The organism is Streptomyces gilvus (assembly GCF_022513565.1).
Lineage (GTDB): Bacteria > Actinomycetota > Actinomycetes > Streptomycetales > Streptomycetaceae > Streptomyces > Streptomyces gilvus.
In genome coordinates, this window is sequence record NZ_JAKWBE010000008.1 from 112,069 (window position 1) to 224,669 (window position 112,601).

107 protein-coding genes and 3 pseudogenes (2 of these 110 only partly in view) are annotated in these 112,601 nt (G+C 70.5%); 39 read left to right on the plus strand and 71 right to left on the minus strand.

Features of this window, described 5'->3' with window-relative positions; genetic code table 11:
- The 11 genes and pseudogenes from MKW14_RS14925 to MKW14_RS41550 all read right to left on the minus strand — a co-directional run.
- On the minus strand, positions 1-433 hold the 5' portion of the coding sequence (locus tag MKW14_RS14925) for a rhamnogalacturonan acetylesterase (protein WP_240863026.1). 341 nt of this gene lie to the left of the window's left edge; the window shows 433 of its 774 coding nt (coding positions 1-433); the start codon lies at positions 431-433; the stop codon falls past the left edge of the window.
- 117 nt (positions 434-550) lie between these two features.
- On the minus strand, positions 551-1,891 hold the full coding sequence (locus tag MKW14_RS14930) for an ABC transporter substrate-binding protein (protein ID WP_240863027.1): 1,341 nt from the start codon (positions 1,889-1,891) through the stop codon (positions 551-553).
- Positions 1,892-2,013: 122 nt separating this feature from the next.
- Entirely contained in the window at positions 2,014-3,516 is a 1,503-nt protein-coding gene (locus tag MKW14_RS14935) for a glycoside hydrolase family 43 protein (RefSeq protein WP_240863028.1), read from the minus strand.
- Positions 3,513-4,358 (minus strand): DUF6807 domain-containing protein, encoded by an 846-nt coding sequence (locus MKW14_RS14940; protein ID WP_240863029.1) that lies wholly within the window; start codon positions 4,356-4,358, stop codon positions 3,513-3,515. The genes MKW14_RS14935 and MKW14_RS14940 overlap by 4 nt, the downstream gene beginning before the upstream one ends.
- Entirely contained in the window at positions 4,355-5,497 is a 1,143-nt protein-coding gene (locus MKW14_RS14945) for a Gfo/Idh/MocA family protein (RefSeq protein ID WP_240863030.1), read from the minus strand. Before MKW14_RS14945 ends, MKW14_RS14940 begins: the two co-directional genes overlap by 4 nt.
- A gap of 52 nt (positions 5,498-5,549) precedes the next feature.
- Entirely contained in the window at positions 5,550-6,434 is an 885-nt protein-coding gene (locus MKW14_RS14950; protein WP_374116570.1) for a carbohydrate ABC transporter permease, read from the minus strand.
- On the minus strand, positions 6,431-7,363 hold the full coding sequence (locus MKW14_RS14955) for a carbohydrate ABC transporter permease (RefSeq protein WP_240863031.1): 933 nt from the start codon (positions 7,361-7,363) through the stop codon (positions 6,431-6,433). The genes MKW14_RS14950 and MKW14_RS14955 overlap by 4 nt, the downstream gene beginning before the upstream one ends.
- A gap of 178 nt (positions 7,364-7,541) precedes the next feature.
- Positions 7,542-9,272 (minus strand): L-arabinonate dehydratase, encoded by a 1,731-nt coding sequence (gene araD / locus MKW14_RS14960; protein WP_240863032.1) that lies wholly within the window; start codon positions 9,270-9,272, stop codon positions 7,542-7,544.
- The gene (locus MKW14_RS14965) at positions 9,269-10,180 is read right to left on the minus strand and encodes a dihydrodipicolinate synthase family protein (RefSeq protein WP_240863033.1); all 912 of its coding nucleotides are present in this window, start codon (positions 10,178-10,180) and stop codon (positions 9,269-9,271) included. The genes araD and MKW14_RS14965 overlap by 4 nt, the downstream gene beginning before the upstream one ends.
- Positions 10,177-10,833 carry a GntR family transcriptional regulator gene (locus tag MKW14_RS14970; RefSeq protein ID WP_240863034.1) on the minus strand — a complete coding sequence of 219 codons (657 nt, stop codon included), beginning with the start codon at positions 10,831-10,833 and terminating at the stop codon, positions 10,177-10,179. Before MKW14_RS14970 ends, MKW14_RS14965 begins: the two co-directional genes overlap by 4 nt.
- A 168-nt stretch (positions 10,834-11,001) precedes the next feature.
- Positions 11,002-11,091: pseudogene (locus MKW14_RS41550) on the minus strand (TIGR03086 family metal-binding protein); the annotation flags it as partial.
- A 96-nt stretch (positions 11,092-11,187) separates the two neighbouring features.
- On the opposite strand from MKW14_RS41550, the gene MKW14_RS14975 reads away from it, so the two are divergent.
- Positions 11,188-12,423: an MFS transporter gene (locus tag MKW14_RS14975; protein WP_240863035.1), complete on the plus strand. Its 1,236-nt coding sequence runs from the start codon at positions 11,188-11,190 to the stop codon at positions 12,421-12,423.
- A gap of 134 nt (positions 12,424-12,557) precedes the next feature.
- On the opposite strand, the gene MKW14_RS14980 is transcribed toward MKW14_RS14975, so the two are convergent.
- On the minus strand, positions 12,558-13,721 hold the full coding sequence (locus tag MKW14_RS14980) for a hypothetical protein (protein WP_240863036.1): 1,164 nt from the start codon (positions 13,719-13,721) through the stop codon (positions 12,558-12,560).
- Positions 13,718-14,659, minus strand: a complete 942-nt coding sequence (locus MKW14_RS14985) for a 5-dehydro-4-deoxyglucarate dehydratase (RefSeq protein WP_240863037.1) — start codon at positions 14,657-14,659, stop codon at positions 13,718-13,720. Before MKW14_RS14985 ends, MKW14_RS14980 begins: the two co-directional genes overlap by 4 nt.
- Before the next feature lie 220 nt (positions 14,660-14,879).
- Between MKW14_RS14985 and MKW14_RS14990 the strand changes: the two genes are divergently transcribed.
- The 8 genes from MKW14_RS14990 to MKW14_RS15025 all read left to right on the plus strand — a co-directional run bounded on the left by MKW14_RS14990 (position 14,880) and on the right by MKW14_RS15025 (position 22,569).
- The gene (locus tag MKW14_RS14990; protein WP_240863038.1) at positions 14,880-15,689 is read left to right on the plus strand and encodes an NAD-dependent epimerase/dehydratase family protein; all 810 of its coding nucleotides are present in this window, start codon (positions 14,880-14,882) and stop codon (positions 15,687-15,689) included.
- Positions 15,690-16,013: 324 nt separating this feature from the next.
- Positions 16,014-16,781 (plus strand): DeoR/GlpR family DNA-binding transcription regulator, encoded by a 768-nt coding sequence (locus tag MKW14_RS14995; protein WP_240863039.1) that lies wholly within the window; start codon positions 16,014-16,016, stop codon positions 16,779-16,781.
- 79 nt (positions 16,782-16,860) lie between these two features.
- Entirely contained in the window at positions 16,861-18,234 is a 1,374-nt protein-coding gene (locus MKW14_RS15000; protein ID WP_240863040.1) for an ABC transporter substrate-binding protein, read from the plus strand.
- On the plus strand, positions 18,231-19,169 hold the full coding sequence (locus tag MKW14_RS15005) for a carbohydrate ABC transporter permease (protein WP_240863041.1): 939 nt from the start codon (positions 18,231-18,233) through the stop codon (positions 19,167-19,169). Before MKW14_RS15000 ends, MKW14_RS15005 begins: the two co-directional genes overlap by 4 nt.
- Entirely contained in the window at positions 19,166-20,017 is an 852-nt protein-coding gene (locus MKW14_RS15010) for a carbohydrate ABC transporter permease (RefSeq protein WP_240863042.1), read from the plus strand. Before MKW14_RS15005 ends, MKW14_RS15010 begins: the two co-directional genes overlap by 4 nt.
- Positions 20,014-21,003 (plus strand): zinc-dependent alcohol dehydrogenase family protein, encoded by a 990-nt coding sequence (locus MKW14_RS15015; protein ID WP_240863043.1) that lies wholly within the window; start codon positions 20,014-20,016, stop codon positions 21,001-21,003. The genes MKW14_RS15010 and MKW14_RS15015 overlap by 4 nt, the downstream gene beginning before the upstream one ends.
- Positions 21,004-21,046: 43 nt before the next feature.
- Positions 21,047-21,268, plus strand: a complete 222-nt coding sequence (locus tag MKW14_RS15020; protein ID WP_240863044.1) for a hypothetical protein — start codon at positions 21,047-21,049, stop codon at positions 21,266-21,268.
- Between the two features lie 98 nt (positions 21,269-21,366).
- Positions 21,367-22,569, plus strand: a complete 1,203-nt coding sequence (locus tag MKW14_RS15025) for a TerD family protein (RefSeq protein ID WP_240863045.1) — start codon at positions 21,367-21,369, stop codon at positions 22,567-22,569.
- Between the two features lie 51 nt (positions 22,570-22,620).
- On the opposite strand, the gene MKW14_RS15030 is transcribed toward MKW14_RS15025, so the two are convergent.
- Positions 22,621-23,196, minus strand: a complete 576-nt coding sequence (locus MKW14_RS15030; protein WP_240863046.1) for a TetR/AcrR family transcriptional regulator — start codon at positions 23,194-23,196, stop codon at positions 22,621-22,623.
- Positions 23,197-23,357: 161 nt separating this feature from the next.
- Here MKW14_RS15030 and MKW14_RS15035 point away from each other — a divergent pair, with 161 nt between their 5' ends.
- The gene (locus MKW14_RS15035; protein WP_240863047.1) at positions 23,358-24,788 is read left to right on the plus strand and encodes an MFS transporter; all 1,431 of its coding nucleotides are present in this window, start codon (positions 23,358-23,360) and stop codon (positions 24,786-24,788) included.
- Positions 24,789-24,801: 13 nt separating this feature from the next.
- Here MKW14_RS15035 and MKW14_RS15040 read toward each other — a convergent pair whose 3' ends face one another.
- The 5 genes from MKW14_RS15040 to MKW14_RS15060 all read right to left on the minus strand — a co-directional run bounded on the left by MKW14_RS15040 (position 24,802) and on the right by MKW14_RS15060 (position 32,519).
- Positions 24,802-25,818, minus strand: coding sequence for a 1-aminocyclopropane-1-carboxylate deaminase (locus MKW14_RS15040; RefSeq protein WP_240863048.1), 1,017 nt, complete (start codon positions 25,816-25,818; stop codon positions 24,802-24,804).
- A gap of 20 nt (positions 25,819-25,838) precedes the next feature.
- Complete coding sequence (locus MKW14_RS15045) at positions 25,839-26,555, minus strand: GntR family transcriptional regulator (protein WP_240863049.1); 717 nt, start codon at positions 26,553-26,555, stop codon at positions 25,839-25,841.
- Between the two features lie 84 nt (positions 26,556-26,639).
- Positions 26,640-28,220, minus strand: a complete 1,581-nt coding sequence (locus tag MKW14_RS15050; RefSeq protein ID WP_240863050.1) for a TROVE domain-containing protein — start codon at positions 28,218-28,220, stop codon at positions 26,640-26,642.
- Positions 28,221-28,633: 413 nt separating this feature from the next.
- Positions 28,634-30,082 carry an alkaline phosphatase PhoX gene (locus MKW14_RS15055; protein WP_240863051.1) on the minus strand — a complete coding sequence of 483 codons (1,449 nt, stop codon included), beginning with the start codon at positions 30,080-30,082 and terminating at the stop codon, positions 28,634-28,636.
- A gap of 1,009 nt (positions 30,083-31,091) precedes the next feature.
- The gene (locus tag MKW14_RS15060) at positions 31,092-32,519 is read right to left on the minus strand and encodes an amino acid adenylation domain-containing protein (RefSeq protein ID WP_240863052.1); all 1,428 of its coding nucleotides are present in this window, start codon (positions 32,517-32,519) and stop codon (positions 31,092-31,094) included.
- 276 nt (positions 32,520-32,795) lie between these two features.
- On the opposite strand from MKW14_RS15060, the gene MKW14_RS15065 reads away from it, so the two are divergent.
- On the plus strand, positions 32,796-34,622 hold the full coding sequence (locus MKW14_RS15065; RefSeq protein ID WP_240863053.1) for a DUF8508 domain-containing protein: 1,827 nt from the start codon (positions 32,796-32,798) through the stop codon (positions 34,620-34,622).
- A 42-nt stretch (positions 34,623-34,664) separates the two neighbouring features.
- Here the strand turns inward: MKW14_RS15065 and MKW14_RS15070 are convergent, their stop codons facing one another.
- The 6 genes from MKW14_RS15070 to MKW14_RS15095 form a co-directional block, all read right to left on the minus strand.
- Positions 34,665-35,396, minus strand: a complete 732-nt coding sequence (locus MKW14_RS15070; RefSeq protein ID WP_240863054.1) for an SRPBCC family protein — start codon at positions 35,394-35,396, stop codon at positions 34,665-34,667.
- A gap of 13 nt (positions 35,397-35,409) precedes the next feature.
- The gene (locus MKW14_RS15075) at positions 35,410-36,006 is read right to left on the minus strand and encodes an ArsR/SmtB family transcription factor (protein WP_240863055.1); all 597 of its coding nucleotides are present in this window, start codon (positions 36,004-36,006) and stop codon (positions 35,410-35,412) included.
- A gap of 173 nt (positions 36,007-36,179) precedes the next feature.
- Complete coding sequence (locus MKW14_RS15080; protein WP_240863056.1) at positions 36,180-36,728, minus strand: DUF3618 domain-containing protein; 549 nt, start codon at positions 36,726-36,728, stop codon at positions 36,180-36,182.
- Complete coding sequence (locus MKW14_RS15085; protein WP_240863057.1) at positions 36,725-37,144, minus strand: phage holin family protein; 420 nt, start codon at positions 37,142-37,144, stop codon at positions 36,725-36,727. Before MKW14_RS15085 ends, MKW14_RS15080 begins: the two co-directional genes overlap by 4 nt.
- 68 nt (positions 37,145-37,212) lie before the next feature.
- Entirely contained in the window at positions 37,213-37,905 is a 693-nt protein-coding gene (locus MKW14_RS15090) for a hypothetical protein (RefSeq protein ID WP_240863058.1), read from the minus strand.
- Complete coding sequence (locus MKW14_RS15095) at positions 37,902-38,042, minus strand: hypothetical protein (protein ID WP_240863059.1); 141 nt, start codon at positions 38,040-38,042, stop codon at positions 37,902-37,904. Before MKW14_RS15095 ends, MKW14_RS15090 begins: the two co-directional genes overlap by 4 nt.
- Before the next feature lie 168 nt (positions 38,043-38,210).
- Between MKW14_RS15095 and dapA the strand changes: the two genes are divergently transcribed.
- Complete coding sequence (dapA, locus tag MKW14_RS15100; protein WP_240863060.1) at positions 38,211-39,101, plus strand: 4-hydroxy-tetrahydrodipicolinate synthase; 891 nt, start codon at positions 38,211-38,213, stop codon at positions 39,099-39,101.
- Between the two features lie 68 nt (positions 39,102-39,169).
- Complete coding sequence (locus MKW14_RS15105; RefSeq protein WP_240863061.1) at positions 39,170-39,673, plus strand: hypothetical protein; 504 nt, start codon at positions 39,170-39,172, stop codon at positions 39,671-39,673.
- Between the two features lie 52 nt (positions 39,674-39,725).
- Here the strand turns inward: MKW14_RS15105 and dapD are convergent, their stop codons facing one another.
- The 3 genes from dapD to MKW14_RS15120 all read right to left on the minus strand — a co-directional run bounded on the left by dapD (position 39,726) and on the right by MKW14_RS15120 (position 41,707).
- On the minus strand, positions 39,726-40,715 hold the full coding sequence (gene dapD / locus MKW14_RS15110; RefSeq protein WP_240863062.1) for a 2,3,4,5-tetrahydropyridine-2,6-dicarboxylate N-succinyltransferase: 990 nt from the start codon (positions 40,713-40,715) through the stop codon (positions 39,726-39,728).
- A gap of 123 nt (positions 40,716-40,838) precedes the next feature.
- Complete coding sequence (locus tag MKW14_RS15115) at positions 40,839-41,387, minus strand: TetR/AcrR family transcriptional regulator (protein ID WP_240863063.1); 549 nt, start codon at positions 41,385-41,387, stop codon at positions 40,839-40,841.
- Entirely contained in the window at positions 41,387-41,707 is a 321-nt protein-coding gene (locus tag MKW14_RS15120; protein WP_240863064.1) for a DMT family transporter, read from the minus strand. The genes MKW14_RS15115 and MKW14_RS15120 overlap by 1 nt, the downstream gene beginning before the upstream one ends.
- Before the next feature lie 258 nt (positions 41,708-41,965).
- On the opposite strand from MKW14_RS15120, the gene MKW14_RS15125 reads away from it, so the two are divergent.
- Positions 41,966-42,805, plus strand: coding sequence for an AbfB domain-containing protein (locus tag MKW14_RS15125; RefSeq protein WP_240863065.1), 840 nt, complete (start codon positions 41,966-41,968; stop codon positions 42,803-42,805).
- Positions 42,806-42,889: 84 nt separating this feature from the next.
- On the opposite strand, the gene MKW14_RS15130 is transcribed toward MKW14_RS15125, so the two are convergent.
- Genes MKW14_RS15130 through MKW14_RS15165 form a run of 8 tightly spaced genes read right to left on the minus strand, consistent with a single transcriptional unit; the run spans position 42,890 to position 49,417 of the window.
- Positions 42,890-43,222 carry a metal-sulfur cluster assembly factor gene (locus MKW14_RS15130; RefSeq protein WP_133042642.1) on the minus strand — a complete coding sequence of 111 codons (333 nt, stop codon included), beginning with the start codon at positions 43,220-43,222 and terminating at the stop codon, positions 42,890-42,892.
- On the minus strand, positions 43,219-43,686 hold the full coding sequence (gene sufU, locus MKW14_RS15135; RefSeq protein ID WP_240863066.1) for a Fe-S cluster assembly sulfur transfer protein SufU: 468 nt from the start codon (positions 43,684-43,686) through the stop codon (positions 43,219-43,221). Before sufU ends, MKW14_RS15130 begins: the two co-directional genes overlap by 4 nt.
- Before the next feature lie 16 nt (positions 43,687-43,702).
- Entirely contained in the window at positions 43,703-44,959 is a 1,257-nt protein-coding gene (locus MKW14_RS15140) for a cysteine desulfurase (protein WP_240863067.1), read from the minus strand.
- Positions 44,956-45,720: a Fe-S cluster assembly ATPase SufC gene (gene sufC, locus MKW14_RS15145; RefSeq protein ID WP_240863068.1), complete on the minus strand. Its 765-nt coding sequence runs from the start codon at positions 45,718-45,720 to the stop codon at positions 44,956-44,958. The genes MKW14_RS15140 and sufC overlap by 4 nt, the downstream gene beginning before the upstream one ends.
- A gap of 8 nt (positions 45,721-45,728) precedes the next feature.
- Positions 45,729-46,046, minus strand: a complete 318-nt coding sequence (locus MKW14_RS15150; RefSeq protein WP_240863069.1) for a bifunctional 3-phenylpropionate/cinnamic acid dioxygenase ferredoxin subunit — start codon at positions 46,044-46,046, stop codon at positions 45,729-45,731.
- Complete coding sequence (gene sufD, locus MKW14_RS15155) at positions 46,046-47,227, minus strand: Fe-S cluster assembly protein SufD (RefSeq protein WP_240863070.1); 1,182 nt, start codon at positions 47,225-47,227, stop codon at positions 46,046-46,048. The genes MKW14_RS15150 and sufD overlap by 1 nt, the downstream gene beginning before the upstream one ends.
- Positions 47,228-47,285: 58 nt before the next feature.
- Entirely contained in the window at positions 47,286-48,710 is a 1,425-nt protein-coding gene (gene sufB / locus MKW14_RS15160; RefSeq protein ID WP_208782930.1) for a Fe-S cluster assembly protein SufB, read from the minus strand.
- A complete protein-coding gene (locus tag MKW14_RS15165) occupies positions 48,707-49,417 on the minus strand; it encodes a helix-turn-helix transcriptional regulator (RefSeq protein WP_240863071.1) in 711 nt (236 codons plus the stop codon). The genes sufB and MKW14_RS15165 overlap by 4 nt, the downstream gene beginning before the upstream one ends.
- A 161-nt stretch (positions 49,418-49,578) precedes the next feature.
- On the opposite strand from MKW14_RS15165, the gene MKW14_RS15170 reads away from it, so the two are divergent.
- The 4 genes from MKW14_RS15170 to MKW14_RS15185 are packed head-to-tail and all read left to right on the plus strand — an operon-like array spanning position 49,579 to position 53,189.
- The gene (locus MKW14_RS15170; protein WP_240863072.1) at positions 49,579-50,427 is read left to right on the plus strand and encodes an AAC(3) family N-acetyltransferase; all 849 of its coding nucleotides are present in this window, start codon (positions 49,579-49,581) and stop codon (positions 50,425-50,427) included.
- A 10-nt stretch (positions 50,428-50,437) separates the two neighbouring features.
- Positions 50,438-51,361: an ABC transporter ATP-binding protein gene (locus MKW14_RS15175; protein WP_240863073.1), complete on the plus strand. Its 924-nt coding sequence runs from the start codon at positions 50,438-50,440 to the stop codon at positions 51,359-51,361.
- A gap of 53 nt (positions 51,362-51,414) precedes the next feature.
- Positions 51,415-52,131, plus strand: a complete 717-nt coding sequence (locus MKW14_RS15180) for an ABC transporter permease (protein WP_240863188.1) — start codon at positions 51,415-51,417, stop codon at positions 52,129-52,131.
- Between the two features lie 44 nt (positions 52,132-52,175).
- Positions 52,176-53,189: a COX15/CtaA family protein gene (locus MKW14_RS15185; RefSeq protein ID WP_240863074.1), complete on the plus strand. Its 1,014-nt coding sequence runs from the start codon at positions 52,176-52,178 to the stop codon at positions 53,187-53,189.
- Here the strand turns inward: MKW14_RS15185 and MKW14_RS15190 are convergent.
- Together MKW14_RS15190 and MKW14_RS15195 are read right to left on the minus strand one after the other, a co-directional pair.
- Positions 53,166-53,741, minus strand: a complete 576-nt coding sequence (locus tag MKW14_RS15190; protein ID WP_240863075.1) for a hypothetical protein — start codon at positions 53,739-53,741, stop codon at positions 53,166-53,168. The genes MKW14_RS15185 and MKW14_RS15190 overlap by 24 nt on opposite strands.
- A gap of 69 nt (positions 53,742-53,810) precedes the next feature.
- Positions 53,811-54,374, minus strand: a complete 564-nt coding sequence (locus MKW14_RS15195; RefSeq protein WP_240863076.1) for a hypothetical protein — start codon at positions 54,372-54,374, stop codon at positions 53,811-53,813.
- Positions 54,375-54,551: 177 nt separating this feature from the next.
- Between MKW14_RS15195 and MKW14_RS15200 the strand changes: the two genes are divergently transcribed.
- On the plus strand, positions 54,552-56,114 hold the full coding sequence (locus tag MKW14_RS15200; RefSeq protein WP_240863077.1) for a hypothetical protein: 1,563 nt from the start codon (positions 54,552-54,554) through the stop codon (positions 56,112-56,114).
- A gap of 22 nt (positions 56,115-56,136) precedes the next feature.
- Here MKW14_RS15200 and MKW14_RS15205 read toward each other — a convergent pair whose 3' ends face one another.
- From MKW14_RS15205 to MKW14_RS15215, 3 genes are all read right to left on the minus strand, one after another.
- Entirely contained in the window at positions 56,137-57,243 is a 1,107-nt protein-coding gene (locus MKW14_RS15205; RefSeq protein ID WP_240863078.1) for an amidohydrolase family protein, read from the minus strand.
- A gap of 78 nt (positions 57,244-57,321) precedes the next feature.
- Positions 57,322-57,642, minus strand: coding sequence for a hypothetical protein (locus tag MKW14_RS15210; protein WP_240863079.1), 321 nt, complete (start codon positions 57,640-57,642; stop codon positions 57,322-57,324).
- Positions 57,643-57,723: 81 nt separating this feature from the next.
- Positions 57,724-58,677, minus strand: coding sequence for a heme o synthase (locus tag MKW14_RS15215; protein WP_240863080.1), 954 nt, complete (start codon positions 58,675-58,677; stop codon positions 57,724-57,726).
- Positions 58,678-59,047: 370 nt separating this feature from the next.
- On the opposite strand from MKW14_RS15215, the gene tkt reads away from it, so the two are divergent.
- From tkt to pgl, 5 genes are read left to right on the plus strand one after another with little or no spacing between them, the layout of a single operon-like run.
- Positions 59,048-61,150 (plus strand): transketolase, encoded by a 2,103-nt coding sequence (gene tkt, locus MKW14_RS15220; protein WP_240863081.1) that lies wholly within the window; start codon positions 59,048-59,050, stop codon positions 61,148-61,150.
- Positions 61,151-61,183: 33 nt separating this feature from the next.
- The gene (tal, locus tag MKW14_RS15225; protein ID WP_240863082.1) at positions 61,184-62,302 is read left to right on the plus strand and encodes a transaldolase; all 1,119 of its coding nucleotides are present in this window, start codon (positions 61,184-61,186) and stop codon (positions 62,300-62,302) included.
- 4 nt (positions 62,303-62,306) lie between these two features.
- Entirely contained in the window at positions 62,307-63,845 is a 1,539-nt protein-coding gene (gene zwf / locus MKW14_RS15230) for a glucose-6-phosphate dehydrogenase (RefSeq protein WP_240863083.1), read from the plus strand.
- Positions 63,842-64,960 carry a glucose-6-phosphate dehydrogenase assembly protein OpcA gene (opcA, locus tag MKW14_RS15235; protein ID WP_240863084.1) on the plus strand — a complete coding sequence of 373 codons (1,119 nt, stop codon included), beginning with the start codon at positions 63,842-63,844 and terminating at the stop codon, positions 64,958-64,960. Before zwf ends, opcA begins: the two co-directional genes overlap by 4 nt.
- A complete protein-coding gene (pgl, locus tag MKW14_RS15240; RefSeq protein WP_240863085.1) occupies positions 64,957-65,739 on the plus strand; it encodes a 6-phosphogluconolactonase in 783 nt (260 codons plus the stop codon). The genes opcA and pgl overlap by 4 nt, the downstream gene beginning before the upstream one ends.
- Before the next feature lie 47 nt (positions 65,740-65,786).
- Here pgl and MKW14_RS15245 read toward each other — a convergent pair.
- The 14 genes and pseudogenes from MKW14_RS15245 to MKW14_RS15310 all read right to left on the minus strand — a co-directional run.
- Positions 65,787-65,954: pseudogene (locus MKW14_RS15245) on the minus strand (carbohydrate ABC transporter permease); the annotation flags it as partial.
- A 151-nt stretch (positions 65,955-66,105) separates the two neighbouring features.
- Positions 66,106-67,761: a glucose-6-phosphate isomerase gene (gene pgi / locus MKW14_RS15250; protein WP_240863086.1), complete on the minus strand. Its 1,656-nt coding sequence runs from the start codon at positions 67,759-67,761 to the stop codon at positions 66,106-66,108.
- Between the two features lie 51 nt (positions 67,762-67,812).
- Complete coding sequence (locus MKW14_RS15255) at positions 67,813-69,081, minus strand: MFS transporter (RefSeq protein WP_240863087.1); 1,269 nt, start codon at positions 69,079-69,081, stop codon at positions 67,813-67,815.
- Between the two features lie 134 nt (positions 69,082-69,215).
- Positions 69,216-69,551: an RNA polymerase-binding protein RbpA gene (locus MKW14_RS15260; protein ID WP_003976875.1), complete on the minus strand. Its 336-nt coding sequence runs from the start codon at positions 69,549-69,551 to the stop codon at positions 69,216-69,218.
- Between the two features lie 227 nt (positions 69,552-69,778).
- Entirely contained in the window at positions 69,779-70,012 is a 234-nt protein-coding gene (gene secG, locus MKW14_RS15265) for a preprotein translocase subunit SecG (protein ID WP_133042674.1), read from the minus strand.
- Positions 70,013-70,106: 94 nt separating this feature from the next.
- On the minus strand, positions 70,107-70,862 hold the full coding sequence (gene tpiA, locus MKW14_RS15270) for a triose-phosphate isomerase (protein WP_240863189.1): 756 nt from the start codon (positions 70,860-70,862) through the stop codon (positions 70,107-70,109).
- 41 nt (positions 70,863-70,903) lie between these two features.
- Positions 70,904-72,115 carry a phosphoglycerate kinase gene (locus tag MKW14_RS15275; RefSeq protein ID WP_240863088.1) on the minus strand — a complete coding sequence of 404 codons (1,212 nt, stop codon included), beginning with the start codon at positions 72,113-72,115 and terminating at the stop codon, positions 70,904-70,906.
- A gap of 125 nt (positions 72,116-72,240) precedes the next feature.
- On the minus strand, positions 72,241-73,248 hold the full coding sequence (gene gap, locus MKW14_RS15280; RefSeq protein WP_133042677.1) for a type I glyceraldehyde-3-phosphate dehydrogenase: 1,008 nt from the start codon (positions 73,246-73,248) through the stop codon (positions 72,241-72,243).
- Positions 73,249-73,476: 228 nt separating this feature from the next.
- Positions 73,477-76,431 carry a M14 family metallopeptidase gene (locus tag MKW14_RS15285; protein WP_240863089.1) on the minus strand — a complete coding sequence of 985 codons (2,955 nt, stop codon included), beginning with the start codon at positions 76,429-76,431 and terminating at the stop codon, positions 73,477-73,479.
- Positions 76,432-76,577: 146 nt separating this feature from the next.
- A complete protein-coding gene (gene whiA, locus MKW14_RS15290) occupies positions 76,578-77,567 on the minus strand; it encodes a DNA-binding protein WhiA (RefSeq protein WP_208778962.1) in 990 nt (329 codons plus the stop codon).
- A complete protein-coding gene (locus tag MKW14_RS15295; RefSeq protein ID WP_240863090.1) occupies positions 77,558-78,625 on the minus strand; it encodes a gluconeogenesis factor YvcK family protein in 1,068 nt (355 codons plus the stop codon). The genes whiA and MKW14_RS15295 overlap by 10 nt, the downstream gene beginning before the upstream one ends.
- Entirely contained in the window at positions 78,622-79,599 is a 978-nt protein-coding gene (gene rapZ, locus MKW14_RS15300) for an RNase adapter RapZ (RefSeq protein WP_240863091.1), read from the minus strand. The genes MKW14_RS15295 and rapZ overlap by 4 nt, the downstream gene beginning before the upstream one ends.
- On the minus strand, positions 79,596-81,686 hold the full coding sequence (uvrC, locus tag MKW14_RS15305) for an excinuclease ABC subunit UvrC (RefSeq protein WP_240863092.1): 2,091 nt from the start codon (positions 81,684-81,686) through the stop codon (positions 79,596-79,598). The genes rapZ and uvrC overlap by 4 nt, the downstream gene beginning before the upstream one ends.
- 56 nt (positions 81,687-81,742) lie before the next feature.
- Positions 81,743-82,236: pseudogene (locus MKW14_RS15310) on the minus strand (response regulator transcription factor); the annotation flags it as partial.
- Between MKW14_RS15310 and MKW14_RS41270 the strand changes: the two are divergent.
- Positions 82,159-82,341, plus strand: a complete 183-nt coding sequence (locus tag MKW14_RS41270) for a hypothetical protein (RefSeq protein WP_240863194.1) — start codon at positions 82,159-82,161, stop codon at positions 82,339-82,341. The pseudogene MKW14_RS15310 and the gene MKW14_RS41270 overlap by 78 nt on opposite strands.
- A 271-nt stretch (positions 82,342-82,612) precedes the next feature.
- On the opposite strand, the gene MKW14_RS15320 is transcribed toward MKW14_RS41270, so the two are convergent.
- Positions 82,613-83,137 (minus strand): sensor histidine kinase, encoded by a 525-nt coding sequence (locus tag MKW14_RS15320; RefSeq protein ID WP_308314603.1) that lies wholly within the window; start codon positions 83,135-83,137, stop codon positions 82,613-82,615.
- Positions 83,138-83,441: 304 nt separating this feature from the next.
- Here MKW14_RS15320 and MKW14_RS15325 point away from each other — a divergent pair, with 304 nt between their 5' ends.
- A complete protein-coding gene (locus MKW14_RS15325) occupies positions 83,442-83,660 on the plus strand; it encodes a hypothetical protein (protein ID WP_240863093.1) in 219 nt (72 codons plus the stop codon).
- A gap of 210 nt (positions 83,661-83,870) precedes the next feature.
- The gene (locus MKW14_RS15330) at positions 83,871-84,827 is read left to right on the plus strand and encodes a hypothetical protein (RefSeq protein WP_240863094.1); all 957 of its coding nucleotides are present in this window, start codon (positions 83,871-83,873) and stop codon (positions 84,825-84,827) included.
- Positions 84,828-84,968: 141 nt separating this feature from the next.
- Here the strand turns inward: MKW14_RS15330 and MKW14_RS15335 are convergent, their stop codons facing one another.
- Positions 84,969-85,394 (minus strand): Rieske (2Fe-2S) protein, encoded by a 426-nt coding sequence (locus MKW14_RS15335; protein ID WP_240863095.1) that lies wholly within the window; start codon positions 85,392-85,394, stop codon positions 84,969-84,971.
- Positions 85,395-85,592: 198 nt separating this feature from the next.
- Here MKW14_RS15335 and MKW14_RS15340 point away from each other — a divergent pair, with 198 nt between their 5' ends.
- On the plus strand, positions 85,593-86,651 hold the full coding sequence (locus MKW14_RS15340) for a LacI family DNA-binding transcriptional regulator (RefSeq protein ID WP_240863096.1): 1,059 nt from the start codon (positions 85,593-85,595) through the stop codon (positions 86,649-86,651).
- Positions 86,652-86,715: 64 nt separating this feature from the next.
- Positions 86,716-87,627: a carbohydrate kinase family protein gene (locus tag MKW14_RS15345; RefSeq protein ID WP_240863097.1), complete on the plus strand. Its 912-nt coding sequence runs from the start codon at positions 86,716-86,718 to the stop codon at positions 87,625-87,627.
- Positions 87,628-87,805: 178 nt separating this feature from the next.
- On the opposite strand, the gene uvrA is transcribed toward MKW14_RS15345, so the two are convergent.
- Entirely contained in the window at positions 87,806-90,835 is a 3,030-nt protein-coding gene (uvrA, locus tag MKW14_RS15350) for an excinuclease ABC subunit UvrA (protein WP_240863098.1), read from the minus strand.
- 223 nt (positions 90,836-91,058) lie between these two features.
- On the opposite strand from uvrA, the gene MKW14_RS15355 reads away from it, so the two are divergent.
- From MKW14_RS15355 to MKW14_RS15375, 5 genes are all read left to right on the plus strand, one after another.
- Complete coding sequence (locus MKW14_RS15355) at positions 91,059-91,745, plus strand: maleylpyruvate isomerase family mycothiol-dependent enzyme (RefSeq protein ID WP_240863099.1); 687 nt, start codon at positions 91,059-91,061, stop codon at positions 91,743-91,745.
- Positions 91,746-91,832: 87 nt separating this feature from the next.
- Positions 91,833-92,489 (plus strand): MBL fold metallo-hydrolase, encoded by a 657-nt coding sequence (locus MKW14_RS15360; RefSeq protein WP_240863100.1) that lies wholly within the window; start codon positions 91,833-91,835, stop codon positions 92,487-92,489.
- A 484-nt stretch (positions 92,490-92,973) separates the two neighbouring features.
- Entirely contained in the window at positions 92,974-93,858 is an 885-nt protein-coding gene (locus tag MKW14_RS15365; protein WP_240863101.1) for an ABC transporter substrate-binding protein, read from the plus strand.
- Positions 93,855-94,772, plus strand: coding sequence for an amino acid ABC transporter permease (locus tag MKW14_RS15370; RefSeq protein ID WP_240863102.1), 918 nt, complete (start codon positions 93,855-93,857; stop codon positions 94,770-94,772). Before MKW14_RS15365 ends, MKW14_RS15370 begins: the two co-directional genes overlap by 4 nt.
- Positions 94,769-95,521 (plus strand): amino acid ABC transporter ATP-binding protein, encoded by a 753-nt coding sequence (locus tag MKW14_RS15375; protein WP_276620632.1) that lies wholly within the window; start codon positions 94,769-94,771, stop codon positions 95,519-95,521. Before MKW14_RS15370 ends, MKW14_RS15375 begins: the two co-directional genes overlap by 4 nt.
- 26 nt (positions 95,522-95,547) lie before the next feature.
- Here MKW14_RS15375 and aroQ read toward each other — a convergent pair whose 3' ends face one another.
- From aroQ to MKW14_RS15415, 8 genes are all read right to left on the minus strand, one after another.
- Entirely contained in the window at positions 95,548-96,021 is a 474-nt protein-coding gene (gene aroQ, locus MKW14_RS15380; RefSeq protein ID WP_240863103.1) for a type II 3-dehydroquinate dehydratase, read from the minus strand.
- A gap of 54 nt (positions 96,022-96,075) precedes the next feature.
- Positions 96,076-97,176, minus strand: a complete 1,101-nt coding sequence (locus MKW14_RS15385) for a calcium:cation antiporter (protein WP_240863104.1) — start codon at positions 97,174-97,176, stop codon at positions 96,076-96,078.
- Positions 97,177-97,237: 61 nt separating this feature from the next.
- Positions 97,238-97,552, minus strand: a complete 315-nt coding sequence (locus tag MKW14_RS15390) for a hypothetical protein (RefSeq protein ID WP_240863105.1) — start codon at positions 97,550-97,552, stop codon at positions 97,238-97,240.
- 128 nt (positions 97,553-97,680) lie between these two features.
- A complete protein-coding gene (locus tag MKW14_RS15395) occupies positions 97,681-98,682 on the minus strand; it encodes a TerC/Alx family metal homeostasis membrane protein (protein ID WP_240863106.1) in 1,002 nt (333 codons plus the stop codon).
- Positions 98,683-98,911: 229 nt separating this feature from the next.
- Complete coding sequence (locus tag MKW14_RS15400) at positions 98,912-100,945, minus strand: TerD family protein (RefSeq protein WP_240863107.1); 2,034 nt, start codon at positions 100,943-100,945, stop codon at positions 98,912-98,914.
- 56 nt (positions 100,946-101,001) lie between these two features.
- The gene (locus MKW14_RS15405; RefSeq protein WP_208780527.1) at positions 101,002-101,580 is read right to left on the minus strand and encodes a TerD family protein; all 579 of its coding nucleotides are present in this window, start codon (positions 101,578-101,580) and stop codon (positions 101,002-101,004) included.
- A gap of 156 nt (positions 101,581-101,736) precedes the next feature.
- Positions 101,737-103,875, minus strand: a complete 2,139-nt coding sequence (gene uvrB / locus MKW14_RS15410; RefSeq protein ID WP_240863108.1) for an excinuclease ABC subunit UvrB — start codon at positions 103,873-103,875, stop codon at positions 101,737-101,739.
- Positions 103,876-103,915: 40 nt separating this feature from the next.
- A complete protein-coding gene (locus MKW14_RS15415) occupies positions 103,916-104,791 on the minus strand; it encodes an MHYT domain-containing protein (RefSeq protein ID WP_240863109.1) in 876 nt (291 codons plus the stop codon).
- Positions 104,792-105,072: 281 nt separating this feature from the next.
- Here MKW14_RS15415 and MKW14_RS15420 point away from each other — a divergent pair, with 281 nt between their 5' ends.
- A complete protein-coding gene (locus tag MKW14_RS15420) occupies positions 105,073-105,954 on the plus strand; it encodes a glycerophosphodiester phosphodiesterase (RefSeq protein WP_240863110.1) in 882 nt (293 codons plus the stop codon).
- A 53-nt stretch (positions 105,955-106,007) separates the two neighbouring features.
- The gene (locus MKW14_RS15425) at positions 106,008-106,562 is read left to right on the plus strand and encodes a methylated-DNA--[protein]-cysteine S-methyltransferase (protein WP_240863111.1); all 555 of its coding nucleotides are present in this window, start codon (positions 106,008-106,010) and stop codon (positions 106,560-106,562) included.
- Between the two features lie 47 nt (positions 106,563-106,609).
- On the opposite strand, the gene MKW14_RS15430 is transcribed toward MKW14_RS15425, so the two are convergent.
- Positions 106,610-107,038 carry a VOC family protein gene (locus MKW14_RS15430; RefSeq protein ID WP_240863112.1) on the minus strand — a complete coding sequence of 143 codons (429 nt, stop codon included), beginning with the start codon at positions 107,036-107,038 and terminating at the stop codon, positions 106,610-106,612.
- A 100-nt stretch (positions 107,039-107,138) separates the two neighbouring features.
- Here MKW14_RS15430 and MKW14_RS15435 point away from each other — a divergent pair, with 100 nt between their 5' ends.
- Positions 107,139-108,047 carry a pseudouridine-5'-phosphate glycosidase gene (locus MKW14_RS15435; protein WP_240863113.1) on the plus strand — a complete coding sequence of 303 codons (909 nt, stop codon included), beginning with the start codon at positions 107,139-107,141 and terminating at the stop codon, positions 108,045-108,047.
- A complete protein-coding gene (locus tag MKW14_RS15440) occupies positions 108,044-108,997 on the plus strand; it encodes a carbohydrate kinase family protein (protein ID WP_240863114.1) in 954 nt (317 codons plus the stop codon). The genes MKW14_RS15435 and MKW14_RS15440 overlap by 4 nt, the downstream gene beginning before the upstream one ends.
- 186 nt (positions 108,998-109,183) lie before the next feature.
- Here MKW14_RS15440 and MKW14_RS15445 read toward each other — a convergent pair whose 3' ends face one another.
- Positions 109,184-109,978, minus strand: coding sequence for a methyltransferase (locus tag MKW14_RS15445; RefSeq protein ID WP_240863115.1), 795 nt, complete (start codon positions 109,976-109,978; stop codon positions 109,184-109,186).
- A gap of 240 nt (positions 109,979-110,218) precedes the next feature.
- Here MKW14_RS15445 and MKW14_RS15450 point away from each other — a divergent pair, with 240 nt between their 5' ends.
- Entirely contained in the window at positions 110,219-111,346 is a 1,128-nt protein-coding gene (locus tag MKW14_RS15450; RefSeq protein WP_240863116.1) for a magnesium and cobalt transport protein CorA, read from the plus strand.
- An 18-nt stretch (positions 111,347-111,364) separates the two neighbouring features.
- Here the strand turns inward: MKW14_RS15450 and MKW14_RS15455 are convergent, their stop codons facing one another.
- The 3 genes from MKW14_RS15455 to MKW14_RS15465 all read right to left on the minus strand — a co-directional run.
- Positions 111,365-111,793 carry a CBS domain-containing protein gene (locus tag MKW14_RS15455; protein WP_240863117.1) on the minus strand — a complete coding sequence of 143 codons (429 nt, stop codon included), beginning with the start codon at positions 111,791-111,793 and terminating at the stop codon, positions 111,365-111,367.
- A gap of 192 nt (positions 111,794-111,985) precedes the next feature.
- Complete coding sequence (locus MKW14_RS15460; RefSeq protein WP_240863118.1) at positions 111,986-112,399, minus strand: PPOX class F420-dependent oxidoreductase; 414 nt, start codon at positions 112,397-112,399, stop codon at positions 111,986-111,988.
- Between the two features lie 68 nt (positions 112,400-112,467).
- Positions 112,468-112,601, minus strand: the final stretch of a protein-coding gene (locus MKW14_RS15465; protein WP_240863119.1) for a nucleoside/nucleotide kinase family protein. 508 nt of this gene lie beyond the right edge of the window; the window shows 134 of its 642 coding nt (coding positions 509-642); its start codon lies off the right edge, out of view; the stop codon is at positions 112,468-112,470.

The window sequence follows — 112,601 nt, forward strand, 5'->3', positions numbered from 1 at the left end:
CGACGGGGGTGGCGAGAACGGGCCGGGCCCCCTTCTTCCGAGCCCCCTCGACATACATCCGCAGATAGTCCTGGTACGTCGTCCAGGGCTCGGTGTAGCGAGTGGGGTCGTCGCTCTTCTCGTCGTTGTGCGCGAACTGCACGAGCAGCAGATCTCCGGGCCGGATGACGGAAAGGATCTCGTCGAGCCGCCCCTCATCGACGAAACTCTTCGAACTCCGCCCATTCACGGCATGGTTGGCGACGACAAGACCCTTCCGAAGAAAGAACGGAAGAGCCATGCCCCACCCCGTCTCCGGGGCGGCGTCGGCGTATTTCTGCGCGGCGGTGGAATCACCGGCGATGTAGAGGGTGCGTTTCCTCTCGGGAGAGCGACCGACGAGAGGAACGGCGGCCAAGGCGCCTGCGGTGACCTGCCTACGGGTAAGTGACAAGACCGTTCACCTTTCCGACTGTTCTGGGGGGCGCGGGGCTGTGTCGATGTGCGGCTCCGCCGCGTGGGCGCGACCAGCCACGAACAGCGGCCGCGCCCACAACCGAACGCACCGAGCTCAGTGGTTCTTCTTCCAGTCCGCCTGAGCCTTGTTCAACTGATCGGCGAGCGTGTCCAGGAACGCCTTCGCCGTCATCTTCCCGAGCAGCACCTTCTGGAAGTTCGGCTCGTTGTCGGCCTTGGAGATCGTGTTCCAGTCCGGCAGGTAGTACGGCAACTGCACGATCGTCGTGTCACTGCCGTTCAACGCCTCAGCCGCCAGCTTCGTGGGCTCGGCCTTCTGGATCCACGCGTCCTGCGCGGCCTCCGTGTTCGCCGGAATCTGCCCGGCCGACTGGTTGAACTTCGAGTTCTCCTCGTGCGAGACGGCGAACTCCACGAACTTCCACGCGGCCGCCTTGTTCTTGCTGGACTTGAAGACACTCATCCCGTCGACGGGATTGGAGATCTGCACCCGCTTGCCGTCGTCCAGCGTCGGGTTCGGCAGTCCCCGGAACTTGTCGGCCCCCAGCGCCTTCAGATGGTCCTGGTACGAGCCGAGGTTGTGGCTCAGCATCCCGATCGTGCCGCTGTCCCACTGCGCGACCATCTTGGTGAAGTCGTTGTTGACGTCGGCGGACGGCGTGTCCTTCTTGTACAGCCCGACGTACTTCTCCAGCGCGGCCACGACCTTCGGGTCGTTGACCGTGGTCTTGTCGCCGTTCCAGAACGAGGTGACACCGCTCTGGCTGTACGCCGCGTCCAGGGCCGGCGCGATGGACCCCTCGCCGCCCCGGATCGTGAACCCGAACTGGTTCTTGCCCTTGTCGGTGAGCTTGTCAGCGGCCGCGTAGAACTTCGACCAGGTCGTCGGCGCGTCCAGCCCGGCCTTCTGGAACAGGTCGGTGCGGTACCACAGCACGCCGTTGTTGGAGGAGGTCGGGATCTGGTACAGCTCCTTGCCGCCACCGGCGGCCCGGCTGTTGTCCAGCAGCTTCTGGCTCAGCTTGCCGTTCAGCGAGCTCTTCGCCAGCCGGCTGTCGAGCGGCTCCAGCGCGCCCTGCACCGCGACCTCGGCGAGCATCGCGGTGCCCACACCGCCGACGTCGGGCAGACCGCCGCCCTGGATGGCGGTGTCGTACTTGGACTGGGCGCTGGCGGCGGGGATGCCGACGTAGTTGACCTTGATGTTCGGGTTCTTCTTCTCGAAGTCGGCGATGATCTGCTTCCAGATGTCGGTGCGGACACCGCCGTTGTTGTCCCAGAAGGTGATCTCGCCCTTGCCGGAGCCCTCGTTGCCCTTGTCCCCCGCGCTGCCGCTGCCGTCGTCGCCGCAGGCGGTGGCGGTCAGCGCGAGCACGGAGCCCAGGGCGACGGCGATGGCGGCCCTGCTTCTGCGGTTGCGGATGCTGCTCTTCATTGGTCGGCTCTCTTCTTCTGGATCCAACGGAGTTGTGACGTTGTGGGGGGACGTCCTCAAGGCGTGTAAGCGCTTGCTACGGAGGTGCGTCATCGGGCCTCCAACAGGCGGGCGGGAGTGGGCTACAGAGGGCTGATCCTGAAGTGCGTGAAAGTTGCCGCCCCGGCGTGTCCCGAGCCGGCCGGCGCGAGGGCGAACAGGCCGAGCAGCGCGCCGACCCAGCGCCAGGGGGTGGCGGCGAACACGGGACCCGAGGGACGCGGCCCCTCCCCGGTGTCGTACAGGAACCGGCAGCGCGCCCCGGCCCCGATCTCGATGCGCAGCCGCGCCCTCCCCTGGGGCGCGATCCGCGGGTGATCGGCGTCCCGTTCGTGCTCGGCGACCTCCTCGGCGAACCGGTGCACGAGATGGACCGTCCCGTCGGCGCCCCGCTGCAGCCCGATCCAGCCGTACGCGTCCCCGAGCACCGCGAGTCCGGCCCGCGCCCCCGCCTCCTCGCTGTGCAGCCGCAGCTCCACCTCGACGGCCGAGGGTGTGCCGGGCAGCCGCTGGGTGAGGATGTTGGGGAGTTTGCGCAGGTCGTGGGCGTCGGCCGAGCGGACGCAGGCCAGCCGGAGCCCGTCACCGGAGTGGTGGGTCGCCCAGCCGTCCCGGGGGTTGGCGGTCCAGCTCCACTGCCGGCCGAAGCGTCCGCCGGGGAAGTCGTCGTCGGTGGCGGGCGCGGCGGGCGGCTGCGGAGGCAGACCGGGCAGCGGGTGTACGGCCACGGGGGCGCCCTCGTCGCCCAGCACCGGCCAGCCGTCCGTGCCCCAGCGCATCGGCTGGAGGTGCACGACACGGCCGTACGCGCCCCGCTGCTGGAAGTGCAGGAACCAGTCCTCCCCGGACGGGGTGCGCACCCAGCCGCCCTGGTGCGGTCCGTTGACGTCGGTGTCCCGCTGTTCGAGGACGATCCTCTCCTCGTACGGCCCGAAGAAGCCGCGCGAGCGGAAGGCGCCCTGCCAGCCGGTCTCGACGCCCCCGGCGGGCGCGAGGATCCAGAACCAGCCGTCGTGCCGGTAAAGCTTGGGGCCCTCCAGGGTGAACCAGCCCGGGATCCGGTCGCCGTCGACGATCACCTTGCCCTCGTCGAGGAGTTCGGTGGCGTCGGGGCGCATCCGGTGGCCGGTGAGGCGGTTCTTGACGCCGGAGCGGGACCTGGCCCAGGCGTGCACCAGGTAGGCGTCGCCGGTCTCCTCGTCCCACAACGGGCAGGGGTCGATCAGGCCCTTGCCCGCCTTGAGCAGGTGCGGGCGGGTCCAAGGACCGCGGATCTCGGGGGCGTTGACCTGGAAGACACCCTGGTCGGGATCGCCCCAGAAGATCCAGAAGCGGTCGTCGTGATGCCGGATCGAGGGCGCCCAGACCCCGCAGTCGTGCCGGGGGGCCGCGAACTCGGCGGCGGGCTCCAGGCGTTGCAGCGCATGGCCGACCAGCGTCCAGTTGACCAGGTCGCGCGAGTGCAGCAGCGGCAGGCCCGGGACCCGCCCGAAGCTGGAGGCGGTGAGGTAGAAGTCCTCGCCGACGCGGACCACGTCGGGGTCGGACCAGTCGGCGTTCAGGACCGGGTTGGTGTACGTCGTCACTGGCTCACCGCCTTGCGGACCAGCGCGGCGGCCTCGCCCCGGCCGAGCCGGCCGTCGGCGACGACGGTCACCACCCGCCGTACGACCGTGGCCCCCGGCTCGATCGGCAGCCGCTCCTCGGACGCCAACGACGAGCCCACGCCCGGGTATTCGGCGGTGCGCACGAACCACGGGTCACGGCGGGTGGCGTCCGTGGCGCCGGCGAAGACCAGCGTCCAGCCGGTGCCCGCGAGCGCCAGCCAGTCGGCGCGGGTGCCGTGGACCTCCGGCTCGCCCTCGCGCTCGGGGGTGAAGACGTGCGGGGCCTCCCGCTCCTTGCGCGCGCGCCAGAAGAAGCCCCCGTACGCGGCGCCGGGGCGGCCGTTGGTGGCGGGGCTGCCGATGGAGAGCAGGCCGGAGGTCACGTTGGTGAGGGAGAAGGTGAAGTCCAACGCCCAGGCGGAGTCGGTGAGTTCGGTGGACGCCACCGTCCGGCGCTCACGCAGCAGTTCGCTGCCGGAGGCGACCCAGCGCAGTTCCTCCACGAAGCCGTCGGGGTCGCGGAGCTGGAAGGAGGTGTGGCGCTGGGCGCCGTGGTTGTCCAGCTCGGTCGGCCCCCGGCCTCGGACGTACGTCCGCCCGCCCCAGAAGTTGTGCCCCTCGACGTCGGGAACGGCGACACCGACGCCGAGGTGGTGGGTGTGGTCGGCCGGGCTCAGCTCCGTGACGGCCGTGCCGGCCAGGGTGGTGACGGGGTGCAGATACGGGCGCGGGGAGAGCCCGGCGGGCAGTTCGGGCCGGGTGACGTACCGGCCGACGGGGCGGCCCGCCACGCGCAGGACCGGGGAGTCGTTGGTCGTCATCTGCTCACCTCTTTCACCGGGGCCCAGGCGGCGCCGAGTTCGGAGTAGAGGGCGAGGGTGTCGGCGCAGGCGGCGACCAGGCCGTCGACGCCGGTCACGGCCCTGCGGTCCTCGTCGGGGACCCGGCGCCAGGCCTCCGGCGGCAGCGGGACCGGGTCGGGCGACTGCCGAATCGCTTCGACGACCCGCATGAAGGCGCCCGTCGCCTCGGGCGTGACCAGCGGCTCGGCACCGTCGCCGATATGGTCGACCAGGTTCTGCAGCAGGTCGGTGCGGCCGTACTCGTACTCCTCGGGGCCGTGGTCGGCACGCTGGAGCAGGACGCGGTCCTGCTTGTACCAGAAGGTGATGCGGCCGCTGGTGCCGTGCAACAGGACGTACGGCTCGTCGGGGTGCTCGGCGCACAGGGTGGCGGCGACGGTGACCTGGCGGCCCTGGGCCGTGCTGATCCGGACGCAGGAGGTGTCGTCGGACTCGATGTCGTTGGCGCGCAGCAGTTCGAGCTCGATGTCGGTGACGTCCTCGGCGCGGGAGGAGCCGTTCAGGGCGAGGGCGGTGGCGACCACGTGGGCGAGGGGATTGGTCAGCACGCCGTCGACGACGTCCACGCCGTCCAGGCGCCGCCTGCCGGCCCAGGGGGCCCGCCGGTAGTACGCCTCCGCCCGTGCCCACGCCCCGGCGCCGCCGACCCCGACCAGTTCGCCGATCCTCCCCTCGGCGACCATCTCGCGGATCGCCGGCACGGCGTGCGAGCCCAGCGACTGGAACCCGATCTGGCACACGACCCCGGCCCCGGCGATCCCGTCCGCCATCCGCCGGAACTCGGCGTAGGAAGGCGCGGGCGGCTTCTCCAGGAGCAGGTGCACGCCCCTGCGCGCGGCCGTCAGCGCCAGGTCGGTGTGGGTGGGGATGGGGGTGCAGATCACCGCGATCCGGGCACCGGTCGCGTCCAGGAGGGCGGCGAGGTCCGGCGACTGCTCGGGCGTGCCGAGGCCGTCGGGGATCTCGTCCGGGGCCAGCGGGGTCAGCTCGCAGATGCCCGCGAGCCGGACGATCCCCTTGTCCTGGAGCCGGCGGATGTTGTCCAGGTGCCAGCGGCCGTGACCGCGTGCGCCCACCAGGACGATGTCCGTGCTCATGGGATCCTCCCCGCGCCGGTCGGAGCGTGTCGGGCGGGCGTCGGACGGGTCGTCATCCCTTCACCGCCCCGGCGCTGAATCCCGTGATCAGCCACTTCTGGATGAACGCGAAGACGATCACCACGGGCACCGCCGCGATGATGCCCCCGGCGGCGAGCGCGCCGAGGTCGACGCTGTCCGCGCTCATCAGGGTGTTGAGGCCGACCGGGATGGTCTGCTTGCTCTGGTCGGAGAGGAACATCAGGGCGAACAGGAAGTGGTTCCAGGCGTGCACGAAGGCGAAGGAGCCGACGGCGATCAACCCGGGCCGCAACAGTGGCAGGACGACGATCCGGAACGCGGTGAAGCGGTTGCAGCCGTCGACCCAGGCGGCCTCCTCCAGGGAGTAGGGCACGTTCCGGATGAAGCCGCTGATGAGGATCATCGACAGCGGCAGCTGGAAGACGGTCTCGGCGATGATGACGCTGCCGAGGGAGTTGATCATCCGCAGGTTGGCGAAGATCTCGAAGAGCGGGACCAGCAGCAGGGCCCCCGGCACGAACTGCGTGCAGAGCAGGGCCAGCATGAAGGCCTTCTTGATCCGGAAGTCGAACCGCGCGAGCGCGTAGCCGCCGGCCAGGGCGACCAGCGTGGTCATCACGAGGGTCGCGATGCCGACGAGGACGCTGTTCTGGAAGTAGGTGCCGAACGCCCGCTCGTTCCAGACCTTGTTGAAGTGGTCGAAGGTCATGGGCCAGGGCACGAGGGAGGTCGAGCCGGCCGGGCGGAGGGCGAAGAGCAGGATCCAGTAGAAGGGGATCAGCGTGAAGAGCAGGTAGATCGACAGGGGCAGGTAGATGTGCCGGCGGGGGACCTCGTCCCAGGCGCGGCGCCTGCCACGGGGACGCGTCGGCCGGGTCTCCACGCGCTCGGGCGCGGGCGCGATCTCGGTGATCACTTCTCACCTCCGAACTTGCTCAGCCGCAGATAGACGATCGAGCAGAAGAGCAGGATCACGAACGCGACCGTGGTCAGGGCCGACGCGTAGCCGAAGTTGTGGGCGTCCACGCTGGTGTTGGCGATGTAGAGCGGGAGGGTGGTCGTCTCGCCCGCCGGCCCGCCGCCGGTGAGCGTGTAGAGCAGGTCGACGTTGTTGAACTCCCACACCGCGCGCAGCAGCGTCGACAGGACGATGGCGTCCTTCAGATGGGGCAGGGTGATGTGCCAGAACTGCTTGAGCCGGCTGGCGCCGTCGACCTCGGCGGCCTCGTAGAGGTCCTTGGAGACGGACTGGAGGTCGGCGAGGATGAGGATCGCGAAGAAGGGGACGCCTCGCCAGAGGTCGGCGACGACGGCCGCCGGGAAGACGGTCGAGGTGTCGGAGAGCCAGCTGGTGCCGTACGAGCCGATGCCGGCGTCCGCGAGGTAACGGGTGATGCCCGTCTGGGAGTTGTAGAGCAGCACCCAGATCGCGGAGGTCAGCACGCCGGAGACGGCCCACGGGGAGAAGACCAGCGCGCGGCCGAGCGCCCGCCCGACGAAGGTCTGGTTGACGATCAGCGCGAGCGCGAGACCGAACAGCAGCTGCAGGCCGACCTCGACGACGACCCACTTGGCGCTGAAGGTCAGCGTGTCCCAGAACTGGGTGTCCTTGGTGAAGATCTGGACGAAGTTGTCGAAGCCCGCGTAGCCGTTCCGCCAGGGCTTGGTGGGGTTGTAGTTCTGCAGGCTGTAGTAGAAGACGCTGAGGACCGGGTAGGCGATGAAGCCCAGCATCAGCAGGGCGGCCGGAGCGATCAGCAGGTACGGGAGCCTGCGCGGAGTGGCGGAGGCACGGCGCCGCCGGGGTGGCGCGGGCGGTTTCGCCACGGCTGCGGCTTGGGCCATGACAGGGGCTCCGTTCTCGGTGCGGGTTCTGTTCTTGCGGTGGGGCGTAGGAAGCGCTTTCTCGATATGCGGAGGTCTGTCCCCTGTTCGCGGTTGGGGGTGCCTCGTGGGGTTGTGTGGCGGGTGCGGGTCCGGTGGGGCTGTTCGCGCAGTTCCCCGCGCCCCTAAGTGGGACTGGTCAACCGGCGTAGGGATCTGGGGCCTTGCCGGGGCGGGCCAGGAACTCGAAGTCGCAGCCGGTGTCCGCCTGGGTGATCTGGTCGTTGTAGAGGGCGCCGTAGCCGCGTTCGTAGCGGGTGGGCGGGGGCGTCCAGGCCGCCCTGCGTTGCTCCAGCTCCTCGTCGTCCACGTGGAGATGGAGGGAGCGGGCCTCGACGTCGAGGGTGATGAGGTCGCCGGTGCGGACCAGGGCCAGCGGGCCGCCGACGTACGACTCGGGGGCGATGTGCAGGGCGCACGCGCCGTAACTCGTGCCGCTCATCCGGGCGTCGGAGAGGCGGACCATGTCGCGCACGCCCTGCTTCAGGAGGTGGTCCGGGATCGGCAGCATGCCGTACTCGGGCATGCCGGGGCCGCCCTTGGGGCCGGCGTTGCGCAGCACCAGCACGCTGTCGGCGGTGATGTTCAACTCCGGGTCGTTGATGGTGCGTTGCATGGCCTTGTAGTCGTCGAAGACGACCGCGGGGCCGGTGTGCTTGAGCAGATGCGGCTCGGCGGCGATGTGCTTGATGACGGCGCCGTCGGGGCAGAGGTTGCCGCGCAGGACGGCGACCCCGCCCTCGGCGGCGACCGGGTTGTCGCGGGTGCGGATGACGTCGTCGTCGTGGACGACGGCACCCTCGATCTGCGCTCCCAGCGTGCCGTTGACGGTCGGCCGGTCCAGGTGCAGCAGGTCGGTGATCCGGGAGAGGAAGGCGGGCAGACCGCCGGCGAAGTAGAAGTCCTCCATGAGGTAGGTCCGACCGCCGGGCCGGACGTTCGCCAGCACCGGCACGGTACGGGCGATGCGGTCGAAGTCGTCGAGAGTGAGCGGGACTTGGCAGCGTCCCGCCATCGCGATCAGGTGGATGACGGCGTTGGTGGAGCCGCCGAGTCCGAGCACCGTGGTGACGGCGTCCTCGAAGGCGTCACGGGTGAGGATCTCCGACGGCTTCAGCCCCGTCCAGGCGAGTTCCACGGCCCGGCGTCCGGAGGCTGCGGCCATCCGCTCGTGCCCGGAGTCGACGGCCGGGATCGAGGATGCGCCCGGCAGCGTCATGCCGAGGGCTTCGGCCGCCGCGGTCATCGTCGACGCGGTCCCCATGGTCATGCAGTGACCGGGCGAACGCGCCAACCCGCCCTGCAGCTCCCGCAGTTCGCAGTCGGTCAGATTGCCGGCGCGGTGCTCGTCCCAGTACTTCCACATGTCGGTGCCGGAGCCGAGGGTCTCGCCGCGCCAGTGACCGGGCAGCATCGGACCCGCGGGCACGAAGAGCGACGGCACGTCGGCGGAGGCGGCGCCCATGAGCAGCGCGGGTGTCGACTTGTCGCAGCCGCCGAGCAGTACCGCCGCGTCGATCGGGTAGGAGCGCAGCAGCTCCTCCGTCTCCATCGCGAGCAGGTTGCGGTAGAGCATCGGGGTCGGCTTCTGGTACGTCTCGGAGAGCGTGGCGACCGGGAACTCCAGCGGGAAGCCGCCGGCCTGCCACACGCCCCGCTTGACCGCCTCGGCCCGCTCGCGCAGATGGACGTGGCAGGGGTTGATGTCGGACCAGGTGTTGAGGACGGCGATCACCGGGCGGCCCCGGTACTCCTCCGCCTCGTAACCGAGCTGGCGCATCCGGGCGTTGTGCGACCAGGTGCGCAACTGGCCCTCGGTGCCGTACCACTGGTGGCTTCTGAGCTCTTCGGGGCGCTTTCTGTCGGTCATATCGACCACCCCGCGGCGATCGCGGCGACCTCGGCGCGCTCGTCCTCCGGCAGCGTGCGGCTCGGCGGGCGGACGTCGCGGCGGCACAGGCCGAGGGAGGCGAGGGCCTCCTTGACGACGGTGACGTTGTTGGCGGAACCGTGGGCCGCGCGCAGTTCCTCGAAGCGGCGGATCTGCTCCCAGACCTTCATGGCGGCCGGGTAGTCACCGGATCGAAGCGCTTCAATCATGTTCAGCGAGACGGACGGGGCGACGTTCACCAGGCCGGAGGTGAAGCCGGTGGCGCCTGCCGAGAAGTACGAGGGCGCGTACGGCTCCGCGAGTCCCGCCACCCACACGAACCGGTCGAGCCCCGCGTCCCGTGCGAAGGCGGCGAACCGGGCGGCGTCCGGGACGGCGTACTTGACGCCGATGACGTTCGGGCAGTCGTCGGCGAGCTCCGCGAGGCGGAAGCCGGACAGCTGCGCGTTGCGGATGTAGGGGACGACGCCCAACTCGGGGACGGCGGCGGCGATCGCGCGGTGGTAGTCGACCCAGCCGGCCTGGGAGACGTAGGGGTGGACGGGCTGGTGGACCATGACCATCCGGGCGCCCAGCTCCCGGGCGTGGCGGGCGGAGGCGACGGCGGTGGGGACGTCGTGGCCGACGCCGACGAGGATCGCGGCGCGGTCGCCGGCCTCCTCGACGGTCAACTCGGTGACCAGGCGGCGCTCTTCGGGGGTCAGGGCGTAGAACTCCCCGGTGTTGCCATTGGGGGTGAGGATGCGCACCCCGCCCTCCAGCAGCCGGCGCAGCAGGGCCCGGTGGGCCTCCTGGTCGACGGAGCCGTCCTCGGCGAACGGGGTCACCGGGATCGCCACCACGTCGGCCAGGGCCGCCCGCGCGGTCTCGAACGTCACGCTGCTCATGCCTGCCCTTCCTCTTCCGTCGCCTGGGGGAACGCTCGCCGCACGAAGGACGCGATGTGGTCGTGGAGGGCCCGCGCGGCGCCGTCCGCGTCGCCGTCGAGGGCGAGCCGCAGGATCTCCCGGTGCTCGCCGGCCTCCCGCTCCCAGGAGGGCGAGGCGGCCCAGGCCACGGCCGAGACGAGGGCCGCCTGGTCGCGGACCTCGTCGAGCATCCGGCCGAGCAGCGGGTTGCCGCACGGCAGGTACAGGGCGCGGTGGAACTCCCGGTTGGCGAGGGAGCGTTCGGCGGTGTCGGTGGCGTCGTCGGCGCGGGTCAGCGCGTCCCGGGCGGCGTCGAGGGAGGCACCCCGCCGCACGGCCCGCTTGAGCGCCTCGGGTTCGAGGAGCAGTCGTACGTCGTAGACCTCGCGCGCCATGTCCGCGTCCACCATGCGCACCGTGACGCCCTTGTACTGGCTCATCACGACCAGTCCGGTTCCGGCCAGTGTCTTGAGCGCCTCCCGCACCGGGGTCTTGGACACCCCGAACTGTGCGGCGAGTTCGGTCTCCACCAGGGCCTGACCCGGCGTCAACCGCCCGGTGAGGATGCGGCGTTTGATCTCCTCCAGCACGAACTGCGTGCGGGAGGGGATCGGCGTGGGCACAGAGGTCATGCGCGCCTCTCGGAAGTCACGTATCAGATCTCGGGTATCTGATCTCGCGTATCGCGTCTCATATATGACGTACGAAGTACGACGCGTTGAAGGTAGGAGGAGGCGCAGGGTTCGTCAATGCTTCGGACAGAAATACCTCTGACGGACGGCGATTACGCCGTTACGGTGTTACGGCATCCAGCCGGGATCGCGCCCGCTGAGCCCCACCGCCCGGTCGAGCAGCGGCGCGTCGTCCTGGGGCGGCGGGACACGCGTCCCATCGGGATAACCGACAGGTTCCGACGGGTTTCCGCCGTCGCGATAGGGCACATGCCTCATGCGTCCGTCGGGGCCTTAGGCGCACGATGGCCAGGCATGACGACATCGACATGGGCGGTGACGCGGGTCCTCGGGGACCGTGACGCGCGGCTGTATCTGACCGGGGTCGTGGTCTCCGGGTTCGGGACCTCGGCGTTGTGGCTGGCGTCCGGGGTGTGGGTCAGGGATCTCACCGGGTCGGACGGGCTGGCCGCGCTGTGCCTGCTCGCCATGTGGGCGCCGACCCTGGCCGGCCCGGCGCTCGGCACCCTCGCCGACCGCGTCCGCCGCAAGCCCCTGCTGATCGGCGTGAACCTGCTGATGGCGGCCCTGCTGCCGGTTCTGCTCACCGTCGACTCCGCAACCGGACCGTGGCCGGTGTACGCGGTCCTGTTCGTGTACGGCGCCGTCGGCGTCGTCCATGACGCGGCCGAGTCCGCCCTGGTCGCCGCCGCCGTCGACCCGGCCCTGCTCGGCGACTTCAACGGACTGCGCATGACCGCCACCGAGGGCATGAAGCTGGTGGCGCCGCTCGCGGGCGCCGGCCTGTACGCGGCGTACGGCGGCGCGAGCGTGGCCCTCCTGGACGCCGGGACGTTCGTGCTGGCCGCCGGGGTCTACGCCCTGCTGCGCGTCCGCGAGGAGAGGCCCGGCCCGCCCGCGCACGGCTGGTGGGCGCGGACCGCGGAGGGCACCCGTTTCCTGTGGGGGCACCCGCGGCTGCGCCCCCTGGTCGTCGTCGGCGGCACCACGATGCTCTTCGCGGGAGCCAACGGGGCGCTGATCTACGCCGTGATCGACGGCCTGGGCCACTCCCCCGCCTACGCCGGTGTCCTGTACGCCGTCCAGGGCGCCGGCTCGGTGGCAGTGGGGCTGCTCTCGGGCACCGGGCTGCGGCTGCTCGGCGCCCGCCGGTTCGCGGCGTGCGGCATCGGCCTCACGGCCCTCGCGGTGGCGCTGCGGGCCCTGCCCTCGGACCCGCTGACCCTGGTGTGCAGCGCGGGGATCGGCGCGGGGCTGCCCTGTGTGCTGATCGCCGCGGCGACCACCGTGCAGCGCGAGACGCCGGACGCGCTGCTCGGCCGTACGGCCGCCACGGCGAGCACGCTGATGTTCACACCGAACGTGCTCGGCCTGGCCCTCGGCGCGGCACTGGTCGAACTGGCCGACTACCGGCTGGTGTTGGCCACCCTCGGCGCCGGTCTGCTGCTGACGGCGGCCCCGCTGCTTCAGCGCCCGGCGAGCGCCGACCGCACCGCCGCCGAGTTCCCGTCCGACGCCAATCGGCTCTGAGACAGCGCCAGTTGGGAGTCAGACGGCCCGCCTACTGCCGGCACTCCGGGTCCGCAAGGCAGCTCGACCGTCACGAGGGCGCACCACCCGGCGGCAGCGCCACTCGCGCCCCTGGCGGCGCCCCCGCCCCCTCCTCAGCGCCCCGACAGCGCCGACCGCACCGCCTCCAGGTCCCCGTCCGACGCCAACCCGGCGTGATACAGCCGCACTTCGCTGGCCCCCCGGTCCCGGGCCTCCGTCATGCCGGCGGCCAGGGTGCCGGGGCTGCCGCCCATGCCGCCGACGACGGGGAAGTTGGCCGCGATCACGGCCCCCGCCCGGCCCTGTTCGGCGAACGGCGCTAGCAGGCCCGTACCGCCGGCGCACGGGACGACCACGCCGTCCGCGACGGACAGGATGTGCTCGGGGTCCACGCCCGGGTTGGCGCCGACGTGGTGGGTGACCGGGTCGGCGTGCAGCAGGACCTGGAAGCCGTCGGGGGCCGCCTCGCGGACCGCGCGGACCGCCGTCTCCTGGAGGGTGCGGGCGGTGTCGTCGCGCCACGCGCGTGTGGCGGCCGCCTTCGCCTCGCCGAGCAGCTTCTCGACCCCGGCCCAGCCTCCGTCGTCGGGCGCCCCCCGCCACAGCGGCTCCAGCGCGTCCCGTACAGAGGCCGCCAACTCGTCGGCGTCCAGGCCCTGTTCGCCGTAACCCTCCCGGCAGACGGGGCAGAAGCAGAGTGCCATCAGGTAGTGACCGGCGTCCCCGAGCCGGACTCCGCCGGTCTTGTCGTGGGCGTGCAGGTGCTCCAGGCCGTACCAGCCCAGCGACTCCAGCTCGGTGCCGCGCGCGCCGGGGCGTACGGCCGCCTCGGCGGCGAGGTCGACGAGGTACGCGCGCGTGGCGGGCTGGGCGACGCAGGGGGCCCAGGGGTAGCGGTCGCCGTAGGCGTTGACGACGGAGGTGTCCGGATGCTCTGCGCCCAGACGGGAGTTGTGCGCGAGGACGACCCAGGTGTGCACCTCCAGGCCGGCCTCCGCGAGGGCGCTCGCGGCCTCGCCGTAGGCGTCACCGGGGGCCCAGTCGCCGGCCGCGTACGGGCGCAGCTCCCGGCCCGCCCAGCGGTCACCGGCCGGGTACAGCACGGCCGCGTGCTCGGCGGTGACGATCCGGTGGCGCGGGTGGCGGGGGGTGAGCGCGCGCGTGGAGTGGTAGGCGGCGGCCAGCGTCACCTGTTCCACGCCGAGCGCGGCGATACGGCCGGCGGCCTCCGGGTCCCCGTTGACGTCCCAGGGGTAGACGAATGTCGACGCCTTCACTTGCCTTCCTCCAGCAGCGCGTACCCGCGGTCGATCAGCTCGGCGAGCTGCTTGACATGGTCCTCGGTGGGTTCGTGGAGCGGGGGGCGGACCTCCCCCACGTCCAGTCCGCGCAGCCGTACACCCGCCTTGACCAGGGAGACGGCGTAGCCGCGGCCCTGGGCCCGCAGTTCCACGAACGGGCGGTAGAAGCCGTCCAGGAGGCGGTGCGCGGTGCTCTCGTCGCCGGTCCTGAGCGCCTCGTGGAAGGCGAGGGCGATCTCCGGGACGAAGCAGAAGACGGCCGAGGAGTAGAGCGGGACGCCGATGGCGCGGTAGGCGAGCTGGGTCTGCTCGGCGGTGGGCAGGCCGTTGAAGTAGAGGAAGTCGCCGGGGACCTCGGTGCGGACGGCGCTGACGACGCGCTGCATGAGGTCGAGGTCGCCGAGGCCGTCCTTGAAGCCGATGATCCCGTCGGTACGGGCGAGCGCGACGACGGTCTCCGGGGTGAACACGGCGTTGTCGCGCTGGTAGACGATCACGGGCAGCGCGGTCGCGGCGGCCACCTCCCGGTAGTGCCGCAGCAGCCCCTCCTGTCCGGCGGCCACGAGGTAGGGCGGCATGGCGAGCAGTCCGTCCGCGCCGGCCGCCTCGGCCACGCGCGCGTAGCGCACGGCGAGCGCGGTGCCGTAGCCGGCGCCGGCGACGACCGGCACCCGTCCCCCGGTCACCTCGACGGCCACCCGGACGCACGCCTCGAACTCCTCGGGGGTGAGCGCGTGGAACTCGCCGGTGCCGCAGCACGCGAAGACCGCGGCGGCCCCGTTCTCCACCCCGCGGCGGACATGGGCGCCGTAGACCTCCAGGTCGAGCGAGCCGTCCGGTGCGTAGGCGGTGACGGGGAAGAACAGCGGCCCGCTGGGGTTGCTGAGCCGAGCGGCGAGGGGGGCAGGCGTCACGGGCTCTCCCGGTTACATGTTTATGATCGGCGTCTACATCTCTGAACGACACCACGCTAAAGTGCCCCATCCTGGCCGGTCAAGCGCGCCTACGGCCTCGTACCAGCAGATTTCCGGCCTGCGTGGGACACTTGACGGGTCCTGCCCCGGATCCCTAGCGTGTCCACGAATGTGAATATCGTGCACACACGCGACCCCGCCGACCGAAGGAGAAGCGAGGATGCCAGCCCCCCGCACCGTTCTGCTCACCGGCGCCGCCGGCGGGCTCGGCACCCTGATGCGGAACCTGCTGCCCGCCTTCGACTACGAGCTGCGCCTCCTCGACATCCGTCCGATCGAGGGCGACCCGGACGCGATCACCGCCGACCTCGCCGACCGGAAGGCCCTGCGCGAGGCCGTACGGGGCGTCGACGCGATCCTCCACCTCGCCGGCATCTCGCTGGAAGCCCCCTTCGAGAAGATCCTCAAGGCGAACATCGAGGGCACGTACAACCTGTACGAGGCCGCGCGCGAGGAGGGTGTGGGCCGGATCGTCTTCGCCTCCTCCAACCACGCGGTCGGCTTCACCCCGCGCCCCCGGGGCGACGACCCCCTGATCCCGATCGACACCCCGCGCCGCCCCGACACCTTCTACGGCCTGTCGAAGTCCTTCGGCGAGGACCTCGCACAGCTCTACTGGGACAAGTACGGCCTGGAGACCGTGTCGGTGCGCATCGGCTCCTGCTTCCCCGAGCCGACCAGCGTGCGCATGCTGTCGGTCTGGATGAGCCCGCCGGACGGCGCCCGCCTCTTCCACGCGGCCCTCACCGCCGAGAACGTGGGCCACACGGTCGTCTACGGCTCCTCCGCCAACACCCGCCTGTGGTGGGACCTGTCGACCGCCCGGGCCCTCGGCTACGAACCGCAGGACGACTCCGAGCAGTTCGCGGAGAAGCTGATCGCCGAACAGGGCGAACTGGAACCGGGCAACATCGCGCACGACTACCTGGGCGGCGCCTTCGTCAGCGACCCCCCGATCTGGCCGTACTGATCAATCCCCACCCCGGGCGGGCACCGAACGGGCCCGCCCGCAGGTGTGTTCGGGCATGGACGGCGGCTGTTCGCGAGGCGCGCCGGCGCCCTCCCCAGGGGCGCGGGCCGTGACATGTGCGGCTGCGCCGCGGAGCGCGACCAGCCACGACGGACTCGCAGCCGCGCACCACCGCCATCCCACGAGCTCTTGGGCGAACCTCGCCCGAACGGGCACACGCGGACACGATCCCTCCAGCAACAGACCTGGTCACCGCCACCCACCCGCTGTACAACTTCCCCCAACGGCCCGAACGGGCACAGCGCAGGGAAGGCGGGTGACCCCATGCCCGGCACAGCCGAGGACCGCCAGCGGCACATCGTGCAGGCGGCGCGAGCCACCGGCTCCGTCGACGTCAACACCCTCGCCACCCAACTAGGCGTGGCGAAGGAGACCGTGCGCCGAGACCTCCGCGCCCTGGAGGACCACGGCCTGGTCCGCCGCACCCACGGCGGCGCCTACCCCGTGGAGAGCGCCGGCTTCGAGACGACCCTCGCCTTCCGCGCCACCAGCCACGTCCCCGAGAAGCGCCGCATCGCCACCGCCGCGGCCGAACTGCTCGGCGACGCCGAGACGGTCTTCGTCGACGAGGGCTTCACCCCGCAGCTCATCGCCGAGGCCCTGCCCCGGGACCGGCCGCTGACCGTGGTCACCGCGTCCCTGCCCGTCGCGGGCACCCTCGCCGAGGCGGACAACGTCTCCGTCCTGCTGCTCGGCGGCCGCGTCCGCCCCGGCACCCTGGCCACCGTCGACCACTGGACGACGAAGATGCTGGCCGGTTTCGTCCTCGACCTCGCCTACATCGGCGCCAACGGCATCTCCCGCGAGCACGGCCTGACCACCCCCGACCCCGCCGTCAGCGAGGTCAAGGCACAGGCGATCCGGGCCGCGCGGCGCACCGTGTTCGCGGGCGTGCACACCAAGTTCGGCGCGGTCAGCTTCTGCCGCTTCGCGGAGATCGGCGCGCTGGAGGCCATCGTCACCAGCACGCTGCTGCCGTCGGCCGAGGCCCACCGGTACTCACTGCTGGGACCGCAGGTCATCAGGGTCTGACCCGGCGGGCCGAGCTCCCACCACAGGCGACCCACCCCCCAAAGCACCCCTTATATCCCTCTATGTCCAGGAGCGATCCATGCGCACCCAGAGCCGACGACGGCCGCCGCGAGCCACGCTCGCGCTGGCCGCCGCAGGGACGCTGCTCGCCCCGCTGCTCTCCGGCTGTTGGGTCGGGGCGGGCGGGTCCGGTTCCGGCGGCGACTCCGTCAACGTCCTGATGGTCAACAACCCGCAGATGGTGGAGCTGCAGAAGCTGACCAAGGCCCACTTCACCAAGGAGACCGGCATCAAGGTGAACTTCACCGTCCTGCCGGAAAACGACGTCCGCGACAAGATCAGCCAGGACTTCGCCAACCAGGCCGGCCAGTACGACGTGGCGACGCTGTCCAACTACGAGATACCGATCTACGCCAAGAACGGCTGGCTGCACGAGATGGACTCGTACGTCGCCAAGGACCCGGTCTACGACGAGCAGGACGTGCTGAAGCCGATGCGGCAGTCGCTGACCGCCGACGACGGCAAGCTCTACGGGCAGCCCTTCTACGGGGAGTCGTCCTTCCTCATGTACCGCAAGGACGTGTTCGCGGCGAAGCACCTCACCATGCCCGCGCACCCGACCTGGACCCAGGTGGCCGACCTCGCCGCGAAGGTGGACGGCGCCGAGCCCGGTATGCGGGGCATCTGCCTGCGGGGACTGCCCGGCTGGGGCGAGCTGATGGCGCCCCTGACCACGGTCGTGAACACCTTCGGCGGCACCTGGTTCACCAAGGACTGGAAGGCCCGACTCGACTCCCCCGCCTTCGAGAAGGCGACGAAGTTCTATGTCGACCTCGTACGCGATCACGGTGAGTCCGGCGCCGCCCAGTCCGGCTTCGCCGAGTGCCTCAACAACATGACCCAGGGCAAGGTCGCCATGTGGTACGACGCCACCTCGGCCGCCGGTTCCCTGGAGGCCGCAGGCTCCCCGGTCAAGGGCAAGCTCGGCTACGCGCCGGCCCCCGTCGAGAAGACCGCCGACTCCGGCTGGCTCTACACCTGGGCCTGGGGCATCCAGAAGGCTTCCCGCAACCCCGACAAGGCCTGGAAGTTCGTCTCCTGGGCGTCCAGCAAGCAGTACGAGCAGCTGGTCGGCGAGACCAGCGGCTGGCCCAACGTACCGGCGGGCAAACGCGCTTCCACCTACACCAACGCCGAGTACGTCAAGTCCGCCGCCTCCTTCCAGGAGATGACCAAGGCCGCCATCGAGGGCGCCAAACCCAATGACCCGGGGGTGCAGCCGCGCCCCGCGCCCGGCATCCAGTTCGTCGGCATCCCCGAGTTCACCGATCTCGGCACCAAGGTCTCCCAGGAGATCAGCGCGGCCATCGCCGGACGCCAGTCCGTCGATTCGGCCCTGAGGAAGTCCCAGAAACTCGCCGAGAAGATCTCCAAGGAGTACGAGGGACGATGACCGCGACAACGACGGCTCCGATAGCCGCGACTCCCGCACGCACCAAGGGCGTTCCCTCCGCCCGGCTGAAGGCCTGGGCGACCCGCGCTCCGCTGCTGCCCGCCCTGGTCTTCATGATCGTGGTGACCCAGCTGCCGTTCGTGGCCACGCTGGTGATCTCGTTCTTCGACTGGAACGCCCTCTATCCGAAGGCGCGTCACTTCACCGGCCTCGACAACTACCGACAGGTCCTCACCGACGCCGACCTGCGCCACTCGGTGTGGACGACCGTCCTGCTCACGGTCGCCGTGGTCGTGGTCAGCCTGGTCCTGGGCCTGGCGCTGGCGCTGCTCCTCGACCGGCGGTTCCGCGGCCGGGGCGTGGTCCGCACCCTGCTGATCGCGCCCTTCCTGGTGGTCCCCGTGGCAGCCGCCCTGCTGTGGAAGCACGTCCTCTACAACCCCGAATACGGCCTGCTGAACGGCCTGTTGCACTACGTGGGCGGCCCGCAGCCGGACTGGATCTCGAACACCCCGCTGCTGGCGGTCGAGGCCTCCCTGGTGTGGCAGTGGACGCCGTTCATGATGCTGATCCTGCTGGCGGGCCTGCAGAGCCGTGACCACCAGCAGATCGAGGCCGCGCGGGTGGACGGCGCGAGCGACTGGCAGATCTTCCGCCACCTCACGCTCCCGCACCTGCGCCGCTACCTCGAACTCGGCGCCCTGCTGGGCTCGATCTACATCGTCCAGAACTTCGACGCGGTCTTCACGATCACCTCCGGCGGGCTGGGCACCGCCAACCTGCCGTACACCGTCTACCAGAGCTTCTACCAGGCCCATGAGAACGGCCTCGCCTCGGCCGCGGGCGTCCTGGTGGTCATCGGTTCGATCGTCATCGCGACCTTCGCCCTGCGCGTGGTGTCGTCCCTGTTCCGCGAGGAGGTGGCTCGAGGATGAGCACCGTCGCCGTACGACTGCGAGGCGGCCGCCGCAAGGGCGCCGGACTCGGCCTGGTGGCCTGGCTGCTGGGGATCGTGTTCTTCCTGCCCATCGCGTGGATGGCCCTGACGTCCTTCCACTCGGAGGCGGACGCCGCCACCAACCCGCCCTCCTTCGGGGCCGCGCTCACCCTGGACGGCTACCGCGAGTTCTTCGGCACGGGCGGCGGGGCGAGCCCCTGGCCGGCCCTGGTCAACTCGGCCGTGGCGTCGGTGGCGTCGACGCTGCTGGTGCTGCTGCTGGCGCTGCCGGCGGCGTACGCGCTGTCGGTGCGCCCGGTGAAGAAGTGGACGGACGTCCTGTTCTTCTTCCTGTCCACCAAGATGCTCCCGGTGGTCGCGGGTCTCCTCCCGATCTACCTGTTCGCCAAGAACACGCACCTGCTGGACAACATCTGGCTGCTGGTCATCCTCTACACCTCGATGAACCTGCCGATCGCCGTGTGGATGATGCAGTCCTTCCTGGCCGAGGTGCCGGTCGCGGTGATCGAGGCGGCCCAGATCGACGGCGCCCGGCTGCCGACGATCCTCGCGCGCGTGGTGGCCCCGATCGCCCTGCCCGGCATCGCCGCCACCGCCCTGATCTGCTTCATCTTCAGCTGGAACGAGCTGCTGTTCGCCCGGGTGCTGACGGGCGTGGTCGCCGAGACCGCCCCCGTCTTCCTGACCGGCTTCATCACCAGCCAGGGACTGTTCCTGGCGAAGGTGTGCGCCGCGTCGCTCGTCATCTCCCTGCCGGTGCTCGCCGCGGGGTTCGCCGCCCAGGACAAGCTGGTCCAGGGCCTGTCGCTGGGAGCCGTGAAATGAAGGCCGCCGTCATCGAGTCCGTGGGCCGTGCCGTCGTCGCCGAGGTCCCCGACCCGGCGCCGGGCCCCCGCGAGGTCGTCGTCGAGGTCGCCGCCTGCGGTCTGTGCGGCACCGATCTGCACATCCTGCAGGGCGAGTTCGCGCCGAAGCTGCCGATCGTGCCGGGGCACGAGTTCGCGGGCGAGGTGGTCGGGGTCGGCACCCAGGTCACCGAGGTCGCGGTCGGCGACCGGGTGGCGGTCGACCCGTCCCTGTACTGCCACGAGTGCCGCTACTGCCGTGACGGCCACAACAACCTGTGCGAGCGGTGGGCCGCGATCGGCGTGACCACGGCGGGCGGCGCGGCCCAGTTCGCGGTCGCCCCGGTGGCCAACTGCGTGAAGCTCCCCGAGCACGTCCGCACCCAGGACGCGGCCCTGATCGAGCCCCTGTCCTGCGCCGTGCGCGGCTACGACGTGCTGCGCTCCCGCCTCGGCGCGCACGTGCTGATCTACGGCTCCGGGACGATGGGCCTGATGATGCTGGAGCTGGCCAAGCGGACCGGGGCGGCGAGCGTGGACGTCGTGGACCTGAACCCGGCCCGCCTGGAGACGGCCGTACGCCTCGGCGTGTCGTCCTCCGCGCCGAACGCCGACGAACTGGAGCGCCCGCAGGGCTGGGACGTCGTGATCGACGCGACCGGCAACGCGGCGGCCATCCAGGACGGCCTGGGGCGGGTGGCCAAGGCGGGGACGTTCCTGCAGTTCGGGGTGGCGGACTACGCGACGCGCGTGACGATCGACCCGTACCGGATCTACAACCAGGAGATCACCATCACCGGGTCGATGGCGGTCCTGCACAGCTTCGAACGCGCGGCCGAGCTGTTCGCGAACGGCGTTCTCGACCCGGAGGTCTTCATCAGCGACCGGATCCCGCTGGAGCGCTACCCGCAGGCGCTGGAGCAGTTCGCGGCGGGGGTGGGGCGGAAGATCGTCGTCACGCCCTAAATTCGCTGTCCTCCGGCATGACCGGGCCTCTACCCTCCCGGTCATGCCGACACCCCGGGGATTCACGTACGAGCACCAGTCCGACGGAACCGTGACGATCACCCATCACGGACGTGCCGCCGGTACGCTGCGCGGCGCGCGGGCCGAGCGGTTCCTCGCCGAGGTGACGTCGGGCGACCCCCAACTGGTCATGGCCCGCTGGACCGGAAACTACAAGCGGGGCAACGAGCGCACGGCCCGCGACCACCCCCGCAACAGACACTGAGCCGAGCTCGGCCGATCGAGCGGTCGGCCGATCGGCCGATCGGCCGCCGGGTAAGGGAACGGTAAAGCGGTCTCGTTCGTTGTCCCGGCATGACAGCTATGACCCCTGGCTCGAACATCCCTCTCCCCGTCACCCGTGTGACGGTGGACGTCGCCGCCCCGGTGCGGCTCGACGTGTCGGGCCTGCTGCTCACGGGCGACGGCAAGGTGCGCTCCGACGACGACTTCATCTTCTACAACCAGCCGGCGGGACCGGGCGTGACGTACCGCTCCGGCGGCGGTACGGCACCCGACGCGATCACCGTCGACACCGCCGCCCTGCCCCCCGGCATCGAGAAGGTCGTCGTCACGGCGAGTCCGGACGCGGCCGGGCAGACCTTCCAGGGCATCGAGCCGACGGCCACGATCCGCGGCGCGGACGACAACAGCGTCCTCGCCACCTTCACACCCCCGCAGCTGGGCACGGAGACGGCGCTGGTGATCGTCGAGATCTACCTGCGCAACGGCGCCTGGAAGGCCCGCGCGGTCGGCCAGGGATACGCCAACGGGCTGGCGGGCATCGCGACCGACTTCGGCGTGACGGTCGAGGAGCCCGCCCCGGCGCCCGTCGCCCCGCCCCAGCCCACCATGCAGCCCCCGGTGGCGCCGCCGGCCCCGCCGCTGTCCACCACTCCGCCTCCCCCGCCCGCCCCGCCGGCTCCCGCCGCGCCCGCTCCCGGCGCCGGGAAGATCAACCTCGACAAGGGCCGGGTCAGCCTCCAGAAGAACCAGACCGTCTCCCTGGTCAAGGGCGGCCGCCCGCTGCTCGCCCAGGTCAAGATGGGCCTCGGCTGGGAGCCGGCCTACCGCGGCGCCGACATCGACCTGGACGCCTCGGTCATCGCCTACGGCCCGCAGCGCAACCACATCGACAGCTGCTACTTCGGCAAGCTGTCCATCCTCAACGGCGCGATCAAGCACTCCGGCGACAACCTCACGGGCGAGGGCGCGGGCGACGACGAGGTCATCGTGGTCGACCTCGGCCGCATCCCGCAGGAGGTGACCGGCCTGGTGTTCACGGTCAACTCCTTCTCCGGCCAGAAGTTCACCGACGTGGCCAAGGCCTACTGCCGCCTCCTGGACGCCGCGACCGGCGAGGAGCTGGTCCGCTTCGACCTGACCAACGCGGAGGCCCAGACGGGCGTGATGATGGCCAAGCTGATCCGCCAGTTCTCCGGCGAGTGGGACATGACGGCGATGGGCCAGTTCGTGAAGGCCCGCACGGTCCGCAACATGGTCAAGCCGGCCGCCCAGGCGCTGTAAGCGGCCGTACGACGTCCCCGGGTGCCCCCTCGGGCGGGGGCACCCGACGTCTCAGTCCTCCGCCGGCCGCAGCCCTTCGGTCAGCAGGGACAGATACCGGCGGATGCGCGGCCTGCCGCCGTTCGCCAACTCCGCGGCGGAGGCCACCCCATGGGCCAGCCGCAGCACGTCGATCGGTTCGAGGTCCCCCCGCAGCGTCCCCTCCCGCTGAGCCGCCTCGACCAGCCGCGCCGCCGCACTCTTCATGTGCGTGCCGCAGGCGGTGAGGGCCGCATTGCTGCCGTCGGTGACGGCCGCCCCCAGCAGCGCCTTGAGCCCCCGCACCTCGATGGTGCGGACGCAGACCTCGTAGAGCCACTCCTGGAGGGCCTCGCCGGGCGGCAGTTCCTTGGCGATGGCGTCGGCACGGTCGCCGAGCGCCTCGATGGCGTCGACGTACACCGCCTCCAGCAACGCCTGCCGCGTCGGGAAGTGCCGGTACAGCGTCCCGGAACCCACCCCCGCTCGCTTGGCGATGTCGTCGAGGGACGCGTTCTCCCCGTGCTCGGCGAAGGCGTCCGCCGCGCTCTTCAGCAGCCGCTCATAGTTCCGCCGGGCGTCCGCCCGCATGGGCTTGACCTGCGCCATCCAGATACTCCTTGCGAACCGGGGACCCTCTCCGTATCTTAGCGAGAGTTAAACGGAGACAGTCCCCGGTTATCTCCGCGGGCCCTTCCACCTGCCCACACTCCGTTGCTTCGTGCTGCCCGCGCGCATCCCACCGAGGACATTCGAAACGGGAGAACTCCATGTCCGGCCCGTCCACGACCACCGAAACACGCCCCGCACTCCAGCACCCCGCCCGCCTGGGCACCGTCCTTTTCGTCATCGTCACCGCCTACCTGATGGTCGGCGTCGATTCCACGGTCGTCAATGTCGCGCTGCCCGCCATCCAACAGGACCTCCACTTCAGCCGCACCGGACTGTCCTGGGTCCTCAACGCCTACACCCTCGCCTTCGGCGGCCTGCTGCTGCTCGGCGGCCGCGTCGGCGACATCGTCGGCCGCCGCCGCACCCTCGCCACCGGTGTCCTGCTCTTCGCCGGCTCCTCCCTGCTCGGCGGCCTCGCGACCGACAGCGCTTGGCTGCTCGCGGCCCGCGCGCTGCAGGGCGTCGGCGCCGCTCTCGTCGCGCCGAGCACCCTCGCCCTGATCACCACCAACTTCCCCGAAGGCCCGCGCCGCCACCACGCGCTCGGCGTCTACGCCTCCATGGCCGGCATCGGCGCCTCCATCGGCCTGGTCGTCGGCGGGATGCTCACCTCCTGGGCCTCCTGGCGCTGGGCCCTGCTGATCAACGTGCCGATCGGGCTCGGCGTGGCCCTCGCCCTGCCCCGCTTCGTCACCGAGACCCCGCGCCACGCGGGCCGGTTCGACGCGGCCGGCGCGCTCACCGGCACCGCGGGCATGACCTCGCTCGTGTACGCCTTCATCCGCGTCTCGGCCCAGGGCTGGAGCGACACCCTCGCGCTGCTCTCGTTCACCACGGCGGCCGCCCTGCTCGCCGGTTTCACCCTGGTGGAGTCCCGTGCCGCCCAGCCGATCATGCCGCTGCGGCTCTTCTCGGACCGCAATCGCGCGGGCGGCTACGCGGGCGTTCTGCTGCTGCCCGCCGGCATGTTCGGCGCGTTCTACTTCCTGACGCTGATCTGCCAACAGGTGCTGGGCTACAGCCCCTTGCGCGCCGGGTTCGCCTTCCTGCCGATGACGCTGCTGATGTTCACCACCGTCCGCTTCGTGCCGCGCCTGGTCGGCCGGCTCGGCGCCAGGCCGATCCTGCTCACCGGCATGGCCCTGCTGGCCACCGCCGCCGGATGGCTGTGGCGGCTGCGGCCGGGCGAGGGATACGCGGCCGGTCTGCTCGGCCCGCTGCTGCTCATCGGCGTCGGCGTGGGCCTCAGCTTCATGCCGCTCAACGCGACCATCCTCGCCCGCGTCCAGGCGCGCGAGGCCGGCGCCGCCTCCGGACTGCTCCAGACCCTCCAGTGGCTCGGCGGCACCCTCGGACTGTCGGTCCTGGTCACGGTGTTCGGCACGGCGACCCGGCACGCCGTCGGCACCCCGGCCGAGATCCTCACCGAGGGCTCGGCACGCGCGTTCGGCGCGGCCGCCCTGATCGCCGCCACGGCCCTGGTGGTCTGTGCGACGGTGATCAGGGCCGACCGCCCGGGCCGGACGTGATCCGGGCGTACGACTAGAACAACGCGCTGTAGGCGTTCAGCGCGGGCTGTCCGCCGAGGTGGGCGTAGAGCACGGTCGACTCGGCGCCGATCTCGCCGCGCCGCACGAGGTCGATCATCCCGGCCATCGACTTGCCCTCGTAGACGGGGTCGGTGATCATCCCCTCCGTGCGGGCGGCGAGGCGCATCGCCTCCAGGGTCGTCTCGTCGGGGACGCCGTACGTCCCCGCGTGGTACCGCTCGTCCAGCTCGACGTCGTCCTCGGTCACCTCGCGCCGCACGCCGATGAGCCGGCCGGTGTTCGCGGCGATCCGGGCGATCTGCTCCCTGGTGGCGGCGGGCTTGGCCGAGGCGTCGATGCCGAGCACCCGGCGCCGCCGTCCGCCCGCCTCCTCCAGCGCGGCGAACCCGGCGACCATGCCGGCCTGGGTCGAGCCGGTCACCGAGCACACGACCACGGTGTCGAAGAAGACGCCCAACGACCGCTCCTGCTCGGCGACTTCGTAGGCCCAGCCGGCGAACCCCAGGCCGCCGAGCGGATGGTCGGAGGCGCCCGCCGGAATGGCGTACGGCTTCCCGCCCCGCTCCTCCACCTCCCGGAGCGCCTGCTCCCAGCTCTCCTTGAACCCGATCCCGAACCCGGCCCTCACCAGCCGTACGTCGGCCCCGGCGAGCCGGCTGAGCAGGATGTTGCCGACCTTGTCGTACACGGAGTCCGGCCAGTCCACCCAACTCTCCTGAACCAGCACGCACTTGAGCCCTGCACGCGCGGCGACGGCGGCGACCTGGCGGGTGTGGTTGGACTGCACCCCGCCGATCGAGACCAGGGTGTCGCAGCCCTGGGCGAGCGCGTCGGCGACCAGGTACTCCAGCTTGCGCGTCTTGTTCCCGCCGTAGGCGACACCGGAGTTGCAGTCCTCCCGCTTGGCCCAGAGCAAGGCGCCACCGAGCTCGGCGGTCAGCCGCTCCAGTGGATGCACCGGGGAGGGGCCGAAGAGGAGGGGGTAACGCTCGTACGAGGAAAGGGACATGGGTCCTCCCGGGGTCGGGATCAGTCGCCGTCGGCCCGGTCGCCGCCGGTGGGGTCGGGGTCGGTGGGGTCCGGGTCGGTGGGGTCGGGGTCCGTCAGCTCGACCAGGTCGGCGAGGCTGCGCCAGATCTCCGCGGTGATCCGCACCGCGGTGTGCGCGTCACCGGCCGCGCAGGCCTCGATCAGCCGCTCGTGCAGGCCCGCGGAACGGCAGGTGCCGCCCTCCCCGAAGCGACGGCGCTCCAGCCGGCGGATGAGCGGGGTGTAGCGGGCGATGGTGGCGGCGGCCGCGTGGTTGCCGGCGACGCGCACGAGGACGTCGTGCAGGGCGTCGTCGGCCCGCAGCGCACCGTCCACGTCACCCGCGCCGACGGCCGCCGCGAACCGGTCGTTGGCCGCGCGCATGGTCTGCACGTCGGCGGCGAAGAGACGGGGTACGGCGACCCGGGTCGCCAGTTCGTGCATGGCGCCGACCACGGCGGCCGCGTCCCGCACATCGGCGGCGACCACCGGGGTGACCCGCGTGTAGCTCTGCGGCTTGCTCTCCAGCAGCCCCTCGTCCACGAGCCGCGCGAACGCCTCCCGCACCGGCGCCCGGGACAGCCCCATCCGCTCGGCGAGCTCGGCGTCCCGCACCACCGCACCGGGCTCCAGCTCCCCGGCCACGATGGCGTCCCGGATGGATGCGTAGGCGCGGTCCCGGAGAAGGGTGCGCCGGACGGGTCGTATGGCCTCCACAACTGAAATGTTAGATGTCAGCCGGAGCCGCGGGCAAGGGTGCGGCCCGCACCCCCCGTGGAAGTGCGGGCCACGATCGTGGGCTCAGGCGGCCCAGGGCCAGTCGGCGTCCTGGGCGGCCTCGAGCAGCGGAACCATCCGGAAGGCCGCGTCCGAGAGGCCTCCGAAGGTGTGCCTGTTCGCCTTGCCCGAGGGGCCGTGGCCCGCGCGGTACCCGGCGAGGTTCCAGGTGTAGACCGGCACCTGGGCCGGGACCTGCTCCGTCGGGTCGCCGTGGTGGTTGAAGGCGTACTGCTCGTCGGTGACGATCAGCACCCGGTCCTGACCCCGGTAGTGCGCGCGCACCGCGCTGGTGGTGTCGGTGCCGCCCAGGTCGCCGAAGCGGTCCAGGATCCCCAGCACCGACTCGCCCCCGCGGAACGCGAGGCGCCGGCTCGTGGTGCCGAACTCGACGAGATCCGCGTCGGCCGCCCGCAGCGCGAGCGCCGTGCCGAAGATCGCCGCCGCGTCGGCCCGGTTGAGCTCGGAGCGGTCCGACAGCCGCGCCCACATCGAGCCTGAGCGGTCGACCAGGATCAGCGTCCGGCCCGGCAGCGCGGGCACGTTGGCCAGCGAGTGACCGAGCGCCTGCTCCAGCGGGTACGACCAGCGCAGCGAGGGCGCGTGCCGGTACGCGGCGAGATACCGGAAGGGGAACTGCCGCGAGCGCGTGACCTCGGCCGGGTCGCTGATCTTCGCCGCGACCTGGGCGGCAACCTCGTCCGAGACACCCGCCTGATCGAAATTGCGCAGGTTACGAACGAGCCCCATCGCCCCCATGGACGGAATCACGGCCTCCCAGGCCTCCTTGTCCATCGGGCCCTGGAGCCAGCCGGCCAGCGCCTCCCACGTGATCCCGGCCGCCGCGAGCCGCTCGGCACCGCCCGGAGAGGTCACCACCGCGCGGCGCTCCCCCACCGGCAGCGCCATCAGCTCGCGGTGCGCGGTCAGGACGCCGTCGGCGGCGGGCGGTACCGCCGTGTCCGGGTGGTGCCGGCGGTCGAGGGCGTACCGGAACAGCTCCCCCTGCCACGGCTTGTCCGGGTCCGGCGTCGCGTGCACCAGGTTGAGGATGTCGCCGAAGCGGTACCCCTTGGACGCGGTGTCGTACTTCAGCAGCGACCTGCCGCTGTAGAGACGGCGTACGGCGTCGGCGATCCCGCGCTTGACCGGCTTGGGAACGTTGCGGCCGTACGTCGCCGTCCAGTACGCGAGCAGTTCGCCGGGCTCGTCCGGGCGCCGCAGTACGGAGGCGACGACCTGACGGTTGGCCGGGCCGTCGGTGACGCCCGCGTCGAGGCGTGCCTTCACGTACTCGGCGGCGCCCACCAGGGAGGCGGTGCGGAGGTTTCCCTCGGCGCGCAGCCAGCCGAGCAGACCGGCCGTCCATGCGGGGTCCTCGACGGCGAGCCGCCGCACGAGACCCGCGAAACGGTCGTCGCGGTCGGCGCCGCTCTCGTAGAAGGTCTGCTGCGAGACGAAATTGGCGACGGCGAGCAGAAAGAGTTCGGAGCGTGCGTCACGCTCTCGGCCCCGGCCGCCCTCGTAGGTCCGCAGCACGCGGCCGGTGGAAGTGACCCGGGAAGTGGGCTGCGCCTTCGCGCCCTTTCGGTTGAATCGCGCCATGATGAATTCCCCCCGAATTCGCGGCTGTTCCTGGCTGTTCGTGACTGTTCTTGGCTGTGCTTGGCTGTTCGGAGGGAGACACAGCAAGAGGTGGATGCCCGAGTTCAGGAGTCGGCGACGGGACCATATCCTGGCGCGTCTTCCGTTCCGCCACATCGGCCCTGGGCCGATGACGGGATTCGAACCCGCACGCTTCGCCTGAAGCACCAGATCCCAGAAGTATCCGTCGCCTGCGCACCGGGCATCCACCATGAGCTGCGCCTCCCGAGATCAGGTCGACGGCGGCATCGGATTCTTTGAGAGAGAAGTAGCCGCTGTCTTCGCACCGGGAGGTGCGCTGTTTTCTGATCTCACTGTAGGAGGCACGGCTCTGGTGGGGCGAATGAATTAAATGCCGTTCCCGGCGGGGGGACTTACCGCTTCTGCCGCTTCCACGGCCCCGTGATCGCCAGCATGATCCCCGGTTCCTGGATGTTGGCGTACAGGGTCCTGCCGTCCGGGGAGAAGGTGACGCCGGTGAACTCGCTGTACTCGGGGTCCTCCTCGGTGCCGAGGTTCAGTTCGTTGCGGGCGATCGGGTAGGTACGGCCGCTGTCGGTCGCGCCGAACAGGTGCTGCAGGCCTTCGCCGTCCTCGGCGATGACGAGGCCGCCGTACGGCGAGACGGTGATGTTGTCGGGGCCGTCGAAGTCGCCCTCGACGGACGGGTCGGGGTTGACGCCGATCAGGACCTTCAGGGTCAGGGTGCGGCGCTTGGGGTCGTAGAACCAGACGGCGCCGTCGTGCTGGACGGGGCTCTCGTCACGGGCGTACGAGGAGACGATGTAGGTGCCGCCGTCCCCCCACCACATGCCCTCCAGCTTGCGGGCGCGGGTGATCTGGCCGGCGGTGAACTGCTTGCGCGTCGAGACCGTCTTCGCGTCCCGGTCCGGGACGTCCGCCCAGTCGACGCCGTAGACCGTGCCGATCTTCGTGGCGCGGGAGAGGTCGTCGACGAACTTGCCGCCGGAGTCGAAGCACTTGAAGGCCTGCAGGACGCCCGCGTCGTCGGCGAGCGTGCGCAGCCTGCCGCGGCCGTGGTGGAAGCCGGCCGGCGGGGTCCAGCGGTACAGCAGGCCGTTGGGGCCGGAGGCGTCCTCGGTGAGGTAGAGGTGGCCGCGCCTGGGGTCGACGACGACGGCCTCGTGGGCGTAACGGCCCAGCGCCTTGATGGGCTTGGGGTTCCGGTTGGCCCGGCGGTCCTCGGGGTCGACCTCGAAGACGTAGCCGTGGTCCTTGGTCATGCCGTTCTGGCCTGCCTTGTCCTCGGTCTCCTCGCAGGTCAGCCAGGTGCCCCAAGGGGTGTTGCCGCCCGCGCAGTTGGTGGAGGTGCCGGCGATGCCGACCCACTCGGCGACGTGGTCGCGGCGCACCTCGACGACCGTGCAGCCGCCGGACGCGGCGGGGTCGTAGACCAGGCCCTCGGTGAGCGGGACGGGGTACTTCCAGCTGGAGCGCGGGCCCTTGAGCTCGTGGTTGTTGACCAGCAGGGTCGCGCCGCGGGGGCCGTCGAAGGTGGACGTGCCGTCGTGGTTGGACGGGGTGAACTCGCCGGACTCCAGCTTCGTCCTGCCGCTGTAGGTGATGATGCGGTACGTGAAGCCGGCGGGGAGGGCGAGGATGCCGTGCGGGTCGGGGACGAGCGGTCCGTAACCGACGCCATGGTGTCCGTGCGCCGACTCCTCGGCGCCGTCGGTCTCGTCGGTCTCCGTGGACGCGAGGGCGTTCGGCGCGGTGGCGAGGGCGCCGACGCTGCCCGCCAGCGCGACCCCCGCACCGGTGATCGCGGATTTTCTGGCGAAGTCCCTGCGGGTGAGCGACATGGTGTCTCCTGTGACGGTGGGTGTGCCGTGGAGGGTGGCGGACCTCGGGTCGGCGACACGGTTCCGCCCACGCCTGAACGCGAGTTGAACACAGGGCGACCACTCCGACCCCACTTCCATGAATCCGTACACCACACCCCATGGAACCCCAAAGACCTTCGGCTCCTGATAAAGCCCCTGCGGCTACGGCACCCGGGCCAAGGAGGCTCGCATCCGGGCCAAGGAGGCTCGCACCCGGGGCAAACAGGCTCGCACCAGCCGCGACGGCACGCGACCAAGAAGGGCCTCCGCGCCATCCACGAGCCACGCGAGGAGAAGCGCTTCCACGCCAGCCGCGACGGCGCAAAGGAGCGATGGCTCTGCACCACCCTTGACGGCACCCCGAAGCGAAGGCCCGCACGCCACGACGCCAACTCCCCGCGCCCCGCCGCAACGACACCCTCAAGCGAAGGGCCCGTCCCCGCCGCGACGGCACGTGCAAGCGAAGGGCGCTTCACCAACCACGACGGCACCCCAAAACCGAAGGCCACCACCCGCAGCACCCGCAACAACACCGGAACCGGACGCTGTTCCTCGCAGCAGCCGCGACGACACCCCGAAGCGAGGACGCTCCCGCCACGACGGCCCCCCAGCGAAAAGCCCGCACCCTCCGCGACGGCACGCGGAAGCCAAGGGCTCTTCACCACCCTTGACGGCACCCCAAACCGAAGGCCACCCCGCAGCTCTCGCAGCAACACCCAGGACCGGACGGCCTTCCTCGCAGCGCCCACGACGACACCACGAACCGAAGGCCCGCGCGCCCGCCACGCCGCTGCCAACCCCCCACACCCACCGCAACGGCACCCCAAGCGAAGAGCCCGCCCCGCCACGACGCACCCGCCCGCGCACGCCACAACCCCCGCACCCCGCCGCATCACCCGCGACCGCGACGACACCCGGCTCCAAGCAGGCTCGAAGCGGCCCCCGCCTCACCCCCCGGCGCCTCAGTCCCCCGTGCCCCCCCTCCGCCTCAACCCCCCTGCTGCGACCGCGCCTTGAACGCCGCCTTCCGGGCTTCCTTCGCGATCCGCTTGTCGGGGTGGAGCCGCCCCATCGCCTCCAGTACGTCCGCCGTGGCCGGATGGTCCACACGCCAGGCCGCGGCGAAGAAGCCGCCGTGCTGGGCCGCCAACCCCTGGACCAGGGAACGCAGTTCCTCGGAGTTGCCCTCGGCGGCGAGCTGGGCGGCGACGGTGTCGATGGTGAGCCAGAAGATCATCGCTTCCGAGGGCGCGGGCACGTCCGGCGCCCCGTGCTCGCTCAGCCAGACGCGGGCCAGCCCGCCGAGCTCGGGGTCGTCCAGCACCTCCCGCAGCGCCGGCTCGGCCTCCGCCCCCACCAGGGCCAGCGCCTGCTGGCAGCGCAGCCGGCGCAGCGGCGCGCCCGCGTCCGAGCCGCGGCTCGCGGCGAGCAACTCACGGGCGGCGTCGAGCGGTTGCCGCCTCGCCAGCCACTGTTCGGTCTCGGCCCGCGCGGCCTGCGGAGGGAACGTCGCCGCCCCGTCGAGCAGCGCGTCCGCGCCCTTGTCGGCGAGGTCACCGACGGCCGGCGCGCTGAACCCGGCCTCCCGCAGCCGCGTGCGCAGGCCGTAGCGGCCGAGCGGGGTGAGCCGCACCATGCCGTAGCGGGAGACGTCCGTGTCGTCGACCGGCGCGGCGGGTTCCTCGTCGGTGTCCGTCATCAGCGCCTCGTCGACCGGCTGGTACTCGACGAGTCCGACCGGCTCCAGCAGCCGGAACTGGTCGTCCAGCTTCATCATCGCGTCCGAGACCTGCTCCAGGACGTCGTTGGTGGGCTCGCCCATGTCGGAGGGCACGATCATGGAGGCGGCGAGCGCGGGCAGCGGGACCGGGGAGTCCCCGGGCCCCTCCTCGGTGACGGAGAGCAGGTACAGGTTGCCGAGGACGCCGTCGAGAAAGTCCGCCTCCGCCTCCGGGTCCCACTCCAGCTGGTCGAAGTCGATCTCGCCGCCCGAGTCCAGGGCTTCCTCCAGGCCCTCGATGTCGGGCACGCTCGCGTCGGCGAGCACGGTCTCCAGGGCCCCCTGCCACACGGCGAGCACGTCGTGCGGTGAGCCGCCGGTCAGCAGCGTCAGCTCCGCGCCGGCCCGCACGGTGCCCTCGTCCTCGTCGGCGATCTCGACCAGCCCGGTGTCCAGGGCCACCCGCCAGGCCTCGCTCGCGTCGGCCGCGGCACCGTCCCCGGTCAGCCCCAGCACCTCGATGGCGGCCGGCACCTGCTCGTCGACGAGTTCGCCCACGGCGTCGACGCGGGTGTCGGGGCCGGCCCAGCGGGCGAGCCGGGCGGCCCGGGACAGTACGGGTGTGGACAGCGCGTCCCGCGCCAGCTCCGCTTCGGGGTGCAGCCGTACCGGCGGCAGGGGGGAGCTGTCTGACATCGGCTGGTTCTCCTAGGGCGCCCGGGCGGCCGTACGACCATCTGGACGACGTACGGCTCAATCGCTCAGCCTAGACGGATTTCGCCCCATGCCGCCCGGTTCATCTCCTGGTCAGGGTCCGTACATGGCCGAAACCTTGACAACTGGCCTGAGCAGGCAGGAGATTGACGCGCGTAGAAACGGGGGGACGACTGTTCACTCATCTCTACGCGCGTCACCAGACGCTCCACGCACCACCCTCGTCCCGGCGCTCTGTACGTCCCCGGAGGGATTCCGTTGCCGAGCAAGTCTTCCGCGCGTCTCGCCGCGCTCACCGTCGCCGCCGTGTGCTCCGCGGCCTCCACGGTCGCCCTGACGGCGCCCGCGCACGCCGACACCGTACGCATCCACGACATCCAGGGCACGACCCGAATATCGCCGTACGCCGGCCAGAAGGTGGCGGACGTGCCCGGGATCGTCACCGCCACGCGCACGTACGGCTCGTCCAGAGGTTTCTGGCTCCAGGATCCGAACCCGGACGACGACCCGGCCACCAGTGAGGGCGTCTTCGTCTTCACCAGCTCCACCCCGAAGGTCTCCGTCGGCGACTCCGTCACGGTCACCGGCACGGTCTCGGAGTACGTCCCGGGCGGTGCCTCGACCGGCAACCAGTCGCTGACCGAGATCACCAAGCCGACCGTCACCACGGTGTCGACGGGCAACGCGGTCCCGGCGCCGGTCGTGATCGACGCGAAGTCGGTGCCGGCCGAGTACACCCCGGCCGGCGACACCGCCGCGAACGGTTCGGTCAACGGCCTGCCGCTGCAGCCGGCGAAGTACGCCCTGGACTACTACGAGTCCCTGGAGGGCATGAACGTCCAGGTCGCGAACGCCCGGGTGGTCACCGCGACCGACCCGTACGCCGAGCTGTGGGTCACCGTGAAGCCGCACGAGCACCCCACCCGCCGCGGCGGCACGCTCTACGGCTCCTACACCTCGCAGAACACCGGCCGGCTGCAGATCCAGTCGCTGGGCGCGGTCGCCGACTTCCCGAAGGCGAACGTCGGCGACACCCTCACCGGCACCACCACCGGCCCGCTGGACTACAACCAGTTCGGCGGTTACACGCTGGTCGCCGGTCAGCTGGGCACGCTGAAGAGCGGCGGGCTGCAGCGCGAGACGACGAAGAAGCAGTCGCGCGGCGAGCTGGCGGTCGCCACCTACAACGTCGAGAACCTCGACCCGTCCGACACCACGTTCGCCGCGCACGCCGCCGCGATCGTGAACAACCTGCAGTCGCCCGACATCGTGTCCCTGGAGGAGATCCAGGACAACGACGGCGCGACGGACGACGGGGTCGTCGACGCGAGCACGACCGTGAACAAGCTGATCGACGCGATCGTCGCGGCGGGCGGCCCGAAGTACGACTGGCGCTCGATCAACCCGGTCAACGACCAGGACGGCGGCGAGCCCGGCGGCAACATCCGTCAGGTGTTCCTCTTCAACCCCGAGCGGGTGTCGTTCGTGGACCGCGCGGGCGGCGACTCCACCACCGCCGTCGGCGTCACCAAGGTGCACGGCAAGGCGCAGCTGACGGCCTCCCCCGGCCGTGTCGACCCGGCGAACGACGCCTGGAAGTCCAGCCGCAAGCCGCTGGCCGGCGAGTTCGTCTTCCGCGGCCGCACGGTCTTCGTGATCGCCAACCACCTCAACTCCAAGGGCGGCGACCAGGGGCTGACCTCGCAGTACCAGCCGCCGGTACGCAGCTCGGAGACCCAGCGCCACGCCCAGGCGACGCTGGTCAACGCGTTCGTCAAGAGCATCCTGGACGTCCAGAAGAACGCGGACGTCATCGCGCTCGGCGACATGAACGACTTCGAGTTCTCCGACACGGCGAAGATCCTCGAGGGTGACGGCGAACTGTGGTCGGCGATCAAGTCGCTGCCGAGGAGCGAGCGTTACACCTACGACTACCAGGGCAACGAGCAGGTCCTGGACCAGATCCTGATCAGCCCGTCGATCCGGAAGTCCTGCGACTTCGAGTACGACAGCGTGCACATCAACTCGGAGTTCAACGACCAGATCAGCGACCACGACCCGCAGGTGCTGCGGTTCCGCCCGTAGCACCTGCGGTGTCGCGGCAGTAGCTGGGCGGGGTCGTCGTGGTCAGGCGTAGACCCCGTCCAGCCAGTGCTGCCAGGCGGCTTCGGTCGCCTTGGCGTCGGCGTCCGGGGCGAAGTCGTGGACGCTGATGCCGACGGGGGCGCCCCAGTGGTTGCGGCCGAAGAAGCGGATCAGGGCGTTCTCGGTGCGCAGCCCGATGAAACAGGGGTTGCGGAAGTCCAGCACGGCGTCGAGGGTCTGGCCCTCGGGGCCGTGCGCCCGCACCCGCGTGCCCGCGGCCGTGTCCTCGGCCAGCCCGAGCGCGCGTCCGACGGCGGTGAAGGCGTCGGCGGTCTGCGAGGCCTCGGGGCCCTGCAGCTGGGCGAAGGTCACCGGGCGCGGAGCGAAGTGGGTGAGGTACTCGCGCAGGGTGTGCAGATAGAAGTCGGTGTGCTTCGCGGCGCCGTCGTACTGGTTGTCCCAGTCGTCGGTGAAGATGCCGCTGTGGACATAGCGCACCCAGGCGCGGCGCCCCTCGTCCCGCGCCTCGATGGTGTGGTCGAGCTGGTTGACGCTCTGCACGGAGAAGCCGACGTCCTCGCTGCGGACGGTGAGACGGTGCGGCGGGTCGTAGGCGGTGACGGTGGAGCCGAAGGCGGCCCGGCCGCCGATGTGGGGCTCAGGCGGGTCCATCGGCCACAGATAGGCACCGGTGGCGTTGGTGATCGCCTCCCACACCTCCTCCGGCGACGCGTCGACCTCGAACTCGCGGACGATCTCGAACTCCTTGGACATGGCGGGCTCCTGACTATTCCAACTCGGTCTGCTTGAGGGTGGGATGGACGGCCACGACGATCCGGTGGTCCCGGCCGCCCTCGGCGTCCGGGGCGTCGTACTTGCGGATCAGAGCGCCGACCCCGGCGGTCAACTCCTGGATGAACGCGGCCCGTTCGGCGGCCGAGGCGAAGCGGACCTCACCGTCCAGCGCGTACGTGGCCAGCCCCTGACGGGCCTTGGCCGCGCCGGTGATCAGTGAGCCGACGTCCCGCACGAGACGGGCGCCGAGGGCGAGCAGCCAGCGCGCGGAGAGCTGGTCGCGGAAGCGGTCCGGGTCCGGCTGCACGGAGGCGAGCGCGAGGGGCGAGATGACGTACGACGCCGCGGTCGCCCGCATCAGCCGCTCGGTGACATTTCCCTTGCGGCGCTCCCCGGCCAGCTCGACCAGGCCGTGCCGCTCCAGCGCCTTCAGGTGGTAGTTCACCTTCTGCCGGGGCAGCCCCACCTTCCCGGCCAGCATCGCCGCCGAGGCCGGCCCCGCGGCCAGTTCGGCGAGCAGACGGGCGCGTATGGGGTCCAGGGAGACGGCGGCGGCCTCGGGGTCCTCGATCACGGTGACGTCCAGCATGCGTCCACCGTCTCACCGAAAACTTTTTTTGTCCAGACGATCCGAGTTTTCGGCACACTCCTGTTCAGGGACGTCCATGGGCACGACGTCCGTTGGTCAGTCCCGGAGCCGCCTCGAGGGCAGCAGAACGCCGGACGGGCTGAGACTGCCCGTCCGGCGTACCGACGCTCGCGTCACTTCTTGGGGTACCTCCACCCCACCACCACGACCACCGCCAGCGCCGCGCCGATGATCAGGGCGGGGCGGGGGTGCCGTACCGCCGCCCTGACCACGGGGCCGGCCGGCCACGGCAGGTCGCTCTCGGCCCGGCGCTCCAGGGTGCGGCCCGTCTCCGTCGCCTTGTCCTGGGCGGTGTGGCCCGCCTGGATCATCTGCCGCCCGGTGTCCGTCGCCCGCTCCTGGACCTTGTGCCCGGCCTTCGTGGCCCGCTCCTGCGCGATGTGCCCGGCATGTGTGGCACGCTCCTGCACGATGTGACCTGCCTGCGTGGCCCGTTCCTGCACCGTGTGTCCGGCCAGCGCGGCCGTGCTGCGCAGCTGCACGGTCATCGCGCCGGCCTTGTCCCTGAGGTCCGCCGCCCGGGCCCGTGCCCGGCCCTTCACATCCATCTTGCCCGCCAACTGCTCCACGGTGTCGCCGAGTTCGCTGCGCGTGTGTTCGATCTGCCGGCGCAGCTCGTCGGGGCCCTTCGCGCCCGTCTCCCCCGTCGCCTTGTCCGTCATCGGTGTGCCCTCTCCTTGATCTCCTCGACATCGGCCTTGACGCTGCCGAGGGCCTCCTCCGGAGTGGGGGGTGTGGCCTGGCGCAGCTGGGCGCGGCCGGTCGCGCCGAGTACGGCGGCGATCACGAAGAGCACGCCCGTCACGATGAGCGCCGCGGCCCAGACGGACAGCGCCAGCGAGAGGGCGGCGACGGCCGTGCCCGCCGCCGCGAGCAGCCCGGCGTACGCGAACGCGCCCGCCGCGCCGAGCAGTCCGCCGCCGCGCCCGGCACGCCGCCCCTTCTCGGCCAACTCCTCCTTGGCGAGGGCCACTTCCTGTCGTACGAGCCGGGAGAGCTGTTCGGTGGCCTGGCCGACGAGGTCGCCCACCGAGTGGTGCTCGTCGTGCACCGGCCCGGAGTGGGTGGTCCCGGTCACGGTCGCCTCCTCTCGTGTTCCACTGGTTCGAAAACGTTCGGAACACCGGGTACCCGGACCGGCCCCCACTACCCCTCTGACCCGCCACCCCGCCCGGGCTCGCGCAGCCGGGCCAGCTGGGTCTGGAACCAGTCGAGGCGGGCCTGCAACAGCGCGGCCTCCGCGGCCAGTTCGGGCACTCCGAGATCGTCGGCGGCGGTGAGGCCGGCCACCGGACGGGCGCCCTGGCCCCCGGCGATCACCCGCAGCCCGTCGCCGGCCAGCCGGGCGAAGGCGGCGAGCGAGAGGGACGTACGACCGCGGAGGCATCCCGCGCAGCAGGGTGCCAGGACGCGCCATCCCGGGCGGCCCCAGCCCGCGTCGGCGAGGGTGGCGGCCACGGTGCCGCAGGTACAGGGGCCGACCGTGGCGGTGCGCACCCGCTGGCGGGCGTAGCGGAAGCCGCGCTCGAAGCGGATGTAGCGGCCGAGGACGGACACCTCGAGCAGGACGGCCGCCCGGTGCTCGGCCGTGCACAGCAGCGCCTCGGCCGCCGCCCGGTCGTGCACGCAGTGGAAGCCGTAGTCGCAGCGGCGGTGCGGCGACCGGTGCCGCAGGCCGTAGACGCAGGACGCGTCCGCGAGGACCCCGTACGGCAGCGCGCCGCCGAGCGACACACCGGTGAACCCGGCCCGGGTGCCGTCCTGGGACAGCACCGGGTGGGCGATCTTGTATCCGGTCGGCGGCTCCGTCGGGTGTTCCTCCGGAAGCCGCAGTCTCATCGGGCCGCCGGAACCTCTTCGGGGGCCTTCAGGTCCTTGATCTCCTCGGGGAGTTCGAGCTCCTCGGGTTCCCGGACCTCAGCCCGCGGCTGCTCTTCCCGCGCGACTCCGGTGGCCAGTGCCTTGCCGAGCTTCATGACGCCTCCATGGGCCGATGCCGATGACCGTCCTGTTCATGGTGACTCATGAGGGGGCGGAAAGGACATAGGGCATGGTCGACCCCATCCATCGTGAAGTAATCCTTCACAATACCTCGTAGAAAAATTAAGTGGAGCTTCACCATCACTCTGCCGAGACTGTACGGCATGACAACCACCGCACCCTTCGGCCGCGCCCTCTGCGCCATGATCACGCCCTTCTCGGCGGACGGCGCACTCGACCTCGACGGGGCCCAGCGGCTCGCCGACCACCTCGTCTCCCGGGGCTGCGACGGCCTGGTGCTGTCCGGTACCACCGGTGAGTCGCCGACCACCTCGGACGCCGAGAAGGCGGCACTCGTCGAGGCGGTGCGGGAGGCGGTGGGCGACCGGGCGTCGATCGTGACGGGGGTGGGCACCTCCGACACCCGGCACACCGTGGAGCTGGCGCTGCAGGCCGAAAAGGCGGGCGCGGACGGGGTGCTGGTGGTCAGCCCCTACTACAGCCGACCCCCGCAGGACGCGCTGGAGGACCACTTCCGCACGGTCGCCGACGCCTCGGGCCTGCCGGTGGTGCTGTACGACATCCCCGGCCGCACCGGCACCCGTATCGAGCCCGGGACGATGCTGCGGCTCGCCGAGCATCCCCGGATCGTGGCAGTCAAGGACTGTTCCTACGACTTCCTCGGCGCCCAGAAGGTGCTCGCCCGAACGGAGTTGGCGTACTACGCGGGCTGCGACGAGCACAACCTCGCGCTGTACGCGGTGGGCGGCGCGGGCTATGTCAGCACCGTCGCGAACGTCGTGCCCACCCAACTCCGTTCCGTCCTCGACGCGTTCGACGCGGGCGACACGGCGACGGCGGCCCGCGCCCAGCGACGGGCCACTCCCCTGATCGAGTCGATGATGGCGGCGGGCCTGCCCGGCACGGTCACGGCGAAGGCGCTGCTGAACGAACTCGGTCTGCCGGCGGGACCCGTCCGCGCCCCGCTGCGTCCCGCCGCCCGCGAGACGGTCGACAAGCTGCTGGCCGCCTACGAGGAGCTCACGACCGGCTGACCACCGCCGCCGACACCACGTAGGTCCGTCTCCGCCCGCGAGCGGACCATCGGCCGTACGTTGTCCCTGTGCGCCCTCCCCTGCTCTTCCTCGACGTCGACGGTCCCCTCAACCCCTGGGCGGCCAAGCCCGAGCGGCGCCCCGAGGGCTATACGACGATCCGGGTCGCCCTCCGGCCGGGCCAGGCCCTGCGGGTGTGGCTGAACCCCTCGCACGGACCGGCGCTGCTCGGCCTCGGCTACGAGCTGTGCTGGGCGACGACCTGGATGGACGCGGCGAACCGCTGGATCGGCCCGACCGTCGGACTGCCGGAGCTGCCGTACGTCGACTTCGGCGAGGGTCTGTTCGCGCTGCGCCCGGACGGCGTCCACTGGAAGACGGAGGCGATCGTGGCGTTCGCCGACGGCCGGCCCTTCGCCTGGGTGGACGACGAACAGACCCCGGCGGACGAGCGGTACGTGTCCGCGGCGCATCCGGCTCCGGCCCTGCTGCACCAGGTCAGCCCCAGGGTGGGCCTGCGGGACGACGACTTCCGGACGCTGGCGGAGTTCGCCCGGACTCAGCGCACATGAGCGGGCGCCCCTCCGCCCACCGGCGGAGGGGCGCCCGTCACCGCGCCGATGCTCAGTTGTGGCTGTGCAGGATGTCGTTCAGACCGCCCCACTCGGCGTTGTTCGGCACGGCCTGGACCGTGCCGGTGACCGAGTTGCGGCGGAAGAGGATGTTGTCCACGCCGGACAGCTCGCGGGCCTTGACGATCTGGCCGTCGGGCAGGGTGACCTTGGTGCCCGCCGTGAGGTAGAGGCCCGCCTCGACCACGCAGTCGTCGCCGAGCGCGATGCCGACGCCGGCCTCGGCGCCGACCAGGGAGCGCTCGCCGATGCGGACACGCTCCTTGCCGCCGCCGGAGAGGGTGCCCATGGTGGAGGCGCCACCGCCGATGTCGGAGCCGTCGCCGACGACGACGCCCTGGGAGATACGGCCCTCGACCATGGAGGTGCCGAGGGTGCCGGCGTTGAAGTTGACGAAGCCCTCGTGCATGACCGTGGTGCCGGACGCGAGGTGGGCGCCGAGGCGGACGCGGTCGGCGTCGGCGATGCGCACACCGGCCGGGGCGACGTAGTCGGTCATCCGCGGGAACTTGTCGACGCCGAAGACGCCGACGTGCAGTCCGCGGGCGCGCGCGGCGAGCCGGACCGTCTCCAGGGTGTCCACGGCGACCGGGCCGAGGGAGGTCCAGGCGACGTTGGCGAGGAGGCCGAAGATCCCGTCCAGGCTCTGCTCGTTCGGCTTGACGAGCCGGTGCGAGAGCAGGTGGAGGCGCAGGTAGGCGTCGTGGGTGTCGAGCGGCTTGTCGTCGAGCGAGGAGATGACCGTGCGCACCGCGACGATCTCCACGCCGCGCACCTCGTCCTTGCCGAGGGCGGCCACGCCGTGCTCCCCGAGCAGCTCCCGGGTCCGCTCGGCGTCCAGCCGCTCGCTGCCGGCGGGACCGGGCTCTTCGGTCAGCTCGGGCGCGGGGAACCAGGTGTCGAGGACGGTGCCGTCGGCGGCGATGGTGGCGAGCCCGGCGGCCACGGCACCGGTGGAGCGAGGAGCAGTCGTGTCGGTCATGAGGGCAACCTAACCGCCCGACCCCCGCCCAGGCCAACCAGCCCCGCACCCGTCTCAGGTGCCGGGCGGCGACCGCCGTGACTGGGCGCGGAACCGTCCCCTCCCAGGGCCGGCGGCTGTCCGCTACGGCGGATCCGTGGGGATCACCCGGGCCAGCATCTCCCGCGCGTAGTCCTCGTCGTACGGGGTTCCCGTCAGCAGGACCTGTAGGCAGATGCCGTCCATCAGCGCGCACAGCGCCCGTGCCGTGGTCGGGTCGGTGTGGCGGGAGATGCGGCGGACGAGGTCGTCGGTCCACTCGGCGGCCACCGGCCGCAGCGCGGGGCGGCGCAGGGCCGCGAGATACAGCTCGTACTCCAGCTCGACGCCGGTCCGGTCGCCCGCGAGCCACTCGCCCATCCAGCCGGCGAGTTCGGCGGCCAGATCGGCGTCCGGGTCCGTCAGTCCGCCGCGTGAGGCGATCACCTTGGCGAAGCCCTCGTTCGCCTGCCGCAGCGCGGCGACCATCAGCTCGTCGAGGGTGCTGAAGTGGTACGTCGTCGAGCCGAGCGGCACGTCGGCCTCGGCCGCGACGGTGCGGTGGGTCAGCCCGGCGAGCCCTTTGTCGCCGACCACCCGGATCGCCGCGTCGATGATCCGCTGCCGCCGGTCGGGGTCGTAACGGCGGGCCATCAGTGCGCGCCCCCGAGGTTGAGCACCACCACTCCGACGATGATCAGAGCCATCCCCGCGGCCTTGGTGACGGTCATGCCCTCCCCGAAGAAGAGCAGCCCGATCGTGGCGATCGCCGCGGTGCCGATGCCGGACCAGATGGCGTAGGCCGTCCCGACGGAGATCGTCTTCAGCGTCTGTGCGAGCAGGACGAAGGAGACGATGTAGCCGAGGACGGTCAGCACGGACGGCACCAGCCGGCTGAAGCCCTCGCTGTACTTCATGGCGGTGGTGGCGCCCACCTCGGCGGCGATGGCCGTGCCGAGCAAGAGATATCCCATGTGTACGAGCGTACACAACGATTGCGTACTCGCGTACACATCGACCTGCACTTGAGGAAGAGATGTGAAGCCGCGGACGGCGGAGGAGGGGGCGCGCTATCCCATAGGGGGAGTTCCGCAGGGAGGTTCAGCATTCATGGAAACCGCTCGCTGAAACATCTCCCCCCAACACCCCTGTCTCCACTAGTGTTTCACCGCTCAACCACCCCATCCCCACACCCCCGGCCGCCGCCTCGGGCGCCGCTGGAGGAACAGCGCATGCAAGAAACCACCCCCCAGCCTCCGCGGAACGAACCATGGGAGAACGGCTGGACCCCTGACACGTCCCGCGCGCCCGGCACCCGAAGACTGTGGCTGGCCGGCGGACTGGCCGTGGCCACGATCATCACCTGTGTGACCTGGATAGCCGTGATGGACAACGGCACGGGCGCCTCGACGGACGCGGCGAAGAACCCGTCCCCGACCGCCGGCGCCACCGTCCCGGGCCTGATCTCCTACGCCACGCCGCCCACGAACGAGGCCACCGCCCCGCCCTCGGGCAAGAGCGGCCTCTCCTCGGGGGAGACCGACACCTCCCCCACCCCGCTGGAGAACGGCTCGCCGTCCGCGGCCCACGCCCCGAAGCCCGCCAAGTCGCCGACCTCCCACGCCGGTTCGCCCAGCAGGCCCAAGCCGTCGGCCACCTACCGGTCCCTGCGTTCGGTCAACTACCCGGACCGCTACTGGCACGTGAGCGGCGACTTCGTGAAGCTCGACCCGCTCGGCGGCTCCGAGTCCCGCCAGGACTCGACCTTCAAGCAGGTCAAGGGCCTTGCCAACAGCTCGTGTTACTCGTTCGTCACGCATGACGGCAAGTACCTGCGTCACCGCAACTTCCTGCTGCGCGACGAACCGAACGACGGCTCGCCCCTCTTCCAGCAGGACGCGACCTTCTGCCCCCGCGGCTCCGCCTACCCGGGCGCGGTCATGCTGGAGTCGATCAACTACCCGGGCCGCTTCCTGCGCCACCAGAACTTCCAGCTGAAGCTCGCCCCGTTCCAGAACAGCCCCCTGTACCTGGCGGACTCGGCGTTCCGGCTGGTGGGCGGCGTGGCCTGACAGCACGAAGCGTGGCCTGACAGCACGAAGCGGCGACACCCGTGAGGTGCCGCCGCTTCTTTTTCGCTTGTGTTCGGGGGTGTCTCAGACGTTGAACCCCAGCGCCCTCAGCTGCTCGCGTCCGTCGTCGGTGATCTTGTCCGGGCCCCACGGCGGCATCCAGACCCAGTTGATCCGCAGCTCGTTGACGAGGCCGTCCGTGGCGGACTTGGCCTGGTCCTCGATGACGTCCGTCAGCGGACAGGCCGCGGAGGTCAGGGTCATGTCGACGGTCGCGATGTTGGCGTCGTCGATGTGGATGCCGTAGATCAGGCCGAGGTTGACGACGTCGATGCCCAGTTCGGGGTCGACGACGTCCATGAGGGCCTCGCGGAGCTCCTCCTCCGAGGCCGGCTTCATCTCCACGGTGTCGGTCATGCCGTCTTCCTTTCGGCTTCGGCGCCACCCAGCGCCTGGGCCGTCGCGTCCTTCCACGCCATCCAGCTGAGGAGGGCGCACTTGACCCGGGCCGGGTACTTGGAGACACCGGCGAACGCGACCGCGTCCTCCAGCACCTCCTCCATCGCGTCGTCGGGCTCCAGCTTGCCCTTGGACTGCATCAGCTCCAGGAAGGTCTCCTGGATCTTCCGCGCGTCCGCCAGCTCCTTGCCCACCAGGAGTTCGTTCAGCACGGAGGCGGAGGCCTGGCTGATCGAGCAGCCCTGGCCCTCGTACGAGACGTCCTCGATCCTCGTGCCCTCGTACCGCACGCGGAGGGTGATCTCGTCGCCGCAGGTCGGGTTCACGTGGTGCACCTCGGCGTCGCCGTCCCGAAGACCACGCCCGTGCGGGTTCTTGTAGTGGTCCAGGATGACTTCCTGGTACATCGAGTCCAGCTTCATGCGATTGCTCGTCCCATCAGCCGAAGAAGTTCCGTACGTGTTCCAGCCCGTCGACCAGGGCGTCGATCTCGGCCGGCGTGGAGTACAGATAGAACGACGCTCGCGTGGTCGCGGGAATTCCGTACCGCAGGCAGACGGGCCGCGCGCAGTGGTGGCCGACCCGGACCGCGATGCCCTGCTCGTCGAGGACCTGGCCCACGTCGTGCGGGTGGATGTCGCCGAGCGTGAAGGAGATCGCCGCGCCGCGCTCCTCGGCCGTGGTCGGGCCGATGATCCTGAGGTCGGGGACCTCTGTCAGACGCTTGACCGCGTACTCGGTCAGCGCGTGTTCATGGGCGAGGATCTTGTCCATGCCGATGGCGTTCAGGTAGTCGATCGCCGCGCCGAGACCGACCGCCTGCGCGATCGGCGGGGTGCCCGCCTCGAACTTGTGCGGAGCGGGGGCGTAGGTCGACGAGTGCATCGACACCGTCTCGATCATCTCGCCGCCGCCGAGGAACGGAGGCAGGTCCTCCAGCAGCTCCTGGCGGCCCCAGAGGACGCCTATGCCGGTCGGGCCGCACATCTTGTGACCGGTGAAGGCCACGAAGTCGGCCTGCAGGGCCTGCACGTCCATCGGCATGTGCGGGGCGGCCTGGGAGGCGTCGATGCAGACGAGGGCGCCGACCTCCTGGGCACGCCGGATGATCGTCTCGACCGGGTTGACCGTGCCCAGGATGTTGGAGACCAGCACGAAGGAGACGATCTTCGTCTTCTCGGTGATGATCTCGTCGATGTCGGACAGGTCGAGCCGGCCGTCGTCGGTCAGACCGAACCACTTCAGCTTCGCGCCCGTGCGCTGCGCCAGCAGCTGCCACGGCACGATGTTGGAGTGGTGCTCCATCTCCGTGATGACGATCTCGGTCTCGGAGTCCACCCGGTAGGGCTCGTCGGCCCAGCCGAGCATGTTGGCCACGAGGTTGAGCGACTCGGAGGCGTTCTTGGTGAAGATCACCTCGTCCCGCGAGGGCGCGTTGATGAAGGAGGCGACCTTGTCGCGTGCGCCCTCGTACAGCGCCGTGGCCTCCTCGGCGAGCACATGCACACCGCGGTGGACGTTGGCGTTGTAGCGCTCGTAGTACTCGGCGAGGGCGTCCAGCACCTGGCGCGGCTTCTGCGAGGTCGCCGCGTTGTCCAGGTACACGAGCTTCCGGTCGTCGTGGACCAGCCGGTCCAGGATCGGGAAGTCCTTGCGGATCGCCTCGGTGTCGAGGAGGCCCGGCAACTGTGTCACTCGGATGCGCCACCCTTCGTGTAGGCCTCGTAGCCCTCGTTCTCCAGCTTGTCGGCGAGTTCGGCGCCGCCGGACTCCACGATCTTGCCGCCGGCGAACACGTGCACGTGGTCGGGCTTGATGTAGCGCAGGATGCGCGTGTAGTGCGTGATCAGCAGGGTGCCGACCTCGCCGGTCTCACGGACGCGGTTGACGCCCTCGGAGACGATCCGCAGCGCGTCGACGTCGAGTCCGGAGTCGGTCTCGTCGAGGATCGCGACCTTCGGCTTGAGCAGTTCGAGCTGGAGGATCTCGTGGCGCTTCTTCTCACCGCCGGAGAAGCCCTCGTTGACGTTGCGTTCGGCGAAGGAGGGGTCCATGTTGAGGCGCTCCATGGCCTCCTTGACCTCCTTCACCCAGGTGCGCAGCTTGGGGGCCTCGCCGCGGATGGCGGTGGCGGAGGTCCGCAGGAAGTTCGACACGGACACACCGGGGACCTCGACCGGGTACTGCATCGCCAGGAACAGGCCGGCGCGGGCGCGCTCGTCGACGGACATCTCCAGGACGTCCTCGCCGTCGAGGGTGACGGTGCCGCCGGTGATCGTGTACTTGGGGTGGCCCGCGAGGGAGTAGGCGAGGGTCGACTTGCCGGAGCCGTTGGGGCCCATGATGGCGTGCGTCTCGCCCTGCTTCACGGTCAGGTCGACGCCCTTGAGGATCTCCTTCGTGGCGTTGTCGGCCTCGACGGTGACGCGCAGGTCTCGGATTTCAAGCGTTGCCATGGATTGCCTCAGGACTCCTGGTTGAGGGAGACGAGCACGTCGTCCCCTTCGATCTTTACGGGGTATACGGGGACGGGGCGCGTGGCGGGGAGGCCGGACGGCTTGCCGGTGCGCAGGTCGAAGCTGGAGCCGTGCAGCCAGCACTCGATCTGGCAGTCCTCCACCTCGCCCTCGGACAGCGAGACGTTCGCGTGCGAGCAGATGTCGTGGATCGCGAAGACCTCGCCCGCGGTGTGCACGACGGAGACCGGCGTGCCGTCGAGTTCCACCCGCTTCGGGGTGTCCTCCTCCAGCTCGCTCAGCGCGCAGGCACGTAGGTAGGCCATCAGACGGTGGCCTCCAGCTCGGCCTCGATCTTCTCCAGCAGCCGCGTCTCGATGTCCTCGACGCCGATCTGCTGGACCAGCTCGGCGAAGAAGCCGCGGACCACGAGACGGCGGGCCTCGTCGGCCGGGATGCCGCGGGCCATCAGGTAGAAGAGCTGCTCGTCGTCGAAGCGGCCGGTGGCGGAGGCGTGTCCGGCGCCGACGATCTCGCCGGTCTCGATCTCCAGGTTCGGCACGGAGTCGACCCGGGCGCCGTCGGTCAGCACCAGGTTCCGGTTCATCTCGTAGGTGTCGGTGCCCTCGGCCTTGGCCTCGATGAGGACGTCGCCGATCCACACGGCGTGCGCGTCGTCGCCCTGCAGCGCGCCCTTGTAGACGACGTTGGACTTGCAGTGCGGGGCGTTGTGGTCCACCAGGAGGCGGTGCTCCTGGTGCTGGCCGGCGTCCGTGAAGTACAGCCCGAACAGCTCGGCCTCACCGCCGGTGCCGGCGTAGGAGACGCGCGGGTGCAGTCGTACGAGGTCGCCGCCGAAGGTGACGACCACGGACTTGAAGGACGCGTCCCGGCCGATGAGGGCGTTGTGCTGGGCGACGTGCACGGCCTCGTCGTCCCAGTCCTGGACGGAGACGACGGTCAGCTTGGCGCCGTCGCCCAGGATGTAGTCGACGTTGGCGGCGAGCACGGCGTCACCGGTGTGGTCGATGACGACGACGGCCTCGGCGAAGGCGCCCAGCTCGATCACCTGGTGGCCGAAGCGGACTCCGCCCTCGCCGTGCACGGCGATCCGGATGGGCTCGGTGAGGACCGTCTCCTTGGGGACGGTGACCACGCCGGCCTTCTCGAACGCGGAGTACGCCTGGGCGGCGACGCGGTCCACCGGGGTGCCGGCCTTGCCGATCCGGGCGTCGTCACGGCCGACGGTCTCGACGGTGACGCCCTCGGGGGCCTCCACCTCGACCGTGACGCCCTCGCCGGTCGCGACGGCGGTGCCGTCGTGCAGGCCGCGCAGGCGCTCCAGCGGGGTGAAACGCCACTCCTCCTCACGGCCGTGCGGGACGGGGAAGTCCCGCACGTCGAAGGACGGGGGCGCGCTCATGCGCGTGGCGACGGTCGACTCGGCGGCGACCGCGATCGAGCCGGCGGTGGTGGAACCCACCGGGATATTTTGGGCCTCAGCCATGGCTGTCGGTCTGCTCTCTTTCCTGCGTAAGTGACGTGATGGGGACGGCGGTCGGTGCTTAGCCGACCGCGCCTTCCATCTGGAGCTCGATCAGCCGGTTGAGCTCGAGGGCGTACTCCATGGGCAGCTCCTTGGCGATGGGCTCGACGAAGCCGCGCACGATCATCGCCATCGCCTCGAACTCGGACAGACCGCGGCTCATCAGGTAGAAGAGCTGGTCCTCGGAGACCTTGGAGACGGTCGCCTCGTGGCCCATGGACACGTCGTCCTCGCGGACGTCGACGTAGGGGTACGTGTCGGAGCGGGAGATGGTGTCGACGAGCAGCGCGTCGCACAGCACGTTCGACTTGGAGCCGTGGGCGCCCTCGCCGATCTCGACGAGACCGCGGTAGGAGGTGCGGCCACCGCCGCGCGCCACCGACTTGGAGACGATGTTGGAGGAGGTGTTCGGCGCCATGTGGACCATCTTGGAACCGGCGTCCTGGTGCTGGCCCTCGCCCGCGAAGGCGATGGAGAGGGTCTCACCCTTGGCGTGCTCGCCCATCAGGTAGACGGCCGGGTACTTCATCGTCACCTTGGAGCCGATGTTGCCGTCGATCCATTCCATGGTGGCGCCCTCGTAGGCGACGGCGCGCTTGGTGACCAGGTTGTAGACGTTGTTCGACCAGTTCTGGATGGTCGTGTAGCGGCAGCGGGCGTTCTTCTTGACGATGATCTCGACGACCGCCGAGTGCAGCGAGTCCGACTTGTAGATCGGCGCCGTACAGCCCTCGACGTAGTGCACGTAGGCGCCCTCGTCGACGATGATCAGGGTCCGCTCGAACTGGCCCATGTTCTCCGTGTTGATGCGGAAGTAGGCCTGGAGCGGGATCTCCACGTGGACGCCCGGCGGGACGTAGATGAAGGAGCCGCCCGACCACACCGCGGTGTTCAGCGACGCGAACTTGTTGTCGCCGACCGGGATGACCGTCCCGAAGTACTCCTTGAAGAGCTCCGGGTGCTCCTTCAGCGCGGTGTCGGTGTCCAGGAAGATGACGCCCTGCTCCTCCAGGTCCTCACGGATCTGGTGGTAGACGACCTCGGACTCGTACTGGGCCGCGACACCGGCGACGAGGCGCTGCTTCTCCGCCTCCGGGATGCCGAGCTTGTCGTAGGTGTTCTTGATGTCCTCGGGCAGGTCCTCCCAGGACTCCGCCTGCTTCTCCGTGGAGCGCACGAAGTACTTGATGTTGTCGAAGTCGATGCCCGACAGGTCCGAGCCCCAGTTCGGCATGGGCTTCTTGTCGAACAGGCGCAGGCCCTTGAGGCGGAGCTTGGTCATCCACTCCGGCTCGTTCTTCTTCGCGGAGATGTCGCGGACGACCTCCTCGCTCAGACCGCGCTTGGCAGAGGCGCCGGCCTCGTCGGAGTCCGCCCAGCCGTACTCGTACTTGCCCAGACCTTCGAGCTCAGGGTGGGCGGTCTCCTCGATGGGGAGAGTCATGCGGGGTTCCTCCCGGCCGTGCTTGCAGATGCGTTGTGGGAAATCTTGGGGATGAACGTCGTGCAGACGCCGTCACCGTGCGCGATGGTCGCCAGTCTCTGGACATGGGTTCCCAACAGCTGGGAGAAGATCTCGGTCTCCGCCTCGCAGAGCTGGGGGAACTTTTCCGCGACATGGGCGACGGGGCAGTGGTGCTGGCAGAGCTGCTCGCCGACCGGTGCGCTGCGCGCCGTAGCAGCGTACCCGTCCACGCTCAGCGCCTTGGCCAGGGCTTCCGTGCGCTCCTCGGGGGCGGCGGCCTCGATCGCCCTGCGGTAGGCGTCGGCCTGCTCGGCGATCCTCGCGCGTGCGAAGGCGACGACCGCCTCGTCCCCGCCGAAGCGCTCCTGGATCCAGCGCAGGGCGTCAGCGGCGAGCTTGTCGTACGACTGGTCGAAGGCGTCGCGGCCGCAGTCGGTGAGCGCGAAGACCTTGGCGGGGCGCCCACGCGTGCGCGTGCCGTACACCCGCTGCTCGCGGGCCTCCACGACGTCGTCGGCGACCAGTGCGTCCAGATGCCTGCGGACGGCGGCCTGGGTCAGGCCCAGCCGGCCGGCCAGCTCCGCGACGGTCGACGGGCCGTGGTCCAGGATGGACCGCGCGACCCGGTTGCGCGTGGAGCGCTCACCGGTCGCGAGTTCCTCCTGAGCCTCGCCGACGTATTTCACAACACCATTGTTGCGTAATTCCTCAGGGCCGGGCAACCCACCTCCGCCCCGACGGGCGGTGCCCTGCGTCACTTAGGTTCACCTAAGATGACCTGCGGAAACGATCTTTGATCGATCAAATCGGTGGCGTTCGCGTTCCGGGTCGAGCAGACTCCCCCACCATGCCGACACCCCTTCCGACCGGCCCGCTTGTCACTCAGGACACAGTCACCGCACAGCTGCGCGCACTCGGCGTCGAACCCGGCGAGACCCTCCTCGTGCACTCCTCGCTCAGCAGCCTCGGCTGGGTCTGCGGGGGCGCCGTGGCGGTCGTCCAGGGTCTGCTCGACGCGGTGGGCCCGGACGGCACGGTCGTCGTCCCGACCCAGACAGCCGACCTCTCGGACCCGGCCCTGTGGGAGAGGCCGCCCGTGCCCGAGGAGTGGTGGGAGCGGATCCGGGCGACCATGCCGGCGTACGACCCGCGGATCACGCCCTCGCGCGGGGTGGGCGTGATCCCGGAGACGCTGCGCACCTGGCCGGGCGCCCTGCGCAGCGCGCACCCGCAGACGTCCTTCGCGGCCCTCGGTCCGCGCGCGGCGGAGATACTCGACGGCCACGCGCCCGACTGCCGGCTCGGTGAGCGCAGCCCGCTGGCCCGCCTGGAGAAGCTGCACGCACGCGTACTGCTCCTCGGCGCCGGCTACGCCACCTGCACCTGCTTCCATCTCGCCGAATACCGGATACCGTCCCCGCTCGTCGGGGTCGGCCGGCCGGGCGCGGACGGCTGGGAGACGGTGACCGAGGTGTCGATCACCTCTGACCGCTTCGACGAACTGGGACACGACTTCGAGCGGGACCGTCCCGTCGTCCGGGGCACGGTGGGCGCCGCCGACGTGCGGCTGTTCCCCGTGGCGGACGCGGTGGCCTACGCAAAGCGGTGGCTGGCGCTGCACCGGTCCCGGGAGGACGAGGTGTCACCGGGTGGAGATCCCGCACCCGCCCGTCGGGGCCGCGGACCGCGTACCTAGACTCGGGCCCATGCGAAGTGAGCCCGTGGTCCAGGTTCAGGCCCTGGTGAAGCGGTACGGCACCAAAACCGCCGTCGACGGCCTCGACCTGGTGGCCAGGGCGGGCGTGACCGCCGTACTCGGCCCGAACGGCGCGGGCAAGACCACCACCGTGGAGACCTGCGAGGGCTACCGCAGACCGGACTCCGGCACGGTCCGCGTGCTCGGCCTCGACCCGGTACGGCAGGCGCGCGAGCTGCACCCCCGCATCGGCGTGATGCTCCAGTCCGGCGGCGTCTACTCGGGCGCGCGGGCGGACGAGATGCTGCGGCACGTGGCGAAGCTGCACGCCCATCCGCTGGACGTGGACGCGCTGATCGAGCGCCTGGGCCTCGGCAGCTGCGGCCGTACGAGCTACCGCCGCCTGTCCGGCGGCCAGCAGCAGCGCCTGGCCCTCGCGATGGCGGTCGTCGGCCGCCCTGAGCTGGTCTTCCTGGACGAGCCGACCGCCGGCCTGGACCCGCAGGCCCGGCACGCCACCTGGGACCTGGTCCGCGATCTGCGCGCCGACGGCGTCTCCGTCATCCTCACCACGCACTACATGGAGGAGGCCGAGCAGCTCGCCGACGACGTCGCGATCATCGACGCGGGCCGGGTCATCGCCCACGGCTCGCCCGAGGACCTGTGCCGGGGCGGCGCCGAGAACACGCTGCGCTTCGTCGGCCGCCCCGGTCTCGACGTGGGTTCCCTGCTGAAGGCGCTCCCCGCGGACTGCAGCGCCGCCGAACTGACGCCGGGCTCGTACCGGGTCGTCGGCAAGGTCGACCCCCAGCTGCTCGCGACGGTGGCGTCCTGGTGCGCCCAGCACGGTGTGATGCCGGACAAGATCTCGGTGGAGCGCCACACCCTCGAAGACGTCTTCCTGGAACTGACCGGCAAGGAGCTGCGCTCGTGACCACGGCGACCGGTACGTACGCCCCGAGGCCCGGTGCGGCCCCCCTGCCCCGCATGATCGCGGCCCAGGCGGCGCTCGAGACGAAGATGCTGCTGCGCAACGGCGAGCAGCTCCTGCTCACCGTCGTGATCCCGACCCTCCTGCTCTTGCTGTTCAGCTCGGTGGACATCGTCGACACGGGCGCGGGCAACGCGGTCGACTTCCTCACCCCCGGCATCCTGGCCCTCGCGGTGATGTCGACCGCCTTCACGGGACAGGCGATCGCCACCGGCTTCGAACGCCGCTACGGCGTCCTCAAGCGGCTCGCCTCCTCGCCGCTGCCCCGCTGGGGCCTGATGACGGCGAAGACGGCGTCGGTCCTGGTCACCGAGATACTGCAGGTCGTCCTGCTGACGGTGATCGCCTTCGCGCTCGGCTGGAACCCGCACGGCAACCCCCTGGCCGTCCTGCTCCTGCTGGTCCTCGGCACGGCGGCCTTCTCGGGTCTGGGTCTGCTGATGGCGGGCACCCTGAAGGCGGAGGCGACCCTGGCCGCGGCCAACCTGGTCTTCCTGCTGCTGCTCGTCGGCGGCGGCGTCATCGTCCCGCTGGACAAGTTCCCGCAGGGCGCCCAGGACGTCCTGGGCCTGCTGCCGATCTCGGCCCTGTCCGACGGGCTGCGGGACGTCCTGCAGCACGGCGCCGGCATGCCCTGGGGCGACCTGGGGATCCTGGCCGTGTGGGCGGTCCTGGGGCTGGCGGTCGCCGGGAAGTTCTTCCGCTGGGAGTAGGCGGCATGGACCCTCGTGAAAGCGTGCACAAGCGGCGGCCTACGATGGGGCGCGTGCCAAACGTGACCCGCGCCGACGCCCTCGCGGCCGTGCGCAACCCGCTCGCCTTCATCGCCGCACGCTGGACCCCGGCCCCCCGGACGGTTCAGCGGGCGGCCCTCTCCGCGCTCGTCATGTCGGTGGTCATCGTGGTCACCGGCGGTGCGGTGCGGCTGACCGGGTCCGGGCTCGGCTGCCCGACCTGGCCCACGTGCACCGCCGACTCGCTCACCACGACCAGCGCCATGGGCGTGCACGGCGTGATCGAGTTCAGCAACCGCATGCTGACGTACGTGCTGTGCGCCGCCGTCGGCTGGGCGATCATCGCGGCGCGCTCCGAGAAGCCGTACCGGCGTTCTCTGACCCGGCTCGGCTGGGCCCAGTTCTGGATCGTGATGAGCAACGCGGTCCTCGGCGGCATCGTGGTGCTGGTGGGCCTCAACCCGTACACGGTCGCGGCGCACTTCCTGCTGTCCTCCGGCCTGATCGCGGTCGCCACGGTGATGTGGCAGCGCACCCGCGAGGGCGACGGCGCCCCGCGCCCGCTGGTCGGCAAGCCGGTGCAGCAGCTGGTGTGGTTCCTGGTCACCGCGTCCGCCCTGCTGATCGCGGTGGGCACGGTCGTGACCGGTGCCGGGCCGCACGCGGGTGACTCCAAGGAGGTCGAGCGGATCCCGATCGACTGGGAGACGGTCGCCAAGATGCACGCGGTGCTCGCCTGGATCGTGGTGACGCTGACCTTCGCCCTGTGGTTCATCCTGAAGGCCGTCGACGCCCCGAGGGGCCCGCTGGTCCGCACCCGTGAACTGTTCCTGGTCCTGCTCGCCCAGGGCGTCATCGGCTACGTCCAGTACTTCACGCACCTTCCCGAGTTCCTGGTCGGCCTGCACATGCTCGGCTCCGGCCTGATCTGGATCTGGGTCCTGCGCGTGCTGCTGGCGCTGCGGGAGCGGCCCGGGGCGGATCTGGGGATCCCGGGGCCGGCGCAGTCGGGGTCAGCGGTCGGGGCCGGGGTCTGAGGGCGAGCCCTCGGTGCGGGTCAGCCCCTCCTCGGGGCTGTCCCGGGGCGGTGTGAGCAGGGTGTTGAAGACGGCGTGCAGCTTGTCGACGGTCTGCCGGGAGAACATCCCGACGAGCGCGGCCACGGCGGTGACACCATAGGGGTTGATGTCGCTGGACGAGGCCATGCTGGTCGTCAGCCCGCCTCGCAGGACGCAGTACACGACCAGCGCCAGCACGGCCCCCACGAAGGGTTCCAGAAGGTACATCGGCAGCCAGCTGCGCCTGAGTCTCCGGTCGCCGACGTACTCGTAGACCGAGCGCAGCACGTGGATGAGCGCGCCCAGGCCGCCGGCCGCCGTGACGACCAGGAAGAGCAGGGTGTCGCGCAGCAGTAGGGGCGTCCAGAGCAGGATCCGTACCCGCTCGGCCTTCGCGGCGCCGCCGCCCGGCACGGCGGTGGTCGGCCAGGCCTGGATCAGTACGGTGGCGAGGGCCACGGTGAGCACGAGCAGCACACCGACCAGCACGAGGACGTCCCACCCCGTCGCGAACTGGACGCCGGCGGTCATGCCCTCCTCGGACGCGGGCTCGCCCGCGGACCGCTGTCTTCCGCTCTCCCCCTCGCTCACCGCCGTCGCCTAGTCCCTGCCGGAGTCCTGCGCGTCGACGAGGCCCGCCTGCTCCAGACAGACGGCGCCGCGCGGGGTGATCGTCCACACGTTGTGCCGCCACTGGCGGTCCTTCCACGCCACACCCGCCGCCAGCAGTTTGCGGCCGACCCGGCTGACCTCGGTGATGTCCACGTCCAGCCGCTCGGCGAGCTGTTCGTTGCTCAGGCCGGGGTCCCGGGCGATCTCGGTCAGGAAGCGGGCCGCGTGGCCCTGCGGATCGAGCTTCAGCCCAAGGCCCGAGGGCAGCCGGCGCAGCGCCCAGAACGTCACGTCGATCAGTCCGAGCAGCCTGCCGCGCTGCTCGACGACCTTGGGGTTGTCGCCCTCCGGCACGAGCTGTCCGTACAACCGCCGCAGTCCGTCGTGGGCCGTGCGCAGGGCGGGCTCGTCCGCCGCCAGGGACGCGTCGGTGATGAGCATGCCCAGCGAACTGAAGCACTCGTCCGACATGCCGTAGTCGACCTGCATGTCGTCGATCAGATCGCGCACCTCGGTCGCCCTGTCGCGCCGAGCGCTCTCCTGCTCGCTCATGGTCGTCCCCCGATCCACTCCTCGGCTGTGGGTTCTCCTCCACCATGCGGCGATGTCAAGTGAGTGTCAAGCGAGACGGTCATGATTTTTTGCGCACTTGTCGAAACGTTCAGGACGCATATGCGCGAGCCGCCGTTAATATTCTCGCTACGCGCTCACGCATCGGGGGGACGAACCATGGACGAAGAAATGCCGCGCGCCTCGCATTCGATCAACGGGGTCGAATTATCGACCGATCCGGCCGACCTGTTCGTGATTCTTTACGATCTGCTTCCGGAAGAGCGCTTCCGCGCCGACGAGGCGATCGACTGGTTACGGGATTCGACCGTCCTGGGAATCGCGGACCATGTGTGCAAGCAGGTCCTGGGCAGCGGCCGCGTCACCGGACGACTGGCGGGGGACGTCGTCCGCGAGGTCGACACCCACGGCCACCTGGGCATGTTCGCCGTCCTGGTCGGTCTCGACTGGGCCCTGGCGGCGGCCAATCCGTTCAGCCCCGGCTTCGACGAGCCGGCCATGTCCTGGCTGAGCGTCCGCTACATCCGCCACAACCGGCTGAACAACCCCCATGAGACGACCGGCCTGCTGCTGCCCCGGTGCGCGCGCCCCGGCAAGGTCATGGCGGAGTGGGAGAACAAAGCGGATTTCTTCAACGTGCACCGGGTCACCCCGGAGGACTGCCGGCGAATCCGCCTGGGCCGGATATCGAGCCGGAACGACCCGGCATTCAGCGCCGAGCAGCCGATTTCCCTCGGCTCCGTTCCGCTGCTGGAAAAATACTCCGATCTGGAGTTCGAATGGCGTCCCAAAGGCCCGGGCCGGCGATACCGGATCACACCGTCCGAGGCCCGTCTCACCGAGCGCGTCCGCCAGGCGGTCCGCAATCTCTGGGAGTCCGACGCCCGGATCGGCGTCCTGCCGGAGAGCACGCTGTCCACTCCCCTGCTGCGGCACTGGAGCAACCTGCTCAGGGAACTGCCCGAGGACAGCGCCCTGGAGTGGGTGCTGCTGGGCACCGGGCCGATCGACGACACGAACGAGGAACCCAGCGCCGACGTCCCGCCGCCCAACCGGGCCGTGCTGATGGACTGCCGCACCGGCCAGGTGATCCTGGAGCAGGACAAGATGGCCGGCTTCACACTGACCGCCGACCTCGCCGCACACTGGCGGCTGCCCGGCGAACCGCACCAGGGGCTCGCCCGCGAGGACATCGCCCGGGGGCTGGAGATCACCGTGCTGGAGAGCACCCTGGGGCGCATCGCGGTGTTCATCTGCGAGGACGTCAAGCAGTCCGTCCGCTGGGCGGCCAAGCTGCAGGCGTTCGGGGTCTCCCATATCCTCGTCCCGCTGTTCGCCGCGCCGATCATGCGCGCCAGGGCCCAGTGGGAACGCCAGGCCGCCCAGCGCTGCATCGAGGAGTTCGGCGCCTCGGTCGTCCTGGCCAACAGCCTCGCCGTCGGCGCGGAGATGCACACACCGCCGTACGTCGAGCCCGGGGACGGCTTCAACTGCGTCGTCACCGGGCCGCGCTCCCACAGGGCGACGACATACGGCGAGTACGACACCCAGTTCTGCCGCGCCGACAGTGCCGTCGACCTGTCCCGGGTGATCTACCGGAACGACGTCAGGGTGACCCCCACGGACGGCCCGCCGCCTCTTCCCGCGCTGCGGCCGGGCTGGGCCGAGGTGGAGCCGGTCTGGACGGAGCCGGACGACGAGCCGCAACAGCAGGACGGATAGGCCGCCGGCCCGGCGCACGGGGTCAGTCCAGCCCGTACACCCTCCGCGCGTTCCCCGCGGCCACCATCCCCGCCACCCGCTGGGCGTCCGTGAGGGACCACGCGCCCTCGGTGACCCAGGCGCCGAGGACCCGGGCGAGGGACTCGCGGAACAGGCGAGCGCCCACGACGTGCAGTTCCGGCAGGCCGTGGGCGCCGCTGGAGAAGAGGATCTTGCCGAAGGGTGCCAGCTCCAGGATCTCGGCGAGGACGCTCGCGGAGCGCGCGCCGGTGCGCACGAGGGCGGCGCCGGAATCGGCGTAGACGTGCGGGAAGACGCCGGCCAGGTGGGCGGCGTGGCGGTGGTAGGGATAGCCGTGCAGCAGGACCAGATCCGTGCCGAGGCCGGCCGTCGCACGCACGAAGTCCGTGAGGAGCACCGGGTCCGTGCGGTCGATGCGGGTGCCCGGTTCGCCGAGGCCCGCGTGGAGCTGGAGGGGGCGGCCGGAGGCCACGGCGATCCACAGGAGGTGGCGCAGCAGGACCGGGTCGGTCAGCTCACCGCCCACCCTGCGGCCCGCCAGCCACCGCCCCGCCGCGCCCCGCACCTCCCCGGGACCGGGCGGCTCGGGCGCCAGCGCGAGACCGTGCCGTACGCCGGCGACCGAGGTGAAGGCGACGGCGTTGCCGGCGGCGCCGTGCACCGACTCGGCGAGGTTGGCGAGGAAGGACTCGACGGTGCCGGAGGTGTCGGCGACCTGCTCCGCGAGCAGCTCCAGCCGCACGATCTCATGGGCGTCGGCGTCGCCCGTGGACGCCATCTCGGACGGTCCGGTGAGGTCGCCGGGGAGCCCCGTGTCGACGAGGTACGTCGTGATGCCGCTGCCCCGCAGCAGCCTGCGGCCCGACTCCAGTACGCCGAGCTCCCGGCGGCGGGCGAGATAACGGGCGGGGTGACAGTGCGGTTCCAGACCGAGTAAGGGAGGACACCAGCGTCGTACGGCGAAACCGGTCTGGGTGTCGAAGAGGGTGGTGCCCGGGGCGGGCGGGCCCTCGGTCCGGGCCAGCTGGGTCTCGAAGGTCCCGAGACCCAGCTCCGTTCTCAGCACGCCGTGGCAGTACTGGTCCACCAGGGACGGCGTTTCGATCATCCGGACTCCCCGTGGGACGTGGTCTTACACGTCCTAACGGGTGAACCGGGTGTGAGGTCGCGGCCTGCGGGGCGTCGCTCAGCCGCCCAGCTGGATGCCGGCCATGCGCTTCCACTCGTAGGCGCCGGTGCGCACCTTCGCCGCGAACTCGCCGTCGAAGGACTCGTGGACCGTGATGCCGGACTGCTCGACCGCCTTGCCGGCGATCTCGTAGGTGGGGGCGACCAGGTCGCCCCAGGCGCCGTCCTCGCCGACGAGGACGATGCGGGCGCCGCGTCCGCCGATGTAGGCCACCTGACCCTCGGCACCGCCGTGCGCCTTGGAGAAGGCCTCGATCCGCTGGGCGAGCTTCGCCGCCTTGCGCTCCGCCTTCGCGTCAACCTGCTGCGTGTCTGCCATGGCCAGGATGCTACCGATGGGTAGATCGACTGGCGACGGCCGGGGCACGTGACCCCCGCCTCACCGGCGGCTGGCGCAGCCCTAGCGCAGGAAGGGGTCCACCGCGATCGCCACGAACAGCAGCGACACATAGGTGATCGACCAGTGGAACAGGCGCATCTCCTTGAGCTTCGCGCCCGTCACCTCCGCCTTCGCGCGGCTCTGCAGCGCGTGCGCCTCCCACAGCCACCAGCCGCCCGCGACCAGCGCGACCGAGGTGTAGAACCAGCCCGTGTAGCCGAGCGGGGTGAGCAGCAGGGAGACCGCGACCATGACCCAGCTGTAGATCACGATCTGCCGGGCGACCACCTTGTTGGAGGCGATGACCGGCAGCATCGGCACGCCCACGCGCGCGTAGTCCTCCTTGACCTTCATCGACAGCGGCCAGTAGTGCGGCGGCGTCCAGAAGAAGATGACCAGGAAGAGGATGAGCGGGGCCCAGGACAGGGAGTCGGTCACGGCCGACCAGCCGATCAGCACCGGCATGCAGCCCGCGATGCCGCCCCACACGATGTTCTGCGCGGTACGGCGCTTGAGGATCATCGTGTAGACGACGACGTAGAAGAGGAGCGCGCCGAGGGAGAGCCAGGCGCTCAGCCAGTTGACGGTGAGGCCGAAGAGCAGGGTGGAGACGACCGCCAGGGAGATGCCGAAGGCGAGGCACTCGCGCGGGCTCACCATGCCGGTGACCAGCGGACGCTGCGAGGTGCGGTCCATCAGCGCGTCGATGTCCCGGTCGATGTACATGTTGAGCGCGTTCGCGCCGCCCGCCGAGAGGTAGCCGCCGACGCAGGTGAGCAGGACCAGCGTCAGGTCCGGCACCCCCCGCTGGGCGAGGAACATCACCGGCACGGTGGTGATGAGCAGGAGCTCGATGATCCGTGGCTTGGTCAGCGCCACGAACGCCTTGACACGGGCCCCGAACGGCCGGTGACGCGGGCTCTCGCTCGCACCGATTACCCCCGCTGGACGGGATTCGACGGCCGTCACGCACACCCCTACAGAGACATCCCAGCGAGCCGGACCGTGTGAGTGCCCGGTAAAGGCTCGCGCGTACCACGCCACTGTAGACGTTGCCCATACCCCGACCTTCGCGGGGGTGGGGTCGTGTTGGCGGGCGCCCTCCGGCAGTGGTTCACGAGGTCGTACAGACGGTCGTGCACAGGCTCGATTGAGCAGTCAGATGAGCGGCTGCGTATTCACTTGCCGAACACGCATCACCGCAGTCGGGAGGCGGATCCCCCGCGGGCCGGGCAGTCTGGAATGACTCGAAAAAACGCGCTTGTTCCGGGGGTAGGCTCGACAGCGGCCGGTGGGCGTCCAGTGCACCGGCGTTCGAACATGTGGAGAGGAGCCCTGACCCAGGGTGAGCACCAAGCCGACCACCACAGACCTCGAGTGGACCGAGTTGGACCAGCGGGCCGTCGACACCGCCCGCGTCCTGGCCGCCGACGCCGTACAGAAGGTCGGCAACGGCCATCCGGGTACGGCCATGAGTCTGGCACCCGCCGCCTACACCCTCTTCCAGAAGGTGATGCGGCATGACCCGGCCGACCCGGACTGGGTGGCCCGCGACCGCTTCGTGCTGTCCGCCGGCCACTCGTCCCTGACCCTCTACACCCAGCTCTACCTGGCCGGCTTCGGCCTGGAGCTGGACGACCTGAAGGCCTTCCGCACCTGGGGCTCGAAGACCCCCGGCCACCCGGAGTACGGCCACACCAAGGGCGTCGAGACGACGACCGGCCCGCTGGGCCAGGGTGTCGCCAACGCCGTGGGCATGGCCATGGCCGCCCGGTACGAGCGCGGCCTGTTCGACCCGGAGGCGGCGCAGGGCGAATCCCCGTTCGACCACTTCATCTTCGCGATCGCCGGTGACGGCTGCCTGCAGGAAGGCATCTCCGCCGAGGCCTCCTCGCTGGCCGGCCACCAGAAGCTCGGCAATCTGATCCTGCTGTGGGACGACAACCACATCTCGATCGAGGGCGACACCGAGACGGCTGTCTCCGAGGACACCGTCAAGCGCTACGAGGCCTACGGCTGGCACGTCCAGCGCGTCGCGCCGAAGCCGGACGGCGACATCGACCCGCACGCGATCTACAACGCGATCGAGGCCGCGAAGAAGGTGACGGACAAGCCGTCCTTCATCGCGATGCGCTCGATCATCGCCTGGCCCGCCCCGAACGCGCAGAACACCGAGGCCGCCCACGGCTCGGCGCTCGGCGACGACGAGGTGGCCGCCACCAAGCGCGTCCTCGGCTTCGACCCCGAGAAGAGCTTCGACGTCTCCGACGAGGTCCTCAAGCACACCCGTCAGGCGCTGGACCGCGGCCGCGAGGCGAAGGCCGAGTGGGACAAGTCCTTCCAGCAGTGGCGGGAGGACAACCCCGAGCGCGCGGCCGAGTTCGACCGCGTCAGCAAGGGTGAGCTGCCCGCCGGCTGGGAGGAGAAGATCCCGGTCTTCGAGCCGGGCAAGGGCGTCGCCACGCGCGCGGCCTCCGGCAAGGTGCTGCAGGCGCTCGGCGCCGTCATCCCCGAACTGTGGGGCGGCTCCGCCGATTTGGCCGGCTCCAACAACACGACGATCGACAAGACGTCGTCCTTCCTCCCGGCGGACAACCCGCTGCCGGAGGCGGACCCGTACGGCCGCACCATCCACTTCGGCATCCGCGAGCACTCCATGGCCGCGGAGCTGAACGGCATCACCCTGCACGGCAACACCCGTGTCTACGGCGGCACGTTCCTCGTCTTCTCCGACTACATGCGCAACGCCGTACGCCTGTCGGCGCTGATGCACCTGCCGGTCACCTACGTGTGGACGCACGACTCCATCGGCCTGGGCGAGGACGGCCCCACCCACCAGCCGATCGAGCACCTCGCCTCGCTGCGCGCCATCCCGGGTCTGAACGTGGTGCGCCCGGCCGACGCCAACGAGACCGCCATCGCCTGGCGCGAGATCCTGCGCCGCTACACGAAGGTCTACGGCAAGGGCGCCCCGCACGGCCTCGCGCTGACCCGTCAGGGCGTGCCGACGTACGAGCCCAACGACGAGGCGGCGAAGGGCGGTTACGTCCTGTTCGAGGCCGAAGGGCCCGAAGGGCAGAGCGCAGCCGCTCAGGTCATCCTGATCGCCACCGGTTCCGAGGTGCACGTCGCCGTCGAGGCGCGCGAGCAGCTGCAGGCCGACGGGGTGCCGACGCGGGTCGTGTCCATGCCGTCCGTGGAGTGGTTCGAGGAGCAGGACCAGGGGTACCGGGACAGCGTCCTGCCGCCGCAGGTGAAGGCGCGGGTCGCGGTCGAGGCCGGTATCGGACTCACCTGGCACAAGTACGTGGGGGACGCCGGCCGCATCGTTTCCCTGGAGCACTTCGGTGCTTCCGCGGACGGCAAGGTCCTCTTCCGCGAGTTCGGCTTCACTGCCGAGAACGTGGCCGCCAAGGCCCGGGAATCCCTCGCGGCCACCCAGCGCTGACGCCCGTATACGACACGTAGGAGATGTAATTCCATGACAGACGCACTCAAGCGCCTCTCCGAGGAAGGCGTCGCGATCTGGCTGGACGACCTGTCGCGCAAGCGGATCACGTCCGGCAATCTCGCCGAGCTGATCGACCAGCAGCACGTCGTGGGCGTCACCACCAACCCGACGATCTTCCAGAAGGCGATCTCCGAGGGCGACGGCTACGACCAGCAGCTGTCGGACCTCGCCGCCCGCAAGGTCACCGTCGAAGAGGCGATCCGCATGATCACCACGGCGGACGTCCGCGACGCCGCCGACATCCTGCGCCCGGTCTTCGACGCCACCGAGGGCCAGGACGGCCGTGTGTCGATCGAGGTCGACCCGCGTCTGGCCCACGACACCAAGGCCACCGTCGCCGAGGCCAAGCAGCTCGCCTGGCTCGTCGACCGGCCCAACACCCTCATCAAGATCCCGGCCACCCGGGCCGGCATCCCGGCGATCACCGAGGTCATCGGCCTCGGCATCAGCGTCAACGTCACGCTGATCTTCTCGCTGGAGCGCTACCGCGAGGTCATGGACGCCTACCTGGCGGGTCTGGAGAAGGCCAAGGAGCGCGGCCTGGACCTGTCGAAGATCCACTCCGTGGCGTCCTTCTTCGTGTCCCGCGTGGACACCGAGGTCGACAAGCGGCTCGACGCCCTGGGCACCGACGAGGCCAAGGCGCTGCGCGGCAAGGCCGCCGTCGCCAACGCGCGTCTGGCGTACGAGGCCTACGAGGAGGTCTTCTCCTCCGACCGCTGGAGCAGGCTGGAGAACGCGGGCGCCCGCAAGCAGCGTCCGCTGTGGGCCTCCACCGGCGTGAAGGACCCGGCGTACAAGCCGACCCTCTACGTCGACGACCTGGTGGCGCCGAACACGGTGAACACCATGCCGGAGGCCACCCTGCACGCCACCGAGGAGAGCGGCTCCATCACCGGCAACACCATCGCCGGGACGTACGAGCAGGCCCGCGCCGACCTCGACGCCGTCGAGAAGCTCGGGATCTCGTACGACGAGGTGGTGCAGCTGCTGGAGGACGAGGGCGTCGAGAAGTTCGAGGCGTCCTGGAACGACCTGCTCAAGTCGACCGAGGCGGAGCTGGAGCGCCTCGCCCCCGCGGAGGGCTGAGACCTTGGCCCCTCTTTCCGGTTCCGGAGCGAACCCGCTTCGTGACCCCGCCGACCGACGGCTCCCGCGTATCGCGGGGCCGTCGGGCCTGGTCATCTTCGGCGTCACCGGCGACCTCTCCCGCAAGAAGCTGATGCCCGCCGTGTACGACCTCGCCAACCGGGGTCTGCTGCCGCCGGGTTTCTCGCTGGTGGGCTTCGCCCGCCGCGAATGGCAGAACGAGGACTTCGCCCAGGAGGTCCACGACGCCGTCAAGGAGCACGCCCGCACGCCGTTCCGTGAGGAGGTCTGGCAGCAGCTCATCCAGGGGATGCGCTTCGTCCAGGGCACCTTCGACGACGACGACGCCTTCGAGCGGCTGCGCGGCACCATCGAGGAGCTGGACAAGGCCCAGGGCACGGGCGGCAACTTCGCCTTCTACCTGTCGGTGCCGCCGCGCTCCTTCCCCGTGGTCATCCAGCAGCTGAAGAAGCACGGGCTGGCGGACCAGACCGGCGGCTCCTGGCGCCGCGCGGTCATCGAGAAGCCCTTCGGCCACGACCTGAGGTCGGCCGAGGAGCTCAACAAGGTCGTCCACGAGGTCTTCGCCCCGGACCAGGTCTTCCGCATCGACCACTACCTGGGCAAGGAGACCGTCCAGAACATCCTGGCGCTGCGCTTCGCCAACACGATGTTCGAGCCGATCTGGAACCGGTCCTTCGTGGACCACGTGCAGATCACGATGGCCGAGGACATCGGCATCGGCGGCCGCGCCGGCTACTACGACGGCATCGGCGCCGCCCGTGACGTCATCCAGAACCACCTGCTCCAGCTCATGGCCCTGACGGCCATGGAGGAGCCCGCCTCCTTCGACGCGGACGCGCTGGCCGCGGAGAAGACCAAGGTGCTCGGGGCCGTCCGGCTGCCGAAGGACCTGGGCCGGGACACCGTGCGCGGTCAGTACGCGGCGGGCTGGCAGGGCGGTGAGAAGGCGGTCGGCTACCTCCAGGAGGAGGGCATCGACGCCAACTCCAAGACCGACACCTACGCGGCGATCAAGCTGGAGGTGGACAACCGCCGCTGGGCGGGCGTCCCCTTCTACCTGCGCACCGGCAAGCGGCTGGGCCGGCGGGTCACCGAGATCGCGGTCGTCTTCCAGCGGGCCCCGCACTCGCCCTTCGACCACACGGCGACGGAGGAGCTGGGCAAGAACGCGATCGTCATCCGCGTCCAGCCGGACGAGGGTGTCACGGTCCGCTTCGGCTCCAAGGTGCCCGGCACGTCGATGGAGATCCGGGACGTGTCGATGGACTTCGCCTACGGCGAGTCCTTCACCGAGTCCTCCCCCGAGGCGTACGAGCGTCTGATCCTGGACGTCCTGCTGGGCGACTCGAACCTCTTCCCGCGCACCGAGGAGGTCGAGCTGTCCTGGAAGATCCTCGACCCGATCGAGCAGTACTGGGACACCAACGGCAGGCCCGCGCAGTACCCGTCCGGTACGTGGGGACCCGTCGAGGCGGACGAAATGCTCGCACGAGAGGGACGGAGCTGGCGCCGGCCATGAAGATAGACCTCACGGACACCACGGCCAGCAAGATCAACAAGGCGCTCGTGCAGGGCCGGCGGGCCATCGGCACGCCGGCCGTCGGCATGGTGCTCACGCTGGTCATCGTGACGGACGAGGAGAACGCGTACGACGCTCTGAAGGCGGCGAACGACGCCTCGCGCGAGCACCCCTCGCGCACGCTCGTCGTCATCAGGCGAGTCTCCCGCTCCCCCCGCGACCGCACGTCGTCCCGCCTGGACGCGGAGGTCCGGGTGGGCGCGGACGCGGGGACGGGCGAGACGGTGGTGCTGCGCCTGTACGGCGAGATCGTGGACCACGCCCAGTCGGTCGTCCTGCCGCTGCTGCTACCGGACGCGCCCGTCGTGGTCTGGTGGCCGGTCAACGCCCCGCTCGACCCGGCGAACGACCCGCTGGGCGCCCTCGCCCAGCGCCGGGTGACGGACACCTACGCCGCCGAGCAGCCGGTACGGGAGCTCACGGCCCGCGCCGACACCTACACCCCCGGCGACACCGACCTCTCCTGGACCCGTATCACGCCCTGGCGTTCGATGCTGGCGGCCGCTCTCGACCAGGTCACCTGCCAGGTGGAGGCCGTCGAGGTGGAGGGCGAGGAGTTCAACCCGAGCTGCGAACTGCTGGCGATGTGGCTGGCGGACCGCCTTGAGGTGCCGGTGAAGCGGTCGCTGTCCTCGGGCCCCGGTCTGACGGCGGTCCGGATGCACACGGACTGCGGCCCGATCACCCTGGACCGCGCGGACGGTTCCCTGGCGACCCTCTCCATCGAGGGCCAGCCGGATCGTGCGGTGGCGCTGAAGCGGCGTGAGACGGCCGAGCTGATCGCGGAGGAGCTGCGGCGGCTGGACCCGGACGACACGTACGCCTCGGCGCTGCGGTTCGGCGTCGAGAAGCTGAACGACGGCGCCTCCTTTCAGGAACCGGCTCCCACAGGAGATCCGGTCGCCAAAGGAGAACCGGTCACCACAGGACAGCCCTCCGGTGACGAGCCCGTCGCCGTCGAAACGCCTGTCGAGGACGCTGCGAAAGCTCCCGCGCAGGAAGCGGCGGCGCGGGAACCGGTGAAGCAGGAGTCCAGGAAGGCGGCGGCGAAGTGAGCACCCCTCAGCTGGTCGTGCACCGCGACAAGGAACTGATGGCGCAGGCCGCGGCGGCCCGTCTGATCACGAAGATCGTGGACGCGCAGGCCTCCCGGGGCTTCGCGTCCGTGGTCCTCACGGGCGGCCGCAACGGCAACGGCCTGCTGGCGGCGCTGGCCGCGGCTCCCGCCCGGGACGCGATCGACTGGGCCCGGCTGGACCTGTGGTGGGGAGACGAGCGCTTCCTGCCCGAGGGCGACCCGGAGCGCAACGTCACCCAGGCCCGCGAGGCCCTGCTCGACGCCGTCCCGCTGGAACCGAAGCGCGTGCACGCCATGCCCCCGTCGGACGGTCCCTACGGAGCGGACGTGGAGGCGGCGGCCGAAGGGTACGCGCAGGAACTGGCGCGTGCGGCCGGCCCCGAGAACCATGGGTCCGTCCCCACCTTCGACGTCCTGATGCTGGGCGTGGGCCCGGACACCCATGTGGCGTCGCTCTTCCCGGAGTTTCCCGCGGTGCGTGAGACGGAGCGCACGGTGGTCGGCGTCCACGGCTCCCCGAAGCCGCCGCCGACCCGGGTCACCCTGACCCTCCCCGCCATCCGCGCGGCCCGCGAGGTGTGGCTGCTGGCGGCGGGCGAGGACAAGGCGGAGGCGGCGGCGATCGCCCTCTCCGGCGCGGGCGAGATCCAGGCCCCGGCGGCGGGCGCCCAGGGCCGCCAGCGCACCCTGTGGCTGCTGGACGCGGCGGCGGCCTCCCAGCTGCCCCGCTCCCTGTACCCACCGGCCTCGCCGTGAGCGTGCGGTGGGGGTTCCCGGGGTTACCGTCGGGAGCCCCCACCGTCTCATTTCACCGAGCCCGCCATCACGCCCTGCACAACGTGCCGCTGGAAGGCGAAGAACACCACCAGCGGCACCACCAGGGACACGAACGCGCCCGGTGCCAGGACGTCGATGTTGCTGCCGAACTGCCGTATCTGGGACTGGAGTTCCACGGTCAGCGGCTGTGACCCGGGCCACCGACAGGCGAGCGGCACGCCACGGGCCACCCGCAGCCGAGCGATACGTCGCCAGACACCGACAAGCTGGCGGCACGCTCGGCCACCCACAGACGAGCGGCGCGCCCCCAGACACCAACCGGCGGGCGGCGCGCTGTCCGTCATCTCACTGTCGGCCGCGCAGCTCCCGGTACCTGGCCACCAGTGCCTTGCTGGACTCGTCCAGGCCCGGCACCTCGGCGCCCTCCGTCAGCGCCGGCTCCACCCGCTTGGCCAGCACCTTGCCCAGCTCGACGCCCCACTGGTCGAAGGAGTCGATGTTCCACGCGGCGCCCTGCACGAACACCTTGTGCTCGTACAGCGCGATCAGCTGGCCGAGCACGGACGGCGTCAGCTCGCGCGCGAGGATCGTGGTCGTCGGGTGGTCGCCCTTGAAGGTCTTGTGCGCCACCAGCTCCTCGGGCACACCCTCCGCGCGCACCTCGTCCGGGGTCTTACCGAAGGCCAACGCCTGTGTCTGCGCGAAGAAGTTGGCCATCAGCAGGTCGTGCTGCGCCTTCAGCGCCTCGCTCAGTTCGGCCACGGGCTCGGCGAACCCGATGAAGTCCGCCGGGATCAGCTTCGTGCCCTGGTGGATCAACTGGTAGTACGCGTGCTGCCCATTGGTCCCCGGGGTGCCCCACACCACCGGTCCGGTCTGCCAGTCGACCTCCTGCCCGTCCCGGCCCACGTACTTGCCGTTGGACTCCATGTCCAGCTGCTGCAGATACGCCGTGAACTTGGAGAGGTAGTGGCTGTACGGCAGCACCGCGTGCGACTGGGCGCCGTGGAAGTTGCCGTACCAGATGCCCAACAGCCCCAGCAGCAGCGGCACGTTGGACTCGGCGGGCGCGGTCCTGAAGTGCTCGTCGACCAGCCGGAAGCCGTCGAGCATCTCCCGGAAGCGGTCCGGTCCGATCGCGATCATCAGGGACAGGCCGATCGCCGAGTCGTACGAGTACCGTCCGCCGACCCAGTCCCAGAACTCGAACATGTTGGCCGTGTCGATACCGAACTCGGAGACCTTGCCGGCGTTGGTCGACAGGGCCACGAAGTGCTGGGCGACGGCTTCCTGACCGGCCTTCAGCTCGTCCAGCAGCCAGGCGCGCGCCGAGGTCGCGTTGGTGATCGTCTCGATGGTGGTGAAGGTCTTGGAGGCGATGACGAACAGCGTCTCCGCCGCGTCCAGGTCGCGGGTGGCCTCGTGCAGGTCGGCACCGTCGACGTTCGACACGAAGCGGACCGTGAGATCGCGGTCGGTGTAGCCGCGCAGCACCTCGTAGGCCATCGCGGGCCCGAGGTCGGAGCCGCCGATGCCGACGTTGACGATGTTCTTGATGCGCTTGCCGGTGTGTCCGGTCCACGCGCCGGAGCGGACGCGGCCGGCGAAGTCGGCCATCTTGTCGAGGACCGCGTGCACCCCGGGCATCACGTTCTCGCCGTCGACCTCGATCACCGCGTCGCGCGGGGCGCGCAGGGCGGTGTGCAGCACGGCGCGGTTCTCCGTGGTGTTGATCCGCTCGCCGCGGAACATGGCGTCCCGCAGCCCGAACACGTCGGTGGCGGCGGCCAGTTCGCGCAGCAGCCGCAGGGTCTCGTCGGTGACCAGGTGCTTGGAGTAGTCGACGTACAGGTCGCCCACCTGCAGCGTGTAGCCGGTGCCGCGGCCCGGGTCGGCGGAGAAGAGCTCCCGCAGGCTCGTGTCGGCGAGTTCCTCGCGGTGCTTGGCCAGCGCGGTCCACTCGGGCGTCTGGTTGAGCCTGGTACGGCCGTCTGCGTTCATATCCGACTTCAGCCTTCTTTCGTGCCTGTCCAGCTGTTCCAACCTAGTTGATCAGCGCGGCGCGCGAGCCGTCATGGCGTCGTCGTCCGGCGCAACAACAGGTACGTCCTGCTTGCGGACAGGTATCAGCGCGGTGACGGCGAGGACGAAGAAGGCCGCGGTCAGCAGGGGCGGGGCGCCCGGCCCCCAGGCGGTGGCGGCGGCACCCCCGAGGAGCGCGCCCAGCGGGGCCCCTGCGACGGCGAGGGTGCGGAAGGCGGAGCTGACCCGGCCCAGCATCTCGGCGGGCGCGCGCCGCTGCGTGAGCGTGGTGGTGTTGACGTTCCACACCATGCCCATGAACCCGAACACGGCCAGGGCCGCCACCAGCGCCGTCAGGCTCCGCACGGCGCCCATCACCACCAGGGCGCCGATCTGCACGAGTCCGGCGAGCAGTACGGCGCGCGGTGCCCCGAGCCGGGCGGTGACGCGCCGGTTCACCGCTCCCCCGGCGAGTCCGCCAACCGTGTACGCGGTGGTCGCCGCCGCGTAACCGGCGGTGCCGGCGTCGAGCCACCCCGTGACCAGGACGACCAGCGTGGCGATCAGCGCGCCCATGCCGATGTTGCACAGGGCCGTGGCGGCGCACAGTCCGCGCAGGGCGCGATCGTGCCACAGGGTACGCAGCCCGTCCGCGATCTCCCTGCGCAGGGTGCTGCCCGCCGGTGCCGGTGGCCGCTCGGGCGCCTCGGTCCGCAGCGAGGCGACCAGCGCTGCGGCCACCAGGAAGGTCCCCGCGTCGGCCACGAAGGGGACGGCGGCCCCCGCCGCGATCAGCAGGGGCACCACGGGCGCCCCTATCAGACCGCCCGCGATCTGCTGCCCGGTCATCAGCCGGGCGTTGGCGCTGCCGAGCGCCGCGCGGTCGACCAGGACGGGCAGCAGGGCGGTGGAGGCGTTGTCGAACAGGGTCTGGAGGGTGGTCAGGGCGAAGGCGAGGGCGATGATCAGCGCGATGGAGGCGTGACCGAGTGCGACGGCCACGGCGAACACGGCGACGAGCAACCCTCGTACCGCGTCCACCGTCCACATCGCGCGCCGCTGGTCCACCCGGTCCGCGACCGCGCCGCCGAGCAGCCCGAAGACGATCCAGGGCAGATAACCGCAGGCGGTGACGGACGCGATGAGCAGGGGCCGGTCCGTCAGCGAGGCGGCGAGCAGGGGCAGGGCGGCACCGCGCAGCGCGTCACCGAACCGGGAGACCACCGCGGCCGTCCACAGCCGCCCGAACCCCCCGCGCCACGTGGGCGCACACCCGCCCGCGGATTCCACCGTCGCCACGTCTCCCCCTCACGATTCGCGTCTGCACAAACCGTAGAGGGCACCACTGACAATCGGTCCGGAGGCGGTCGGCCCCGGTGAGGGAGACAGGTCCGGCCAGGCACCCGCTGAGGTGCCCGGCCGGCCGTCAACTCCTAGATCTCGCCCCGCAGTTTGGCGAGCGCCTCGGCGAGGATCGCCTCGCCGTCCGCGTCGCTGCGCCGCTCCCGGACGTACGCGAGGTGCGTCTTGTAGGGCTCGGTGCGCGGCGGGTCCGGCGGGTTGTCCCGGTCCTGTCCGGCCGGGAAGCCACAGCGCGGGCAGTCCCAGGTCTCGGGAACCTGCGCGTCGCTGGCGAAGCTGGGCTGCGTCTCGTGCCCGTTGGAGCACCAGAAGGAGATGCGCAGACGCGGCGCGGACTCGCCGCGCTCGGCCTCGCCCATCGGCCCCGCCCCGACCCGGCTTCCTCGGATCGCGTTGCCACTTGCCACGGTCGTAACTCCCTGCGTGATGGTGCCGCGAAGCGAGTCGGCGTGTCGCTTCGTTGCGAGCGCCTCAGTCTACGTAAGGCCCAACGCACGTCCAGTGGTTGGAGTTACAAGCCCCACACCCAGACGCAAGCCCCATGATAGGCCGCGCTCAGCTGCGCGTACCGAACATGGGGCCTTACGTGCGGAATGGAGGTGCTGTGTGCGGGTTGCCGCTCAGCTGTTCGTCGTCAGGACGACTTCATGAGGAGGCCGAGCACGACGATGCACGCCAGCCACAGCAGACCGATCACGACGGTGATGCGGTCGAGGTTGCGCTCGGCGACCGAGGAGCCGCCGACGGAGGACTGCATGCCGCCACCGAACATGTCGGAGAGACCGCCGCCCTTGCCCTTGTGCATCAGCACCAGCAGCATCATCAGCAGGCTGAAGACGATCAGGGCGATCGAGAACCCCAAAACCACGGCTGGACCAACTTCCTCGGATTCGGATGTACACGCGGGGTCCGGCACAGTGCTGGACCCCGCAAGGGTACGACGGATCGGGCCTAGCGCATACTCACTGGTCGCGGAAGCGCACGATCCTGACGAACTCGTCGGCGTCGAGGGACGCGCCGCCCACGAGCGCGCCGTCGATGTCGGTCTGGGCCATGATCTCGGCGACGTTGCCCGCCTTGACGGAGCCGCCGTACTGGATGCGGACCTGGTCGGCCAGCTCCTGGGTGTACAGCTCGGCGAGCTTGGCGCGGATGGCGGCGCAGACCTCCTGCGCGTCCTCGGCGCCGCAGACCTTGCCGGTGCCGATGGCCCACACCGGCTCGTAGGCGATCACGACGGACTCGGCCTGCTCGGCGGGGAGGTCCTTGAGGCCGCCCTCGACCTGGGTGAGCGTGTGTGTGACGTGGTTGCCCGCCTCGCGCACGTCCAGCTCCTCGCCGACGCACAGGATCGGGGTCAGACCGTGCTTGTAGGCGGCCTTGACCTTGGCGTTGACGATCTCGTCGGTCTCGGCGTGGTACTGGCGGCGCTCGGAGTGGCCGATCACCACATAGGTGCACTTCAGCTTGGCCAGCATCGGGCCGGAGATCTCGCCGGTGTAGGCGCCGGAGTCGTGCTGCGAGATGTCCTGGGCGCCGTACTTGATCTTGAGCTTGTCGCCGTCGACCAGGGTCTGCACGGAGCGCAGGTCGGTGAAGGGCGGCAGGACGGCGACCTCGACGGCCTCGTAGTCCTTGTCCGCGAGGGCGAAGGCGAGCTTCTGGACGTGCGCGATGGCCTCGAGGTGGTTGAGGTTCATCTTCCAGTTGCCCGCCATGATCGGCGTGCGCCCAGAAGAAACAGATGCAGCCATGTGGGTCAGTCCTCCAGTGCGGCGAGGCCGGGGAGCGTCTTGCCCTCGAGGTATTCGAGGGAGGCGCCGCCACCGGTCGAGATGTGTCCGAACGCGGTCTCGTCGAAGCCCAGGAGGCGGACGGCCGCGGCGGAGTCCCCGCCGCCGACGACCGTGAAGGCCGGGGAGTCGAGGAGGGCCTGGGCGACCGCCTTGGTGCCCTCGGCGAAATCGGGGTGCTCGAAGACGCCCATCGGGCCGTTCCAGAAGACGGTCGCGGCGTCGGTGATCTTCGAGGCGTACAGCTTGCGGGACTCGGGACCGATGTCCAGGCCCATCTGGTCACCGGGGACGGAGTCGGCGGCGACGGTGGTGGGGTTGGCCGGAGCCTTGCCCGCCAGGTCGGGGAACTCCTGGGAGACCACGACGTCGACGGGCAGGACCAGCTCGACGCCGGTCTTCTCGGCGCGCTCGATGTACTCCAGGACCGCGGGGATCTGGTCCTCCTGGAGCAGCGACTTGCCGATCTCGTAGCCCTTGGCCTTGAGGAAGGTGTACGCCATGCCGCCGCCGATGAGCAGCCGGTCGGCCTTGCCGAGCAGCTGGTCGATGACCGCGAGCTTGTCGGAGACCTTGGCGCCGCCGAGCGCGACGACGTAGGGGCGCTTGACGTCCTCGGTGAGCTTCATCAGGACGCCGACCTCGGTGGCGATGAGGTAGCCGGCGTAGTGCGGCAGACGGGCCGGAAGGTCGAAGACCGAGGCGTGCTTGCGGTGCACCGCGCCGAAGCCGTCACCGACGTACACGTCCGCGAGGGCGGCCAGCCGGTCGGCGAACTCGCCGCGCTCGGTGTCGTCCTTGGCGGTCTCGCCGGCGTTGAAGCGCAGGTTCTCGATGACCGCGACCTGGCCGGGCTGGAGGCCGTTCACCGCGTCGTGGGCGGCGGGGCCGACGGTGTCCTGGGCGAACGCGACCGGGGCGCCGAGCAGTTCGGCGAGTCGCTCGGCGGCGGGCAGCAGCGAGAAGGCGGGGTCCGGGGCGCCCTTGGGGCGGCCCAGGTGCGAGGCGACGACCACCTTGGCGCCCGCCTCGACGAGGGCCTTGACGGTGGGCAGTACGGCGCGGATGCGGCCGTCGTCGGTGATGAGGCCGTCGGCGAGCGGCACGTTGAGGTCGGCGCGGACGAAGACCCGCTTGTTGTCCACGCCTTCGGCGAGAAGTTCGTCGATCGTCTTCATGAGGGACTCCTGGTGAGGGCTGCTCTGATCGTACGAGAGCTGTTCTGTACGTGAGTCAGGGCCCGGGCGGCGCGTCCCTGCGCCGCCCGAGCCCTGTTCTCACAGCAAAGTGCCTGCTCCGTGGATCAGAGCTGGTTGCCGACGAAGACCGTGAGGTCGACGAGGCGGTTGGAGTAGCCCCACTCGTTGTCGTACCAGCCGAGGATCTTCACCGACGTGCCCTCCTGGACCATGGTCAGGGAGGAGTCGAAGGTGCAGGACGACGGGTCGCTGACGATGTCCGAGGAGACGATCTCGTCCTCGGTGTAGGTCAGGTAGCCCTGCAGCTCGCCCTCGGCGGCCTTCTTGAAGGCGGCGTTGACCTCGTCCTTGGTGACCTCGCGGGACAGCTCCACGACGAGGTCGGTGGCCGAGCCGGTCGGGACCGGGACGCGCATGGCGATGCCGTCCAGCTTGCCCTTGAGCTGCGGGAGGACCAGCGCGGTGGCCTTGGCGGCACCCGTGGTGGTCGGGATGATGTTCTCGGCGGCGGCACGCGCGCGACGCAGGTCCTTGTGCGGGAAGTCCAGGATGCGCTGGTCGTTGGTGTACGCGTGCACCGTCGTCATCAGGCCCTTGACGATGCCGAAGTTCTCGTCGAGGACCTTCGCCATCGGCGCCACACAGTTGGTGGTGCAGGAGGCGTTGGAGATGACGTGGTGGTTCGCCGGGTCGTACTTGTCCTGGTTGACGCCCATCACGATGGTGATGTCCTCATCCTTGGCCGGAGCCGAGATGATGACCTTCTTGGCGCCGCCGGCGATGTGCTTCGCGGCGTCTTCCTTCTTGGTGAAGATGCCGGTGGACTCGATGACGATGTCGGCGCCCAGCTCGCCCCACGGGATGTCGGCGGGGTTGCGCTCGGACAGGACCTTGATGGTCTTGCCGTCGACGGTGATGGTGTCGGCGGTGTGCGAGACCTCGGCCTTGAGGCGGCCCAGGATGGTGTCGTACTTCAGCAGGTGAGCGGTGGTCGCGGTGTCACCCAGGTCGTTGACAGCCACGATCTCGATGTCAGCACCCTGCTCCAGCAGCGCGCGGAAGTAGTTGCGACCGATACGACCGAAGCCGTTGATGCCTACGCGGATCGTCACGAACCGATCTCCTCGTTGGTACGCCGGCCATGCGGTGCCGGCGAGCTCTGTTTGGGATGTCCCCGACCACCCCCGACCCTACCTCCCTGCGGGCCCCGGAGTGACATCGAGATGCCGCATACACGGGCAGGCGGTCCGTACCCGCCAGTAGGGGTACGGACCGCCCGGCTCGAATCGTGCGATCACTCTTTTTGACTACGGAGTGCTAGTCATCGTTGACCAGCCTGTTCACCCTTGCAGGGCGGCGAGTGCCTTCTTGACGAGTGCGGCACGGTCCGCCGCCGCAGTGACGTGCTCCAGGCCGAAGCCCAGCAGCACGGTCCGGTCGGTGGTGACGGCGCCGTACGTCTTGAACAGGGCGCCCGTCCGCTCCCAGTCCTTGAGCGCGGCCGGGCTGCCCGCGGGCGGTCCGGTCACGCTCCAGGCGCCGAGCGAGGACTCGAAGCCCTCGGTCTGCGTCGGCGTGCCGCCGAGGACGAGTGAGGCGTCGTCGGCGAGAACGCCGTGACCGCCGGTGCTCGGGTCGGTGACATAGCTGATGGAGACCTGGACGGAGGTGCCGGCGTAGGCGCTCAGGTCGTAGTTCACCTGCTGCCAGCCGCTGGAGGCGCCGGTGAGGCTGTTCCAGGCGCCGCTGGTGCCGGTGGCGGTGCAGGCGTTGTTCGCGATGGTCAGGTAGTGCTTGAGCCACGGGTGCTCGTTGACCAGGAAGCCCGCCCCGCACTCCGAGGGCACGGTCCGGCTGCTCGCGCCGCCCTTCTCCGGGAGGGTGGTCCAGTCGTCGGCGCCGACGGTGTGGGCCTCGACGATCACATGGTCGTAGCCGGGCTCGGTGTCCCACAGCAACTGGCTGCGCAGGGTCGGCTGCTGGGCCGCCGCCACACCGGTGAGGTCGATGGTGCGGGTGAGGCGCTTGTAGGCGTCGTCGGTGTGCACGGCGGCCGCCATGGAGGAACCCGCGTAGGGCCCGTACGGGTTGACGGTCCCGGCGAACTGGCCCGCGCCGGCGCCGGCGAACTGCGGGTACTTGTCGGCGGGCAGCGAGTCGGAGGTGACGCTGTAGGTGCCGGCCCTGTCCAGCGGGTTGCCGGGCGCGGCGCCGAGGGGCCCGCTGAAGCCGCCGAGGTCGCCGGAGCCGGTGAAGCCGGTGGCGCCTGGGGTCGACGTACGGGAGTAGGCGCCCAGGTAGTACTGGCTGAAGTCGTTGGACAGGGTGCCGTCGCCGAGGTCGACGTTGCCGCCGGCCTGCTCGCCCGCCTCGATGAGCTTGCCGCCCTCGTTGAGGTAGGCGCGCAACTGGAGCTGGGTGGCGTTGCCGGGGACGCTCGCGCCCGTGTAGTGGACGACGGTCCTGAAGTGCTTCAGCACCCCGAGTGCGTCGGGCGCGCCCTGGGTGGCGACGTCCCAGACGATCGCCTTGCGGCCGTTCGCCTTCAGCGCGTCCACGTACGTCTGCGCCTGCGTGGCGGTCGCGCCCTCTTCTGCGACGACGAGGGTGTCGGCCTTGGCGCGCTGGGCGACGGTGTAGGTGAAGTGCTCGCTGGAGACCTTCTTGCCGCTCGCGCCGCGGCCGGTGAACCACACCTCGACCTTGTCGCCCGGGTCGCCGTCCTTCACCTTGGCCCGGTACTCGTCGAAGTGCAGGTTGTCATCGCCGCCGTAGGTCTCACCGCCCTTCCAGGCCCTCAGCGGCTCGTCCTTCGTACGGCCGCCGTTGACGCGGTAGTTGAGCTCCTTGCCGCGGACGGCCTTGCGGACGACGACGGAGACCTCCTGGTCGGCGCCGCGGGAGTACGACGTGGCGAACGTCGCCGGGGTGAAGTCGGCGGCCTTCAGGCCGAGCGAGGAGGAGGGGGTGTCCGGGTGCTGGGCGGTCTCGGCGACCGAGAGCGCGAACGGGACGTTCTTGACGAACTCCTGCTGGATCAGCTTCTCGTCGTCCGGGAAGTTGAACACGGACTGGCAGTCGGCCGCGTTCCACTGGTCGTTCGGGTCGGCGTTCGACGCGGTCTGGCACGTCGACATCTCGGGGGTGAACATCGACATGCCGTTGACGTTCGCCGCGTGGCCGTCCGCCTCGCCGTTGGTGGTGTACAGCTCCGAGGAGACCTGCGGACGGTAGCCGGGGATCGCGGAGTTGTCCGGGGTGCCGGCGAGCGCCTTGTAGACGACGTCGTCGGGGGTCGGGGTGGCCACCTGCCAGCCGACGCCGTAGAGGAGGAGTTCGGCGGCGGAGTGGTAGTTGACGCCGTAGGAGAAGCCGATGCGCTTCTCGAACGCGTCGAGCGCCTTGGTCTCGGGCTCGGAGCCCGGGCTCGCGCCGCGGTAGGTCTCGCTGGTGGGGTTGGGGGACGAACCCTCGTCGTCGTAGCCCCACTTGTAGGCGAAGTTGCGGTTGAGGTCGACGCCGTCGCCGGTGGAGATGACGCCGTCGCCGTTGACGTCCCGCAGGTTCTTGCGCCACAGACGGATGTCGGAGTTCTTGAAGGTGTAGTCGTAGCCGTCGGGGTTGGCCGAGATCACGAACCACAGCTCGGTGGAGTCGACGATCTTCCTGATCCGCTTGTCCGTCTTGTAGTGGTCCAGGTAGTAGTGCATCAGCCGGCGGGTCATCTCCGGCGTGATCCACTCGCGCGCGTGCTGGTTGGACATGTACAGCACGGAGGGTTTCGAGCCGTCCTTGGACTTCTTCGCGTTCCTGGTCAGTTTGAGCGCGAGGATGTCCTGGCCGTTGATCGTCCTGCCGATGGAGACGACCTTGGTCAGACCGGGGTTCTGCTGTCCGGTGCGGACGATCTCCTCTTTGATGCCGCCGCTTCCGCTGTACGGGCGGAACACGCCCTGGGCCGCGTCGTCGACCCGCTTCTCGGCCTTGGCCGAAAGTGTGTGCTCGGTGAGGTCGACGCCCTGCTTCTCGAGCCGGCGGGCCTGCCGATCGGTGAGATAGAGCTCGACCGAGGCCGTGCCCTTCGCGGGGACCTGCTCGGCGAGCTCCTGGCCGTCCTGTCCGGCCGCCAGCAGCAGGGGTACCTGCCTGGCGGTGACGTCCGCGCGGTAGACGTTGACCTCATTGGGGTCCGAACCCTGTGACGGTCCGTTCTGTGCCTGGGCGATGGGTGCGAGGCTCGCTCCGCCGATCAGGAGCGCGCCGACAGCGAGGATCGATCTCGCTCTGTGTCTCATGAACCCCCCTAGCCGTCCTTCGTCACGGCGACGAAGTGTTGCCAGGCTCATGCCACTTCACAGCCGAGTCAAGGGTGCCTCAAAGACAGTCAAACACCGGTGCCGACAGCCCAAGTGGGCGTCGGCACCGACGGGTTGGACGCTGGTCAGCCGACGAGGTTGTCGGCCATCTCCTCGGTCAGAGTGGACTCGGTGCCCGGGATGCCGAGGTCGGAGGCGCGCTTGTCGGCCATCGCGAGCAGGCGGCGGATACGGCCGGCGACGGCGTCCTTGGTCAGCGGCGGGTCGGCGAGCGCGCCCAGTTCCTCCAGCGAGGCCTGCTTGTGCTCCATGCGCAGCCGGCCGGCGGCCGCGAGGTGCTCGGGAACCTCCTCGCCGAGGATCTCCAGCGCGCGCTGGACGCGGGCGCCTGCGGCGACCGCAGCACGCGCGGAGCGGCGGAGGTTGGCGTCGTCGAAGTTGGCGAGACGGTTCGCCGTGGCCCGTACCTCGCGGCGCATCCGGCGCTCCTCCCAGGCCAGCACCGACTCGTGCGCGCCGAGGCGGGTGAGCAGGGCGCCGATCGCGTCGCCGTCCCGGACGACCACGCGGTCCACGCCGCGTACCTCGCGGGCCTTGGCGGCGATCGACAGGCGGCGGGCGGCTCCGACCAGGGCGAGGGCGGCCTCGGGGCCGGGGCAGGTCACCTCCAGGGAGGAGGAGCGGCCGGGCTCGGTGAGCGAGCCGTGCGCCAGGAAGGCGCCGCGCCAGGCGGCCTCCGCGTCGCAGGTGGCCCCCGAGACCACCTGCGGGGGCAGGCCGCGGATCGGGCGGCCCCGTCCGTCCACCAGGCCGGTCTGCCGGGCCAGCTGGTCACCGCCGGCGACGACCCGGACGACGTACCGCGAGCCGCGGCGCAGTCCGCCGGGCGCCATCACGATCAGCTCGGAGGAGTGGCCGAAGATCTCCAGGATGTCCCGCTTCAGGCGCCGGGCCGCCATCGCGGTGTCCAGCTCCGCCTCGATCACGATGCGCCCACTGACCAGATGGAGGCCGCCGGCGAACCGCAGGATGGCGGAGACCTCCGCCTTTCTGCAGCAGGTCCGGGTGACGGGGAGCCGGGAGATCTCGTCCTTCACCGCTGCCGTCATCGCCATGGGCCGATCCTTCCATGCATCCGAAAAATACGGTCGTACGCGGCGGCCAGCAGCTCCGGGTCGTGCCGCGGAGTTCCGTCCCTCCGGGCCACCGGGGCCAGCTCGACCGCTGCTCCGAGCCGCCCTGCGGCTTCGGTGAGCACGTCGCGGTCGGGCACGGCGGCCTCGTCGGCCAGCACCACGTCCAGGGCGAGTTTAGGGGCGTGTCGTCCCAAAACCTCCAAATGACGCTGCGGGGAGAAGCCCTCGGTTTCTCCGGGCTGCGGGGCGAGGTTCAGCGAGAGTACCCGGCGCGCCTTGGTCTCGGTGAGCGCGTCCAGCAGTTCCGGCACGAGCAGGTGCGGGATGACCGAGGAGAACCAGGAGCCGGGGCCGAGAACCACCCAGTCCGCGTCCAGCACGGCCTCGACGGCCTCGGGGACGGCGGGCGGGTCGTGCGGCACGACCTGCACGGACTGCACCTCGCCGGGCGTGAGCGCCACGGTCGCCTGCCCGCGCACGGTGTCCACGTCCTCCGGCCGCGCCGGATCGTGCCCCTTGACGAGGGCCTGCAGCTCCAGCGGCACGGCGGACATGGGCAGCACGCGCCCGTGCGCACCGAGGAGCCTGCCCACCAGGTCCAGTGCCTGGACGTGGTCGCCGAGCTGCTCCCACAGGGCGACGATCAGGAGGTTGCCGACCGCGTGGTCGTGCAGGTCGCCCTGGGAGTGGAAGCGGTGCTGGATGACCCGGGCCCAGGTCTGACCCCAGTCGTCGTCGCCGCACAGCGCGGCCAGCGCCTTGCGCAGGTCGCCGGGCGGCAGCACGCCCAGCTCGTCGCGCAGGCGCCCGCTGGAGCCGCCGTCGTCGGCCACGGTGACGACGGCGGTGAGGTCGCCGGTGATCCGGCGCAGGGCGGCGAGCGAGGCGGACAGGCCCATTCCGCCGCCGAGGGCGACGACCTTGGGCTGGGCGCCGCGCCGGCGCGGCCGGGCACCGCGGGCCTCCACGTTCCGCCCGGCCCGCGACTCGGGGACCGTCCGGCGCAGCCTGCTCAGCCGCACAGAGCGCTCCGTCATTCGCGTCCCATGTCCCGGTGCACGACCACCGTCTCCACGCCCTCGGCCGCCAGCCGCGCGGCGAGCTTCTCCGACATGGCCACCGAGCGGTGCTTGCCGCCGGTGCAGCCGATCGCGATCGTCACGTACCGCTTGCCCTCGCGGCGGTAACCCGCCGCGATCAGCCGGAGCAGCTCGGCGTAGCGGTCGAGGAACTCCTTGGCCCCGGCCTGGTTGAAGACGTACGCCGACACCTCCTCGTTCAGGCCGGTGAAGGGGCGCAGCTCCGGGACCCAGTGCGGGTTGGGCAGGAAGCGCATGTCCGCGACCAGGTCGGCGTCCACGGGAAGGCCGTACTTGAAGCCGAAGGACATCACGGTCGCCCGCAGCTCCGGCTCCTCCTCTCCGGCGAACTGGGCGTCCATCTTGGCGCGCAGCTCGTGCACGTTGAGGCTGGAGGTGTCGATGACCAGGTCGGCGTCGCCGCGCAGCTCGCGCAGCAGCTCGCGCTCGGCGGCGATGCCGTCCACGATCCGGCCGTCGCCCTGCAGGGGGTGCGGGCGGCGCACCGACTCGAAGCGGCGCACCAGGGCCTCGTCGGAGGACTCCAGGAAGACGATCCGCCGGGTGACGTGCTTGGCCTCCAGGTCGGCGAGGGACTCGCGGAGGTTGTCGAAGAAGCGGCGGCCGCGGACGTCCACCACGACCGCGATCCGTGCCACGTTGCCCTGCGACCGGGCGCCGAGCTCCACCATGGTGGGGATCAGCGCGGGCGGCAGGTTGTCCACGACGAACCAGCCGAGGTCCTCCAGGCACTTGGCGGCCGTCGACCTGCCCGCACCGGACATTCCGGAGATGATCACCAGCTCGGGGATGGCTGCCTCGGGGAGCCCGCCCTGGTCGCCGGTCGTGCCCGTACTCACCTGTGCTCCGTCTCCACCCTGGCCCGTCTGCCCGTGTTGCTCTTCGCGCTTGTCGTGCTCGTTCACATTCATGTCTCCTGCCCCCGTCGTTCGTCCGGGGCGCCCGTCGTCACGGGCTCCCCACCGGAACCCATGGTGCCGGGTTCCTCCTCCATGATCTCTCCAGTCGTCATGTTGACGGCGGGTGCGGCGGGAGCCGCCTGAGCGAGGGCCACGGCGATCGTCTCGGCCGTCTTGCGGCCTATGCCGGGGACCTCGCAGATCTGGTCGATGGTGGCGGACCGCAGTTTCTTCAACGAACCGAAGTGCTTCAGAAGTGCCTGCTTGCGGGTGTCCCCGAGGCCGGGCACCTCGTCCAGGGGGCTGGCCTTGAAGCGCTTGGCCCGCTTGCTGCGCTGGTAGGTGATCGCGAAGCGGTGCGCCTCGTCGCGGACGCGCTGCAGCAGGTACAAGCCCTCACTGGTGCGGGGCAGGACCACCGGGTCGTCCTCGTCCGGCAGCCAGACCTCCTCCAGGCGCTTGGCGAGGCCGCAGACGGCGATGTCGTCGATGCCGAGCTCGTCGAGGGCCTTCTTGGCGGCGGCGACCTGCGGCTGTCCGCCGTCGACCACGACCAGCTGGGGCGGGTAGGCGAACTTCTTCGGGCGACCGTCCTCGTCCTTGAGACCTCCGCCGGGACTGTCCGCGTCCTTGAGGCCTCCGCCGAGCTCACCCGCGAGGCCGTCCTCATGACCGTCCTCGACCCACTCCCCGGTCTTCTCCTTCTCCGCGAGGTAGCGCCGGAAGCGGCGGCTGATCACCTCGTGCATGGAGCGGACGTCGTCCTGACCGGCGAAACCCTTGATCTGGAAGCGACGGTACTCGCTCTTGCGCTGCAGACCGTCCTCGAAGACCACCATGGAGGCCACGACGTCGTCGCCCTGCAGATGCGAGATGTCGTAGCACTCGATGCGCAGGGGGGCGCTGTCGAGGTCGAGGGCCTCGGCGATCTCCTCCAGGGCACGCGAGCGCGTGGTGAGGTCGGAGGCGCGCTTGGTCTTGTGCAACGCGAGGGCCTGCAGGGCGTTGCGCTGCACGGTCTCCATCAGGGCCTTCTTGTCGCCGCGCTGCGGGATGCGCAGCGAGACGCCCGAGCCGCGGCGGTCGGTGAGCCACTCCTGGACGGGCTCGACCGGGTCGGGCAGAGCGGGGACCAGGACCTCCTTGGGGACGGAGTCGCCCTTCTCCTCGCCGTAGAGCTGCTGCAGGGCGTGCTCGACGAGGGCGCCGGTGGTGATCTCCTCGACCTTGTCGGTGACCCAGCCGCGCTGGCCACGCACGCGTCCGCCGCGCACGTGGAAGATCTGCACGGCCGCCTCCAGCTCGTCCTCGGCTACGGCGATCAGGTCGGCGTCGGTCGCGTCGGCGAGCACGACCGCGTTCTTCTCCATGGCCTTCTTCAGGGCCTCGATGTCGTCACGCAGGCGGGCGGCGCGCTCGTACTCCATCTCCTCGGCCGCCTCGGTCATCCGCTTCTCCAGGCGGCGGATGTACGTGCCCGTGCGGCCGGCCATGAAGTCGCAGAACTCCTCGGCCAGTTCGCGGTGTTCCTCCGGATCGACGCGGCCGACGCAAGGCGCCGAGCACTTGCCGATGTAACCGAGCAGACAGGGGCGGCCGGTGCGGGTGGCGTTCTTGAAGACGCCCGCCGAGCAGGTGCGCACGGGAAAGACGCGCAGCAGCAGGTCGACCGTGTCCCGGATGGCCCACGCGTGCCCGTAGGGCCCGAAGTACCGGACGCCCTTGCGCTTGTGGCCGCGCATCACCTGCACGCGCGGGAACTCCTCGTTCATCGTCACCGCGAGATACGGATAGCTCTTGTCGTCGCGGTACTTGACGTTGAACCGGGGGTCGAACTCCTTGATCCAGGAGTACTCCAGCTGCAGGGCCTCGACCTCCGTGGACACCACGGTCCACTCCACGGACGCGGCGGTGGTGACCATCGTCCGGGTGCGCGGGTGCAGGTTCGCCAGATCCTGGAAGTAGTTCGCCAGGCGCTGGCGCAGGCTTTTCGCCTTTCCGACGTAGATCACCCGGCGGTGCTCGTCACGGAACCTGTACACCCCGGGAGAGTCCGGGATCTGTCCCGGCTGGGGGCGGTAGCTGGAGGGGTCGGCCATGTCTCACACCCTACTGGCGAGGACTGACACCGCGTCGGGCCTGTGGACAACGCCCAGCGGGACTCCAGGAAGGTCAGGACGGCCAGGACGGCCAGGACCCGGCGGTGGTCGTCGGTGCCCTCGCTGAGGCGGAGCTTGCCGAGGATGCTGCGGACGTGTTTCTCGACCGTGCCCTCGGTGACCCACAGACGGCGGCCGATGCCCGCGTTCGAGCGTCCCTCGGCCATGAGGGCGAGGACCTCGCGCTCCCGGGTCTCGACGAACTCGTCAACGGCCGTGACCCGGCTCTTGAGCAGACAGCCGACCTTGTGGCCGCTCGCCAGCAGCTCCAGCGCCTCCTCGACCTCGACGAACGCCGACAGGCCAGGATGCCCGTGTCGGGGTGGCGCTCCCGGATGGTGCGGGCCGCCTTGAGTCCTTCGGTGGAGCGGTCCGACGGCATCCTGATGTCGACGATCGCGAGGTCGGGGCGGTGCCCGGCGACCAGTTCGAGGAGGCCCACGGCGTCTCCGGCCTGCCCCACCACGTGGTACCCGAGCCGCTCGCACAGGCTGGCGAGCCCCTCGCGAAGCAGCACGTCGTCGTCGGCGAGGACGACCCGTTCCTGTGCCGGCCGCTGCGATGCGTCGTCCATGGTCCCGGGGGTCTCGGCTAGCCGGAAGCGGGATTGGAGGCTCGCGGTGACGACGCGGACCCGGTCACGGGCGATTCTCGGTGCAGAGCAGAGCACAGCGGATCGGCCGGTCCAGGCGATTTGCCGGCAGGTCCACGGGTGGAAGGGCTGCGGAGCTGCGTCGGACGCGGATGGAGAGGCCACGGCGGCCGGTCCGCGCCCGCCGGTACCCGGACGACACGCACGCGTGGAGTGCGCTGCTGGATCAGCAGCACCACGAGATCTTGCGGGCCAAGCGCCCGCGGAGCACTGATCACGGCGGCGCACGGGCTACGCATAGAGCCGGACGGACGCCTCTCCGTCCGACAGGACCGCCCGGAGCGTACGCGACGTCACCAGTCCAGGCATCGAGTTTGCCGCCGATCGCCTCGACCCGGTCGGTCAGCCCGATCAGACCGGAGCCCCGGCCGGGCTCGGCACCTCCGGCCCCGTCGTCGGCGACAGTCAGCTCCAGGACGTCGTCACGGACCCCGGCTTCGCTGCGCACCACGCGCGCGTGCGCGTGCTTGGCGGTGTTGGTGAGGCATTCGGAGGTCACGTCGTACGCGGCCACCTCCCGCTGCTCCGGCAGTCGAGCGGCGGGAAGGGCGAGGTCGAGCTGCACGGGGACGGCCGAGCGACGGGCCAGGGAACGCAGTGCGGCCCGAGGCCGCCCTGGGACAGGATCCGCCAGGTGGATGCCGCGAGCGACCTGGAGCAGGTCCTGGAAAGCGTCCTCGAGCCCCTTGCTCATATGGGCGAGCTGTTGGGACAGCTCGGACGTGGGGTCGGTGACCATAGAGGTTCGGCCCTCCGCCCCCGCCACCACCGCATCCAGCCACTAGCAGGGCGGCCCCCGGCACTCCCGAGACCAGCTTGCTCACGAGCGAAGCCCGCATCGCACACCCCACTCGACCGGACGACCACGGTCTCTCCAGGGCGGATCCGTGCTACCGCCGGTGACACCCGGCTGCGTAATGTGAGCGCCAACCCGCGCGTGGGGCACGGGACTTCAGCACCTTTCAGCTGACAGCTAACGCCGCTCCCGACTCTTTCTGGTGAGCCGGAAAGCGCAATCAACCTGCGCTTGGCACCCTGTCAGCATGTCCCTGGGCTGTCTTCTCGTCGATGACAGCGTCCGGTTCCTGGAGGCCGCCCGCACCCTGCTCGAACGCGACGGCCTGATCTCGGCCCTCGCCCTGAAGGACGTCGAGGAACTCGTCGCCGCCAGTCCGGCCCGCGGTTTCCTGCACAAGTCCGACCTGTCCGCACGGGCGGTCCAGGTGGTGCTCGGCAACGGCGCCTGGCCCGCACCGAGTTGAGGGGGCCTGGCGGGTCTCGGCCAGGAGCGCGCGACTGTTGGGCTTCAGGTGTTGTCGGGACTTGGTCAACACGCTTCAATGCGTGGGAACTCGGGGCCGTGAACGACGGCGTACGGATGTGAAGACGCCTCGACGCCGACGGGGTGCCCCGGCAACCAGCGCGAACCCGGCCCGACCAGCCGTAGCGAGCTTTCACAGAAAGGCCCCTGCATGCCGCACGCCACACAGCACGCGGACGTCGCCGCCGTCGCCACCGCGGAACTGGACTCGGCTCTGCGAGGCGGCCCCTTCCACGTCGCGCTGCGCGCCGCCATCGCCGCCCGCGGCCTGCCGCTGCAGCGCGTGCAGCACCATCTCTCGCGCTACGGGGTCAAGGTCGGTGTCACCAGCCTGAGTTACTGGCAGCAGGGCGCCCGGCGTCCGCAGCGCCCCGAGTCCCTGCGGGCCGTACGGGCCCTGGAGGAGATACTCCAACTGCCGGAGGAGTCCCTGATCCGGCTGCTCGCCGAGACCGATGAGGCCTCTCCGGGACAGCGGCCCGCGGGCCGTTCCTACCGCTCCCTGGTGGAGGCGTCGGGCGTGCTGGAACGGCTGCTGACCGAGCTCGGCCTGCCGCCGGACGGCGGTCTGCACACCCTCGGACACCATGAGCGGGTCCGCATCGGGGCGCGTCGCGAGCTGGCGGGGCGCGAGTCGCACCACATCGTGCGCGCCCACAAGGACGGCGTCGACCGCTTCGTGGCCGTCCACCACGGCGACCCGGGATGCGTGCCGGAGCGCGTGCGAGTCCAGGCACTGGAGAACTGCCGCACGGGACGCGTGCGCGTGCACCAGGACACCGGCGTACTCGTCGCCGAACTCCTCTTCGACACCCGTCTGCGGGCCGGGGACACCTATCTCTTCCGCTACGGCGTCGAGGACGGCACGGCCGGCGTCTCCCGCGAGTACGTCCGGGGATTCGGGCCGGCCGGCGGCCAGTACGCGCTCCAGGTCCGCTTCGACGAACGCGCCCTGCCCGTGCGCTGCCACCGCTTCGCCCAGCACTCACCGGCGGCCCCTCGCAGCGGCCGCCAGGAACTCCCCCTCAGCGGTCACCACCACTCGGTCCACCTGGTCGAACCCCGGGTGCGCACGGGGATCGTGGGCATCGGTTGGGACTGGGAGTGAGCCGGGCCGGAGCTGAGGGTCGGGGGCGGCCGGGCAGGTTTGGTCGGCCGTCGTGTTGCCGTGGGGGACGCGCGGGCCGTCCTGACCTGCTTGTTCGCCTGCTCTGATCAGCACGCGTGCCGTCCCCCGGGCAGCCCCGCGTCAGACCCCCGGCCCGGCGACGATCTTGCCGTTCCTGGTCGCCACCGGCAGCTCGTGCAGGGGTTGGGTGGCCGGAGAGCGCAGCACCTTGCCGGTTCTGGCGTCGAACTCGCTGCCGTGGCACGGGCAGACGAGCGTGGTCCCCTCCAGCTTGTCGATCGGGCACCCCGCGTGCGTGCAGATCGTGCTGTACGCCTTCAGCGAGCCGTTCTCGCCCCGGCTGACCACGACGTTGTGATCCCGGTACAGCTCGGCGCTCCCCTTGGCGATCCCGCTCTCGTCGGCGAGTTCGACCGGCGCTGTCGGGGTCGCCGGTGCGGTGACACCGCCTGCGGCGGAGCAGGCGGTGAGGCCGAGTCCGGCCACCGGGGTCAGGGCCGCTCCTCGCAGGACGGTACGGCGGCTCGGGGAGGGACGGCCGGGCATGCGGATCTCCACTGGTCGGGGGTGGTGCACGCGGCACGATAGCGGGGGTGGTTCCTCCGGGTTCGCGCGGGTTGGGTGTCGCTGAGGAGGGTTGGCTGGACGTAAGCGTTTGCGCAAGCGTTTACGTCCGCCGTCGGATGGGATAACTTCCCGGCCTGGGTCCTTCACCGGCCCCGGAAACCGACGAGAGGGGGCACCTTGCCGACCATGGCCGATGTCGCGCGCAGCGCCGGTGTGTCCGTGGCGACCGTCTCGCACGTCCTCAACGACACCCGGCCGGTCCTGCCCCACACCCGGCAGGCGGTCCTGGACGCGATCGACCGGATCGGCTACACCCCCAACACCCTCGCCCGCTCCCTGGTGACCTCGCGCACCCGGTCCATCGGGCTCGCGGTGTCAGCGATCAGCAACCCGTACTTCACGGAGATCCTCCAGGGCGTCGAGGCCGGCGCCCTGGAACACGGGTACAGCCTCCTCATCGCCGACCCGCACGACGACCCGGAGCACGAGCGCAAGGTCGTCCAACTGCTGCACGAGCGGCGCGTGGACGGCATGATCGTCGCCCCTTCCGCGAACCCACGGGAACTACTCGCCTACCTCGGACGCCACCAGGTCCCGGCCGTCTTCCTCGACCGGCTCGTCGAGACCCCGGCCGACGACATTCCCCACCACGACCAGGTCTGCGCCGAGAGCGCCGAACCGACCGCCCGGCTCGTCACCCACCTCGCCGAACTCGGCCACCGCCGTATCGCCCTGGTCGCCGGTCTGCCCGGGTTCAGCACGACCCGCGAGCGCATCACCGGCTACCGCCACGGCCTCGCCGCCTCCGGACTCCCCTACGACGAACGCCTCGTCGCGCACGGCGACTCCGAGTCCCCCGGCGCGGAACGCGCCACCGCAGCCCTCCTTTCCCTCACCGCCCCGCCCACCGCACTCGTCACCGCCAACAACGCGATGACCATCGGCGCCCTGCGCGCTCTGCGCGACCGCGGCCTGTCCGTGCCCGAGGACATCGCGCTGTGCTGCTTCGACGACTTCGCCTGGGCCGACCTCTTCTCACCCCGGCTGACCGCGATCGCCCAGCCCAGCAGGGAGATCGGCGCCGAGGCCGTACGCCTCCTCCTGGACCGTCTCGCCTCCCCGGAGCGCCCGGCCCGCACCGTGCGGCTGCCGTGCTCCTTCGTCCACCGCGGCTCGTGCGGGTGCCCGGAGGAACTCGGGAGTGCCCGACGCCCGGAACCGTCCGCGCGGTCGTAGTCCCCACACAGCCCCAGCACCCCAGAACCCCGGAACCCCGGAAGTTCGAGAAAGGAAGCGTCTCGTGATCGTCGTCGCCGGTGAGGCCCTGATCGATCTGGTACCGCAGGGCACGGGTGCCCTCGCGGGACTGCAGCCGGCGCTCGGCGGCGGCCCCTACAACACCGCCGTGGCCCTCGGCCGCCTCGGCTCCCCCACCGCCTTCTGCTCCCGGACCTCCTACGACGCCTTCGGCGAGGCCCTCCTGGACGGGCTCCGGCGGGCGAACGTGGATGTCTCCGCCGTGCAGCGCGGCACGGAGCCGACCACGCTCGCCGTCGCCACGATCGACGAGACCGGATCGGCCGCCTATTCCTTCTACGTCGACGGCACCGCCGACCGGCTGTTCACGGCCCCCGAGGCACTGCCCGCCGGGACCCGGGCCGTCTCCTTCGGCACCTGCTCCCTCGTCCTGGAACCCGGCGCGACCGCCTACGAGACCCTGCTGCGGGCCGCGGCGGACCAGGGCGTGTTCACCGCGCTCGACCCCAACATCCGGACGGTCCTGATCCCCGACGCGGACGCCTACCGGGCACGTTTCAAGAGCTGGCTGCCCTCTGTGTCCCTACTGAAGCTGTCCGAGGAGGACGCCCGGTGGCTGGGCGGCACCCCGCGCGAGTGGCTGGCCGCCGGGCCCGCGGCCGTCGTGATCACCCATGGCGGGGACGGGCTCACCGCCTTCACCCGGGACGGCGCCGTGTATCCGGTGCCGGGCGAGAAGGTCGAGGTCGTGGACACCATCGGCGCCGGCGACACCGTGAACGCGGCTCTGCTGCACGGCCTCGCCGCTCAGGACGCCCTGTCCTCGGAGGGGCTCGCGGAACTGGGCCGGGAGGGCTGGACCCGGCTGCTGCGGTTCGCGGCGCGCGCGGCCGCCGTCACCTGCTCCCGCGCGGGCGCCGAGCCGCCGTACGCCTCCGAACTCGGGGACTGGTGAGGGGCGTACGGCCTTCTCGTCGCTGACTTTGCGCGCTGATTTCCGCTGTTCAGGAGTCAAGGTTCCTGGTGACCGCGGAAATCCCGCGGCTGTTTGTGCAACGAGCGGCGCCCCGCCGGGAGTTCCCGCGGGGCGCCGTACTTTTCAGGATTTTCTCCGCCGTGTCGGGCGGCCGGGCTCAGGCCTTCCGTGCCCGGGCCGTCTTCTTCGCCGGAGCCGTCTTCTTCGTCGCCCCGGCCGCCTTCTTCGCGGTCGTGTCGTTGGCCGTGCTGGCCGTCGCCGTCTTCTTCGCCGCCGACTTCGCCGCGACCGTCTTCCTGGCTGCCGTTCTGCGCGGGGCCGGTACCGAGGCCGCGTCGCTGATCCGGTCGGCGCCGAGGATCTCGCGCAGGAACTTGCCGGTGTGGCTGGCCGGAACCCCGGCGACCTCCTCGGGCGTACCCTCCGCGACGACGAGTCCGCCGCCGGCGCCGCCCTCCGGACCCATGTCGACGACCCAGTCGGCGGTCTTGATCACGTCGAGGTTGTGCTCGATGACGATGACCGTGTTGCCCTTGTCGACCAGGCCGGCCAGGACCTTCAGCAGCTTGCTGATGTCCTCGAAGTGCAGACCGGTGGTCGGCTCGTCGAGGACGTAGACCGTGCGGCCGGTGGAGCGCTTCTGCAGCTCGCTGGCGAGCTTGACGCGCTGCGCCTCACCGCCGGACAGCGTGGTCGCGGACTGGCCGAGCCGGACATAGCCGAGCCCGACGTCGTTCAGCGTCCTGAGGTGACGGTTGATCGCCGGAACGGCCTCGAAGAAGTTCATCGCCTCCTCGATCGGCATGTTCAGGACCTCGGAGATGGACTTGCCCTTGTAGTGGACCTCCAGCGTCTCCCGGTTGTAGCGGGCGCCGTGGCAGACCTCGCAGGGGACGTAGACGTCCGGCAGGAAGTTCATCTCGATCTTGATGGTGCCGTCGCCCGCGCAGTTCTCGCAGCGGCCGCCCTTGACGTTGAAGGAGAAGCGGCCGGGCTGGTAGCCGCGGACCTTCGCCTCGGTGGTCTCGGCGAACAGCTTGCGGATGTGGTCGAAGACGCCGGTGTACGTCGCCGGGTTGGACCGCGGGGTGCGGCCGATGGGCGACTGGTCGACGTGCACGACCTTGTCGACGAGGTCGTCGCCGTCCACGCGCGTGTGCCGCCCCGGGACGCTGCGCGCGCCGTTGAGCTCGCGGGCCAGGTGCGTGTACAGGATGTCGTTGACCAGCGTCGACTTGCCGGAGCCGGAGACGCCGGTGACGGCCGTGAAGACGCCCAGTGGGAACGACACGTCGATGTCCTGCAGGTTGTTCTCGCGGGCACCGTGCACGGTGAGCCGCCGGGACGGGTCCTGCGGGCGCCGGATGTCGGGGACCGGGATCGCCTTCTTGCCGGACAGGTACTGGCCGGTCTGCGACTCGGCGTTGGCGAGCAGCTCCTTGAGGGAGCCGCTGTGCACGACCTTGCCGCCGTGCTCGCCCGCGCCGGGGCCGATGTCGACGACCCAGTCGGCGACCTTGATGGTGTCCTCGTCGTGCTCGACGACGATGAGCGTGTTGCCCATGTCGCGCAGCCGGACCAGGGTCTCGATCAGCCGGTGGTTGTCGCGCTGGTGCAGGCCGATGGACGGCTCGTCCAGCACGTACAGCACACCGACGAGCCCGGAGCCGATCTGGGTGGCCAGGCGGATGCGCTGGGCCTCGCCGCCGGAGAGGGTGCCGGCCGCGCGGTTCAGCGAGAGGTAGTCCAGGCCGACGTCGACCAGGAAGCGCAGCCGCTCGTTGACCTCCTTCAGCACCCGCTCGGCGATCTTCTTGTCGCGGGCGCTGAGCTTGAGCTCGCCCAGGAAGTCCGCGCAGTCGCTGATGGACATCGCGGAGACCTCGGCGATCGACTTCTCCATGATGGTGACCGCGAGGACGATCGGCTTCAGACGCGTGCCCTCACAGCTGGGGCAGGGCACCTCGCGCATGTAGCCCTCGAAGCGCTCACGGCTGGCGTCGCTCTCGGCCTCGCTGTGCCGGCGCCTCACGAAGGGGACGGCGCCCTCGAAGGGCGTGGTGTACACGCGCTCGCGGCCGTACCTGTTGCGGTAGCGGACCTCGATCTGTGTCTTGTGGCCGTAGAGCAGGGCCTTCTTGGCGCGCTGGGGCAGGCCCGCGAAGGGGATGTCCGTCCGGAAGCCGAGCGCGTCCGCGAGGGCGCCGATCAGACGGCCGAAGTAGTCCTTGGTGTGCCCGTGCGACCAGGGGTGGATGGCGCCCTCGTCGAGGGACTTGTCCTCGTCCGGGACGATCAGCTCGGGGTCGACCTCCATGCGCGTGCCGATGCCGGTGCACTCGGGGCAGGCGCCGAAGGGCGAGTTGAAGGAGAACGAACGGGGCTCCAGCTCCTCGAAGGACAGGTCGTCGTACGGGCAGTACAGGTGCTCCGAGTACATGCGCTCGCGCTCGGGGTCGTCCTCGGGAAGGTCGACGAAGTCCAGCACGACCATGCCGCCGGACAGGCCCAGGGCCGTCTCCACGGAGTCGGTGAGGCGGCGCTTGGCGGAGTCCTTCACCGTGAGGCGGTCGACGACCACCTCGATGGTGTGCTTCTCCTGCTTCTTGAGCGTGGGCGGGCTGGAGAGCTGGACGGTCTCGCCGTCGACCCGCGCGCGGGAGTAGCCCTTGGTCTGCAGGTCGGCGAAGAGGTCGACGAACTCGCCCTTGCGCTCCCGCACCAGCGGGGACAGCACCTGGAAGCGGCTGCCCTCCGGCAGCTCCAGGACCCGGTCCACGATGGCCTGCGGCGACTGGCGGGAGATCGGGCGGCCGCACTCGGGACAGTGCGGCTTGCCGATGCGCGCGAAGAGCAGACGCAGGTAGTCGTAGACCTCGGTGATGGTGCCGACCGTCGAGCGCGGGTTGCGCGAGGTCGACTTCTGGTCGATGGAGACCGCCGGTGACAGGCCCTCGATGAAGTCGACGTCCGGCTTGTCCATCTGCCCGAGGAACTGGCGGGCGTACGAGGAGAGCGACTCCACATAGCGCCGCTGCCCCTCGGCGAAGATGGTGTCGAAGGCCAGCGAGGACTTGCCCGACCCCGACAGGCCCGTGAAGACGATGAGCGAGTCGCGCGGCAGGTCGAGCGAGACATTCTTCAGGTTGTGCTCGCGCGCGCCACGGACGATGAGACGGTCGGCCACGCCGGTCCGCACCTTTCTTGAGAGAAGTGACAGGGGCGAGGCCCCCGTGCTTCTTCAGACTAGGGGGAGCCACTGACAACGCCGGTCGGATTCCCGGATGCATAACAATCCCCGACACTCCAGCATGCCCGACGCCGCCCCCGACCATATAGCACGCGCATTCGATTTAAGGCACGGCTTCACCACCTTCACCCAAAGGTGTGGCGGGGCTAGGGTCAGCACCATGATTGATCACGGTCATGACCTGGCGTCTGTACGCGACGCGACGGACCGGCTGCTCACCGCAGCCGCCGGCATGGACAACGCGTCGGCGGCCGAGCCGTCACGGCTTCCCGGCTGGAGCCGCGGCCACGTCCTCGCCCACCTCGCCCGCAACGCGGACGCCCTGGTGAACGTCCTTCAGGGCCGGCCCATGTACCCCTCCGCGGACGCCCGTGACGCCGACATCGAACGGGACGCCCCGCGACCCCTCGACGCGCACCTCGCCGACCTGCGGGAGAGCGCGGACCGTTTCCAGGCCGCGGGGAGCGTGCCGGCGGACTGGTCGCGCACCGTGGAGCTGCGCAACGGGGTCACCGACTCGGCGTCCCGGGTGCCGTTCCGCCGCTGGGCCGAGGTGGAGCTGCACCACGTCGACCTCGGCATCGGGTACGAGCTGGAGGACCTGCCCGGAGAATTCGTGGAGCGGGAGATCGACTTCCTCGTCGAGCGCTTCTCCGGCCACCCGGACGTGGCGGCCACCCGCCTGACGGACGGCACGCGCGCGTGGCGGACGGGCCGGGAGGCCGAGGGCCCGGAGGTCACCGTCACCGGTCCGGCACCGGAGCTGCTGGGCTGGCTCGCGGGGCGCCGCGACGGCTCGGGGCTGACCACCGAGGGCGGCGAGCTGCCGAAGCTCCCGCCGCTGTAGCCGGCAGCAGGCCCCCGCCGCGGCCGTAGCGTGCACGACGGGGCCTCGGCGGGGATCCGGGCGCTTCGCCGCTATAGGCTGACCGCCATGACGTACAGCGGACAGGTGAAGGTCGGCGGCCCGGCGGACGTGCACGAGCTGAAGGACCTGATGATCACCAAGATCGCGGTCGGCCCGATGGACAACAACGCCTATCTGCTGCGCTGCCGGGCCACGGACGAGCAGCTGCTGATCGACGCGGCCAACGACGCGGACACCCTGCTCGGCATGATCGGTGACGACGGCATCGCCTCCGTCGTCACCACGCACCAGCACGGCGACCACTGGCAGGCCCTCGCCCGGGTCGTCTCGGCCACCGGCGCCCGGACGTACGCGGGCCGGGAGGACGCCACCGGCATCCCGGTCCCGACCGACGTCCTCGTGGACGACGGCGACACCATCCGGGTGGGACAGGTGGAGCTCACCGCGCGCCATCTGGTGGGGCACACCCCGGGCTCCATCGCCCTCGTGTACGACGACCCGCACGGGCATCCCCATGTCTTCACGGGCGACTGCCTCTTCCCGGGTGGCGTCGGCAACACCCGTAAGGATCCTGAGGCGTTCGCCAGCCTCATCCACGATGTCGAGACGAAGATCTTCGACGTGCTCCCGGACGAGACCTGGGTCTACCCGGGCCACGGCAACGACACCACGCTGGGCGCGGAGCGCCCGCATCTGCCGGAGTGGCACGCGCGCGGGTGGTGACTCACCCGGTACGGCGGGCCCGTGGCCGCCGGGGACGCCGTACAGGGGCGGCCGGCCGCCACGACCCGCCGCCCCCGCACGTCTCGGCCCGCTGCCGCCTCGTGAGGGCGGGCCGGTGACCCATGGGAGTCACCCCTACAGCGCACAGGGCGCCGGATGCGTCACATCCCCGGCGCGAATTCCCAACACCCGCCCGGCGCACGCCTGAAGGCGCGCGCCCCGTGTGAACCGTTCGCACGCGCCGGTGTCATGCGCGCGCTCCCGGCGTACTTCGTTGCGCGGTCAACTGGAGGCAGCCCCGCACAGGATGACGGCTCCTGCGCGGTACGGGCCGCCGGTCTTTCGAATCCCCGCCCTCGGCCGGCGGCCCCGGCCTCTGCCTCTGCCCGGGAACTGTTCACAGGACCGCAACACCCGTTCCCACTATGCGGACAATTACGGTCGTGACCTCGACAAACAGGCGATCGACTGTCAATCTCCGGCCATGCACCTCGCCCCTCGCGCACTGCGCCGCGCCGTAGCCGCGGCAACGATAGCCCTGCTCGCCACCGCCGTCGGCTGCGCTCCGCAGCCGGAGGAGAAGGCGGCTGCCTCGCCGTCCGGTTCGACCGGCACCACCTGCGCCAAGGGCGAACTGGCCACCAAGACCTCCGGCAAGCTGACGATCGCCACCGACGAACCGGCGTACGAGCCCTGGTTCAAGGACGACAAGCCCGCCAACGGCAAGGGCTTCGAGTCGGCGGTCGCCTACGCCGTCGCGCAGCAGCTGGGTTACGACAAGAGCGCCGTCGTCTGGCAGAGCGTTCCCTTCAACAAGGCCTTCGCGCCCGGCGTGAAGACCTTCGACTTCGACATCAACCAGGTGTCGATCAGCGCCGAGCGCAGGAAGGCCGTGGACTTCTCCTCCGGCTACTACGACGTGCGCCAGGCCGTCATCGCCCTCAAGGGTTCCAAGGCCGCGAAGGCGACCAGCATCGCGGACCTGAGGAACCTCAAGCTGGGCGCACAGGTCGGCACGACGAGCCTCGACTACATCACCGACGTGGTGAAGCCCAAGCAGCAGGCCGCGGTCTACGCCAAGAACGACCAGGCCAAGTCCGCGCTGAAGAACGGTCAGGTGGACGCCATCGTCACCGACCTGCCGACCGCCTTCTACATCACGGCGGCCGAGGTCACCAACGCCAAGATCGTCGGCCAGTTCGAGAACCAGGGCGGCACGCCGGAGCAGTTCGGGCTCGTGCTCGACAAGGGCAGCGCGCTCACCCCGTGCGTGACGGACGCGGTGGACGCCCTGCGCAAGGCCGGCACGCTGGCGAAGATCGAGAAGCAGTGGCTCTCGGACGCCGTCGACGCACCGGTGCTCAAGTGACGGTCACCAAGGAGGAGTCCGGCCAGGAGGGCGCGGACGACAACGGTGACATGTCAGGTGACGGCGACGGTTACGTCCCGTCGCGGCGGCGGATCGAGCGCGAGGCCTTCAAACGCGCGCGTACCCGCCGCGCGACGGCGATCGCCGCGCTCTCGACCCTCGTCACGGGCGTGGTCCTCTACCTGGTCGTCGTCAACGCGCCCGGCTGGCCGCGCACCAGGGAGACCTTCTTCAACGGCCAGTACGCGCGCGAGGCGTTCCCCAAGGTCCTCGAAGGGCTGTGGCTGAACGTCCGGCTGCTGCTGGTCTGCGGGGTCGCGGTGCTCGTCCTGGGCATGCTGATCGCCATCGCGCGCACGCTGCGCGGCCCGGTGTTCTTCCCGCTCAGGGTGCTGGCCGCCGCGTACACCGACTTCTTCCGCGGACTGCCGCTGATCATCAACCTGATGATCGTGGTCCTGGGCGTCCCGGCGCTGCGCCTGCAGGGTGTGACCGTCGACCCGGTCCTCCTGGGCGGTACGGCGCTCACGCTGACGTACTCGGCGTACGTGGCCGAGGTGTTCCGTGCCGGCATCGAGTCCGTGCACCCCTCGCAGCGCGCCGCGGCCCGCTCCCTCGGCCTCACCAACCGACAGGCGCTGCGGTACGTCGTACTGCCCCAGGCCGTGCGGCGCCAGGTGCCGCCGCTGCTGAACGACCTGGTGTCGCTGCAGAAGGACACCGGCCTTGTCTCGATCGGCGGCGCCATCGACGCCGTACGGGCCGCCGACATCATCGTGGGCCGCAGCCTGAACTACACGCCGTACATCGTGGCCGGCCTGGTCTTCGTGGCGCTGACCATTCCGATGACCCGGTTCACGGACTGGGTGACGGCGCGGATGGACCGGCAGCGGGCCCAGGGAGGAGCGATATGAGCGACGCGCCCGTGCTGCGCATGGAGTCCGTGCGCAAGACGTTCGGCGGCACGGTGGTGCTGCGGGACGTCGGTCTGGAGGTCGCTCCGCACACGGTGACCGCGCTGATCGGCGCGTCCGGTTCCGGCAAGTCGACGCTGCTGCGGTGCGCCAACCTCCTGGAGGAGATCGACGACGGAGCGATCTGGCTGGACGACGAGGAGATCACCGACCCGCGCGTGGACCAGGACGCGGTACGGCGCCGTATCGGCGTGGTCTTCCAGGCGTACAACCTCTTTCCGCACATGACGGTCCTGGACAACATCACCCTCGCTCCGCGGCGCGTGGACGGCGTGTCCCGAGGGGAGGCCGAGGAGCGGGCCAGGGAGCTGCTGGAACGGCTCGGACTGGGCGGGAAGGCGGGCGAGTACCCGGACCGGCTGAGCGGCGGCCAGCAGCAGCGTGTGGCGATCGTGCGCGCCCTCGCCGTGCGCCCTCGGCTGCTCCTGTTCGACGAGATCACGGCCGCGCTCGATCCGGAGCTCGTCGGCGAGGTCCTCACCGTCGTCCGCGACCTCAAGGACGACGGCATGACGATGGTGCTGGCCACGCACGAGATGGGCTTCGCGCGGGACGTCGCCGACCAGGTTTGCTTTCTGGACTCGGGCGTGGTCCTGGAGCGCGGAACCGCCGAGCAGATCTTCGGCGATCCGCAGGAGGAGCGCACGCGGCGCTTCCTGAAACGGATCGTGGAGGCGGGGCGGTTGTAAGGGGCGCGCGCCATGGCGGCCGGGGCTTACGCCTCGGCCTGCGCCGCCCCCGCCAGTGCCACCACCCGCTCGACGCCGAACACATAGCCCTGCACCCCGCATCCCGCGATGACGCCGTCGGCGCGCAGCGAGACGTACGAGTGGTGCCGGAAGGACTCGCGCTGGTGGATGTTGGAGATGTGGACCTCGAGGACGGGCAGCCCGTCGCAGGTGTTGAGGGCGTCCAGGATCGCGACCGACGTGTGGGAGTAGGCGCCCGGGTTGATCACGATCCCGCAGTGGTTCAGCCGCGCCTCGTGGATCCAGTCCACCAGCACGCCCTCGTGATTGGACTGCCGGAAGTCCACCGTGCCGCCGTGCGCGGAGGCCGCCTTGGCGCACAGCGCCTCCACGTCGGCCAGGGTGTCCTTGCCGTAGATCTCCGGCTGGCGCTGGCCGAGGAGGTTCAGGTTGGGCCCGTTGAGGATCATGATCGGGGCGTTGGCCAGGGTGCGGGGCACGGTTCCTCCGGTCCGGTGAGGTGGGCTGCTCGGACCGGTCTATCACGCGGCGGCCTACGGGTTGATCGCCAGCTCCAAGTACGCCGCGAACAGCACGAGATGCACCCCGCCCTGCAGTGGTGTGGCGCGGCCCGGTACGACCGTCAGCGAGCTGACCACCACGGTCAGGGCCAGCAGCACCATGTGTGTGGCACCGAGGCCGAGGACGAGCGGGCCGGAGAGCCAGACCGAGGCCAGGGCGACCGCGGGGATGGTCAGTCCGATGCTGGCCATGGCGGAGCCGAGCGCCAGGTTCAGGCTGGTCTGGACGCGGTCGCGACGGGCCGAGCGCAGAGCGGCGATGGTCTCGGGGAGCAGCACCAGCAGGGCGATGATCACACCGACGACCGCATGGTGCAGGCCCGCTGCCTCGACGCCCGACTCGATCGTGGGCGACACCCCCTTGGCCAGGCCCACCACACCGATCAGGGCGAGCCCGAGCAGACCCAGACTGATCCAGGCGGTACGCGCGGAGGGGACGTCGGCGTGGTCGTCGGCGCTGATCACCTCTCCCTGGCGGGTGATGGGGAGGAAGTAGTCGCGGTGCCGCACCGTCTGGGTCGTCACGAACAGGCCGTAGAGGATCAGCGAGGAGATCGCGGCGAAGGTCAGCTGTACGGCGGAGAACTCCGGGCCGGGTTTGCTGGTGGTGAAGGTCGGCAGCACCAGGCTGAGCGTGGCCAGGGTGGCCACGGTGGCGAGGGCGGCGCCGGTGCCCTCGGGGTTGAACACCGCCGTGCCGTGTCGCAGGGAGGCGACCAGGAGACAGAGGCCGACGATGCCGTTGCAGGTGATCATCACGGCCGCGAAGACCGTGTCCCTGGCCAGCGTCGAACTCTTGTCGCCGCCGTCCGCCATCAAGGTGACGATCAGCGCCACCTCGATGATCGTGACGGCGACGGCGAGAACGAGGGAACCGAACGGCTCTCCGACCCGGTGGGCGACCACCTCCGCGTGATGCACGGCCGCCAGGACGGCACCCGCGAGGACGAGCGTGACCAGCGCGACCACCGCGCCCGGCAGATCGCGCCCCCAGGTGAAGACCAGCAGAACGACCGCGAGGACCGGTACGAGGAGCGTCCACTGGTTTGTGAGCGACCTGGACCGAGCGATCATGGAGCGATCCTCGCAGAGGGGCACAGGCCCCGCATTCCGGCGTTGCGGGGCCTGCTGCCTATCACTTGAACTCCGTCATCCCTTCCAGGTCGCAGTCGGTGAAGGCCGGCGGCCGGGTGCACAGCGCGGCCATGCGCTGCGCGAACTCGGCCGTCTCGGGGGCGTTGCTGGTGGCCATGGCTTCCTCGTAGGAGTTGAACTCGATCACCACGAGGTAGCGGTTCGGCTGGTTCCTGTCCCTGAGGACGAGGCGGTGCGTGGGACCGCCGCTGCGGCTCGCGAACCGCTCGTCCATCTCCTCGGACAGCTTGCGCATCTCCTCGATGCGCTCGGTCTCGAAGTCGACGATCTGTATGAACTTGACGGGTGCGTCCATGGATTCCTCCACCCGGCCACGGCGCTCCCTGTGCGGGAACGCTCGGCTCCCAACGAAGCACCGGGAGCGGTGATCGGCAATTCATCGCGCGGCGCTCCCGGTGCTGGTTGTTCCTACGTCGGTCGTCGTCAGGCCTGGATGCTGTCCTTCGGAGCGCCTTCGCTCTCCGACTGCGCCGCCTGGGCCGCCGCCTGCTTCCTGGACGCCCTCAGGCTGGTGATCGTGGTGACGATCAGGACCGAGCAGATCACGCCGAGGGAGACGGGGATGGAGATCTCCGGAACGTGGACGCCGGACTCGTGCAGCGCGTGCAGCACCAGCTTGACGCCGATGAAGCCCAGGATGATCGACAGACCGTAGCTGAGGTGGACGAGCTTCTTCAGCAGCCCGCCGATGAGGAAGTACAGCTGGCGAAGGCCCATCAGCGCGAAGGCGTTCGCGGTGAAGACGATGTACGGGTCCTGGGTCAGGCCGAAGATCGCGGGGATCGAGTCGAGCGCGAACAGGACGTCCGTGGTGCCGATCGCGAGCATCACGACCAGCATCGGGGTCATGACCCGCTTGCCGTTCTGCTGGATCCACAGCTTGGTGCCGTGGTAGCGGTCGGCGACACCGAACCTGCGCTCGGCGGCCTTGAGCAGCTTGTTCTCCTCGAACTCCTCGTCCTCCTCGTCGGCCCTGGCCTCCTGGATGAGCTTCCAGGCGGTCCAGATGAGGAAGGCGCCGAAGAGGTAGAACACCCAGGAGAAGCTGGCGAGGATCGCGGCGCCGGCGGCGATGAAGATCGCCCGCAGGACCAGGGCTATGAGCACACCGACGAGCAGGACGCGCTGCTGGTACTGCGAGGGCACGGCGAACTTCGCCATGATCAGGACGAAGACGAAGAGGTTGTCGACGCTCAGCGACTTCTCGGTGATGAAGCCGGCGAAGAACTCGCCGCCGGCCTGGCCGCCGCCGAAGACGAGCAGGCCGAGTCCGAAGAGCCCCGCGAGGGCGATCCAGACGACCGTCCAGATCCCGGCTTCCTTGATCGAGACGTCGTGCGGCTTGCGGCCGATGAAGAAGTCGACCGCGATGAGGGCGGCAAGGCCCGCGATGGTCAGGACCCACAGGGTCGGGGAAACATCCACTGCGCCTCCGGCATACGTAACGGCAAATGTGAGCGTCGTCGCTACCGGAGGTCTCTTCCACCCAGGCACGGGCCCTGGGCCGGCGCCCCGGGATCTGGTTGATCCGTACTGACGGGTACGCCGCAGCAGATAGGGAGTACTCCCCTCCGTGAGAAAGACTGTACCCCAATCACCAAGGAAAGGTAAAGAGATCAGTAAAAGAAAGACCAAATCCGCTGCTCAGGGCTCTTTACGTGTACTTGGTGCGGGCTGCCGCGACCCGAGCGAGCACCTGCTCGAGCACCTGGCTCCCGGTCGGCACCAGCGCCGGTTCATAGGTCCAGGCGTGGCCGACCCACGGGTCGGCGAGGTGATCGTCGGGCAGGGGGGTGAGTCGCAGCAGCGAACGCCACAGGGGGTCGAGCAAAGGACCGTAGGCCTGGGCGTCCTCGCGGTCCGCGACCATCACCAGGTGGACGCCGACCGACGGTCCCTCGTCCGCCAGGTAGCGCAGCTGGGTCACGGCCCGGTCGTCGAAGCCGTGCGGGAAGTCGTTGACGATCAGCAGCTGCTCGGCCGTGTCCAGGCCGGGCGGAAGGGAGTCGGCCGCTCCACCGCGCACCGCCATCTGGACCAGGTCGACGCGCTGGGTGAGCCGGGTCAGGACGTCCGCCACGCCCGCGGCACCCTGGGCGGGCGGGGCCGGAAGGACGCCGGTCCGCACCAGCGGCGCGAGTGCCCGGGATCCGGACCCCGCCGGATCGATGACATGCACGGTGAACTCGCCGGCCGGATGGACCGCGAGCAGCCTCGCCGCCAGTGCCACCGCCGTCTCCATCGCGCGGTGGCGCAGTTCATGGGCGTCGGCGAACGACTCGTCGTACGCCTCCGCGGATCCCGCGTCGATCCACAGACCGCGCTCCAGGGGCAGCCGTACCAGCATCGGGATGCGCAGCAGCTCGCTCTCGGGCAGGTAGAGGTCGCCCAGGCGCAGGGCCATCGGGATCTCCATCGGGACCCGGTAGGCGTGCCACACCGGATTGTCCCAGCGGGCGTAGGCGCAGGGCAGCGCGGGTTCGACGACGTCGGACTCGGCGGACAGCTGGGCGAGGTCGCGGTCGAGGGCCGCCCGGGCCTGGTCGATCAGGTCGGCGTGTTTGGCGCGGGCCGTCTCGCGGGCGGCCTCGCCCTGGCCGCCGATCCTGCTGCGCGGGTCGGACAGGACCTGGTCGAGCTCCTTCTCCATGCGCGAGTCGGCGAAGTCCACGGCGCTGCGGTACGCGGCCGTGGTGCGGGCCAGGTCCTCGAACATGCCCCAGATCTGGTTGTAGAGCCGCTCGTCCATCGACCAACCGGTGGCATCACCGGCGACGGGCCGGGCGGGCTGTCCGGGGGCGGCAGGAGGCGCGGTCGGCGGGGGTGGCGGCGGCGCGGCGGTCTGCCGGGCCGGGTGGCTGTAGTCGATCGGACCACCGGTCGCCGAGGGCTGGGTGGCGGTGGACGGGGCCGTGGGCGGGATTCCGGGCTGCGGCACACCACCCGCGGTGGTGCTCTGGGCGCCGTAGGGAGCGGTCGGCGGTGCCGGGACGCCGTACGGGTCGGCCGGCTGCTGCGGTGCGGCCGGGCCCGAGTCGCGGTGGGGCGCTCCGCCCTGGTCAGGGCCGGGAGCCGGCACCGCCGTCCGGCGGGTGCGGTCGCCGTCCGCCGTGTGCTGCGGGGGTGCCGGTACCGCTCGGGCCAGGCTCTGACCGACCGCCTCGTCGATGCGGGCCGCGAGCCGCTGCGGCTCGGGCAGGCCCTGATCGCCGAAGAGTTCGGCGAGACCGCCGGCATACCCCTGGCCGACGGCGCGCACCTTCCAGGCGCCCTGCCGGCGGTACAACTCCACGGCGACGACGGCGGACTCCGCGTCCAGGCCGGTGATCGTGTAGCTGGCGACCTCGGTGCCGTCGAGGCCGGTGACGGCGACGAAGGGAGCGGCGACGGCACCGAACCTCGTCGGCCCCCCGTCGGGCAGGGCGAGGAGCACATGGACGCGGTGCACGGCCTCGGGCATGGCCCCCAGGTCGACTGCGAGCCGGTGGTCGGCGGCCGCCTGCCGGGACACCTCGAGGCCGGGCAGGGTGGGCGCGCCGGGGTGGGCGACCCCTTCCACGCCATGCGCCCTGCCCTGTTCGTCGCCGAGCGTGGCCGAGGCGACGACCGGCGTGCCGGCCGAGACCCGGATCTCGAGACGGACCTGGGAGAGCGGGTGGTTCTGCCCCCGCACCAGCTCGGCCGTCATCGCCCTCGTCCCCCCTGTGTCGCCGGCGTCGTCTCGTGTGCGGTCGTCGGGTGGTCCTACAGGTGGGGCAGGATCGACGGCATCAGGTCCTGGAAGGTACGGCCGTTGGCCGGGGTGCCGAGAGCGGTCAGCGTCCAGCCGGAGCCGGCTCGGTGCACCTTGGCCATGATCTGGGCGGTGTAGGCGCCGCCGCCCGCGAGTGTGTAGCGGGCGAGCTCCTGGCCGTTGGTCTCGTCGACCAGGCGGCAGAACGCGTTCTGCACCTCCTGGAAGGTCTGCCCGGTGAACGAATTCACGGTGAAGACGATCTGGTCGATGTGGACCGGGACCCGCGCCAGGTCCACGAGGATCGCCTCGTCGTCGCCGCCCTGGCCGACACCGCCGACGAGGTTGTCACCGGTGTGGCGGACCGAGCCGTCGTCGCTGACGAGGTGGCGGAAGAAGACGACGTCGACCGGCTGCTTGTCCGCGAACAGGACGGCGGAGGCGTCCAGGTCGATCTCGCGGGTGCGCGAGCCGAACAGGCCGCGCCGGGGAGCCGCCTGCCACCCGAGACCCATGCGCACCGCGGTCAGGCTGCCCCCGTCGTTCTTCTGCAGACTGATGGCCTGACCCTTGGTCATGTTGACGGTCACGGCTGGTTCCCCTCTCGAACTGTCCCCTGTTGCCGCGGAGTCCGCGGTTGTCCAGAACCCTACGCAGCGGCACCGACAGTGCCGAACCCCGGCTCGTACTTTGTGTCGGTCTTGCAACACAGTGCGCATGTGCCGAGGTCCGGCGGCTGCCAGGAGTCAGGCCAGACCCGCCTCCCTCATCTGGCGCAGCTCCTTCTTCATCTCCGACACCTCGTCGCGCAGCCGGGCCGCGATCTCGAACTGGAGGTCCGCGGCCGCGGCGCGCATACGCGCCGTCATCTCCTCGATCTGCTCGGCGAGTTCGGCCGCCGGACGGTCGGTGGGGACGGTCTCCGTGGCCTTGCCCTTGGCCTTCTTGGTACCGGCGGCCGCCTTGCCGCCGAGGGCGGGCACGGGTGCCTTGGCGCCCTTGCCGTCCTTCGACTTGCGGTAACCCGAGCCGAGCAGCTGCTCGGTGTCGACGTCCTCGCGGGCGATCTGCGCGACGATGTCGTTGATCTTCTTGCGCAGCGGCTGCGGGTCGATGCCCCGCTCCTTGTTGTACGCGACCTGCTTCTCCCGGCGCCGGTTGGTCTCCTCGATGGCCTTCTCCATCGCCGGGGTGATCTTGTCGGCGTACATGTGGACCTGGCCGGAGACATTGCGCGCCGCGCGGCCGATGGTCTGGATCAGGGAGGTGCCCGAGCGCAGGAAGCCCTCCTTGTCGGCGTCGAGGATGGCCACCAGGGACACCTCGGGCAGGTCGAGGCCCTCACGCAGCAGGTTGATGCCGACCAGCACGTCGAACTCACCGGAGCGCAGCTCGCGCAGCAGCTCGACGCGGCGCAGGGTGTCGACGTCGCTGTGCAGGTAGCGCACCTGGATGCCGAGCTCCAGGAAGTAGTCGGTGAGGTCCTCGGCCATCTTCTTGGTGAGGGTGGTGACCAGGACGCGCTCGTCCTTCTCGGTGCGGGTGCGGATCTCGTGCACCAGGTCGTCGATCTGGCCCTCGGTGGGCTTGACGACGACCTCCGGGTCGACGAGACCGGTGGGGCGGATGATCTGCTCGACGACGCCGTCCGCGCGCGAGAGCTCGTACTTGCCCGGGGTGGCCGACAGATACACCGTCTGCCCGATGCGCTCCTGGAACTCCTCCCACTTCAGCGGGCGGTTGTCGAGGGCGGAGGGCAGGCGGAAGCCGTGGTCGACGAGGGTGCGCTTGCGGGAGGCGTCGCCCTCGTACATGGCGCCGATCTGCGGGACCGTGTTGTGCGACTCGTCGATGACCAGGAGGAAGTCGTCCGGGAAGTAGTCCAGCAGGGTGTTGGGCGGGGAGCCGGGCGAGCGGCCGTCGAAGTGCATCGAGTAGTTCTCGACACCGGAGCAGGAGCCGATCTGGCGGAGCATCTCGATGTCGTACGTCGTCCGCATCCGCAGGCGCTGGGCCTCCAGGAGCTTGCCCTGCTTCTCGAGCTCGGCCAGTCGCTCGCCGAGCTCCTTCTCGATGTCGTTGATGGCCCGCTCCATGCGCTCGGGCCCGGCGACGTAGTGGGAGGCGGGGAAGACGTACAGCTGCTCGTCGTCGCTGATGATCTCGCCGGTGATCGGGTGCAGGGTGGAGAGTGCCTCGATCTCGTCGCCGAACATCTCGATGCGGACCGCGAGCTCCTCGTAGACCGGGAAGATCTCGATGGTGTCGCCGCGGACGCGGAAGGTGCCCCGGGTGAAGGCCAGGTCGTTGCGCGTGTACTGGATGTCCACGAAGCGGCGCAGCAGCAGGTCCCGGTCCATCTCGTCGCCGACCCTCAGGGGGACCATGCGGTCCACGTACTCCTGGGGTGTGCCCAGGCCGTAGATGCAGGAGACGGAGGCGACCACCACGACGTCTCGGCGGGTGAGCAGCGAGTTGGTCGCGGAGTGGCGCAGCCGCTCGACCTCCTCGTTGATCGAGGAGTCCTTCTCGATGTAGGTGTCCGACTGCGGGACGTACGCCTCGGGCTGGTAGTAGTCGTAGTACGAGACGAAGTATTCGACCGCGTTGTTCGGCAGCAGTTCACGGAACTCGTTCGCCAGCTGGGCGGCCAGGGTCTTGTTCGGCGCCATCACGAGTGTGGGGCGCTGGAGCTTCTCGATCATCCACGCGGTGGTGGCGGACTTGCCGGTGCCGGTCGCGCCCAGCAGGACGACGTCCTTCTCACCGGCCTCGATGCGCTTGGCCAGCTCGGCGATGGCCGCCGGCTGGTCGCCGCTGGGCTGGTAGGGGCTGACGACCTCGAAGGGCGCCACCGTGCGTTCGATGTTGGAAACGGGCCGCATGGGATCCACCGTACGACCCCCCACTGACAATGCGGTCGGGTCAGCGGTTCTGCGGGGTGCGTGAGGTGCGTGAGGTGCGTCGGACGGCCTGCCGGACCGGGCGGAGCGGGGGCCGGTGCGCCGGGTGGTGGACGGTGGGATGGGCCGGGACGCCTGGCTTGTGCTCGACGGGGGTCCAGTCGGGCCTGCCCATGACCATCATCGGGTCGAACACCACGACGACGGCAGCGATCGCCAGGAAGGCGAGCGGGCCGATCAGCAGGGGCCACAGCAGCGCCGCGGCCGACTCACCGGCGGTCGGGGCCGCCGTGCCGTGGAGATGGACGCTCAGGGCGGCCATCCCGGTGTAGTGCATGCCGCTCACGGCGAGCCCCATGACGAGGCTGGCGCCCACACTCCACAGGAACCCGCGGATCTGGCCGGCCGCCCACAGGGCGGCGGTGGCGGCGGCCATCGCGATGACGACGGAGGCGGCGACGGTGAGGGTGTTGTACTCCAGTCGTCCGTTCAGGCGCATCGCCGCCATGCCCAGGTAGTGCATCGAGGCGATGCCCAGACCGGTGATGGTGCCGCCGGTGAAGAGAGCGGTTCCCCTCGCGCCACGGTAGCCGACGATGAAGATCCCGATGCCCACCATGACGATCGCGACGCCGAGGCTGGCGAAGGTCATCGCCTTGTCGTAGTGGATCGGCGCCTGCCTGACCTTGAAGCCCATCATGGCGACGAAGTGCATGGTCCATATGCCGGACGCGATGGCCACCGAGCCGAGGGCGAGCCAGCCGGGACGCCAGGAGTGGGCGACGAGCATCGATCTGGTGGTGCAGCGCAGGCCGAGGGCGCCACCGAGGGAGGCCATGAGAAAGGCCACCACCGGTGTGACGAGTCCGTAGCTGAATCCGTCGACCGTGCCTTGCATGCGCGGCTGCCCTTCCCGCCCTTTTACGTCCCGGAATCTTCTGAAATGCGCCCCCTCCCAGAACCGCCCCAGCGGTCAGGGTTGAGGCAGAGAGTATGACCCCCACCGGAATGGTCGAACGATTTTCCGGCAAAGAAACACGTCGTTGCCCCAGTTGTGCGGCACCAGTGAGCGGACTTGGGCAACTCCATTCCTTGTGTGGCCGTTCTGTACCCCGACATCGTTGACGTTCTGCTGTCAGAGTTGAGCAGTCCGTGATCGCCCGATGCCAGGGAGTACGCATGTACACGCGCGTAGTTGCCGTCGTCTGCACCGCGCTGCTGGGGGCCGCCGCCTTCCTGCTGCCGCACAACGACGCCCGGGCGCGCGACGTCGCCAAGAGCCCGGTTCCGCTGGTCATCGGTCACCGGGGTGCGGCCGCCTACGCGCCCGAGAACACCCTGGCCTCCATCGACAAGGCGGCCGCGATGGGCGTCTCCTGGGTCGAGAACGACGTCCAGCGCACCAAGGACGGCGAGCTGGTCGTCATCCACGACGACAGCCTGCGGCGCACGACGAACGTCAGGCAGCTCTTCCCCGGCCGGTCCCCCTGGAAGGTGAAGGACTTCACCGCCGCCGAGATCGCGCGCCTGGACGCGGGCAGCTGGTTCGGACACCAGTACGCGGGCACGCGCGTGCCGACGCTGACGCAGTACATGCGGGAGGTGGAGCACAACCACCAGAAGCTGCTCCTGGAGATCAAGAACCCGCAGCTGTACCCGGGCATCGAGCGGGAGACCCTGAAGGTCCTCGGCAACGAGGGCTGGCTGGACCGGCGGCATCTCGCCGGCCGGCTGATCGTGCAGAGCTTCAGCGCGGACAGCCTGCGGATCGTCCACGACCTCGCGCCGGCCGTCAGGACCGCCCTGCTCGGCACACCGCCGGTCGCGGACCTGAACCGGTACGCGGCCTTCACCGACGGGATCAACCCGTCCTACGGCACGATCTCGACGGGATACGTCACCTCGGTGCACGCGCTCAAGGGGCCGCACGGCAAGCCGCTCACGGTGTTCGCCTGGACCGTCGACGACGCGGCCGTCGCCCGGCGCGTGCAGCGGTACGGCGTCGACGGCGTCATCACCAACAAGGCCGACGTGGTCCGGGCGGCGTTGCAGGCACCCTGAGCCGGTCCGCCGCACCGGGCTTTGATGTCAGTGGCGGGTCGTACGGTGGGGGCATGGACAGCCATGGGGAGTACGAAGAGCAGGTCGTGTTGGCGGTGGTGGACACCGGCATCGGTCCGCTGCTGCTCGCCGCGACCCGCGAGGGCCTGGTCAACGTCGTGTTCCATGCCATGGACGCGGTCCGCGTGAAGGCGTTGGAGCGGCTCGCGTCGCGGCTGGGCCGCGAGCCGGTCGAGGCACCGGACTCACCCTGGCTGGCCGAGCCGATACGGCAGGTCCAGGCGTACTTCGCAGGCGAGCGGCGCGACTTCGAGCTGCCGTTGGACTGGTCGCTGATCTCCGGGTTCAACCGTCAGGTGCTGCGCGAGCTGGCGTCCGGGGTGCCGTACGGGGCGGTGGTGGGCTACGGCGACCTGGCCGGGCGGGTGGGACAGCCCGGGGCGGCACAGGCGGTGGGCGTGGCGATGGGATCCAATCCGCTGCCGGTCGTGGTGCCCTGCCATCGGGTGGTCGAGAGCGACGGCGGTATCGGCGGGTTCGGGGGCGGTCTGGAGACCAAGCGGAAGCTGCTGGCCCTGGAGGGAGTGCTGCCCGAGCCGCTGTTCTGACGTCGTCCCTGGTGGCGGCGACGCGCGCGTGAGCGCCCCTGTGGCTGTCAGTCGTAGTGCCGGGCCTCCAGGACGTTGCCGTCCGGGTCGCGGAAGTAGAAGCTGCGCCGGGCGTTCCCGCGTGCGCCGAAGGAGTCGTACGAGAACTCGGAGACGGGGACGGTGCGCTCCTCCAGACGGCTGCGGAGGGTGTCGAAGTCGTCGCCGGGCAGTGCTATGCAGACGTGGTTGACCGGGTGGCCCGCGCTGTCGGCGGCGCCGGGGAGCATCTTCATGTCCGGCGCGATGGAATGGGGCATGAGGTCGAGGATGGTCTCGTCGTTCAGCCGTACGGAGGGAAAGGAGACCTTCCCCTCGGTGAACTCGGTGACCCGCAGCGGCCGGAGTCCGACCGTCTTCTCGTAGAAGTCGGCCGAGGCGACCGGGTCGCGCACCCACAGGACGACGTGGTCGAGACGTGTCGTGTTGTCGGTCATGCACCCCAAGGCTGGTGTCGTCCACCACAGGCCGCAAGGGTTTGACCGGGCACACTTCCCGCCAGAGATGAGGGAGGACCGAACGACAGGAGGCAGGCGCGTGGTGCTCAGGGTGTCGGAGGAAGTACGCGAGGCGATCGACGCGCGTCGACCCGTGGTGGCTCTCGAGTCCACGATCATCGCGCACGGGCTGCCGCGCCCGCGCAACCTGCAGGTCGCGCTGGAGCTGGAGGAGGTCGTACGACGGGAGGGCGCCGTTCCCGCGACGATCGCGGTGCTGGACGGGCGGCCTCATGTGGGGCTGGACAAGGAGCAGTTGGAGCGGGTCGCCAACGAGGACGGGATCCGCAAGCTGGGCCACCGCGACCTGCCGCTCGCGGCGGCGTCGGGTGCGAGCGGGGCGACCACGGTGTCCGCGACGGCGCTGCTGGCGGCGCTGGCGGGCGTGCGGGTGTTCGCGACGGGCGGACTCGGCGGGGTGCACCGGGAGTGGACCGTCACTCAGGACGAGTCGGCCGACCTGGGGTTGCTGGCCCGGACGCGGATCACGGTGGTGTGCGCGGGCGTGAAGTCGATCCTGGACGTGCCGGCGACGCTGCAACGGCTTGAGACGCTCGGGATCGCCGTGGCCGGATACAGCACGGACCGCTTCCCCGGCTTCTACTTGTCGGACTCGGGACACCCCGTGGACTGGACCCTGGACAGCCCCGCGCAGGTCGCCGACGTCATGCGGGCGCAGGACTCCCTCGACGGACCCGGGTCGGCGCTGATCGTCGCCAACCCCGTGCCCCCGGAGGAACAGCTGGATCCCGAGTTGCACGCGCGTGTGCTCGCCGACGCGCTGCACGCGTGCGAGGCGGGGGGTGTCACCGGGCAGGCCGTCACGCCGTTCCTGCTGGACTACCTGGTACGGCACACCGACGGGGCCTCGCTGACCGCGAACCTCGCGGCGGTGCGCGGAAACGTACGGCTGGCGGCGCGGATCGCGGCGGCCTGGGCAGCGGCGTGACGACGGAGCCGGGCGGCGCGGGCGGGGGAGCGGGCTCGCTCGGTTCGCGGACCGGTGCGCTGCTGGTCGTCGGGGACGTGATCACGGACGTGGTCGCCCGCCACCGGGGACCGCTGGCGGCGGGAACCGACACGGCCGCCGTGATCCGCACGCTGCCGGGAGGCGCGGGTGCCAACGTGGCGTGCTGGGCGGCCCATCGGGGCTGTCCGGAGGTACGGCTGCTCGGACGGGTGGGAGCGGACGCGGCGGACTGGCACGATCGCGCGCTCGCCGCGTGCGGGGTACGGCCCCTGCTCGTCGTCGATGCCGAGGCGCCGACCGGGACGGTGATCTGCCTGGTCGACACGGGCGCTTCGGGCGAGCGGGCGTTTCTGACCGACAGCGGGGCCTCGCTGCGGCTGGAGCCCGGTGACTGGTCGGACGGGCTGCTCGACGGGGTGGCCCGGCTGCACCTCTCGGGGTATCTGCTGTTCTCCGAGCCGAGCCGCGCGCTGGTGAGGGTGGCGCTGGATTCGGCACGCGCACGTGGGGTGCCGGTGAGTCTGGACCCCGCGTCGGCCGGTTTCCTGCGCGAGCTGGGGGTCGGCCGATTCCTGGAGCTCGTCGACGGAGTGGATCTGCTGCTGCCCAGCCGGGACGAGGCATGTCTGCTCACGGGGCTGCCCGATCCGGCGGACGCGGCCGCCAAGCTGAGCCGGCACATCCCACTGGTCGTCGCCAAGCAGGGAGCGGACGGCGCGCTGGTCGCCCGCGCGGGGACGGTGACCGCGGACGTGCCCGCGGTCCCGGCGGACGCCACGGACACGACGGGCGCCGGCGACGCCTTCACGGGCGCGTTCCTGGCCGCGCTGATCTCGGGCGCCACCCCGGAAACGGCAGCGCGGGAAGGCTGCCGAGCGGGGGCACTGGCCGTCGAACGGGTGGGAGCGAGACCGCCGGGGCGGGGGTGACGGCGAGCGACACAGAGGGGACGGCAACCGCCTGTCCCTCGGGTGAGACGGCGGGCGGCGCGGACGGGACCGGCAACCGCCTGTCCCCAAACTCCTTCACGCGTCCCTCAACCGGCTACCCCTTCCTCCCCCACACGTCTTCCCCGACCGGCTGCCCCTTCGTTCCCCACGCGTCCCCCCAACCGCCTACCCCTTCCTCCCCCACGCCGAGATCATCGGAGCCGTCGCCAGGTCCATGCCGCCGGCCGCGATGTTGGTCAGATGGCGGTCGATCTCCTCGTCCGTGGCGAGGCCGGCTTCGACGAGCTGGGGGCGGATCTGGCGGACGGTGGCCGATTCGAGGGCCGCGCAGGCCGGTGAGGTGAGCGGGAAGTACGCGTCGGCCTCGACACGGCGCAGTCCGGCCTCGCGCAGCAGGCGTGGCAGGCGGCGGCCGTAGGAGAGATCGGCGCCGCGCTCGGCGAGGAGCTGGCGGAAACCGTGCCGCAGCCGGTTGGCGAGCCGCTGCTCGGGACCGTGTTCGTCGGGGCAGAGCAGCGGCTGCAGGGCGGGGTCGGCGTCCTCGACGAGGATGCGGCCACCGGGACGCAGGGACTCGACCATCGACCGCAACGCCCGCTCACGGTCGGGGACATGGACGAGGACGAGCCGAGCGTGCACCAGGTCGAAGCCCTCCCCCGGCGGTTCCTCGGCGCCCACGTCGTGGACCCGCACCTCCACCGGCGGCCGGCCGGCGGAGGCGAGCCGGGTGGTGTCGATGTCGGTCGCCACGACCTTTCCCGTCGGACCGACCTTCTTGGCCAGCCAGGACACGACCGAGGTGCCGCCCGCGCCGACCTCCCAGCAGCGCCAGCCGGGCCCGATGCCGAATCCTTCCATGTGCCGGAACGTCGTGGGGTCGAAGAGGGTGGCGAAGGCGTCGAAGCGCTCGGCCGCCTCCGACTGCCGGTTGTCGAGGAGGTACCCGTCGGATCGCGTCATGCCGCGATCATCCCAGTTGCCGGGCTTGTGCGGAGTGGCCGACGCGGTCCCCGGGACGAGATGACGACCCAACTCGGGCAAAACGCTTTTCCACAGGCGGGAACAAAGCGGAATCTCCTGTTCCCACAGCCTCAACCGCCGCTTACCCGAACCTGGCAGACTGGCCGCCAAGGCACGGAAAAGCGGCTCGTCGCAGCCACCCGGCGCCGAGTCCGGGGGGATCCACGCAAGGAGATCCAGATGTCCATGGCAGGGAATCTGCGGAAGGTCACGAGCCTCAGCGGGGTCGGCGGCCTGCGCAAGGTGGCACGGCTGGCCCGTCGGCGCCCACGCGTCGACCTGAGCCACCCGGCCAGGTCCCCGCTGGGCTCCTCGGTGGTCAACTGCGTGACCTATCGCGACGGCGTACGGGTGCCCGCGAGCGGTGATCTGGTCGACACGGTGCAGCGGGTGCGCAAGAGCGGACACGGCTTCGTGTGGCTGGGGCTGCACGAGCCGACGGACCAGGAGTTCGCGGGCATCGCGGAGCTCTTCGACCTGCATCCGCTGGCGGTGGAGGACGCGGTCGAGGCCCATCAGCGCCCGAAGCTGGAGCGGTACGGCGAGACGCTGTTCGCGGTCTTCAAGACGGTCTGCTACGTCGAGCACGAGAAGCTGACCGCGACCAGCGAGGTGGTGAACACCGGCGAGATCATGGTGTTCGTCGGCGAGGACTTCGTGATCACGGTCCGCCATGGCATGCACGGCTCGCTGGGTCCGCTGCGCGAGGAGCTGGAGGCGCACCCCCAGCAGCTCGCCAAGGGCCCCGCCGCGGTTCTGCACGCGATCGCCGACCACGTCGTCGACGACTATCTGAGCGTCACCGACTCGGTCCAGGAGGACATCGACCAGGTCGAGACGGACGTGTTCGCGGAGAACGGCGCACGGGCCGACCCGGGCCGGATCTACCAGATGAAGCGTGAACTGCTCGAGCTGAAGCGGGCCGTGGTGCCGCTCGCCCGGCCGGTCGAGGATCTCGCGACCCAGCCGATCCGGGTGGTCGACCCGGAGATACAGGCCTACTTCAGGGACGTCCTGGACCACCTCATGCGCGCCAAGGAGCAGATCGCCGCCTTCGACGAACTGCTCAACTCGATCCTGCAGGCCCATCTCGCGCAGGTGACGGTCGCTCAGAACGAGGACATGCGGAAGATCACGGCCTGGGCGGCGGTGATCGCCGTGCCGACCATGGTCTGCGGGGTGTACGGCATGAACTTCGATCACATGCCGGAGCTGCACTGGAGGTTCGGCTACCCCCTGGTCATCGGCGTCATATCCGTGGCGTGCCTGGCGCTGTACCGCGGTTTCCGGCGCAACGGCTGGCTGTGACGTCCGGGGCGCGGCCGGTCAGTGGGTCATGGTCCTGGCGTAGACGCCGTGGGTGAAGTCGGCGATCTGGTCCTCCGTGAGGTTCCGGGCCAGGTCGGCCTCGCTGATCATGCCGACCAGCCGCTTGTTCTCGATGACGGGGAGCCGGCGGATCTGGTGGTCCCGCATCTCCCTGAGCACGTCGCCGATGTCGGCGCTCGCGTCGATCCAGCGCGGGGTGCCGTGGGCCATCTCTCCGGCGGTCACCCTGGCCGGGTCGTGGCCCACGGCCACACAGCCGACGACGATGTCGCGGTCGGTGAGGATGCCGCACAGCCGCTCGTTCTCGTCGCTGATGGGCAGGGCCCCGACGTTCAGCTCGCGCATCAGCTGGGCGGCGCGGTCCAGCGTCTCGTGGGCGGGGATCCACTGGGCGCCACGGTGCATGATGTCTCCGGCGGTGGTCATGGAGTACCTCCCGGTGCCGGGCGGCCGGCGCGGCACGGGACGCACCGCTGAAACCGGCGCCCTACATTCTCGCCGCGCCGGATGCCGGGCGCACCCGGAACCCGGCGGTGGCAGGAGGGCGAACGGGTCCGTGGCACCGTGGACGGGTGACGGTCAGGCGAATTGGCCCATGCCACCGGGAAAGGGCGACGGTCAAGCGGAGAAGCCGATGATCTTCCGCGGCACGACACGGACGATCACGCGGACCTCGTCGTCCTTCTCCGCGGGCGGGTCGATGCCGAGGTACCTGTGGGAGAGCACGTACGGGAGGCGTTTGCCCTCGTCGGGGAGGATCTCGGCGGTGCCGCGGATCTCGACCGAGGTGTAGGGGTCGGCGAGGTCGAAGACCGAGAGGCTGACGCGGGGGTCGCGGCGAAGGTTGCGCACCTTCTGACGGCCGTCAGTGGAGGAGAAGAGCACGGTGTCGCCCTCGCGTTTGATCCAGACCACCGAGTTCTGCGGGGAGCCGTCGGGGCCGAGGGTGGCGACGGCGGCGAAGTTCCGGCCGTCGAGGAGGGCGCGGACCGGGGCGGTGAAGGTGACGGGGTCGATCGAGGAGGTCGTCATGCGAAGAGGCTAATTACATGCATGCGCATTGAAGAGTGGATTACGGATCGCGCTTGGGCCTCCGTCGGTCAGCCGCTCCATGCCGGATGCCGTGGATCGTCGGCCCGTACCAGGACGTCGGCGGTGCCGGCCGGGTCGGTCTCGGACTCGTAGCGCTCGTAGGCGGGGAGCGTCCAGTGGTCGGCGTCGGGGGTGCGGCGGC

Excerpts from the sequence above, each read along its gene's own strand:
- MKW14_RS14930 (WP_240863027.1), bottom strand. The coding sequence starts at position 1,891 with ATGAAGAGCAGCATCCGCAACCGCAGAAGCAGGGCCGCCATCGCCGTC.
- MKW14_RS14940 (WP_240863029.1), bottom strand. The coding sequence starts at position 4,358 with ATGACGACCAACGACTCCCCGGTCCTGCGCGTGGCGGGCCGCCCCGTC.
- MKW14_RS14945 (WP_240863030.1), bottom strand. The coding sequence starts at position 5,497 with ATGAGCACGGACATCGTCCTGGTGGGCGCACGCGGTCACGGCCGCTGG.
- MKW14_RS14955 (WP_240863031.1), bottom strand. The coding sequence starts at position 7,363 with ATGGCCCAAGCCGCAGCCGTGGCGAAACCGCCCGCGCCACCCCGGCGG.
- araD (WP_240863032.1), bottom strand. The coding sequence starts at position 9,272 with ATGACCGACAGAAAGCGCCCCGAAGAGCTCAGAAGCCACCAGTGGTAC.
- MKW14_RS14965 (WP_240863033.1), bottom strand. The coding sequence starts at position 10,180 with ATGAGCAGCGTGACGTTCGAGACCGCGCGGGCGGCCCTGGCCGACGTG.
- MKW14_RS14970 (WP_240863034.1), bottom strand. The coding sequence starts at position 10,833 with ATGACCTCTGTGCCCACGCCGATCCCCTCCCGCACGCAGTTCGTGCTG.
- MKW14_RS14975 (WP_240863035.1), top strand. The coding sequence starts at position 11,188 with ATGACGACATCGACATGGGCGGTGACGCGGGTCCTCGGGGACCGTGAC.
- MKW14_RS14990 (WP_240863038.1), top strand. The coding sequence starts at position 14,880 with ATGCCAGCCCCCCGCACCGTTCTGCTCACCGGCGCCGCCGGCGGGCTC.
- MKW14_RS14995 (WP_240863039.1), top strand. The coding sequence starts at position 16,014 with ATGCCCGGCACAGCCGAGGACCGCCAGCGGCACATCGTGCAGGCGGCG.
- MKW14_RS15000 (WP_240863040.1), top strand. The coding sequence starts at position 16,861 with ATGCGCACCCAGAGCCGACGACGGCCGCCGCGAGCCACGCTCGCGCTG.
- MKW14_RS15005 (WP_240863041.1), top strand. The coding sequence starts at position 18,231 with ATGACCGCGACAACGACGGCTCCGATAGCCGCGACTCCCGCACGCACC.
- MKW14_RS15010 (WP_240863042.1), top strand. The coding sequence starts at position 19,166 with ATGAGCACCGTCGCCGTACGACTGCGAGGCGGCCGCCGCAAGGGCGCC.
- MKW14_RS15015 (WP_240863043.1), top strand. The coding sequence starts at position 20,014 with ATGAAGGCCGCCGTCATCGAGTCCGTGGGCCGTGCCGTCGTCGCCGAG.
- MKW14_RS15020 (WP_240863044.1), top strand. The coding sequence starts at position 21,047 with ATGCCGACACCCCGGGGATTCACGTACGAGCACCAGTCCGACGGAACC.
- MKW14_RS15025 (WP_240863045.1), top strand. The coding sequence starts at position 21,367 with ATGACCCCTGGCTCGAACATCCCTCTCCCCGTCACCCGTGTGACGGTG.
- MKW14_RS15030 (WP_240863046.1), bottom strand. The coding sequence starts at position 23,196 with ATGGCGCAGGTCAAGCCCATGCGGGCGGACGCCCGGCGGAACTATGAG.
- MKW14_RS15035 (WP_240863047.1), top strand. The coding sequence starts at position 23,358 with ATGTCCGGCCCGTCCACGACCACCGAAACACGCCCCGCACTCCAGCAC.
- MKW14_RS15040 (WP_240863048.1), bottom strand. The coding sequence starts at position 25,818 with ATGTCCCTTTCCTCGTACGAGCGTTACCCCCTCCTCTTCGGCCCCTCC.
- MKW14_RS15050 (WP_240863050.1), bottom strand. The coding sequence starts at position 28,220 with ATGGCGCGATTCAACCGAAAGGGCGCGAAGGCGCAGCCCACTTCCCGG.
- MKW14_RS15055 (WP_240863051.1), bottom strand. The coding sequence starts at position 30,082 with ATGTCGCTCACCCGCAGGGACTTCGCCAGAAAATCCGCGATCACCGGT.
- MKW14_RS15060 (WP_240863052.1), bottom strand. The coding sequence starts at position 32,519 with ATGTCAGACAGCTCCCCCCTGCCGCCGGTACGGCTGCACCCCGAAGCG.
- MKW14_RS15070 (WP_240863054.1), bottom strand. The coding sequence starts at position 35,396 with ATGTCCAAGGAGTTCGAGATCGTCCGCGAGTTCGAGGTCGACGCGTCG.
- MKW14_RS15075 (WP_240863055.1), bottom strand. The coding sequence starts at position 36,006 with ATGCTGGACGTCACCGTGATCGAGGACCCCGAGGCCGCCGCCGTCTCC.
- MKW14_RS15080 (WP_240863056.1), bottom strand. The coding sequence starts at position 36,728 with ATGACGGACAAGGCGACGGGGGAGACGGGCGCGAAGGGCCCCGACGAG.
- MKW14_RS15090 (WP_240863058.1), bottom strand. The coding sequence starts at position 37,905 with ATGAGACTGCGGCTTCCGGAGGAACACCCGACGGAGCCGCCGACCGGA.
- MKW14_RS15095 (WP_240863059.1), bottom strand. The coding sequence starts at position 38,042 with ATGAAGCTCGGCAAGGCACTGGCCACCGGAGTCGCGCGGGAAGAGCAG.
- dapA (WP_240863060.1), top strand. The coding sequence starts at position 38,211 with ATGACAACCACCGCACCCTTCGGCCGCGCCCTCTGCGCCATGATCACG.
- dapD (WP_240863062.1), bottom strand. The coding sequence starts at position 40,715 with ATGACCGACACGACTGCTCCTCGCTCCACCGGTGCCGTGGCCGCCGGG.
- MKW14_RS15115 (WP_240863063.1), bottom strand. The coding sequence starts at position 41,387 with ATGGCCCGCCGTTACGACCCCGACCGGCGGCAGCGGATCATCGACGCG.
- MKW14_RS15120 (WP_240863064.1), bottom strand. The coding sequence starts at position 41,707 with ATGGGATATCTCTTGCTCGGCACGGCCATCGCCGCCGAGGTGGGCGCC.
- MKW14_RS15125 (WP_240863065.1), top strand. The coding sequence starts at position 41,966 with ATGCAAGAAACCACCCCCCAGCCTCCGCGGAACGAACCATGGGAGAAC.
- MKW14_RS15130 (WP_133042642.1), bottom strand. The coding sequence starts at position 43,222 with ATGACCGACACCGTGGAGATGAAGCCGGCCTCGGAGGAGGAGCTCCGC.
- sufU (WP_240863066.1), bottom strand. The coding sequence starts at position 43,686 with ATGAAGCTGGACTCGATGTACCAGGAAGTCATCCTGGACCACTACAAG.
- sufC (WP_240863068.1), bottom strand. The coding sequence starts at position 45,720 with ATGGCAACGCTTGAAATCCGAGACCTGCGCGTCACCGTCGAGGCCGAC.
- MKW14_RS15150 (WP_240863069.1), bottom strand. The coding sequence starts at position 46,046 with ATGGCCTACCTACGTGCCTGCGCGCTGAGCGAGCTGGAGGAGGACACC.
- sufD (WP_240863070.1), bottom strand. The coding sequence starts at position 47,227 with ATGGCTGAGGCCCAAAATATCCCGGTGGGTTCCACCACCGCCGGCTCG.
- sufB (WP_208782930.1), bottom strand. The coding sequence starts at position 48,710 with ATGACTCTCCCCATCGAGGAGACCGCCCACCCTGAGCTCGAAGGTCTG.
- MKW14_RS15170 (WP_240863072.1), top strand. The coding sequence starts at position 49,579 with ATGCCGACACCCCTTCCGACCGGCCCGCTTGTCACTCAGGACACAGTC.
- MKW14_RS15175 (WP_240863073.1), top strand. The coding sequence starts at position 50,438 with ATGCGAAGTGAGCCCGTGGTCCAGGTTCAGGCCCTGGTGAAGCGGTAC.
- MKW14_RS15180 (WP_240863188.1), top strand. The coding sequence starts at position 51,415 with ATGATCGCGGCCCAGGCGGCGCTCGAGACGAAGATGCTGCTGCGCAAC.
- MKW14_RS15185 (WP_240863074.1), top strand. The coding sequence starts at position 52,176 with ATGGGGCGCGTGCCAAACGTGACCCGCGCCGACGCCCTCGCGGCCGTG.
- MKW14_RS15190 (WP_240863075.1), bottom strand. The coding sequence starts at position 53,741 with ATGACCGCCGGCGTCCAGTTCGCGACGGGGTGGGACGTCCTCGTGCTG.
- MKW14_RS15195 (WP_240863076.1), bottom strand. The coding sequence starts at position 54,374 with ATGAGCGAGCAGGAGAGCGCTCGGCGCGACAGGGCGACCGAGGTGCGC.
- MKW14_RS15200 (WP_240863077.1), top strand. The coding sequence starts at position 54,552 with ATGGACGAAGAAATGCCGCGCGCCTCGCATTCGATCAACGGGGTCGAA.
- MKW14_RS15205 (WP_240863078.1), bottom strand. The coding sequence starts at position 57,243 with ATGATCGAAACGCCGTCCCTGGTGGACCAGTACTGCCACGGCGTGCTG.
- MKW14_RS15210 (WP_240863079.1), bottom strand. The coding sequence starts at position 57,642 with ATGGCAGACACGCAGCAGGTTGACGCGAAGGCGGAGCGCAAGGCGGCG.
- tal (WP_240863082.1), top strand. The coding sequence starts at position 61,184 with ATGACAGACGCACTCAAGCGCCTCTCCGAGGAAGGCGTCGCGATCTGG.
- opcA (WP_240863084.1), top strand. The coding sequence starts at position 63,842 with ATGAAGATAGACCTCACGGACACCACGGCCAGCAAGATCAACAAGGCG.
- pgi (WP_240863086.1), bottom strand. The coding sequence starts at position 67,761 with ATGAACGCAGACGGCCGTACCAGGCTCAACCAGACGCCCGAGTGGACC.
- tpiA (WP_240863189.1), bottom strand. The coding sequence starts at position 70,862 with ATGGCGGGCAACTGGAAGATGAACCTCAACCACCTCGAGGCCATCGCG.
- MKW14_RS15275 (WP_240863088.1), bottom strand. The coding sequence starts at position 72,115 with ATGAAGACGATCGACGAACTTCTCGCCGAAGGCGTGGACAACAAGCGG.
- MKW14_RS15285 (WP_240863089.1), bottom strand. The coding sequence starts at position 76,431 with ATGAGACACAGAGCGAGATCGATCCTCGCTGTCGGCGCGCTCCTGATC.
- whiA (WP_208778962.1), bottom strand. The coding sequence starts at position 77,567 with ATGGCGATGACGGCAGCGGTGAAGGACGAGATCTCCCGGCTCCCCGTC.
- MKW14_RS15295 (WP_240863090.1), bottom strand. The coding sequence starts at position 78,625 with ATGACGGAGCGCTCTGTGCGGCTGAGCAGGCTGCGCCGGACGGTCCCC.
- rapZ (WP_240863091.1), bottom strand. The coding sequence starts at position 79,599 with ATGAATGTGAACGAGCACGACAAGCGCGAAGAGCAACACGGGCAGACG.
- uvrC (WP_240863092.1), bottom strand. The coding sequence starts at position 81,686 with ATGGCCGACCCCTCCAGCTACCGCCCCCAGCCGGGACAGATCCCGGAC.
- MKW14_RS15320 (WP_308314603.1), bottom strand. The coding sequence starts at position 83,137 with ATGGTCACCGACCCCACGTCCGAGCTGTCCCAACAGCTCGCCCATATG.
- MKW14_RS15325 (WP_240863093.1), top strand. The coding sequence starts at position 83,442 with ATGTCCCTGGGCTGTCTTCTCGTCGATGACAGCGTCCGGTTCCTGGAG.
- MKW14_RS15330 (WP_240863094.1), top strand. The coding sequence starts at position 83,871 with ATGCCGCACGCCACACAGCACGCGGACGTCGCCGCCGTCGCCACCGCG.
- MKW14_RS15335 (WP_240863095.1), bottom strand. The coding sequence starts at position 85,394 with ATGCCCGGCCGTCCCTCCCCGAGCCGCCGTACCGTCCTGCGAGGAGCG.
- MKW14_RS15355 (WP_240863099.1), top strand. The coding sequence starts at position 91,059 with ATGATTGATCACGGTCATGACCTGGCGTCTGTACGCGACGCGACGGAC.
- MKW14_RS15360 (WP_240863100.1), top strand. The coding sequence starts at position 91,833 with ATGACGTACAGCGGACAGGTGAAGGTCGGCGGCCCGGCGGACGTGCAC.
- MKW14_RS15365 (WP_240863101.1), top strand. The coding sequence starts at position 92,974 with ATGCACCTCGCCCCTCGCGCACTGCGCCGCGCCGTAGCCGCGGCAACG.
- MKW14_RS15375 (WP_276620632.1), top strand. The coding sequence starts at position 94,769 with ATGAGCGACGCGCCCGTGCTGCGCATGGAGTCCGTGCGCAAGACGTTC.
- MKW14_RS15385 (WP_240863104.1), bottom strand. The coding sequence starts at position 97,176 with ATGATCGCTCGGTCCAGGTCGCTCACAAACCAGTGGACGCTCCTCGTA.
- MKW14_RS15390 (WP_240863105.1), bottom strand. The coding sequence starts at position 97,552 with ATGGACGCACCCGTCAAGTTCATACAGATCGTCGACTTCGAGACCGAG.
- MKW14_RS15400 (WP_240863107.1), bottom strand. The coding sequence starts at position 100,945 with ATGACGGCCGAGCTGGTGCGGGGGCAGAACCACCCGCTCTCCCAGGTC.
- uvrB (WP_240863108.1), bottom strand. The coding sequence starts at position 103,875 with ATGCGGCCCGTTTCCAACATCGAACGCACGGTGGCGCCCTTCGAGGTC.
- MKW14_RS15415 (WP_240863109.1), bottom strand. The coding sequence starts at position 104,791 with ATGCAAGGCACGGTCGACGGATTCAGCTACGGACTCGTCACACCGGTG.
- MKW14_RS15420 (WP_240863110.1), top strand. The coding sequence starts at position 105,073 with ATGTACACGCGCGTAGTTGCCGTCGTCTGCACCGCGCTGCTGGGGGCC.
- MKW14_RS15425 (WP_240863111.1), top strand. The coding sequence starts at position 106,008 with ATGGACAGCCATGGGGAGTACGAAGAGCAGGTCGTGTTGGCGGTGGTG.
- MKW14_RS15430 (WP_240863112.1), bottom strand. The coding sequence starts at position 107,038 with ATGACCGACAACACGACACGTCTCGACCACGTCGTCCTGTGGGTGCGC.
- MKW14_RS15445 (WP_240863115.1), bottom strand. The coding sequence starts at position 109,978 with ATGACGCGATCCGACGGGTACCTCCTCGACAACCGGCAGTCGGAGGCG.
- MKW14_RS15450 (WP_240863116.1), top strand. The coding sequence starts at position 110,219 with ATGTCCATGGCAGGGAATCTGCGGAAGGTCACGAGCCTCAGCGGGGTC.
- MKW14_RS15455 (WP_240863117.1), bottom strand. The coding sequence starts at position 111,793 with ATGACCACCGCCGGAGACATCATGCACCGTGGCGCCCAGTGGATCCCC.
- MKW14_RS15460 (WP_240863118.1), bottom strand. The coding sequence starts at position 112,399 with ATGACGACCTCCTCGATCGACCCCGTCACCTTCACCGCCCCGGTCCGC.